Source organism: Lysinibacillus sp. BNK-21, from assembly GCF_048684915.1.
Taxonomy (GTDB): domain Bacteria; phylum Bacillota; class Bacilli; order Bacillales_A; family Planococcaceae; genus Lysinibacillus; species Lysinibacillus capsici.
Genome location: NZ_JBLQTS010000001.1, coordinates 2,988,922 through 3,104,264, shown reverse-complemented (window position 1 = coordinate 3,104,264; position 115,343 = coordinate 2,988,922). Strand labels below are relative to the sequence as shown.

The window sequence follows — 115,343 nt, the reverse complement described above, 5'->3', positions numbered from 1 at the left end:
ATTAAAGACTTAGGAGTCTTTACGTATCATCAATCATTATCTTGTATTTTTCCTGTTGTGATATTTGCTACACTTGCACTCTCTAAAGTCATTCAAATACCTGGGGTAGGAAGATATGACTTTATTCTGGCGATTTGTCTATTGACTCAGTACTTGATGTATAAATTTGGTTTAGAAACAAAGGATGAAATAAAAGTCATTTGCTTGTTTCACATTATTGGGCTCGTGCTCGAACTATATAAAGTGAATTTCAATTCATGGTCATATCCTGAAGAGGCGTGGACAAAAATAGGGGGTGTGCCTTTATATAGCGGATTTATGTATGCGAGTGTAGCAAGTTATATTTGCCAAGCTTGGCGTAGGTTTGATTTAAAAATTGTAAGCTGGCCAAAAAGTTATGTAGCTATTCCACTTGGAGCCATTATCTACTTGAATTTTTTCACACACCATTTTATTTATGATTTTAGATGGCTGTTAATGGCACTACTATTTATTGTGTTTTATCGTACTGTTGTAAAATTTACAGTACGGAACAAAGTCTTTAAAATGCCCATCGTTGTATCGTTCTTTTTGATTGGCTTTTTCATTTGGATTGCTGAAAATATTGCAACGTTCTTTGGAGCATGGTCCTATCCGAATCAAGAGGTGTCTTGGTCGATTGTTCATTTTGGTAAAATCAGTTCATGGTTTTTACTTGTAGTCATTAGCATTATGATTGTTGCGCAACTTAAACTATTCTATCGTAATGTAGGTGAAAATTTGGAGAAGAAATCATTCAATATATGACATTCATTTGTAGAACTAGAGAACTTCTAAGAAAATAGTATGGGCTTTTGATAAACTAGTATTTTTACCTTGTACCCATGCCCTTTCATCAAACTGTCCCTTTTTTAACGTGCAATACTGCTGTAGACTCCTTTTTAGAAGAGGATAGGGGGAATGATAATGGTAACAGATATTCGGATGATAAATAGAGCTTGTACAGATGAAAAACAAATTAAACAATTATTAGAAGGCGCACAAACTGCATTTCTTGGTTTGGTAGATCAACATATGCCATATGTTATTCCGCTAAATTATGTTTACAAAGACGGAAGTTTTTATTTTCATGGTGCCAACGAAGGAAGAAAAATAGATATTCTAACAAATAATCGGAATGCATGTATCACAATAAGTGAAAATTATGGAACAATGGTAGACCCTATTCCTGCTAAGACTGATACGGCTTATATAAGTGTAGTAGCAAATGGTTTGGTGGAATTTGTTACTGATTTAAATGAAGCTACTGCTGCTATGCAGGCAATGCTTGATAAATATGTACCAGATTATTACCAAGCACCTTTATCAAAAAAGCATATCGAAAAATATCAGTCATCTTTAGGGAGCAAAACGCTTGTTCTCAAAGTGAAACCGACCAGTATAACTGTAAAAGAGAATAAATTAAATAAACAAATGCTATATTACGCAGGTAGAGTGGTAACACAGGATATGAGTCGAAAATCTACTACTACAGCAATCAATCCAACAAATTAATTACCAGAAAATGCGAGGCTTGGGATATAACCTAAGCTTATTTTTGATGTAGTAATAGTTCATTATGAAGCTATCTATGATTTTGTTAATATAAACTTATTAAAAGTAGAGCTGGAAAGATGTTTTCATCTAACTACCCTAATAATAGATATAGTCATGCGTAAGTGCTATAATGCCTGTGAAAAATCATTGGAAAACAAGTGGGGAGAAGGAGAGGGCAATACAGTTGAATATATTAGTTGTTGACGATGAAAAGGAAATTGCAGATTTAATAGAACTTTACTTAAAAAATGAAAACTATCATGTATTTAAGTTTTATACGGCTCAAGAGGCTTTGGCATGTATTGAGCATGAGAAAGTAGATTTAGCTGTTCTGGATATTATGATGCCTGATATAGATGGGTTTACTATTTTACGAAAAATCCGAGAAACACTAAATTTTCCAGTGATAATGCTTACGGCAAAGGAAGAAGAAATCGATAAAATAAATGGATTTTCTCTGGGAGCAGATGATTATATAACAAAGCCATTTCGTCCATTAGAGTTGGTTGCTCGTGTAAAGGCACAAATACGAAGGTTTACTTTCTACAACCAAGGTTCGAAGCAACAGGAAGATATCATTGATTTTGCTGGCTTGGTGATTAATAAAAACACACGACAAGTCTTTTTAAATGAAAGGTACATATCCCTTACACCTACGGAGTTCGCTATTCTTTGGTATTTATGTGCAAATCGAGGGACAGTTATTAGCTCAGAGCAATTATTCCAAGAAATTTGGGGGGAAAAGTACTTTAGCAGCAATAACACGGTAATGGTTCACATTCGACATTTACGGGAAAAAATGAAGGATGCTGCGGAGAACCCAAAGTATATTAAAACGGTTTGGGGAGTGGGGTATACCATTGAAAAATGAGTTTGGCAAACTGAAAAGGAAAATGGTTCTACAAATTATTTCGATACTTGTCATCGCTAGCATCATAGGCTTTTTTATTAATTTTGCATTTATTGATGGGGTCTTACAAGCTCCCTTTGCAGATGCTTTTATTGCTTTTTGTGAAAATGTCTTGCAACTTGATTATTATGCTGCAAGCAATGCCTATCATGTGTTATTTCGACAAAATAAATCGCTTTGGCTTGCGATAGGATTTATTTTATTATTATTGATTATTTTCTATATCGCCTTGTCTCGATTTACCCGATATTTTCATCAAATTAGTTCAAGTATTACCATGCTTGCTGATGAGTCAGGGAAGGAAATTGAGCTCCCAGCTGAACTCGATTTTTTGGAAAAAAAATTAAATAACGTGAAATATAAATTAGAAAAGCGTGCAAGGGATGCACAAGAAGCTGAGCAACGAAAGAATGATTTAGTTGTCTATTTAGCGCATGATATTAAAACACCTTTAACATCCATTATTGGCTACTTAAGTCTTTTAGATGAAGCGAGGGATATGCCGGTAGAGCAGAAAGAAAAATATGTGACGATTACATTAGATAAATCTTATAGACTGGAACAACTAATCAATGAATTTTTTGAAATAACCAGGTTTAATTTACAATCCATCATTTTAGAGAAAGATTCTATTCCTTTACAACATATGTTAATGCAAGTGGCCGACGAGTTTTATCCATTGCTGGCACCAAAGGGTCAAAAAGCCATCGTCAAATTAGATGAAGATATTACTATCTATGCAGACGGTAATAAGATAGCAAGGGTATTTAATAATATTTTAAAAAATGCAATTGCCTACAGTGATCCAAATAGTACAATTGAAATTAGTGCGCAAAGCGAAAATAATCAGACATTTATTTCGTTTACGAATACAGGGAAGACGATCCCTCCTGAAAAATTAAAAATGATATTTGAAAAGTTTTACCGCTTAGATAGTGCAAGGTCTACCCAAACAGGAGGTGCTGGGCTTGGTTTAGCCATTTCTAATGAAATTGTACAGGCCCATGGCGGAACCATTACCGCAACTTCTAGTAATGATACAACCGTATTCACCGTGATGATTCCAACCAATTCTTAAGAAACCTTAAGAATTCACTAATAGTAAATTAAAAATAAGCTCCTTTTTTTATGGTTGAATAAAAGCATAAAGAGAAGGAGTTGTTTTTATGTTCAAGAGAAAAGGTATATTGAGTTTATTGTTCTTATCCATACTGATTTTCGTTTATTTACTATTGAAAGAATCGCCAATGACTTTACGTCAGGAAATAGATCATGCACCAAAAGTAGTACAAACAGCCAGTCAGCATATGCTCGATCTTGATATGTACAGTTCGAATGCAATTTTAGTGAATTTGGATGAAAATCAAATTGTTTTAGATAAAAAAAGTGAGGAAAAGATTTATCCTGCTTCTTTGACAAAAATGATGACGGTTCTAGTCGCGATAGAGCAGATCTCCAATTTACAAGAAGAAATCATTTTACCTAAACATATCTTTCGGGATTTATTAGAGGAAAATGCGTCAGTGGCGGGCTTTCTCCCAAATGAAAAGCTGACAGTAGAAGATTTGTTGTATGGCTCTATGTTGCCATCAGGTGCAGAGGCATCACTAGGTTTAGCTGAATATGTTGCGGGGTCAGAACGTGGATTTGTGAAACTGATGAACGAAAAGGCGCAGCAGCTAGGCATGAAAAATACGCACTTTGTGAATACAACTGGACTCCACCATTCAGATCATTATACAACTGTAAAGGATATGTCTTTACTTTTACAATACGCCTTAACAAACGATGATTTTCGAAATGTTTATACAGCAGAAAGATATTCTATAAAATCAACAAACCTTCATCCGGAAGGCATTACTTTTACCAGTCGCATGTTTCAGCATATGACGTCAAGTGCATTGCCAGGAGGGGAAATTTTAGGTGGAAAAACTGGCTATACAGAAGATGCAGGCTTATGTTTAGCAAGCTTAGCCCTTATAAATGGACAAGAATATGTGCTAGTGACAGTAGGAGCGGACGGCAGCCCTAGAACGGAGCAATATAATATTACCGATGCCATTTCGGTATATAGTCAATTATAACTAGCCCTAATAGTGTGTGATTAGAGAATAATTCATTTTCTAGTCACACTTTTTTGTAGTTGTAAAAATAATAGAATTGAATAATAGATGGGAGATTCCATATAAGTCTCTATAAACCAACGTGTTGTTGGTATGGCAGAAATAATTTATTAATTTTAATCTTCAGAAAAATGATATATAGTAAATATGATCAAATACATTCATCTTTAAGGAGGATACTATGGGGAGATTAGTTCATTTTGAAATTCATGTAAGTGATATGGATCGGGCTAAGGATTTTTATGGGGAAGTTTTTGGATGGTCATTTCAGGACTGGAGTGAATATGCAGGCATGCCTTACTTCGGTGCCGTGACAGGTGAAGATGGTGAACTTGGCATTAACGGTGCTTTAATGCAACGCCAAGGGCCTCCACCAGAAACAAACCAAGCGTTGAATGGCTTTGCTTGTACAATGGGTGTTGAAAGTTATGATGTAACGGAAGCAAAAATTCTTGAAAACGGGGGCAAAGTAGCCATGCCAAAGTACGCATTACCAGGAATGGCATGGCAAGGCTATTATATTGATACGGAAGGCAATGTATTTGGTATTCACCAGCCCGATAAAAATGCCAAATAGTATTGAGGATAAATCGCTCTAAGAAGGAGGGAACCCGCTCCTAAAGAAGCGAAAACCCGCTCTTAAAAGTGTGAGAGCCACTCCAATGTAGTGAAAAACCCACTCATTAGCAGTTGAAAGCAGTAAGACCTATGTTCGAGAAAACGAGCATAGGTCTTTTTTGATCATATGATAGGTAAATGGGGAGATTTGTAAATTTGTAATGTTTTATTTTGGTAAATTTGGTATCGTTGAATGAGATAATTTATCAAATGATACATAGTATGCAAGGAGAAATAGCAATGAAAAAAAGAAGCTTTATGTTATTTTTATTCGCACCAATATTGATTTTAGCATCTTGTAGTAGTGAGGACGAAAGTGTTACTGCTAATGAGAAAAAATATATTTCATCGATACAGAAAAAGGAGGTCTATGAGATTCAACAGCCTGCAAAAGTCAATATTGCTAGAGGTTCAATCATCAATAATATGAATAATGCTTTAAATATTAATGAAATTGAAAGAGGACTCATGAATTTATCGGTGAATCATTTCTCAACTGACAAGTTTTATATGCAGGAAGGTCAATATCTGGAAGAGAAAATGATCAGCCAATGGTTAAGTAGAAAAACAGATGAAGGTATTGGGTTAAATCCAGCCATTGAAACTAGAAGTGACAATGTGCTAGAGGATGAAAAAAAGTATCCTTTGATTCTCTCACATGTGTTAGAACAAAATTTTATTAATAAAGAAAATAACAAAGTAGAGGGACTATCGATCGCGATCTCGTTAAATGAATTTTATGATATACGAGTTTCCGATGCCAATGGTTTAATTTACACAGGCCAAGTGAAAGTAGACCAAAATGATGATGATATCAACGATGTTAAAAATTATGGTAAGGAAGTAGCTAAAAGGATTCTTGAGGATATTAGAAAAAATGAAAAATATCCGAGAGTCCCTATTTATTTAACTTTATATCAAGAATCTAATATAAACGATATTATTCCAGGCATATTTTTAGCTGAAACCTTTATTCCTAAAGATGCAGATACCATAACAAAATGGTTTGATATAGATAAAAAGCATTATATATTCCCATCAGATGCTTTATATAGTTTGGACCAAAATATGTATAATAAATTATTAATTTATAAAGAGGATATTCAAGGTGGATTTAAACATTTAAATCCTAAAATCATGGGAAAACTTCGTTATGAAGATGGCAAATTAACAGATATTAATCTAGAAATACACGTACCACTGGTTAATGATATTGAATTAATTGGCTTGTTACAGCTCACTAGTACAAAAATAAATACAATTTTATTTGACTATATCCCCATCACCATTCGGGTAATCGATCAGAAGCAGGATGTTGGAATTGTTCTCTGGGACCCAACGGAAAAACAAATTTTTGCATCACCTATTTGAATAGAAAAAAGCTAAAGGGTGAAGCTCCATATTAAATTTCGTAACTTGTATTTATATCTACTGTAATTGAAGAACCATCATTATTATCAAATTTCATGAACCATTGACCAGCTTGGCTTGCATCCAACTCGTAAGTTGAAGTAAATGATTGTCCAGATTTAATGATCTCTCCGTCTATCCAAACCGTTCCATTAGGTGCAGTTAATATAAACCTAATAGATTGTGAGCTGTTATTTTTCACATAAATTTGAATTGTATCAGTGCCATTACTAGGTGCTTTAAAATTAAAGCTCATCGAACCCTGACCAGTTGGAAAGGTAGAAGACGTTGTAAGAAGAGAATCATCACTTTTTTCAGCTGTGGGGGTAGAATAAGATTCCTCAGCAGAAGCACCAAGGTTCGGCGGAATAGATGGTTGGAGTATAGGATCTTCTATAAAAGATGCTTCACCAATTGGAAATATACAAAGAGTAACTATAAATAAAGAGGTAAATTTTCCCATGATTCCTCCGCTTAAATATTTTTGAATTATCTCAATAATACCTTTATTTAACTTTATAGTAAATATTAGTTTGGTTGCTTATTTTTCATTTGTAGAGGACCTTCAAAAACTTAATAGTCATTCATTGCAATCTCTGCCATGAATGATTATTATGAAAATGATAATCGTTATCAATTAAAAAGAAGGAGAGTAGCAATGAAAAGACAACTTATTATTGGAATGCATTTAGCTGTTTACGGTAATCATGGCAAACAGGGTGCCTTGATAGAAGAACATATTGCATTTGCGCAGCGTGCTGAAGCAGCGAAATTAGATTTTGTATTTAAGGCGGATTATTTAACAGCTCATCCAGAATTAATGGCTAAAATGAAAGGAACAGTTGGCTTAGATCCTAATTTTTTAATGGCGATGGTGGCAAGAGAAACGAAACAGATTGGCTTAGTAACAACGATTTCCACATCCTTTACGCCACCTTATCTGATTGCGCGTCAATTGCAGTCCTTAAATTGGATTAGCGAAGGACGAGTTGGATGGAATATCGTAACCTCTATAGATGGCGCCCATAATTTCAGCAATGAGCCCATGACTTCTTCCGAGGAGCGTTATGCTAAAGCTGCAGAATGTACAGCGGTGGTCAAGCAGCTATGGCATAGTTATCCCTATGAAACATTAGAAATGGATGGGAATTTAGAGAAAATAAAAGAGCTTGTTAAGCCAATTGAGCATGAAGGCGAATTTTTCCATATAAAAGGTCCCTTAAATCTCCCAATGCATCCAGCAGGAGAGATTCCACTCTTCCAAGCAGGAGCGTCGGATGTTGGGCGGCAATTTGCGGCTACTGTTTCCAATGCGATTTTTGCGGCTACACCAGCCATGGAGGTGGGTATTGAGATGCGTAATGATTTGCGTCAGCAGGCTATAGAAGTAGGTCGTTCAGCCGACGATATTCGCTTATTACCCGGACTCTATTTCTTTATAGGGGATACATATGAAGAAGCACTCGAAATGCACCGACAAGCACATGCACATTTAACACTTGAGCGGCGCTACAGTGCTTTAGAATCTGTGATTGGCATGGATGTTCGTCATTTGGCACTTGAAGATCAGGTAACGGTTGATATGCTGCCATCAAAAGATCAACAAGTACGTAGTAAAACACATGCAGATTTGGTACGTCGTTATATTGTAAACAATGAACCAACTGTCGCAGTATTGTTAGCACGCCCAGAGGTAATTGGCTCAGCCCACCTTGTAGCAATCGGTACACCACAGGATATTGTCGATCAAATCGTTACTTTTTATGAAGAGGGTGCATTGGATGGCTTTATTGCCATACCAGGCGGACCTGCGAAATCTTTGGATTTGTTCTTTAGCGACGTTATTCCCATGTTAGTAGAGCGGGGGTTATTCAGAGCTGAATATGAAGGTAGCACATTACGCTCCCATTTAGGCTTAGATGTGCAATCCCCTATTAATAGCTGAAAAAGGGCAAGCCATAAGCTTTGCCCTTTTATTGCTAGAAACTCATTCGAATATTAATAGGATAAAGATAAGGTGATTCAGGTTGTTCGATTGTTACCCAATCATCAATATGGATAACAGGTAAGCTTGCACCTTCATATGTTGTTTGACTAATTGTACCGACCACTTCAATCCATGTATCTTCTGTGAGTGTAGGAGCGTCCGAAAACTCTGTCAGAAAGCCGACGATACTGGCATCGGCGACGCAATGCGTAATAAGAAATCTTGAAATCACTAGTTGCTTTTCTGTAAAATTTTCTTCTTTTAAAACAAAGCCCTTCAACTGTATTTTCTTCCCCAAATAGTTAGCCAAATTTTGATTAATTTCTTCATAATAAATCGTGTAGTCCTCATCGGTCATTTTTAGCATGGATTGTTGGGATAGCTGTTGCTTTAATTGCTCATATTGTTTTTTTGTCATTTCCTGTTTTTCCTCCGTCAGTCGGGGATCAGCTTCATGTTCATCATAGATGTTTTCATCAATCGTTTCATTTGAAGTGAGGTAATCCTCTATTTTAGATGATTGATTTTGCTGGGTGAGAATAAATGCACCACCTTTTTTATCAGCGATGGATGCATCTAAAATTTTTGCTGGCACGAAGAAGCCTGTCATTATTGGTGTCATGATAATGAGGTAGGCTATCATTTTTTTTCGGGTAAAGGCTGTGTGACCATGGTCGTGATGGGAGCAGCATGCTTGTCCCGTTTGATCACATGAATGGGGAACCTTTGAAAAAGATATAATTCTTGTCACTTGAACAAGAAATAGTATAAAAAATAAAATGGCGGCTGTTTTACTCAGCCCTTCATATTTAGGGTTGATAAATTTTGTTAGTTCTCCGGTCCAATGTAGGTTGGCAATCATAGCCGAAAAGGCGAGTAACATGAAGGCTCTGAGCGCTTGTTGAACGTGAAATTTCATGGTTTTCCCCCTTAGAGATACGCTGAAAGAATCCATATACTAATGTAGACAACTGTAGCCACTAAGACGATTAACCAAAAAACAAATTTTAAACGAAATACGCTCATCAACATAATGGTATTTTTCAAATCGATCATAGGGCCAAAAATAAGAAAGGCAAGAATGGATGGAGTGGAGAAAATAGCACTAAAGGATGCGCCAATAAAGGCATCTGCCTCAGAGCAAAGTGACAGAATGAAGGCTAAGCCCATCATAACTAGAATGGAGGAGGGTCCACCTTCTCCAATGGCTACGAGTGTTTTGGTAGATATATAGGTTTGTACAAAGGCAGCTAAAAATGCCCCGATAATTAAGTATTTACCCATATCAAAAAATTCATCGATGGCATGTTTGACCATATTTAATAATTTGGTGAAGAAGGATGTTTGTTGACTAGGGAATGTTAATGAGTAGGGCTGTAAAGAGCTCTTAAATTGGGAGCCTTTAAAAAATAAGCTGATAAGTAATGCTACTACAATAGCGATGACAAAGCCAACAAGCATTCGAAGGCTCGCTATTCTTAAATCATTTCCAAATGCCATATAAGTAGAAAGAATACCAACGGGATTAATAAGTGGACCAGTTAACATAAAGCCTATAGCTGCATGTATAGGTACGCCTTTGACAATCAATCTTCTAACAATCGGAACAATCCCACATTCACAGGCTGGAAATAATGCACCTACAAGACAACTCATGATAACTGCCATCACAGGGTTTCGAGGAATCCACCTTTGGATATGTTCCTCTGTTATAAAAATCTGAATAAAGCCAGCAATCAGTATTCCAATTAAGACAAATGGTAATGCTTCAATTAAAATACTTAAAAATATCGTATTTAAATTGAGTAGAGAGGAACTAAGGTCGTTTAAAGCTGAGACGTTGTATAACAGTAGTGGTAGCATGCCTAGGAATAAAATGAAGAGCAGCCAAAAATTCAATACATATTTAGAAAAATGGAGACGTTCCACATAGACCTCCTTAAAGTGTAATGGTTACGTTTTAATTCAAGATATGACATAGATGATATTGTTAGTACTTCAAAAAAGGAAAGAGAAAGTAAAAATTGATTTCTACCATCTTTTTACTTTCCCTCTATATCGAATTATTTATGAGAATACTTAGTTCTATATTGTTTAGGGGTAATTCCCGTAAATTTTTTGAAAACTTTAATGAAATAGCTTTGATCTGTGAAATTAAGTAATGAACCGATGTCTAGGATTGGATAGTTGGTAAATGTTAAGAGTTTTTTCGCCTCATCAATCCTTTGCTGCTGAATATATTCACTAAAGGAAGTACCTACTTCCTTTTTAAATAAGGAGGAAAGATAATTGGGGCTTAGGTGGCAAGTTGCTGAAAGCTGGTCGAGTGTTAGATCTCCATATAATTCATTTTCAATAAAATGGATACAGGTAGTAATGGGTCCAGAATACTTCCTTGTATTTGCCTGTGATACACGGCTTGTATAGTCGTAAATAGCTTCCTCCATTAACGAAAGAATTTCGATTAAACTGTTTTGATCCTCTAGCTTTTGAATGTAAAAATCATTTAATGTAAAGGCTGTTTCTTCATTTAAACCACCCTCAATTGCTGCACGGCAAATAAGTGCAATTCCTGTAATCATCAAATATTGAACACTTCTTAAATTATTGCGTTTTGATAGTATTCCAAGTTCTGCTTGCTCAACAATGGAATAATTCAAAACTTCATTTAGTTTCTCTATACGCCCATTTTTCACATTGTCTAACAATATTTTTTCATAGTAAAGATTTGTATGAACAATATCATTTCTTCTTGCATAAGAGAGCTCAAGCGTAGTATTTTCCTCATGACGAATGAGAGGTCTTAATGCTTGGTTGTGATAAATGACAGCAGATTTATTTAATTTCTTTTGATAGATGGCGTAATACACAAATAAACTAATGGCTAAACTTTGTTGATAATGAAGAATAGGAATCAGCTCTTGATTAACACTTGTCTTTATGTCTTCCACTTCTGGCGAAAGGGAAGGGCCAACTACAATTACACCTAAATATTGATCCTCTTGCTGCACATTAATATAGAAAAAATTAAACTCAGCATAAGAGAAAAAAATTGGATAGGCATTAGAATCTTTATGGTAAGGATATGTTTTCAACTGTTCCTTTAAAGAAATGTAAGAAGGATTATTTGTTGATGAATAGTCAAAGATTATTTTTCCTAATGAATTAATATAAGTGACTGGAAGATGATGTGTTTCATAGATTAATTGGCTGATGTATTGAAGATCAATAGTGTTAATTTTCATGTTCCTACACTCCAGTTCGTAATAATTCTATTAAAATGAAAGCATTTACATTTTTATTGGATAGACATTGAGAAAGTACTATTTTGTGTAGAATAATACAATAAATAAAGGAGAAGTAGCAATAAAATAGACAGTGACTTTAAAATGTTAGGGAGGAATAGAAGATGGATCTTTTGAATAAAATTGCAGTTGTAACAGGCGCAGGAAGCGGAATTGGAAGAGCTAGCAGCTTGAAACTTGCTAGCAATGGTGCAAAAGTGGTGGTAGTGGATTTCAACAAAGAAACAGGGGAAGAAACAGTAAGCTTGATTAGAGAACAAGGCGGGGAAGGTATTTTCGTTCAGGCAGACGTTTCAAAAAGTGAAGACGTTCAGAAATATGTCAATACTGCTGTTGATACGTACGGACGTATTGATGTATTTTTCAATAATGCTGGGGTTATTCAGAAAATTTCTCCACTAACAGAGATTGAAGATGCAGAATATGACCGTATTATGTCAATTAATGTGAAGGGTGTATTCCTTGGCTTAAAATATGTTTTAAAAGTAATGGAGGGACAAGGAAGCGGTTCAATTATAAATACAGCTTCTACAGCAGGAGTTCGCAGTGAGCACAGTATGGCTGTCTATTCTGCAAGTAAGCATGCAGTAGTGGGTTTAACAAAATCAGCTTCTTTGGAGTATGTAAAAAAAGGTATTCGGATCAATGGTATCTGTCCAGGGGGAGTAGAAACGGCATTAACAAACAGTGTAACTGCGATGTTTGAAACAGGTGGCTATGTGCCAGAGGAGATTCCAAATATGAGAATGGGACGCTATGCAAAACCAGAGGAATTAGCAGAAATGGTAGTATTCCTAGCATCGGACAAAGCAAGCTATATGACAGGCTCTATTGTGTTAGTAGATGGTGGTTTAACTTTATAATGAAAGAAGAAATCCAGTGAATCATTTCACTGGATTTTTTGCGGTAATGAATCGAATCACTATAGGGTGAATTTTTTGAGCTCATTCATCAACGTATTAATCATAGCTTCAAGATCGTCTATCTTAGCACTAATTTTTTGGAAGGAAAGCAGCTGTTCTTGCGTTGATGCCGATATTTCTTCTGTGCCAGCAGCCGTTTCTTCTGTAATAGCAGAAATATTTTCAATGGTACTATTTACTTGCTGGCTCATTTCATTCGTTTGTGCCATTTCTCTTGTGAGGTTTTGTAAATCGCGATGGATATTTGTTATGTGCATGGTAATAACAGAGAATGATTGTTCTGTCTCTACCATGGATTGAGATTGCTCATTTGACAGCAGATAACCTCGTTCAGCCGTAGTAAGGATGTGCGTAATGCCATCTTGAATATGCGAGACCATTGAAGTGATTAAATTCGTAGCATTCTCCGTTTCAGAAGAGAGCTTTTTAACCTCCTCGGCAACAATGGCAAACCCTTTGCCTGCTTCTCCAGCTCTTGCAGCCTCGATGGCAGCATTTAGTGCTAATAAATTTGTTTGGCTAGCAATCGTATGGACAGCATTGGCTGCGCCTTCAATTTCCGAAGTGAATTGAGAAAATTGAGTTACAGCTTCCTTAATATCAAGTGATGTGGTTGATATATCCTTTGCAATGGAAGATTGTTTTTCTAATGAATATTGACCATTTTGAACAGCCTCCAGAGCTTGTTTACCAGTGTCAGCCGATTGCTCACTCGTACGCATAACATCCCTAAATTGATCTGCCATATTATTCATTTGGAGTGCCACTGATTGAATGTCTTCGGACATCGTATAGCTGCCTTTTGCTAATTCGTCGGTTGAGGTAGCGACTTGATTACTACTTTCATGAATATTGTTCATATGGCTCGTCACTTCTTGTGTAAACAAATTAACATCCTTTCCAATATTATCAATGGATTGTACAGTACTTTTTAAATTATTCATCATGTCTGCAAAGCTTTTTGTTAATTGATCAATCTCATATCGACTGTTTGCTTGATAGGAAAGGGTAGAAGTATCCATTGTTAAGTTTCCTGTTGCTGCAGCCTGTGCGAAATCTACAATCTGATTAATGGGTTTGGTAATTCTTTTCGCAGCTACATAGGAATAAAGTATCGTAGCAATAATTAATAGTACACTACCTATGATGGTAGAGGTTGTAATGAAACCTATTTTTTGCTTCGTTACTTGGATCATTTCTTGATACCATTCGTTCGTTTCTTTTTTGAGCAAATACATATCGTTTAAAATTCCTTTAATTCTGATGGACTGCTTTTTAATTTCAGAGCGATTGTTTTCTTGAAACCCGCTTTCAGTCGCTTTTTCTAGATTTTCAAATTTACTAGCTATTTTTTCGACGATTGTCTGATGTTCAGGTATTCTCGTTAGAGAGGCTAATGCCTCTAAATTACTTTTTGTTTCTTGTAAAATAGCGAGCGCTTCGTTTTTATTGGCTTCACTATCCAGGTAGGTAAAATTATTTAAAGATTGGCTGGCAACAACTAAACTTTGCTCTAGTTCTTTCACTGTAAGTAAAAGTTTCGTATCATCCTGTGCTGTTGTTTGGATCGTGAATGTTTGTAGGATAATAAAGCCAATCATAGCCATAGCCAATACGATTGGAATCAATGTGTTCATAAATAATTTCTTACGTAGTGTCACTGGTCATTCCTCTTTTCCGCAGTAACTTTTATCGTACCTGAAATAATGGCTTCTTTGGCTTTTTCGATAGCAGTCTGTTGCTCAGCTGTCAGTTGAATTACACGAATATCTGCTAGTCCCACACCCTGATCCGCTAAACCTAATGCAAAGGATTTTTCTGTAATTTTACCATCTTCTACTAATGTCTTAGCGAGTTGATAGACGGCTAGATCAACATTTTTAAGCATGGATGTGACAACTGTTTTTTCGGCAACAAAAAACTGATCGATATCAACACCTGCTGCATAGATCCCCATTTCCTCTGCCTTTTTTATCGCCCCAAAGCCAGTAAAGCCTGCTGCATGGTAAATAAAATCAACGTTATTTTTGATATACCTTTCTGCTATTGCTGCACCAGCCTGGGTATCGTCAAAGGTACCAGCATAGTCACTCATAATTTCAATCGATGGCTGTACATAACGTGCTCCTTCGATAAAACCATTTTCAAAGTGATGGATAACAGGAGCATCTGCTCCACCAATAAAGCCAACTTTTCCTGTTTTACTTGTCATAGCGGCAATCATGCCAACTAAAAAGCTACCTTCTTGTTCTTTAAAGGTAATCGAAATGATGTTGTTAATATCAGATTGCCCGTCAATCAGTATAAATTGCTGAGAGGGATTTTGTTTTGCAGTCTTTTCTAGTGCTTCTTGTACAGAGAACCCGAGACCAATGATGATATCATATTTTTCTGCTACAAGTTCATTCAGCTTTTCCTCGTATTTACCATCAGGAGCCTCTTTGTAATCAAACAAAATGCCTAGCTCGTCGCGCGCTTTTTCTAAGCCTTTAAAAGCGGAATCATTAAATGATTCATCGCCTAGTCCTGCATCTGATAGTAAAATTCCTATCTTATATCCTTCAGTTGATGTTTCTGTCGGTGCTGAGGAACAGCCTGCTATCAACAGAGTGATCAAAAGAAAACTAGTGAATAATTTCTTCAAATTTTGTGTACCTCCTGTTGTGTATAAAATATATATCGGCAAAAACTTAATATTTTTAGTCTGATGTCAGACATCCGTGCAAAAAATTTTTAGGATGTCTAAGAATAATGAATCATTTCTATATACATAATAAGTTAATAATATAAAGCTAGATTACTAATAAAGTAATTGATTTATAAAGGTTTTCGTAGCACTTCTTGTATGTACAGCACTATAAAAGCCTAACGCAAATAGCGTCAGGCTTTATATGTTCTAAACAGCGCCGAATAATTTTAATAAATTAATAATAATAATGCCGATTACCCCAAAGTCTGAATCACCGAAGGTTGTGCCCTCATAGCCAATGTCTCCCATAAAGATAAGGAGTATGGCTGGAATAAAGCTAATTAATAAACCATTGGCAAAGGCTCCGGACATCGCACCAATTCTACCGCCAGTAGCATTTCCAAAGACACCCGCCGCCGCACCTGTGAAGAAATGTGGAACAAGACCTGGTACGATGACTTTTAGTCCGATGAAGGGGAGTATAAACATGGAAACCAGCCCTGCTATAAAACTAAAAATGAAACCAATAATAACGGCATTTGGTGCAAAAGGAAAGATGGTTGGACAATCAAGTGCTGGTTTTGTGTTTGGTACAAGTTTATCTGCAATGCCTTTGAAGGCTGGAATAATTTCAGCAATTAACATCCGTACACCTGCTAAAATAATATAAACACCCGCTGCAAATGTAATCGCTTGCATAATAGCGAAAATAATAAAATTTGAGCCAGCTGATAATTGTGACTCAATATAGGAAGGGCCAGCAAAAAGGGCAACAATTACAAAGAACACACTCATTGTTAAAGAAATAGCAACTGAGGTATCTCGTAAAAAGCCTAATGCTTTCGGAACCTGTATATCTTCTGTGGATTTCATTTTATTACCAAAGAGCTTACCAATCTTTGCAGAAACATAATAGCCAACACTGCCAAAGTGACCAACAGCAAAGTCATTACTCCCTGTTATTTGTCGAACTGTCGGCTGTAAAATGGCAGGGAACACGACCATACAAAGTCCAAGAATGATAGACCCAACAAGAATAAGAGGTGTACCACTCATCCCTCCAACTGATAATGAAGCGGCGATTAAACAAGCCATAAATAATGTATGATGTCCAGTTAAAAAGATATATTTTAATGGCGTAAATCGCGCAAATAGTAGATTCATAATCATACCAAATACCATGATTAGTGCAGTAGCTGTACCAAAATTAGTCTGAGCAGCTGCCACGATGGCCTCATTGTTGGGAATGACTCCCTGTACTTGAAAGGCATGATCGAACATTTTACTAAAATGATCTAAAGAGCCAATTAAGACAGTGGCACCAGCTCCGAGGATGACAAAGCCCATTATCGTTTTTAATGTACCTGACAGAACAGTGGAATTTGATTTTTTTTGAATAAGTAAACCAATAAAAGCGAATAGGCCGACTAATATAGCTGGTGTTCCTAAAATGTCATGCATGATAACATCTAACATACCAACACCTCATCCTATCCAAATTTTTAATGCTTAAAGCAACGGTTCAAGCTTTTCTTTTATTTCTGAAATACTCATCATATTTACGATGCTCACAATGATTCCTTTGTCTTTCGCTAATTCATTCACGATATCTGCTGCCCCTAAATAAATATCTGCTTTCTCCGCCTTGGCAGACGCTAAATCTGTATGCGTTACCTCTGCATCTTTCCCCAATACTTCTAATGCTTTTTTAACATTCAATTCTAAAATAAAGCTACTTCCTAAACCGCTCCCACACACGACTAAAATTTTCATTCTGTTGACTCCTTTGTCGTATATTGTTTGATTTTCTCCCATATCATGTCCGCATGTTGACAGGCGATTAGGTCATCAATCTGATCGGGTTCTTGTAAGACTAATGCCAAATCAGCCAACACCTGTAGATGTGAAGCATTGTCAATGGCAGCTAGCACAATTAGTAGGTAGACAGGCTGATTAGGGCTAAAAAAAACAGGCTTTTGTAATCGTAGCAAGCTTATGGCTAGTTCAAGAACCCCATCAGATGGCCGTGCATGAGGAATGGCTACTTTGGGTGTGATGACAACGTAAGGACCATAGTGTTCAATAGATCGAATCATGGCTTCGACATAGCGCTGTTCAATTTTGTGTTGTTGTACTAATGGGCTAGCCGCTAAATGAATTGCTTCTTGCCATGATCGGACAAAGTTTGCAAGCTGTATACAATCTTTTGTCAACAGCTTGGTTAGCAAGGACAACCCTCCTTTCATAAAAATATCTTCCCATTCCATGTTATTACGACTGTATGTGGAATTATGTCATCGTAGAAGACATTTTTAATTGCTTTGCTATTTCATAAACCGACGTTTTGACAAATTCATCCATTTTATGATCTAAGCGCGTTTTCGGATAAATCAATTGAATTTTTCTATTTAGTGTTACATCATGTAGATCTTTCTTCAGCAGTACACCTGATTTTAATTCTTCTTCTATTAAGGAAACAGATAGAAACGCCAAGTTTTTGCCAAAGGTCAGCATCTTTTTAATCGTGCTCACAGAATCCAACTCAATTGTGTAAATAGAAGGCTGAAATGGGTCCATCCACTTTTCAATGAAGTGATTCGTGGAGCTAGATGATGTATGCAACAATAGCTTGTATTTAAGAATATCTTCTTTGGTGATGTCTTTTTGTGCTGCTAGCTCGTGAGATGGGCTGAATGCCAATACAAGTGCATCTTCACCGATTGTTTCGTAATGAAGTAAAGGATTTTCCTGCTTAGTCTCCATGATGAGCCCGAAATCTAATTCTTGTAGTGCTACCTTTTTTTCAATTTCAGGTGCTGTTTTTACTTCTAATGAAATGCGAATCTCAGGACAGGTCGTTGAAACTTGATGAATTAAATCTGGCATAAAAATATGGGCAGGTAAGCCACTCGCCCCAAGTCGTAATGAACCGATATGGCCTGCTAAAAGATTTTCAATAAAACGATCCATATCCTTTTGAAGTTGAACCATTTGACGAGCGAAATGATACACACCTTCGCCCGCTTCTGTTAAACGGTATCCTCCAGCATTTGTTCGAAATAAATGAATACCATATTCCTCCTCTATAGAGCGAATATGAAATGATACGGTGGGGGCTGTAATGCCAAGTGCTTTGGCGACAGGTGCTAATTTTTTTAATTCTACAAGTAAGCAAAATGCCTGTAATTTACTATTGTTCATTTTATCCTCCTAAAGGAAATTAGAAAAAATCTTGTATTTGCTTTAGTTTATTAGATTTTTTTTAACGTGTTATTAATAGTAGATTAATATTTTCTAAATATCTGGAATTTATAGTTGTAAGTAACGAGGAGGATACTTATGAAAATCTCATTAAAAAATATCGAGAAAAAATATGGGCAGTCTCAAGCATTGTGGCCGATTGATGTGGAGTTAGATCAGCAATTTATTACGATTCTCGGACAATCAGGCTGTGGCAAAACAACCTTATTAAAGTTGATAGCTGGCCTTGAACAGCCATCAAAAGGAGAAATACGATTTGATGACACCGTCATTTATTCTTCGGCGTCTCGTAAAAATGTCAAACCAAATAAGCGTAATATTGCTATGGTTTTTCAAGATTTTGCTCTATGGCCACATATGACCATCTTCCAAAATATTGCCTTTGGCTTAAAGGGCATTATTCCTAAATCAGCTATTCCTGAACGAGTCGAGCATGTGATGCGATTGGTAAAAATGCAAGGCTATGAGAAACGAAAGCCAGGTGAATTATCGGGTGGACAACAGCAGCGAGTGGCATTAGCTAGAGCTTTAGCGACCAAACCGCAATTAATTTTATTTGATGAACCTTTATCCGCTCTCGATGCTGTTTTAAGAGAGCAAATGCAAGATGAAATCATGCACCTCATTCATGAGCTTAATTGCCAAGCCATTTTCGTAACACATGATCAAACAGAGGCCATGACAATGTCTGATCAAATTATCGTTATGGAGGCAGGGAGGATTGCTCAAATTGGCTCGCCTGAGGAAATTTATCGTGCACCAGCAACGCCCTATGTGGCAGATTTTATTGGCAAAGTGAATTGGCTTCACAATCGACAATCAATTGTGCGACCTGAGGGTGTTTCTAGAGTATCGCGTCCTGGTACGATTGCCAAACAAGCGCAGATTGTGAAAAGTACATTTGTTGGCGATCGTTATCTAGTACAAGCACAGGTAGAAGGACAGTATTGGAGCTTTTATGAGAAGCAGCCATTAGAGCATGGAAAAAGATTGCAAGTTTTTATTGACGAAAAACAAATCTATCAATTGGAGGGTTTACATTGAAGAAACGACATTTTAAATTATGGGCAACTGCTGGCATTTTATTGGTCTTAGCATTAGCTGGCTGTGGTAATAAAGAGGCAAAAGAGACGAATGAAGCAAGTGCAAAGACACAGGAGGAGAAAGTTCTGACAGTGTATTCTGCTGGGCCAGATGGTTTAGCTGCAAATATTCAGCAAGCATTTGAAGAAAAAACAGGGATTAAAGTGGAAATGTTTCAAGGAACTACGGGTAAAATTCTCTCTCGTTTAGAAGCGGAAAAAAATAATCCTGTAGCTGACATTGTTGTACTTGCCTCTGTTGCCTCAATGGATGGGTTAAAAGCAACAGATCAATTGCAAAGCTACGAAGCGGCTAAAAACAAGGACAAAATTAACAGTGATTGGTCGGATCAAGATGGATATTTTTATGGCTACAGTGCCTCTGCTTTAGGTATTGCCTATAATACGAAAAATACGACACAGGCGCCTACGGATTGGTCTGATTTAGGAAAAGCTGATTGGCAAAATAAAATGAATATACCAGATCCAAGTCTGTCAGGCTCTGCTGTTGATTTCTTATTTGGCTACACAGCAGCAGAAAAAACAGCTTGGAGTACGATTGATAGTTGGAAGAAAAATGGCTTACAAGTCAATGGTGCGAATAAAGAAGCCTTGGATGCGGTTATTACAGGCGAGAAAAATGCCACGATTGCAGGTGTAGATTATATGGCTTATAAAGCAAAAGCAGACGGTGAGCCAGTGGAAATTATCTATCCGACGAGTGGGACAGTAGTTAGTCCAAGAGCAGTAGGTATTTTAAAGGATGCACAACATGTAGAATCTGCACAAGCCTATGTTGATTTTTTATTGTCAGATGAAGGGCAAAAGCTAGTAGCAGATGCTTACTTATTACCAGGGAATAAAGATATTGCTGTGAAAAATCGTGCAGCATTAGATGAAATTCCACAGTTAACAGTTGATTGGATGGGTGCGGAAGCGAAACAGCTGCAAGTACTAACAAAGTTTACGGATTTAATTCGCTAAATAAAGGGAGGTTGATATACCTCCTTCTAGTTTTCATAGAGAAGGGTTGACATCGTCATGATAATGGAAGGAAGACGAGCTTTTGGATTTTTACTGACAATTGTCATCATATTTGCTATCGCACCGTTGATGGCCATTTTATTTTATACCTTTATAAAAGAGGGACATGTTGATATATCACAGTTTAGTCGAATGTTTACACACGATAGAATATGGAAAACGCTTGGAAATTCGATGGTTTTAGGGATTTTCGTGATTATTGGGACAACAATTATCGCATTACCTATGGCTTTCATTCGTACGAAAACAAGTTTATATCAATATGAATGGCTCGATATAGTGTTAACGATTCCATTTATGACACCTCCCTATATTGGTTCGATGGGCTGGATTTTGTTTATGCAGCACAATGGTTTTTTACAACAGCTTATTCCAAGTGCTGCTTGGATGACAGATTCCTTCTTTTCCTTATTTGGCATGGTAGTGATCATGTGCCTACACCTGTTTCCGTTTTTGTATTTAATGCTGAAAAATACATTGCTTCGCATAAATGGCTCATTTTTAGATGCAGCGCTGATTTTTGGGCGAAGTTCTTTGCAAAATTGGCTAAAAGTTGTGTTACCTCTTTTACTTTCGAGCTATGTTTTGGGAAGTCTCCTTATTTTTATTAAGACGCTTGCTGAATTTGGAACGCCAGCTACATTCGGCAGTCGGATTGGGTTTCAAGTGTTTACAACCGAAATTCATTCCTATTTATCAAGATGGCCAGTTGATATTCGCATGGCAACCTCGCTATCCTTATTCTTATTGTCAGTTTGCTTAGTCATTTGGTATTTCCAAAATCTCATTGGACGCAAATATACATATGGTGTGCTATCAGGAAAAACACCTGCTAGACGTGAGATCAAGGACAAGTGGTATATAAAAACAGCTTCTTGGACTTTTGTAGGGCTTATTTTATTGCTATCTATCGGCATTCCTTATTTCTCTATTATCGTGACCTCTTTGCAAAAGGTACGGGGAGATGGTTTACAGGCAGGGAATTTCAGTTTGGCTTCTTATCAAGAGGTCTTCACTAGTGGAAGTGCAGGATTGACAGCATTTTTAAATAGCATTGTTTTTTCTATCATGACGGCCTTGATAACCGCCATAATAGGTTTATTCATCGCTCTTTATATTAAAAAAGGAGAAACCAGAAAGCAGCAAATATTAGACTTCTTTAGTTTAATGCCTAATATTATTCCGGGGATTGTCTTTGTTGTAGGTTTAATTATGTTTTGGAATGCTCCTTGGCTTCCCGCAACAATTTATAACACAAAGGCAATGGTAATAGTCACATACTGTGTACTGTTTTTACCTTATTCGGTGCAGTATATAAAGTCTACTTTTTCACAATTGGATGCCTCTATTTTTCAATCAGCTGCTATTTTTGGACGTAGTAACATTGCGGTTTATCGTCGCATCATCCTACCACTTTTGATGCAGGGTATTTTAACAGGAATGATGATGACTTTTATTATTTCAATGCGAGAGCTTGTAGCTGGCCTTTTAATTTTGCCACCATCCGTAGAGACAGGGGCAACCTTTATCTATAGCCAATTTGAGCAAGGTAATGTAGGGGTTGGAATGGCAGTAGCTGTTATAACCGTCCTTATGACTGTTATTTTTATGTTCCTATTGGGTTGGCTGCAAAAACGAGGAGGGCAGGCCAATGCTTAGTGTTGAAATTTTAGGTGGTGTAGGCGAATATGGGCGCAATTGTTTTTATATAGAAAATCAGAGGCAGGCCATTTTATTGGATTGTGGCATTATGAAAAATACACAAAAAACGCCACCAAATATTACATTTAATCATATTGAAAAGCTAGTTGCTGTCTTTATTTCTCATTCGCATATTGATCATGTAGGGGCATTGCCAATACTACAGAACATGGGCTATACGGGACCGATACTAATGAGTCATACAACTGCTCAGCAGCTTCCACTGCTTATCCCACAAGTCAGAACTTTCTATCCAGATACGATTGGAAAATGGATAGAGGTCAATGAATATCTTGCCTTTCAATGGGGATATAGTGGGCATTTAATTGGAAGCGTGTGGTATAAAATTCGTTTTTTTGATGAAATGATTTTTTTCTCTGGTGATTATGTAGTCGATTCGTATTTATTAAAGGCGACCTTGCCAGAGGAGGATGGAACGGTTTATGATGTAGCGTTTATTGATAGTGGACATGCGGAAAAATGCATTCGAAATCTTGAGGTGTTACAGCAAATGGCTATGTATGTAAAGGCTCATCCCAATCATTCATTTATATTCCCCTCCTCTTTTTCGGGCAAAACAGTCGATATTATGACGTATCTTTCCGAACATACAACTCGAGCGATTAGGGTAGATGCCAAGCTACAACCTTTATTGGGGCATTATGATGAAGAACATGAAAATATTTGGCCGAATAAAGTGATGCTTTTAGAACGACTCAAGCAAAAACTGGACAGTGACCATGTACTGTATTTTGTCTCAGAGCAGGATGTGGCTCAAGTGGAGGAGCTTGCAAAGGATTATCCGACGGCAATTTTTGTTCATACAGGCTATTCTCGTCATGCTTACAATCCAGCTAGCTTAAAGCATATCTCTGAGGAGTTCTTCTATAAAACACATCCAGACTATTGGGATTTAGTGGCACTGTCACAGAGACTTCGTGCACGACAAACGATCTATTTTCACAGTACACATACAAATTTAACAACAACATTTCCGAAGGAGGAATTAAAGCGTGACTAAACTAAAAAAATGGGCATTTTATCTGTGTGTCTTCGGCTTGATAGTGATTAGTATGATGGGTGTGAATACAACACAAGCGAAAGCAGCCATTGAGCCAGGCCATGAAATTAAATTCAATATTAACCCTGAGATTTTTAATGAATCAACTATTGTCCAGGCTTTTCAAGCAACTAAAAAGGATGACGTAAAAGTTTATTTTTATGATACGCTTGACCAATTGTTTCTACGTCATGACTATATACACCGCTTACGTGTATATAAGGGTAGTAATAAAATGGATATAACCTACAAAAAGCGTTTTTTAAACACACCTTTAAGTGAAGCAATGGCAGAAACAATGAATCATGGTTTTACTGGTTCTGAGTCAAATTATAAGTTTGAGCTAGATATTAAGGGAGATCATCGTACATTTACGATAAGCCGAAAGGAATCTTTGAAGACTTCTGCAGAGGTCTCTTATGATTCAGTTGCTACAAATGTTGCGAAAAAATTCATTCTTGAAAATGCGCCAAAGAAAATTGTAAATTGGAACTCCGAAGCATGGTATAAAAATACGTTGTCTCAAGTTGTCGTATATGGGCCTGCTAATGCTACGACCTATAAAGGAAGCTTTTTAGGACATGAAGCGGATATAGAGGTATGGCAGTACAAAGGCGATATTATGGTTGAACTTTCTACGAAGGTAGATGATGCGGCTCAAGCAGCTACTATAGAAAAGCAATGGTATGAGCAACTATTATCCACTGGCTATCTAAGCGGGGATCAACGTGGTAAAACGGCATTTGTTATGGATAAATGAATAGGACGATAATGATTTCGCCTCATATAGAAATGAGGCGAAATTTTTCTTTGGCAACAGAGAGATTAAAAAAGTAGGTCCATGTTTGTTCTAACTTTGATAATTTCGCTTACACTTACTATAGGACGAACTTTGGGTGATATGAGGGGGAAATAACATAGCGAAAAAAATGGGCATTGTTACACTACTACTTTTCGGTGTTTACGTGCTTTGTATGTACTGGTATATTTTCCACAGCGGTGGTGGTAAAATACCAAGTGCCTTACAAGGAACGGCGGCAGATCCAGTGATGTTTATGTCTGGCAAGGAGCTTTTTTTAAGTGGTGAATATTCAAAAATACGGAACTTTGTATTCTTTGTAGCCACACCTTTAGAATGGCTTATTTACTTCTTGATTTTACTATTGGGTGTATCTCGTTATTTCGAAAAAGTGACGACCTCCCAAACGAAGTGGAAGCTATTGCAAAATGCGGGTTACTTATTCCTATTATCTTTATTGCTCTATATTGTGCTATTCCCGCTTGATTATTATCGCTATCATCTAAGCAAAAGCTATGGCATCAGTACACAAGCATTTGCATCTTGGATGAAGGATGGTGTCATTGATTTTTGGGTGAATTTTGGTACTAGCTTGATTATTGTTACGGTGATTTATTGGCTCATTAAAAAGAGCGAAAAAAGATGGTGGCTCTATGCTTGGCTTTTAACTATCCCCTTTACAATCTTTGTGATGTTCATTCAGCCAGTTGTCATTGATCCTTTGTACAATGATTTTTATCCACTAAAAAATAAAGAACTGGAAACAAAGATACTTTCACTTGCTACACAGGCCAATATTCCAGCAGAGCATGTTTATGAGGTCAACATGGCAGAAAAGACAAATGCTTTAAATGCTTATGTGACAGGAATTGGGAGCAATTCGAGAATTGTGCTATGGGATACTACATTAAATAGACTAACGGACAATGAAATTTTATTTATCATGGCACATGAAATGGGACATTATGTTGAAAAGCATATTTATTTTGGCATTGCAGGCTATTTATTCTTAATGTTAATAGGGCTATGGCTAACAGCGAAAATTATGCGTCGCTTGATTTCACGATATGGACAGGTTTTAAAAATTAATAAAATCAGTAGCATTCGTTCCTATCCATTATTTTTACTCATTACTTCTATTTTACTATTTGCTTCCAATCCAGTATCCAATTTTATATCGAGATATCAAGAAACGAGAGCCGATCAATATGCTATTAACCTTATGAATGATCGAGAAGCGGCTGTAACAGCATTTCAAAAGCTAACGATTTCAGGCTTAAGTGAAGTGAACCCGCCACTCTTAGTGAAGTGGTTCCGTTATACACATCCACCGATGCTTGAGCGAATCTATAAAGTTGCGGATACAGGGGAACATAAACAAAATATGCCTTTAAAGGAAGAACAGAAGAAAAAGTAAGAGGATAGGTTTTTCAGGAGAGTAAATTGGGTAGTCTATGACAAAGATGTATCAAAAATTGGTCGTTGATTGATAGGGGATAGCATTATGCGAAATGTGATTATAATTACACTTTCTTCCATTTTAGTGGCCTTTGCCTATAATTATTTATTGATTCCCCATGAAATCTTGAGTGGTGGGTTGAGTGGTATTGCCATCATGCTTGGGATTATTACCCCTTTAAATACAGGCGTGTTAAATTTACTGCTTAACCTACCTTTACTGATTTTAGGTGTGATGAAGCTCGGCAAGCGATTTATTAGCTACACCATTCTTTCGGTGGCTGTGTTGTCAGTGAGTTTATATATTATTCCAATACACAAAGCGACACAAGAGCCAATCCTCGCGTCCTTATTTGGTGGTGTTATTGTAGGGTTTGCAATGGGCATGATTTTCCGAGCAGCTGGCTCCTCAGGGGGCTTTGATATAATTGCTATGCTACTTAGCCGGAAACGTGATTTTCCGCTCGGTACGTTAATTGCCGCTATGAATGGAATCGTAGTGGCTGCTTCTGGCTTTGTCTTTAGCTGGGATGCGGCGTTGTTAACCCTTGTGTCCATTTATGCAACTGGAAAAGTAGTGGATACAATTCATACGAGCCATATTAAATTAACGCTGATGATTATTACGAGTAAAGGGGACGAGGTCAAACAGCAACTATTAGAAAAGCTACATCGTGGAGTAACGATTATCAATGCAAAGGGAGCGTATTCAGGCGAGGGTCGGAAAGTATTAATTACTGTTATTACGCGTTACCAACTAGCTGATGTGAAAAGCACGATTAAGGAGACTGATCCAAAGTCGTTTGTGAATATTTTACAGACGACGGAAGTAATCGGAATGTTTGATCGTGGTACAACTAAATAATGCTATTCTCTACACACGTTTTAGGTTATACTTACCATAATCGAACGTGTGTTTTTATTTGAGGGGACGGGGATTGTAAAGATGGAAAAAGAAATAATTCATGCTTACTGTATACAGCTTCATGGAACAACGTATGACTATCAAGAGGAGTGGCAAGCAGATCGCTATCATATCGGTGGAAAAATGTATGCCATGCTTGGAGGAAATAGAACAGGTAAGCCTGTTCTTACATTGAAATGTGAGCCTTCTCGAGCGGAGGAATTACGAGAAGCCTATGCAAGCATTATACCTGGTTACTATATGAATAAAACCCATTGGAATTCCATTTATATGGATGCTGAGGATGTCCCGATGGATTTGGTAGAGCATCTTATCCAACATTCCTATGAGCTTGTTTTCAATAAACTAACGAAGAAAGCACAGCACGAAATTCAATTGATTGGCAACCCTTCAAACAAGTAATGAATAGCGCATTTACCTTTTTGGCAAATGCGCTAATGACTAATTATAACCATGCTCACCATAAGGCTTTAGTGTCTCAAGCCATTTTTGCTCCAGCTTTTCGAGCTCTTTTTTTTCATCGAAATAGCCTTCTTCTTTTTTCTTTAAATACTCAACGATTTCCACCTCAAAAGCTTCTTGACCATATAAATTGTAATCTGCCTGAAGCACCTTGTTCGTATGTGTATTGGTTTTGAGCATAAACTGAAAACCATTTAAACGCTTCAAATTATTAAAGCTACCGACAAATACTTTATTTGTTTGTGTATTCGTCATTGTAAAAACGCCCGCTTCAATTTTCATGTCCTTATACATTTCTTTTAACTCTTTTTTATGATCCATTTTTATTAACCTACTTTCTTATTTTTTTACCCAATAGGCACTGCCATCTGCTTTCCGGTCAAGAAAACCGTATTCAATTAAGTAACGACGTATGTGAACATAGTCTTCATACATCGGTTTAATCACTTCATTTAATTCTTTTTCAGTATAATGCTTTTCTTGGTCAAAAAGATTTGCAATTGCACGTAGCACTACAATTTTCTGTTTTTCGCGCTTTGGAAAGCGAACCAGTTCCTTGCCAACACCGTTTGGAAATAGCTTCTCTAATAATTGCTGTTCTTCCGTGAGGGTAACGTTATAGCGATCGTCGACCATAGTAGCTGTTTTATGAATAGGCACAAATGGTTCCTCCTTCTGATCTTGTTCTTTTAGTAACTCCATCATCACCATCAATGTTTTGGCTTGGCGTTCCTTTTCTTTTAAAGCAAAACGGTGATGGCGAATCGTGGTGGCACTGCCAATCTCTAATTCTTCTTTTATCTCCTGATCTGATTTTCCCTCATAAAATAAGCGTAAAATATGACTTTGATGTTCTGTTAAGCCTGTCATTTTTTTATTGAGACCGTTTAAATAATGAAAAACAGAATGGTGAGCCAATGTAATATGGTGTCGCATCATTTTCTCTGCTTCATATAATAAGCCCTCTTGAGGATAAATAATGCCTTTTTCTACTTTTTCACCGCATAGTAGGCACGTGAAGTGTGTCGCTTGATCGATATATCCCTTTTTTAGATCATCGATAGGAGCTTGCCAAAATAATTCATTTACATCCATTGCAATCCCTCCTTGATAAAACAAACGAATTCTAAATTTGTTTGTTATTTAATATTTAAAATAACAAAATGTTTGTATTAAAGCAATAAAAAACACATCGTATTCTAAACGATGTGTAAAATGGTTGGCTCATATTTAGTTATACTTTCTCTTAAATAAGATCATAGATGCTAGAGAAAGAACTACAATTGTACAGACAATCACAATTAGACTTGTTGTGGAGCTAAGTATATGTCCATTTAGTTCATAAACAATGCCATAATTCATTTTATAATCTTCCACATAAGAAACGGGCACACCATCAAAGACATTTGCAATAGAGCTCTCCATAAATGCATTGCGTAATAATAGTGTTGTATGGCTAATTGGAAAGTACATGATTATATGTTGTGCAAAGCTTGGTAGAGCTCCAAGAGGTACATAAACACCACATAAAAATCCAAGTAATGTACCAACAATTGTGCCGAGTGTTGAGAAAGCATTTTGGGTCGACACAAATAACGAAAGAAATAAATTAAAAACACTCGCAAGCAAGACAGATAAAAACAGTATGCTCAATACCTGAATAAAATCCCCAAAACTTAGAATCTTACCTCCCGTTGTGACAATAAAGATTTCACAGCCAAGGAGCGCAATAAAGGAAAAAATACAGCCGATAATAAATGCATTGAGCACATAGCTCAACTGAATAGTTGCACGAGAAAGGGGAGCTGTTAAAAAGTCGGCTTGTACTTTGGATTCTTGGTCTTTAACAGCGATACCATAGGCACCAAGTGTAGTCGAAACAGCAATCATGGATAGTAAACCTGCTACTAGCCACTCATTGACCATGGTGATCAATTCAGGTGTAGCTTCTGTTAGTTGTTCAATGGCATCTACCTGCATTTTTTGGAGAAAGACAGCGTACAACACAATGACAATAATGACTGACAGTAGGGAGAAGAACACCTGTGTTTTATCCCGTCTAAATATTTTGTTATTACGCAGAACTAGACTAATTAATGCTTCCACTACGCAACCTCCTCCTCTGCCATAATATGAAGAAAGACATCATCCATTGATCCTTTAATGACTTCGAAGGAGGCGATAAGTGGCTCAGCTTTTTTTAAAAGGGGAAGTGCTTGTAAGGTAGACGTTAAACGGATGGTGTATATCCCTTGATTCTCTGTGTAGGAGATCGCATTTTCCTCAAGAAGCTTCACACCCTCCTGTGCATTTTGAAAAACGAGAGCCATTGAATCATAGGCATATTTTGTTTTTAGTGCATCGGGCGTTCCCTGTGCGACAATTTTACCTTGCTTTAAGACAGTGACTTGGTGAGCGACTGCCGCTTCCTCCATATAATGGGTCGTTAAAAAAACAGTCATATTGGTTTCCCGTTGTAGCTGCTTAATCGCCTGCCAAACAAATTGACGTGTTTGTGGATCTAAACCCGTTGTAGGTTCATCCAGAAATAAAATACTTGGACGATGAATCAGTGCACGAGCAATATCTGCTCGCCTTTTTTGTCCCCCTGATAATGTTCCATATTTTTTCTCTTCAATATCCTCTAAATGCAAATAGGTGGAAACAAATTGATAGTTATCGGTAAGCTGTGCTTTCGATAAACCATATGTTTTACCTCGATGGAGGATATTTTCACGTACAGTTAATCGCTCATCTAATAGACTTTGCTGGAAAACGACACCAATAGATTTACGGATATCCGCATTACCATTGCTTGCGTCGAGTGTGAAACCATTAATAGTTACTTGACCACTCGATTTTTTTAGTAAAGTACAAAGTATTTCAATCGTTGTAGATTTACCTGCACCGTTTTCACCTAAAAAAGCGAATAGGGTGCCTTGTTCGACTGTAAAAGAAATACCTTTGACAGCTTGCTGTTCTCCATACTGTTTACATAAATTTTCAACTTTTATCGCAAACGTCATAAGTGGTTAATCCCTTCTCTTTTGAATTTCTTTATTGATTTTTTCAATATCATTTAATTGAAGAACATATAGAATACACCAAACAATCAAGTAAATAATGGCTTCAGCAATAAGTACATACCATACACCTGAATCAAACCAACTACCAAAATAGCCTGCGGTTAGTACACATGCTGTCACCGCTACTAAATGGAGAAGAAGCTGAACTGTAAAAGGCAATTGCTCCATATCAAAAATGACGGATAGCAAACCAATGGCAATGCCAAGGATGGCCGCGATAACAATTTGCTCCAATAATTCTGTTCCTGAGGCCACCGCATTATTTGATAGGACGCTAAGTGTCACTAAGACATAAGAGGAGCTAAGGGAAATGAGTAGACCGATAATCATCATGCGTAAATACTTCATGCTATGAATCCCTCCCAATACCTAAGTGTCTCTTTAATTCTTTTAAATATTTTCGGCTGACATGAATGGTTACTTCATTTTCAAGTAATAGTTGTGTAGTGCCAATTTTGCCCATTTGAATAGAGGATATTTTATGGATATTGACGAGTGTAGACTTACTTACGCGTACAAAATCTTTGGCTAGCTGAGCCTCAAGCTCATATAATTTTCGCTTGGACTCAAACTCTTGCTCATCTGTCTGTAAAAATACTTTGGCATCCTCTGCGTAAATGGAATAAATATCGGAAATTTTTAAGAGATGAATTTCTTGTTGGTCATACCCATCTAGCATAGTAGTTTGGGATGCTTGAAGCTGTCTCATCAATCTTTCAATTTGCTCATTATATTCCTTGGCATGAATATGAACCTCAGTTTCCTCGAGCTCATGATTGATGGTTAAATGAATTTTCATAGGAGGCCTCCTTTAAAAACGCAGAATCAGGTATTACTAATGTAGCATAGAAAATTTTAGCAAGGATAAATTGTTCGATAAGAGGTTTTATTTGTTGGATAACAGGTTCTTTTTCAACGATAGCAAACAGCTCAAAAGTCGGTCCAGTAGAAAAAGCGGTTTATAAAGGTCATAATAGGCTTATCGAGTTGAAGGGGTTGCTACCATGTTTATTTTTGATAAGCATATGTTCATCACATTATGCATTGGTTTAATAGGTGCTGTAGTTTTTCAATTTTTCCATATACCGATGCCTTGGCTGTTAGGAGCGATTACAGCGGTGCTCATCGTGCAGCTATCCACCAACGTCCAATTAAAATGGCATCATTCTTTCCGCAATTTTGGTTTAGTCGTAGCAGGTTATTCTATCGGCTATGCCTTTACACCAGAAGCTGTACAGGACATCAAGCTTTTTTTAGGAAGCATGGTCGTGTTAAATATCATATTTATTTTGTTGTTTTTTGCGGTAAGTTTCCTTGTTGCCAAGCGGACAGATTTAGATTTTGCGACTGCCTTAACGTGTTGTGTTCCTGGGGGCATGTCGCAGGTTGTGGCATTTGCGGAAGAGCAACAAGAGATGGATATGGTGGTCATCACATTCTTTCAAATCCTTCGCGTTCTTTTAATCGTTGGCTTTGTTCCTTTAATGGTGGCAGGGGCAGGTGGCAATAGTTCTATGATTGATGGAACATACACATGGAACCTTGTTGGCATACTTGTGGTATGTGGTGGCGCAGGGTGGCTAGCACAAAAGCTAAAAATTCCAACAGGTTATATGCTAGGCCCAGTGTTTTTACTAATGGGCGTTAATATGGCAGGGATAGAAGTGCCAAAATTACCATTATCGCTTCTGCATATTGCCCAACTCATGCTAGGAATTTATATTGGATTATTATTAAAAAAAGAGGATTTACATTTATCGAAGAAGCATATCTTTTATGCGTTTGTTTCAGCGGGCATTTTTATTGGGGCAGCCTATGGTTTAACATTTGTGATGGCAGCGTTGTACAGCCTTGATTTTAGAACAAGCTTTTTAAGTATTGTTCCTGGTGGTCTTGATCAAATGGGGATTATTGCCGCTTCGGTCCATGCAAATGTCACGATTGTCACGGCCTTTCAGCTTTTTCGTGTACTAGTTGTCTCGATTTTTCTGGTGCCTGTGGTAAAAGTATTTGTAAAAAAAGTGAAAACATGAGGGGGCTATGAATCAACCACTCATGTTTTTCTTTGTGCGAATTTCGATCAAATAGAACTTTTGAATGATGATAAATGAACGTTAAATTTTCCCTTTCCAAATAATCCGAATAATGTTATGATAGCCATAACTACTATGAACGGAGGTGAGAAGGAATGAATAAAAACGCTACGAAAACATGTGTAAAAGTGGATACGGCTATGTATTTTGCACGTGTGATTACTTTCGATTTTGCGAACAACGGGATAGGTCTGTCCATTTTTAAGCAAAATCAAATAACAAACGTAGCGAATTAACCATTCTTTTTCACACATTTAATTGAGAAGAGGACTGCTTGTTAATGAGCAGTCTTTTTTGTGTTCTAAAGATGTTTTCGCACGTTTCATTGGAGGAAAAAACGATGCAAATGAAAGCTGAACAAATTCAAAAAATTATGGGTGGCAATATATTATTCGAGAACTTACAGCTAGAGGTAAATAGTGGTGAACATGTGGCGATTGTTGGTGTAAATGGCAGTGGAAAAACGACTTTATTACAACTGCTTGCAGGGGTAGAGATACCTGACAAGGGACGAATAATTAAAAGTAAAGAAGCGACGATTGGCTATTTACATCAGATTCCACATTATCCACTCCATGCTGTGAAAGAAGTGCTGGAGGAAGCATTTGCGGATATTTATGCAATAAAGGCAAAAATGACAGCACTTGAGCAAGAGATGCAGTCGACGGTCACGGATAAAATATTACTACAATATGGCCAATTGCAGGAGCAATTTATGCTATTAGGGGGCTATGAAGTAGATGCACAGCTAGCAATGATTGCAAATGGACTAGGTATTTCAGATATGCTAGAGCAGCCATTTAGTAGTTTAAGTGGTGGGGAAAAAACAAAGGTTATGCTTGGACAAATTTTATTGAAAAAGCCCTCTATTTTGTTATTGGATGAACCAACGAACCATCTGGATATGCAAGCTATTGAGTGGCTTTAACATTATGTGCGAAACTTTGAGGGGATTGTCATTGTCGTATCCCATGATCGTCAATTCATGAATCAAGTAGCCCAGAAGATTATTGAAATTGAGGATGGGGAGGCTTTTACGTATAACGGCCATTATGATGCTTTTATAGCACAAAAAGAAGCAAAAATTGAGCAACAGTTTGCAAATTATGAAGAGCAACAAAAGAAAATTAAAAAGATGCAAGAAACAATTAAACGATTAAAGCAGTGGGCAAATGAGGCGAATCCACCAAACGCATCCATGCATCGACGTGCTAAGAGTATGGAAAAAGCGTTAGCACGTATCGAGCGAGTAAAGAAGCCCCTCACTAAAAAGAAAATGAATTTAGCTTTAACGATGGCTGAACGCAGTGGTAAAGAGGTCGTGCTTTTGCAAGCCATTGATCATGGCTTTGATAAGCCTTTATTGAAGGAAAGCAATCTAGCTATTTATTTTGGCGAAAGATTAGCGATTGTTGGGAGCAATGGTAGTGGAAAATCAACATTATTAAAAATGATGTTAGGGGAAATCATTCCTAATCAGGGAGTGTGTCAGATTGGAAGTAATGTTAAATTTGGATACCTTTCCCAGCAATTTGAACATCCAAATCCTGCTATACGATTAATTGATGCCTTTCGTGAAAGTGTCGCCGTGTCAGAGGCGGAAGCTCGCCATATACTCGCACGATTTTTGTTCTATGGCTATGATGTCTTTAAAAAAGTGAAGGACTTAAGTGGTGGAGAAAAAATGCGTCTTCGTTTAGCACAATTAATGCATGAGGATATCAATGTCTTAATCTTAGATGAGCCAACGAATCATTTAGATATTGAAGCAAGAGAAGTATTGGAAGAGACACTGGAATCCTTTGAAGGCACGATTATTGGGGTGTCACATGACCGCTATTTCTTACAGAAAATTTTTACGAAAACGGCGTGGATTGAAAACCAGACTATTCAAGTTTTTGAGGGAGATTATGAGTGGGCTAGAGAAAAACGACAGGAACTTGCAATGAAAATGGTTGAAAAACAACCAGTAAATAAAACGCAGCCACCTAAAAAAGAATTACCGATTGAACAGCAAATTGAAAAATTAGAGACAAAACTACAACAACCATCGCTTGCTAAAGAACAACAGCAGAAGCTTGAACTTCAATTAGAAAATTTGTATGAAAGATGGTTAGAAGGGGGCACAGAGCATGTTTAATTTAGAACGCATTATGCAGCTTGATTTAGAGTATGTGAAGAGCTTCAGTGAAGTGGAGGTTTGTAAGGAGGGGGTCTTATTTTACAATCAGGCTATCCCGACCTATTACGATGCAAATCATGCACAGATTTGGAGAAAGATTGAACAACCTGACTTATTTTTACAAGACATCAAAGATTTCTACCAATCAAAATCTCTGATCCCGCGGATTTATTTATATAATCTAGAACAAAATCAGCTATGTATAGAGGCATTAGAGACGCATGGCTTTCAATATGAACATTTTGTTAATGAAGTTCAGTACTGGGACGGTGAATATGCGATACTTCCACCTAATCCTGCCATTCAAATTGAGCGTGTAACGGATGCAAATATGGAGGAAGCATTAGCAGTAGAAATGAGCATTTCTGCATTTGGGGAGCCTTCATTAATAAAAAAGGCATTTGAGCAAACCTATCATTCGTCACATTTTACGTATTATCTACTAAGACTAGATGGGGTGGCGTGCTGCTCAGCAAATATTTTTGTGTCAGAAAATCAAGGTAGGATTGAAAGTGTTGCAACAACTGAAAGCTATCGTGGTCGAGGTTTAATCGGCTATATGCTGCAGCATATCCAACAGCAATCAGTCAAGCTGGGATTGGACGATCTTTGGATATTACCAATTAGTGAACAGGTTGCCAAAGTCTATGAGAAGGCAAATTTTAAATCGGTGGGCTCCATTGCATCGATTCATGCGTTTACTGAAGGGAAGAGCATTCAAGATATCCGCCAACAGGCTTAAATAGCTACACATAAAGATCGCCAAATTCCTGTAGTGCTTACAAGGAACTTGGCGATTTTTTAGAACTGTACTTGTCAATTTTGATTACAGGTTGTTTTAATGAAGGGATGCTTTAAAATATAATCAGCAAAAATCATTTCCTGCTCCTGTAGAACGATTGCTGCTCATTACGACATCAAATTCCTAGAATGAAAACTAGTAAAATCCTGAATAGTATCGACTATTCGGGATTTTTGTTTTATTGTTAAAAAGAAGGATTTTCAATTATTAAAAGTTTTTTACTTGAAAAAATGTCGTATTCGATTTATTGTCTTTAGAGATACTTGTTTAATGGACTTGGAGGATATGAAATGCACGGAATTTATATACGCTATAATGTCTCAGATGAAACCCAAGCAGCACAATGGCCCAAAAAAATGGATGCATTTGCGTATGTTCAACGAGAAAAACCACAACAAGACAATGATAACTTGCTGTCAAAAGAAGAGCTAAAAAACCATGCCATTCGCTATATTAAAAGCTTGAAAGACAATGCAAGTGTCCATTTAGTAGAGCAGCGCAACGGTGAAATTGAACATTTTGATCGACGCTACATGGAGTCATTAAAGTTAAAGGAAAGCATCGATTCCCAACTTATTAATCTAGAAGAAATACGCTTATTATTGCAATTAATGAATGTCTTGAATTTATCCCATGCTTTTGGAGAAAATGCTGGCAAGCTACTTCGTCAAATAACGCCATATGCCAAAGAGGTAGAACATCCAACATTCCAAACAACACGCGTTGAGCGCCATTTTTATTCGGAGCTAATTGAACAAATTGAAATGGTTTACGCACGAATTATGCGTCAGCACAACCCATCGACAACGGAAATGCAACAATCAGAAAAGCTCTGGACAACTGTCTGTGAGCAAGCAATAGAAAAAGTAGAAGCACGAATCGAACGTTTATCATCTATTAAGTTAAAGCATGAGAAAAATTTGCTAGAGTTTAGTCACTTAAAACAGCAAAATATCGAAGCGAAGGAACGCTTAGATCTAGCTGTCCATGAACTGGATGCCATTTTAAATGTATTAGAATCATAAGAAAAGCATGTCTCTGTCAAAATCAGAGACATGCTTTTTATGTTGTCGTCGGATAGAGGGACAAAAGTGACGGTAAGCAGTGCGAAAGTGGTGGATAGCTTCGTAAGATTGACGGATAGCTGTGCTTTACTTCGCTTTCTCCTCTGTTTGATCCCGCTTAGTTTGGCGTGAAAGGCGGATTAAATCCAATCCAAGAAGCACAACAATGATATAGAATAGAGGACTTGTGAACGATAGGCCAATTTGTGATTGACCGCCAAGTAATGTTAAAACAATCCATAATCCAACTGTATACAATGTTAATCCGATATAAGCCTTTTTTGATAATCTTTTATATCTACCCTTGTCAAAGGCTAGCTGAATGATGACAAGCCCAACTAATATAAGCAATATTATTTTTTTAGTCAGCATCGCAGCAATAGCTGTATCAGGGAAGAAATCATTAACGAATAATAACGTGAAAAATACTAGAATTATAAAATTTAAGATTGTCGAAAGCTTCATGCCATTTCTCCTTAGTTGTCAGAATACTTTTCTATTGTAACATGGTTCTAATGAAAGCAAAAAATAATACTTTAAAGAAGAGTTTGAAAAATTTTGAAACTTTTCCTGAGGTACATCCGTATAGTAGGTAATATGATGAAAAGGGGTGAGCAACTTGACGCTATTTGGCTATTCACTCGAGCAGATCTTTTTGGTGGTTTTGATTTTCGCTGGCCTTGCCACAGTATTGGTTATGTTTTTTGGTGATGCAGTCGAAGGTATTGGGGAAGGACTACCCATTTTTAATCCGAGTGTCATTCTATCTTTCATTACGTTGATGTCAGCAGCAGGTTTTATTTTAGAAAAACTAGCCTGGTTCTCTAGCGTTTGGAACATCATTGCTGCATGTATCATCGGTGCTATTTTAAGTTCCATCTTTTATTTATTTGTTCTCGTTCCGCTACGTTCCGCTGATGTTTCTTTAGCTTATACAGAGGAATCGCTAGGCGGGCAATTAGGAAGAGTTATTGTGCCAATTCCAGTAGATGGTTTTGGCGAGGTTGTTATCGAAACGACAAGTGGCATGATTTCAAAACGGGCAACGGGCTATGATAATGAAGCCATTGACTATGATGAAACCGTACTTGTTGTGGATGTGAAGGACGGAACACTTTTTGTTAGAACGTACGAGAAAAAATTTGTTTAAAGGAGAGATATGTCTATGTCAACCGATATCTTAATTGTTTTAGGAATTGTAGCATTTGTATTAATTGCCCTAGTCGGCTTATATGTGACAAAGTATCGTACGGCGGGTCCTGATGAAGCACTGATTGTGACAGGTAGCTATCTCGGCTCTAAAAATGTACATAAGGATGAGTCGGGGAATCGCATTAAAATCATTCGTGGGGGCGGTACATTTGTATTCCCTATTTTCCAACAAGCACAGCCGTTAAGCTTACTTTCTAGTAAACTAGAAGTGACAACGCCTGAGGTGTATACAGAGCAAGGTGTTCCTGTTATGGCAGATGGTACAGCCATTATTAAAATTGGCGGTTCCATTTCAGAAATTGCGACAGCAGCAGAGCAGTTTTTAGGCAAGCAAAAAGCAGAGCGCGAAGGGGAAGCACGTGAAGTATTAGAAGGTCATTTACGTTCCATTTTAGGATCTATGACGGTTGAAGAAATCTACAAAAACCGCGATAAATTCTCACAGGAAGTTCAACGTGTTGCTTCACAAGATTTAGCAAAGATGGGTCTTGTCATTGTATCCTTCACGATCAAGGATGTACGAGATAAAAATGGCTATTTAGACTCACTAGGGAAACCGAGAATCGCACAGGTAAAGCGAGATGCTGATATTGCGACAGCAGATGCAGAAAAAGAAACACGTATTAAACGTGCAGAAGCGTCTAAGGAAGCACAAAAGGCAGAACTAGAGCGTGCGACGGAAATTGCAGAAGCAGAAAAAGAAAATCAATTAAAAGTAGCTGAGTTCCGACGTGAGCAGGATATTGCCAAAGCGCGTGCTGACCAAGCGTATGAGCTTGAAACTGCTCGTGCTAAGCAGGAAGTAACGGAGCAAGAAATGCAAATTCGCATTATCGAGCGTCAAAAGCAAATTGAATTAGAAGAAAAAGAGATTTTACGTAGAGAAAAGCAATATGACTCTGAGGTTAAAAAGAAAGCAGATGCAGATCGCTATGCAGTGGAGCAAAATGCTGCAGCTGAAAAAATGCGTGAGCTTGCACAGGCTGATGCGGAAAAATATCGTATTGAATCATTAGCAAAAGCAGAGGCAGAGAAAATTCGTTTGGATGGTCTTGCCAAAGCTGATGCAGAGCGAGCACAAGGGGAGACGGAGGCTGATATCATTCGTCTACGTGGTCTGGCTGAAGCTGAAGCTAAACGTAAGATTGCCGAAGCCTTTGAATACTATGGTCAAGCAGCTGTACTGGATATGGTTGTACGCATGATGCCAGAGTATGCAAAAGAGCTTGCAAGTCCACTTGGCAATATCGATAAGATTACAGTGGTCGATACTGGTGGTGGAGAGGGAAGTGGTGCGAATAAGGTTACATCTTACGCAACCAATTTAATGTCTACACTTCAAGAAACATTAAAAGAAACTTCTGGTCTCGATGTAAAAGAGCTGATCGAGAGCTATGCTGGGAAGCACACATTGCGTCCAGAATTAGAGCAGATTGCTTTAGGACTTGAAAAAAAGCAAGCACCTGAAGAAACGAAAGAAGCGGTAGAACAATCCTAACAAAAAACGACCTGATGATCTCATCAGGTCGTTTTTTTATAGTTGTTGCTGCCATTCACTTACAAGCATGCCATAAATAACGTGATTTACATAATGATCGTAGAGCCATTCTGCAGCTCGAATGGTTCCTTCTTGCATGAATCCAAGACGTTCTGGGATTGCGCGACTTTTGTGATTGGCTTCAGCAACACGAATTTCAACTTTATGAAGCTTCAATGTTTCAAAGGCATATTGCAATAAAGCTTTTACCGTTTTCGTCATGATGCCATGTCCTTGTGCTCCTTCGCTCAACCAATAGCCAATAGTGCCGATTTTATTGCTCGGGTTAATCGCGTTAAAGCCTGCAATGCCAACAATTTCATTTTTAAAGAGAATGACTAGGAAGAGGCTACTGTTCGCTTCATGGCCCTTAATACAGCCCTCAATATAGGCTTTTGTATCCGCCAGTTCTTTTGTGAAATCTAGCCATGGTAGCCATTCTTTCAGATATTCCCTCGAGGCATCCGTTAATGCAAAAACCTTCTCTGCATCTTCAGGTGCGATCATCCGTAAAGCTAAATCTTGGTTTATGGTAATTTGCATTATTGTTCACCTCATTATTATTTTAACGCATTGTGCATAAAGCCTTTCATTTCTCGGCTAAGTAAAGTTAATTCTTCTATAATTTCGCTGAAATCCTGTACGAGCTGTGCTTGCTCATTTGTTGCATCATTGATTTGTCCCATATTTTGCTTTAGATTATCTAGATTTCTATTGATATTCCGTAATGATGATTCTATATTTTCGGTAGCACTAGACGTCTCAAAGGACAGTTTTCGAACTTCCTGTGCCACAATATTAAAGCCAGCGCCGTGCTGTCCAGCACGTGCAGCCTCGATGGATGCGTTTAAACCTAGTAAATTAGTTTGGCGAGATATACTTTTAATTAAATCTGTCACGGCATTTGTTTTTTCAGAGTCCTCTAGGGCATGCTGTGCCTGCTTATTAATTTCCTCACTAGTGGCTGCTAATTCCTCAGAATGGGAAGCGATTGTATGTACTTTATCCTGTAGACTGTTGACGATCTTATCCATCGTAGCCATATAATCTTCAAGTTTGAGCTCATTATCTATTGGTAAGCCAAAAGCTAATGCACCTACTACTTGACCATTTTCACGAATGGGGAATGAAAAAGCATTGATTGCTACACCGTAAACATCCTCTGGTATCACCACATCTGCATTTTGTCCATTAAAGGCGATGAAAACATTTTGGTCATTGGCGTTAACTTTTTGTCCATCATGGTAGCCGGAATCCACACGTTTACCTGCTAAGTATTTAACGACTGTTTCATTTTCCTTTTCAACAACAGCCACAATGGCTTCTTGTTTTAATGCTAGATGAATATAAGGTGTTGCGAGGGCTAAAGCTTCAATAATTTTCATAAAAATTCCTCCAAGTCTCGTCAATGAAAATGGTTGTGTCATCTGTCTTCATTGTGACAATGGTTCTAGATGATTACTTTTACTGTAGCACAATATTTGCCAAGTCAAAATAGCTATTTATTTTTTATTAAAAGAAGAACATACAAATCTGAAGTGCTTTTATTTGTCAATTATTATTTTTTTGCAGCGGTGAAAATGAAGGTCTTTTTTGTCTAAAATTTGACAAGGAGACGTGTGTTTTGCGAAATATTGTATTAGAATAATAGTAGCATGTGGAAGAAGTTAAGGAGAGAGTTTCATGGACTATATACAAAAGGGTACGAGGGCGTTTCATAAAGCGAATTGGGCCTTATTTTTAGCAGGCTTTATTACGTTTGCTAACCTATATGTAACGCAGCCATTACTACCAACATTTTCAGAAGCATTTCACGTCTCACCAGCTGTAGCAAGTTTATCTCTTTCAGTAACTACCTTTGCATTAGCGGTGAGTTTAATAATTGTCAGTTCGTTATCAGAAGCATGGGGAAGAAAATCATTGATGACGATTTCTATTTTTGCAGCTTCTGTCCTGACACTAGCTCTTGCATTTTCACCTAACTTTGAAACAATTTTAGTTTTACGTGTTGTACAAGGCATCGTTTTTGCAGGTTTACCAGCAATCGCTATGGCTTATTTGGGAGAAGAGATGGAACCAGGAAGCTTAGGGGTTGCCATGGGCTTATATATTAGCGGTAATTCAGTAGGGGGACTTAGTGGACGAGTTATTATTGGTACCTTAACGGACCATTATAACTGGCATACAGGCATGATGGTACTAGGAGGAATCAGCCTGCTAGTTAGTTTATTGTTTGTCTGGATGTTACCAAGCTCCAAACATTTCAGCGCGCGACCTTTACAATTAAAAGCATTGACCAAAACCCTACTGCAACATTTAAGAGATCCTTCTATGCTGTGTCTTTATGGGATGGGGTTTCTTTTAATGGGAAGCTTTGTCACACTTTATAATTATATTGGCTTTAAACTAATGGCACCTCCCTATAATTTAAGTGCCACAATTGTAGGTTGGATATTTGTCATTTATTTAGTTGGGACATTTAGCTCGGCATGGTTTGGCAGTTTAGCCGATCGTTATGGTCGCCAACGAATGCTCTTACTGGCCATTGCCATTATGTTAGCTGGAGCTATAGTAACGCTCAATGGGCTACTTACTTTAAAGATTATAGGGATAACCGTTTTTACCTTTGGCTTTTTTGCAGCTCATTCAATCGCAAGTGGCTGGGTGAGCAAACGAGCATCCCACGATAAAGCACAAGCATCTTCTCTCTATTTATTTTTCTATTATTTTGGTTCAAGTGTTGGAGGAACAGTAGGAGGCGTTTTTTGGATGAAATATGGGTGGATGGGTGTTATAGTGATGATTGCTCTGTTTTTATTCATTGCTTGTGTCCTATCATTTTTATTAAAAAGATTCATTGTTAGACAACGTATCACAACATGATGTGAGGTGTCATTTTGCAGGAATTACTTTTCTATTTTTTCATTATCCTAGCAGCTTCTATTTTACAAACCAGTACAGGTTTTGGTTTTTCCGTTATGGCTACGCCTTTTTTACTGTTGCTTTTTACACCACAAGAGGCGATGCAAATAAATATAATACTGTCCCTTGTTATTTCGTTTTCTCTCATATGGAAGGTGAGACATGATATTGATGTAGCGTTGCTTAAAAAGGTGATGATCGGTAGTGTTGCAGGTGCTCCTTTTGGTAGTATACTATTTGCCTTAGTCGATGTGACGACATTTAAGCTGCTCATCGCTATCCTTCTTATAGGGCTTACGATTCTATTGATTAAAAATCTCTCTATTCAACAAACAAGGAGTAGAGATTATGGCGTTGGTTTTATATCAGGTATGTTCACAACAAGTATTGGGATGGCTGGACCACCACTGTTGCTCTATTTTGCGAGCACACATAGAAATAAAGAAACCATTAGAGCTGTTTCACTAGCCTACTATATATTTATCTATCTAATTAGCTTACTTTCTCAAGTCATTTTTGAGGGTACAAGTAAAATGGTTTGGATATATAGTATGTATGCTTTGCCAATTGTTTTCTTAGGACTTATTTTTGGACAAATGCTATTTACTCGATTAAATCAAAAATTGTTTAAAATCTTAATTTATTTTCTATTAGTAGCAGCAGGCTTAATTTTGTTGATCCAAAGTTTATGGACAATGCTATAAACAACAAAAAGAAGTATGGAAGGATAATACATCCTCCCATACTTCTTTATTGTTAACCCATAATATTGTAGCCAGCGTCGATGTAGATCGTCTCACCAGTCACACCACGTGATAGGTGAGATAGCATAACAATCGTCATATCTGCTACTTCGTCTTGTTGAACATTACGTTTTAAAGGAGCTGTTTCTTCAATTTTGTGTAAGATTGTGTTAAAAGAAGGAACACCTTTTGCAGCGAGTGTACGAATAGCACCAGCTGAGATAGCATTGACGCGAATATTATCTTGGCCAATATCAGCAGCAAGATAGCGCATAGAAGCCTCTAATGCAGCTTTTGCAACGCCCATCACATTGTAGCCATCAAGTACTCGTTCTGCACCTAAGTAACTCATTGTAACGATAGAGCCACCCTCTGTCATGTATGGATGAGCTGCTTTTGCAGTGGAAATAAGTGAATAGGCACTTGTATCTTGTGCGAATGCATAGCCTTCTCGAGTTGTTTCAAGGAAGCGGTTGTGTAAATCTTCTGCATGCGCAAAAGCCACTGAATGTACAATCCCATGAATAACACCAACCTTTGAGCCGATTTCTTCAAAAGCTGCTTTTGTGCTGTCGTCACTATTCACATCACATTGAACAACAAGAGAATCGGATTGTCCGATATTTTCTAATTGTTTTTGTAATTTTTTTAATGAACGTTCTTGACGATACGTGAAGATGACATTTGCACCAACGTCAAATAAACGTTTAGCAATGCCCCAAGCAATACTGCGATCATTTGCTACGCCCATGACAACAATGTTCTTATCTTTTAATTGTAATAAATTATCCATCATTATGAAGAACTCCTTTGTGAGATAATATCTGTTATTAGTACCAACTACTAAAATATTATCATACATAAAATAACGTTGCAATAACAAGATGAAAAGAGAAGTAGTTTAGAGAGCAAAAAAAATTCATCTCTTTACAGTAGAGACGAATTAAAAAGTGTGCTATTTTATTTTGTTACATAATGATCATACATATCTACTGCTCGATTAACAGCACTACTGACAGTGATTCTAAAGCAATTTTGTGACCGAATGACCTGTGCCAATATTTTGATTGCTCTTGTTTGATTTTTATGGAATAAAGCATTGTCTGTTTGAAAATCATCGTCTAAAAAGGCAAGATAATAAGGTATTCGATTTTGTGGTTTTAACAAATCAGATTCTGCACTTTTTTCAAGTGTATCGTACACCCATAAATCGATGGCATTTCCTAAGTGGAAGGCCGCAAAATACTGAAAATCATCATTCTCACATTCTTTTACTTTTTGAATTATTTGAATTTTTTGGAGCTCATCTAATAAGAATGTATTGATAGAATAATAGATGGCTTTAGAAGGATTTAGAATGAGCTCATCGGTCTGCTGCGATTTTAAGAAAACCCAGTTATTTAACACGTTTGCCCATGCGTCCACAGTATTCAAACATTTCGCACAAACATCTGGAAATATTGATTGCCACTTTGCAGCAAGATTTTTAAATCTATTCATATGGTCTTGATCAATATAAAATAAACTATGCTCAACTTGTAACTGCTCAAACATTCACATTCCTCCAATAGATTGGTATGTATAGCAATGGACCATATGCCTATTATCTTGATGCAAAAGATAGCCAATATTTTAATCAATAAGAAGGCATCCCCTGAAGGATGCCTTTTAAGATATACATCAACGGAAGACTATTCAAATTTTAATGAGTCACCATCGAATGTTTCATCTGCTACTTTGATAGAGTCTGTTGGACAACCTTCAAAAGCGTCTTGCATATCTTCCAATAGATCCTCTGGAACTTCAGCAGTTCCCATGTTATCATCTAAAATAACGAAGGCAATGCCTTCATCATCATAATCATAAATGTCTGGCGCTGCGGCTCCACATGCGCCACAAGCGATGCATGTATCTTTATCAACTATTGTGTATTTAGCCATTTTATTCTCTCCTTTAACGATGTTCCTACAAAGCTTCATACTCATTTTAAAGATGTTTATCTTACATTTCAACTTAAATACTATTAAATTGGAGGAATTTGCGTCAATGTTTCATCAAATTTTATTGCAAATCTTTCAAAAACTCAATAAAGAGCGGACGATTTCGGCTGCCTATCATGTCCTAAGAGGGAAGCGTTCAGGCCAGACGATTCAAGATATTGGTCTTTTTCAACTGCATCAATATTTTGGCCTCTTGCCAAAACTATCTCGTACTACATTTGATGAGGCTGTAAACTTATTTATGCAGAATAGTTGGTTAAATGTGCAGGAATCTGGTCATTTTTACATGGAAACGCTAGGATTACAACGTGCACAACAAACGCCAACCTTTTTCTTTGATGGTTGGCACTATCGGGGAAATGAGCATGTGTTTTTTGCGAGGCTCTCTCTCATTGTACAAAGTTTGTCACATCAAGCCGCAGCCGTTCGTACCTTTTCACCGATTAGTAGAGATACAATGATTCAAGCGTGGGTGCGAACTTTTTTACAGGCACATCATTATAAGGAAGGTCATTTACAACAGCAATTATTGACAGAATGTAATCATGTGCTAACTATTCTCCCTGTGTCAGATGCAAGCAAACAGCTTGTTCTGTATCGTTTAAGTGGTTATCAATTACCAGGATGGACGTGGCAACAACTTGCAGATGAACGGAAGGAAACTGTACTGGATAGTCAATTAGCTTTTATTGAAACCCTACATATATTATTAAATGAAGTGCATCAAAAAATAGATGATTACCCATTACTAGGGCATGTGGCAGAAGGATTAAAAGTTAAAATATTGCTAACAGATTCTGCACAACAAACCGCACAATTATATGAACAAGGTTATTCGATGGAGCAAATTGTTCAAATGAGAAAACTAAAACAAAGTACAATTGAGGATCATTTTGTGGAATTAGCTATGTATGAACCGAACTTTTCTATTGGCCCATTCGTCTCCTATGATGAAGCTCAAAAAGTGTGGCAGGCATCGAAGCAGTATCAAACAAAAAAATTGAAAATATTACATGAAGCTTTAAACGATATGAGTTATTTTCAATTAAGGCTTGTCCTTGCGAAAGGAGAAGTATAAATGGAACTTGAACAATTATTGCATAAGCATTTTGGTTATTCATCATTTCGGCCAGGACAGAAAGAAGTTATTGAGGCATTACTACAAGAACAAGATGTTATTGCCTTATTGCCAACAGGAATGGGAAAATCACTCTGCTACCAGCTACCAGCCTATACATTAGAGAAACCTGTACTAATTGTTTCACCATTACTGTCATTAATGCAGGATCAAGTAGAAGAGCTGAAGCGTTTTGGGGAAAAGAGGGTGGTAGCTTTAAATTCCTTTTTATCACTAACAGAGAAACGTTATGTATTACATTATTTAGAGCAATATCGTTTTATTTTTACTTCCCCAGAGATGCTGCTCCAGCAACAGGTACAAGAGAAACTGGCGCAGATGAAGCTAGGTTTAATCGTAGTAGATGAGGCACATTGTATCTCACAATGGGGCTTTGATTTTCGACCAGATTATTTACGAATAGGTGACTGGCTAACGAGAGGAAATCGTCCGCCGATTTTGGCATTATCTGCTACGGCAACAAAGAAGGTTGTTCGAGATATACGGGAAACTTTATCTCTCAAAGCTCCATTCGAGTTTATGTATAATGTTGACCGCCCGAATATTCATTTAGGCCGTGTAGTAGTGGAGGATAAGGCTGATAAAGCTAGATGGCTCATGCACCATATTACGGAAACAGCAGGACCTGGTATTTTATATGTTTCCTCACGTAAACGTGCGCAACAATATAGCGAAGCCTTATTACAAGAGGGCGTTCGTGTTGCTGCATATCATGCGGGCTATGGGGTGGAGGACCGTCAATTTATTCAACAGCAATTTATAGCTGGTGAACTTGATTGGATTGTTGCAACAAACGCTTTTGGTATGGGCATTAATAAGCTTGATATACGGCAGGTCATTCATGAATCAATGCCTGCCAATATAGCGAATTATATGCAGGAGATCGGACGTGCAGGGCGGGATGGTCACTCTGCACTTGCTATATTACTATATGCTGAAGGTGATGAGGAGCTGGCTAAATTTGTTGTGACAGGCGATTTACCAACTTTACATCATGTTGACCGCTATCAGGAGCTGCTATCTCAGCAAATACAGCCCATCCAAATGCTGAAAAATGGGGAGTTAAGTGAGACAGCCTTCCGTGTGTTAGACTATTGGCTGCAACGAGAGTCTTCGGAACAAGTGAAGGTCCGATTAAATCATTTAGCACTAGAGAAATACAATGCAGTGAATGAAATGCTTCAAATCATACAGACAAAAGACTGTATTCGTGAACATTTAGTCGGGTATTTTGGGCAAAAATTGCAGAAAAAGCCGGAAAACTGTTGTGAAAATTGTGGAATCCATTATGATGTAATCAAGAAAGTACGCTTAAAAGAGAAAAAGAAAGTAGAAATGGCAACGTGGAAAAGTCGATTGCAACAACTATTAATGGGTAATTAGACTAAAACTGACGGTCATTTACTTTTTTCGTAAAATTCGTCATAATAGAGATGATAGAAAGCGTAGTAAGGTTGGGGGAAAGGCGAATGAATAAAGAAGATTATCGCGATAAAATAGAAGAGCATCGTCAATCGTTTGAAGATGAGCAAAAAGAACAGCAATCCTTATCAAGAGTTTCCAGAATGAATAAAAACGGTAATAAAAACAAAAAGCCAAAAAATTCGAAACGTAAGACACCGTTAATGACGATTCTGTTTGTTATTTTTATCTTGATACCATTAACAATTCTTATTTATTTTTGGAAATTTTATGAACCAGGAAAAACGATTGAACAAGCCGAAAAGGATACAGCTGAACAGGTTGTCGAATTAGATCCTTCAGAAGCATCTGCGTCAGATAAAGATAAGGAAAAAGATGATAAGGGTCAAGACGCTCAGGGAGATAAGAAGGCTCAAGAGCAATCTCAAAAAGATGCTGATAAGTTAGCAGCGGAGCAAAAAGCTGCTGAAGAAGCGAAAAAGGCTCAAGAAGCGAAAAAGGCAGAGGAAGCAAAAAAAGCCGAAGAAGCTCGAAAAGCTGAAGAAGCAAGAATAGCTCAACAACAAGCAGAGGCAGCAAGAAAAGCAGAAGAGGCTAGAAAAGCGGAAGAAGCAAAACAAAATGCTAAAGCAACGACACATACTGTAAAAGCAAATGAGAACTTATACCGAATTGCATTAAATCACTATGGCGATGGCAGTGAAGCGACTTTAGCTAAAATTCGTGCTGCTAATGGGATGTCCTCTAATACTGTAATGGTTGGGCAAGTCATTAAGTTACCTTAATAGAATTTTTTTATCGTTATATAGGTTTTCTAGTATAAAATTACAGACAAACGTTCACACCAAAACGTACGTCTGATTTAGCAAAAAGGCGATTCGTTTTTTAAGAAGAATCGCCTTTTTGCTGTCGTAAGGAGAAGTGAGAAAATGCTATATTTAGGGCTATTTCTTTTGGTAGTCATCGCCCCTCCACTTTATATGTGGAAGGTGGCACATGAAAATAATGTATTGTCTCACCAGCTTTCATTACAGGGTGAACAGGAGAAGGTACGATTATTTTTTATTTCAGATGTTCATTTACGTAAAATAAGTAAGAAAATGATTGCACAGTTACAGGGACATCATTTTGATGCAGTAATTATTGGCGGTGATTTTGCGGATAGCCGTACACCGATTGATCGTATTCATGAAAATTTATCATTATTAACGTCCCTTGGACCAACCTATTTTATTTGGGGCAATAATGACAGAGAAATTGGGGAAGAAAGACTGAAGGACATTTTACAGGCATACCATGTTCAAATTATTGTCAATGATGCCGTACAGCTTCCGCTTAAAAATAGCTTTTGGTTAAGTGCTATTGAGGATACAACCGTTAAAGAATATAGTTTTGAAAAAGCTTTTGCAAAGATAGGAGAGCAGGATTTAGTTGTTTTTATCGCCCATAATCCAGAGGTTTTTGCGAAAGTTCGGGCTAAGTTCCGTGCGGATTTAATGATGGGGGGACATTTACATGGAGGGCAAATTCGATTCGGCCCATATGGTGTCCATCCAAATGGTTCCTATCGTCAGCGTGATGGTGTCATGACTTTAGTAAGCAATGGCTATGGGACAACATTAGTACCTTTTCGATTTGGTGCAAAGCCCCAATGTCATATAATTGACATTGATATTTCGAGTAAATAAACAACCAAAACGTGTGAGAAGGCGTATAATAAAAAAGTATCGTCTATTCTATGATAATGTGAAAGCATGGAGCAGCAATTTTTGCTGTTCAAATTCGATTGGAGTGTCAAGAAATGCAGCAAGCAGATGCAATTATTGTTGGAGGAGGCCCATGCGGCTTAGCAGCAGCAATAGCTTTGCAAAATATTGGTTTACAACCTATTGTGATTGAAAAAGGAAATATCGTCAATTCCATCTATCATTACCCTACACATCAAACATTTTTTAGTACGAGTGAACGGTTAGCCATTGGTGATGTACCATTTATTATTGAAGGACGTAAGCCGAAACGCAATCAAGCCCTTGTCTACTATCGAGAGGTCGTCCGTTTAAAAAATATACAAGTTAATCGCTTCGAAAAAGTACAAAGTGTTGTAAAAAATAATGATTTGTTCACGGTTACCTCCGATAAGGAAATATATGAAACGCCCTATGTTGTCATTGCAACAGGTTATTATGATCATCCGAATTATTTAAATATCCATGGTGAGGAGTTACCTAAAGTTTTCCATTACTTTAAAGAGGGCCATGAATTTTTTGATACGGATGTTCTAGTTATAGGCGGCAAAAATTCAGCGATAGATGCCGCGTTAGAATTAAATAAAGCCGGGGCTCGTGTAACCGTAGCCTATCGTGGCAGCGAATACTCTCCAAGCATCAAGCCATGGGTATTACCCGAATTTGAAGGGGTAGTCAAAACTGGAGAAGTTGACATGCTTTTTAATACAAATGTATTGGAAATACGTGAGCACGAAGTTGTTTTAGAAGTAGAGGGCCAAGAGAAAATAGTAAAAAATGATTTCGTTTTTGCTATGACTGGCTATCATCCTGATCACTCCTTTATTAAAGCGATGGGAGTGGACATAGAGGAAGAAACGGGTCGTCCTTATGTTACGCCTGAAACGATGGAAACCAATGTTGAAGGACTATTCATTGCAGGTGTTATTGCAGCAGGAAATAATGCCAATGAAATTTTTATTGAAAATGGTCGTTTCCATGGCGAATGTATCGCTCGAACTATTGAGCAGAGAAAAAAATAACGATCGAGGCTGTATAGGCATGTAGCTTATACAGCCTTTTTAGCAAGGAGGCAACTCAATGATTGGCTTGTATTGGCTCTTGAGTTATTTAATAGGAAACATCTTGACGGCTTATTTCGTTGGTAAGATATACGGTGTCAATTTGCAGGAAGAGCGTAGTAAAAATTTAGGCGCGCGTAATGCGGGAAGTGTGATTGGGAAAACAGCGTTTATTTTGACTCTTCTTGGCGATTCATTAAAAGGTGTACTTGTTGTCGGATTAGGACGCATGTGGCAATTGGATGAATGGGTCCTTATTGGCGGAGCTGCATGGGTGATAATAGGGCATCTATTTCCGATTTGGCTGAAATGGAATGGAGGGAAAGGTGTAGCTACTTTTATTGGTGTGGGTCTCGCCTTATCGCCAAGTCTTTTTTTATGGATGATTATTGGTACAGCACTTATATCGGCCTTTACTAGAAGTCTGACACTTGGCATGGTTGGGGGCTTTGTTTTTTATATAGCCGCAATTATTCAAGCAGGGAAATTAGAGCCATATGGACTTTTAATCATGGCAATCGTGTGTATGCTTATTAAGCATATGTCTAATATTCAGGAATCATTGAAAAGAGGGAAGTGAAGGAAATGTATTGGTGTAAAATTGCCAAAACAAATGAAGAATTTGAGGCGATTGCTCGATTGAATTATGAAACATTTGTAGAAGAAATTCCTCAGCATGAGGTAAATGCATCGCGAAAAAAAGTAGACCGATTTCATCAGGAGAATACCTATGTCGTTGTTTATAAGCAAACAGAATTAATTGGCATGTTGGCGTTCAGAGATCAACGACCATTTTCTATTGATGAAAAGATTGGTAAGGTCGAGCAGTATTTATCGAAGGAAAATTGTGAGAAGCTTTGTGAAATTCGTTTGCTTTCCGTGAAGAAAGGTTATCGAACGGGTCGAGTTCTATTGAAGCTTACTCAGGCCTTAACTACATTTGCCTACGAAAAAGGCTATTCTGCTGCAGTGATTTCAGGTACAACGAGAGAGGAAAAACTATATAAGCAGATGGGTTTTAAGCAGTTTGCACCAGCTGTCGGGGAAGAGGGTGCGATGTTTTTACCGATGATGCTCACTAGACATGAATTTGAACAATCATTACAACATAGACTAACGACGGAACCCTCTACATTTTATCCTGGGCCGGTGAGGCAATTAGAGACAATTGCTCATTCAGATTTATCACATCGTTCATTACCTTTTTATGCGCTTTATGAACGAGTGCAGAAGAGGTTACTGCATTTATCGAAGTCCAATCATGTTGGTGTAATCGTAGGAACGGGAACGCTAGCAAATGAAGTAATGCTTGCACAACTAAAGGCACAGCAATTAGGAAAAGGGCTTATTCTCACAAATGGAGAATTCGGTGAACGTTTACAGAAGCAAGCCGCTCGTTGGTCATTACATTATGATGTGGTAGAAAAAGAATGGGGAACAGTATTTGATGACAAAGAACTGGCTTCACAGCTTGAGACGGGGTCTTATCAGTGGATGTTGGCAGTACATGGTGAGACTTCCACGGGAACTTGTAATAACTTAGATATTCTTAAAAAGCTTGCTAAACAATACAATGTAAAGTTATGTATAGATTGTATTAGTTCGTTCGGTGCCATGCCGTTCTCTTTACAGGACTGCTATTTAGCTACGGCTGTGAGTGGTAAGGCCATTGGTGCGTTAAGTGGGCTAGCATTTGTATTTTCGCAATCACTTGCACCCCCATCTGCCGATCTACCCGCTTATCTTGATTTAGCAAATTATCAGCAAGGTGCCATACCATTTACATTACCTGCTGTATTACTGAGCAATGTGGAGACTGCATTGAAAGCCTATCCAGCACGTTATGAGCAGCTACAGCAACGCTTTCAATCACTGCTGCAGCTACCAATCATGCAATTTCAATATCCAACTACTCAATATCCGATGCTGATAACGGTTCAATTGCCTAATAATTATGCCAACCTACTTATTGATTTAGCATTAAACGGGCTATTCGTTCATGGTGAAAGCCAGTATTTACGCCAAAAGAATTTCATTCAATTTTCTGTGATACAACCAGATTTTGATGAAGCTTTGGCTCGACTTAGCGAGATACTGGGCTATTATGAACAGGTGATCGAGACTTTAACGTTACAAGAAAAAGTCCTTTAAATTTAAAGGCGAGCCAGTTGTGTTAAGGCCTATTAATAATTTTAAGCGTGCCTTTTGACCATTAATACCTGTGGCGAATATGGCGCCTAAGTCTTCTAGCATTTTACCGCCACCCATATAGCCATAAACACCTTCTGCGATTCCATTAAAGCAGCGGGAAACAAGTACAACTGGGATGTCTCGCTGTATAAGGCTTTCAATTCCCTTTACAACAGATGGCGGGACATTCCCTTGACCTAGTCCTTCTAGCACAACACCATCATATTTACATGCAAGCACGACATCCAATAAATCTTCTTCCATTCCAGCATACACTTTTAGCATGGCGACACGCTTAGATAAATTGTTAACATCTACATATTGTCGACGAATTGGTGCGTGATGGAATAAGATTCGGGATTTTGTAATAAGCCCAATCGGTCCATATTGCGGAGATTGGAAAGTATTTACAGAACTTGTGCTTGTTTTTGTTGTATTTACAGCAAGATGAACCTCATCATTCATCACAACAAGCACACCTTTATCACGTGCTTCTTCATCAACAGCTACTCGGACTGCCTCTACTAAATTATAAATCCCATCTGCTCCAAGTTCGTTAGATGAACGCATTGCTCCTGTTAGCACAATCGGAATGGCTAAGTTCGTAGTTAGCTCTAAGAAATAGGCGGTTTCTTCCAATGTATCCGTACCGTGTGTGATGACCACACCGTCAATTGGCTGTGCGTCAATTTGTTCCAAAATCAAGTTACGCAATAAAAGCATCTCTTTCGGTGTAATATGTGGAGAAGGAAGGTTAAAAGCTTCTATTTCGATAATGCTTGCTAGTGAAGCCAGTTTATTACTTTCCTTCATTAGAGGATTTTCCTTATTAGGCATGACCGCTCCTTCAGCACTCATCGCCATGGAGATTGTGCCGCCAGTATGAATTAATAAAATTGTTTTTTTCATAAAAAAATAAATCTCCTTTTAAAAAGTTTTTTTGTCATTACATGGTATAATAATAGCAGTCTATTGTTGAAAGGAGCCGGCATCATGATCATTTTATTATCTGCTGCCATTGCTCCCGGTCTAGCGCTTTTTAGTTATTTCTATTTGCGCAATCAGATGGCTACGGAGCCAAGAAGAACTTTACTACAAACGTTTTTATACGGCGCATTTTTAACGTTCCCAATCATGTTTTTACAGTATGTATTAACAGAGGAAGGGGTTTTTCGATATCTTTATCTTCAAGACGTACTATTTTCAAGTGTCATTGAAGAATTTTTTAAATGGTTTGTGCTATTAATTGCCATCTATAATCATATAGAATTTGATGACCCTTACGATGGTATATTGTACGGGGCAAGCATTTCACTTGGCTTTGCTACGATTGAAAATGTTCTTTATTTACTTTCATTTGGCTTAGACACGGCATTTATGCGAGCCTTATTACCAGTATCGAGTCATGCTTTGTTCGGTGTCGTAATGGGCTATTATTATGGACGGGCTAAGTTTTCGAAACTTGTTAAGACAAAAGAGATGATTGCTATGGCGCTTTGTGCACCAGTCGTACTTCACATTCTATACAATACAATATTATCATTCAAAGGTCACTGGGTTTATTTAATGATTCCTTTTATGTTGTTTTTATGGTGGTTTGGCTTGCGTAAAGTGAAGCTTGCACATTATCATCTGGTGCAGCATCTTCATATGCAAAAGAAAATATAAAGCGTAGAAATCGTCAAAGATTTCTACGCTTTATTTCATTTTTATCATGTATAAATTACTCCTTTTGTTTCAAGCTATAAAAAAAGGAGTGATAAAAGTGCGTTTAGTAAGCATACTTTTTGCTTTAATATTAGGAATTAGTATAATTGCGATTCCTCAAAATGATGCGAATGCATTTAGCGATCAGCAAATTACTCGGGGTGCCTATGGAGATGATGTCGTTGAATTGCAAGCGAGGCTACAATACTTAGGTTTTTATAAGAGTAAAATTGATGGCAAATTTGGCTACAACACATACTGGGCTTTACGTAATTTCCAAGAAAATTATGGGTTACCAGTAGACGGAATTGCAGGCGCTAAGACAAAGAAAGCGTTAACGGGCAATTCAGATTATGACGAAAAATGGGTGAAAGCTCAATTAAATGCAGGAAATCAATTTACTTATTATGGTGGGCAGCCACTTGATCAGCAAGTGAAAAAGAATACTAGTGGTGGCAGTAGCAATAGTAGTGGAAGTAGTAATAATAATGGAACACAGACACAAGTTCCTCCCAAATATACAGAGCGTGATTTACAGCTAATGGCGAATGCGGTATATGGAGAGGCAAGGGGAGAACCATATGAAGGACAAGTAGCGGTTGCCGCAGTTATTTTAAATCGTTTGGAAAGCCCAGATTTCCCGAATACTATTTCAGGTATCATTTTCCAACCGTTAGCATTTACGGCCGTTGCAGATGGGCAAATTTGGCTTGAGCCAAATGAGCGAGCAAAAGAGGCAGTTATTGATGCAATGAACGGCTGGGACCCTTCTGAAAATGCATTGTATTATTTCAATCCAAAAACTGCAACGAGCAAATGGATTTGGTCACGTCCACAAATTAAACAAATTGGAGAGCATATTTTCTGTTCATAGAAAGGAGGAACCTAGATGAAAACTTGGCTCGTGGTCTTAACGATTGCCGTTATTGGGTTAGGGGCATACAGTATTGATTTACATGGAGATAAAGAAGATTTACAACGTACCGTACTAGCACAATATACAGATAAGTTAACGGATGCATCTGAAAAACTTTCCCATCTTCAACGCTCAGTATCACAATCCCTGTTGTTTCAAGATGAGCAGGCGATTCACAATGAACTAGATTCGGTTTGGCGTTTAAGCTCAGAAGTTCGTTCTTCAATTGCGAATATTCCAATAGGACAAGAACTATCAAGTGAATGGATGAACTATCTAGGTCGACTTGGCGATGAAGCAAAAAGGACAGCGAAAACAGGGGATTATGAAGCTTGGCGTGAAAAAATGCCCCAGGTTTCAACGAATTTACAATCTCTTTCCGATGAATGGACAGCTGCAACCGTGGATTTCTATAAGCATGATGGGAAAATGGATGTTTGGCTACAACAAGTAGATAATAAAAATCCAAATAGCCAATTTGATACTGTAAAGGATACATTAAAGGGCTACGGCGAAAAGGATTTCCCGTTAACTTTATCTGAATCTGATTGGCAGAAAAAAATTGAGTTAAAGGCATTACAGGATGCAGTTATTACCGAAAAAGAAGCACTAGAGAAAGTGAAATACTTATTCCCAGTCATTAAAGATGCTACATTTACAGTTACAAAAAGTAGTGATACAGCACCATATCCTTTTTATCATATCCAATTCCACCAAGGGATTCGATTAGGCTATGTTGATTTAACAGAAAAGGGTGGACATTTATTATCCTATTTAGTAGAACGTCCTGTGGATGAAGCCAAGTTATCACAAGAGGAAATCATGAAAAAAGCGCAGGAATATGTGAAGAAATTAGGCATGAAAGATGTAGCCTATGTGGAATCACGAGAAAATCATCAAGCTTGGCATGTGACATTTGCTCGTGTCCATCCTGGAGATAATGCGTTAATCTACGCTGATGGTGTTCAATTGAAAGTGGCGAAAGATACAGGTGAGCTGTTAGGTGCAAATGCAATGGAATATATTCAAGAAGAAAATATTAAAAAGCAAACAGCTAAGCCGATTGATTGGAAAACGTTCTTCCAAGACGATATCCAAGTACAAGAGGTAAAAAATATCTACACAGATAATGGACAATTTGAGCAACGTCTTTGCTATGAGGTCATTGCATTGCGTGATGGTAATACGCAGGAAACATTTAGAATTGTTATTGATGCGGAAAACCATAATGTATTAAAAGTGGAATATCTAACTTAATCAATGATGCTTCCGCTCTGTATCAACTTGACATGAAAATACTACCAATTTTTATAGCCAAAATAAGCTTCTCATGAGATAATTAAACTATATTTTTCGCACGGGGAGATGCTCATGGAAATAAAAATTGGTACACAATTACAACTTGAACCAACTTATACAGAGCGTTTGGAGAAATTCCGCTGTAAAGTTGTAGAGCAAAAAGATAATATTCTATATATTGATTATCCGGTTAATATGGCAACAAAGAAAACGGCATTTTTAATAGATGGCTCAGAATTTAGAGCAACTTTTCGTACCGAGGATAAACAATCCTTTGCCTTTAATACAGAGGTAGTTGGCCGTAAAGCAGGTAATATCCCAATGATTATGTTGCATTGTCCAACACCAGAGGAGTTTATAAAAATTCAGCGACGAGAATACGTTCGTGTGGAGACACAAGTAGACGTTGCTATTCAGTTGAAAGATTATAAATATCAGCTTGTGACTGTGGATATTAGTGCAGGAGGCCTAGCAGTCATGTTGAAAGGTCAAGTAGCTTTCACTGAGGGTGATGAAGTAAAACTAACCATTGTATTGCCATTTGCTAATGGAGATGTCAAGTATGTCATTACGGAAGCGCTGATCGTACGTATTTTTGAAAAAGAGGATAAACGCATTGCAACAATCCAACTAACAGATACAGATGATGTCGATCAACAGCATATTGTCCGTTTTTGCTTTGAACGTCAATTAGTCAATCGTCGTAAAGAAATGAACCCTTTTAATGTTTAATATCCTTTATGAATATTTTGATGAAGCCCTCTCCTAGTAGAGGGCTTTTTTGAGGTTATATGATACAATAAGAGGTGCAGAAAGTAGGGAAGAATATGAAGAAAAACATTCAAATTGCGATAGACGGGCCTGCTGGTGCTGGCAAAAGTACAATCGCGAAAATTGTTGCTGAAGCACTTGGCTTTACTTACATTGACACAGGGGCAATGTATCGAGCAGTTACGTATAAAGCGATGCAACAAAACATACATTTAGATGATGAAGCAAAATTAGCAGAGATGCTTGAAGTAAGCACAATTGAATTAAAACCATCACCTCAGGGACAGCTTGTTTTTTTAGATGGTCACAATGTGTCAGCGGAAATACGCTCTAATGAGGTCACTTCATCAGTCTCACAAGTAGCTGCCCATGCGAAGGTTCGTGAGCTATTAGTTGCTCAACAGCAAAAACTTGCAGCTAATGGCGGTGTTGTCATGGATGGCCGCGATATTGCTACACATGTCTTAAAGGATGCAGAACTAAAGGTTTTCATGTCTGCAACAGTAGAGGAGCGTGCTAGACGACGCTTGATTGATAATCAAAAAAGAGGAATTGAGTCCTCTCTTGAAAAACTTCAGGAAGAAATAGCGCTACGTGATAAAAAGGATAGTGAGCGTGAAGCATCGCCACTGATTCAAGCTGAAGATGCGATTTTTTTAGATACAACAGCATTGTCCATTGATGATGCAGCACAAGCTATTTTAAAATTAGCAGAAGAAAAAATGCTATAAATCCTAAAATTTCAGACATTTTTTGAATTTAAAGGATTTATTTTTGTCTTTGTCTTCAATATCGAATAAAATAGTAAGGGAAGATGCGAAGGAGGGTTACATATGTCTGAAGAAATGAACTATGCAGAACAAACGTTTAACGAGGGTGATATCGTCAAAGGCATTGCCGCGCAAGTTGATGAAAAGGCAGTATCTGTATCAATTCCAGGTGCTCCGTTTGATGGTATTGTACCGATTAGTGAATTATCAAGCTTACACATTGAGAAAGCGTCTGATGTCATCTCAGTTGGAGATGAATTAGAATTGATGATTACAAAGGTTGAAGAAGAAAACTTTGTCCTATCAAAACGTAAAGTGGATGCTCTAAAAGCATGGGATACACTAGAGCAGCAATTTGCCGCTGAGGAAATCTTTGAAGCGGAAGTAAAGGATATTGTTAAAGGTGGTCTTGTCGTAGATTTAGGTGTACGTGGCTTTGTACCAGCATCGCTTGTAGAGGACTATTTTGTTGATGATTTTGAAGGCTATAAAGGGCAAACATTAAGCTTTAAAATTGTTGAGCTTGATAAGGATAAGAATCGCCTTATTTTATCTCACCGAGCAGTGGTTGAAGCAGAGAAAGCTTCACAAAAGAAAAATGTGATTAATCAAATAAAAGCTGGCGATGTATTGGATGGTAAAGTACAGCGTCTCGCGTCATTTGGTGCATTTATCGACCTAGGTGGTATTGATGGTCTTGTACACATCTCGCAAGTATCACATGAGCATGTGAGTGATGTGAGTGAGGTTTTAGCTGAAGGACAAGATGTAAAAGTAAAAGTTCTATCAGTGGACCCAGAAAATGAACGTATTTCTTTATCTATTAAGGAAACAATTCCTGGACCATGGTCTAATATTGAAGAACGTGCCGCTAAAGGCACTATTTTAGACGGTAGAGTGAAGCGACTTACTTCATTTGGCGCATTTGTGGAAGTATTCCCAGGCGTTGAAGGTTTAGTGCATATATCGCAAATTGCGCATAAGCACATTAACACGCCTCATGAAGCACTAAAAGAGGGACAAGAAGTACAGGTAAAGGTTCTTGATGTCAACGCTGACGAAGGCCGTCTAGCCCTTAGCATTAAAGAATTATTAGAAAATCCTGAAGCAGAAGAAGTAATCGACTATGAATTACCTGAAGAGAATACAGGCTTCTCATTCGGTGATGTGATTGGCGATAAACTAAAAAACTTTAAATAATGTATAAAGCGAGGATGCTTAAATGTATCCTCGCTATTTTTATGGTTGATAGGATTTTGAAAGTGAAGGATAGCGATTGAGGAGTGGATAAAATCTTTGAATTGAAGGATACAACTTTAAAAGTAGCGGATAAGATTTCAGAAGTGAAGGATAGTAATTAAAAAAAGGATAAAATCTTTGAATTGAAGGATAAAACTCTAAAAGTAGCGGATAAGATTCTCAAAATAAAGGATAGCAATTAAAAAGGCGATAGAACCTTTATAACATCTGATAGAGCGCTTAAAAAAATGAGGTAACACCTTTTATCACCATACATAGCGTTCTACATTATGGATATGATATGATATAATGGCATTTTTCGTGTATAATAGCGAAAGACAAGAAGTTGGAAGGATGAAGTACAGATGACGAAACCAGTAGTAGCCATCGTAGGTCGTCCGAACGTAGGTAAGTCGACGATTTTTAATCGTATCGTTGGAGAACGTGTTTCGATTGTGGAGGATATCCCAGGCGTAACACGTGACCGTATTTATAGTTCGGCAGAGTGGTTAACACACGATTTTAATATTATTGATACAGGTGGCATTGAAATTGGAGACGAGCCGTTTTTAGAACAAATTCGTCAACAAGCTGAAATCGCTATTGATGAAGCAGACGTTATTATTTTCATGACAAATGGTCGTGAAGGGGTAACGGCAGCAGATGAGCAAGTTGCTAAAATTCTATACAAAACAAAAAAACCAGTCGTATTAGCGGTCAATAAAATTGATAATCCTGATATGCGTGAAATGATTTATGATTTTTATGCACTTGGCTTCGGTGAACCTTGGCCTATTTCAGGTTCCCATGGTTTAGGTTTAGGGGATTTATTGGACGAATGTGCGAAACATTTCCCGAAAGAAGATGAAGAACAATACGGTGATGATGTCATTAAATTCTCTTTAATTGGTCGCCCGAATGTTGGGAAATCCTCTTTAGTGAATGCTTTCCTAGGGCAGGAACGTGTTATTGTTAGTAATATTGCAGGGACAACACGTGATGCGATTGATACACCTTATGCATATGATGGACAGGAATATGTCATTATTGATACGGCGGGTATGCGTAAAAAAGGAAAGATCTATGAAACAACCGAGAAATATTCTGTGTTACGTGCGCTACGTGCTATTGAACGCTCAGACGTTGTTTTAGTAGTGCTGAATGCAGAAGAAGGTATTCAGGAGCAAGATAAAAAAATCGCTGGCTATGCACATGAGGCTGGAAAAGCTGTGATCATTGTTGTGAATAAATGGGATGCCATTGAAAAAGATGAAAAAACAATGAATGTCTTTACACAGCAAATTCGTGAGCATTTCCTATTTTTAGATTATGCCCCAATTATTTTTGTATCGGCGAATACAAAACAGCGTGTGCATCAAATTTTACCGATTATCCAACGTGTCAGCGAGAATCATGCGATGCGTATTCAGTCCTCTATTTTAAATGAAGTGATTGAGGACTCAGTGGCTCGTAATCCAGCACCGACAGATAAAGGTCGTCGTTTACGTATTTACTATGCTACTCAGGTAGCGATTAAGCCACCAACATTCGTTATTTTTGTGAATGAACCTGAGCTTATGCATTTCTCATACGAACGCTTCTTAGAAAATCGCATCCGCGAAACATTTGACTTTGAAGGGACGCCAATTCGTTTAATTACACGTGCGCGTGCTTAAGGCAATAGCTATAGACATACAATACGCCAACCCGACATTATTGTTGGGTGGCGTCTTTTTACAAGAAAGAACTTACTTAATAGACAACCCAACAAAGGGAGGATTTTGTTATGGAAAAAGTTTGTGTGTTAGGGGCAGGCTCATGGGGTACTGCACTGGCAATGGTACTAGCGGAAAATGGACATGATACGCTTGTATGGACACATAGAGCTGAGCAGGCAGAAGAAATCAATCAACTGCATACGAATAAAAAATATTTACCAGAAACCATTCTACCTGTAAATTTACATGCGACGAGTGATATGGCACAGGTAGCTACTCATGCAGAAACCATTGTTGTGGCTGTTCCAACAAAAGCGATACGTGAAGTATGCGAGAAACTAACGGCTGAATTAACAAAAAAAGTGTTGTTTGTCCATGTTTCGAAAGGAATTGAGCCTGACTCATTAAAACGAATATCTGAGATTTTAGCAGAAAGCTTACCAGCAATGTATGTGGAAGAAATTGTTGTTCTTTCTGGGCCAAGTCATGCAGAAGAAGTGGTACTGCATCATCCTACAACGGTTACTGCAGCTTGTGCTAATATTGATGCTGCTGAAAAGGTACAGGATTTATTTATGAATCAGTTCTTCCGCGTCTATACAAATGAGGATATCATTGGTGTAGAAATAGGAGGAGCGTTGAAAAACGTTATCGCTTTAGCGGCAGGTATTACTGATGGCTTAAATTATGGAGACAATGCAAAAGCGGCACTTATTACGCGAGGTCTTGCAGAAATTTCACGGTTAGGTGTAAAAATGGGTGGTAATCCATTTACGTTCTCAGGACTTACAGGTATGGGGGACTTAATTGTAACCTGTACAAGTGTCCACTCGCGAAACTGGCGTGCAGGTAATATGTTAGGGCAAGGTATGAAGCTACAAGAAGTGCTGGATCAAATGGGCATGGTCGTAGAAGGTGTCCGTACCACGAAGGCAGCCTATCAATTAGCAGAGAAATATGATGTCGCCATGCCGATTTCCACAGAGCTCTATAGTGTGCTATTTAATGATGTTGAACCGAAAGTGGCAGTAGATGCCTTAATGATGCGTATGAAAAAACGAGAAATAGACGATATGAAGCATTAATATTAATTTTTTGATTAGACTTGTCATTAAATGGACATAAATAAGGTGTCTCAACGAATCTGTTGAGACGCCTTATTGTGTGCCACTAGTTGAATAGAAATACAAGCTAAAAGAGTTGTCCATTTCTTGATAGTTATGGGACAACTATTTCTTTTTAGCAAAAGCACATAGTATAATATACTTTGATTGTGTCTTGACATTCAAAGAAAGGTGGTTTTTTGAAATGGGCCCGTTAGCTCATATGCCTGCGCTTGATGTAATGTGGGTGTCGTTTTATTGCATCGCATTTATGATTATATCAGTCGGCTTAATTTATTTAGCGCGAAATAAGATTTCAAATGTATTTTTACGAACAGTCGTAAATTTATGTGCATACATACTGTTTGGACTTGGCACATTTTTAATGGTACTTGTAGTTGCCACTTGGCCAGCATAAATAATAATGAGGTGTCAGTAACATGAAAAAACTAAGTGTTTTGCTGTTGGTATTTGCAACCGCCATACTGTTAGTAGGATGTGCGTACCCAGAAGAAGAAAAAAGGGCTAAGGTCACGCCTGATGTCGATCAACTAGCGGCAGTTCAACGTGCTGTGGATGAATACCGTGAAGCAACAGGTGGACTAGTACCAATTAAAAATAGCGAGCTAGATACGGATATCTATATCAAATATTTAATCGATTTTGAAAAACTTATGCCGAAGTATTTGACGACAATTCCTGGAAATGCCTATGAAAAAGGTGGTATATATCAATATATCATTTGGGACCCTGAAAATGAGGCATCGGTCAAATTAGTAGATTTAAACGCGGCAGAGCGTATACGTGAAATAGGTATTCGTAAACTATCTACACAGTATTTACCAATAAAAGGGTCAATTTCAGATAATGTTTATCAGATCAACTATAAAGATTTGGGTTATAAAACAGAGGTAACTGTAAAAAGTCCCTATTCTGGCGTCGAGTTACCGCTTTTCATGACTGGTGATGGTGAATTACATGTAGACTATGCTGTGGATTTAGGCCAGCTTTTAAAAGAGGATAAGCCGAATGTAAAGCCAGGTGATGATATTCGCCAACTGCTTGTCGACAAATTTCCAGTGGTGCCTGCCTATTCTATTCCATATACAGTGGACGAGAATGGAGAGCCTATCTATGATATGAAAACGTATAATGCGGATGTCAAAAAAGCGAAAGAATTACAAAAACAAGAGGCAGAAGCCGCCGAGAAAAAAGAGAAATAGCAAACAAGCTCCTTACATTTGTGAGGGGCTTTTTCATATTTGTCTACAGGCTCGCATATAGTGAAAAAGCGTAGATAAAGGAGGCAGAAACCTTGAGTGAAGCAGTATTTAGAGAAATTGCAGAGCGCACAAATGGCGATGTTTATATTGGTGTTGTCGGTCCAGTACGTGTAGGTAAATCAACATTTGTAAAAAAGGTAATGGAATCAGTCGTGTTACCAAACATTGTGGATGAAACGGAAAGAATGCGAGCACAAGATGAGTTGCCACAAAGTTCTCCGGGGCCAGTCATTATGACTGCTGAGCCGAAGTTTGTGCCTGCCCAAGCAACCCGTATTGTGGTCGGTGAAGATGAAATGCCATTCCAAATTCGATTAGCAGATTGTGTTGGTTATATTATCGATGGGACAAAAGGCTATGAGGATGAAAATGGACCAAAATTTGTTCATACGCCTTGGCATACGGAGCCAATTCCATTTCAGGAAGCCGCTAAAATTGGCACAGATAAGGTGATTCGCGATCATGCGAATATTGGTATTGTCGTAACGACTGATGGTACAGTGAACGGAATCAGTCGACGAGCAGCAGAGAAGGCAGAAGAGGAAATTGTAGAGCAATTAAAAGATATCGGCAAACCATTTGTCATCTTACTCAATTGCCAAATGCCTGCGAGAGAAGAAACGGTTCAGCTTCGCAATGAATTGTTTGAACGTTACAATGTCCCTGTTATTGCGATGTCCATTGATCAAATGAGAGAAACGGATATTCAATATATTTTACAAGAGGCGTTATTTGAATTCCCAATTCGTACCATTGAGGTGGAAAAACCAGACTGGCTGGATGTATTAGATGCTACACATCCATTAAATGTTGCATTGATTGATTCGATGGAGGAAGTCCTTTCTTCTGTTATGAAAATTCGAGATGTGCAACAGGCGTCAGATGCCTTTAAAGCCATTGACTTTATTGACCAAAGTGAAGTTGTTCATGTAGATGCAGGTGTAGGAACAGCTGTAATTCGGGTATCCCTACAGGGTGAATTGTATAAATCAGTTTGTAATGAATGGCTAGAAGAACCAATTGAAACGAAAAAAGATTGGTTACTCTTTATCAAAGAGGCGGCAGAGGCAAAAGAGGCCCAAAAACGATTTAAAAGTGCTATTCACGATGCTGATACGACAGGCTATGGCGTGACATTGCCAATGATGCAGGAATTTGAGCCAACAGCCCCAGAGCTCATTAAACAGAATAATTTCTTCGGCGTACGAATGAAGGCAAAAGCACCATCCTATCATATTATCCGAGTTGATATGGAGTCAGAATTTGCACCGTTAATTGGCTCAGAGTTCCATAGTCAGCAACTTCTAAAAGATTTAAATCATGCTTATTTACATGATCGTGATGCCTTATGGAATACACAATTATTTGGCACACCATTGCATGAAGTATTAAAAGAGGGGATTCGCTATAAAATGGATGCAGTTCCACCTACTGCCAAAAAACGTATGCGTCAGACGATTGAACGTATGGTTAACGAAGGAGATCGTGGTTTAGTAACATTTATTTTATAGTGATAAAATTCAGAAAAAATGCAAAAAATATACGCAGGGCTTTTCGTTTTTATGCGAAAAGTCCTTTTATTTTTGTTTTTTGGGTGAAAAACTGATTTTTTGGTTATAATCATGTATGAATACAGTTGCGTAGCGGTTTTCTATGTGTTACTCTTTTTACAGAATTGGTTCATGACCCTTTGAGAGGAGGTGAATGGTGTGAATAAAACAGAATTAGTAAACTCTGTTGCTGAAGCTGCAGGTCTTTCTAAAAAAGACGCTTCTAAAGCAGTTGAAGCTGTATTTGATACAATTCAAGATGCTCTTGCAAAGGGTGACAAAGTACAATTAATTGGTTTTGGTAACTTTGAAGTACGTGAACGTGCGGCTCGTAAAGGTCGTAACCCACAAACTGGTAAAGAAATCGAAATCGCTGCTAGCAAGGTGCCTGCTTTCAAACCAGGTAAAGCGCTTAAAGACGCGGTAAAATAATACACGTCTAGTAGTTACATAGAGCAGTCTTCATGTTAACGAACATGAAGGCTGCTCTTTTTAACTTCAAATTTGAATATTACATAATAATATACAGTGATTTTCTTATCTAGAAGCGAATTTCTGATGAATCAGGTAAGTCATTTTGCGCTTACCTTTTGGATGTGCTACGATGCATAGGGAAATGTGTAATGTTTTGATATGCAGGAGGGTTTTTTGATGTCGAATATTGATTTATTAAAAATAGAAAAAGCGGTAAAAATGATTTTAGAAGCGGTAGGTGAAGATGTAAATCGTGAAGGTTTATTGGATACGCCGAAGCGTGTAGCAAAAATGTATGCCGAAATGTTCAGCGGCTTGCATGAGGATGCTAAAGATTATTTTAAAACGGTATTTCATGAGGATCATGAAGAACTAGTGCTTGTCAAAGATATACCTTTTTATTCGATGTGTGAGCATCATCTAGTACCATTCTATGGCAAAGCACATGTTGCATACATACCAAATGACGGCGTTGTTGCTGGACTGAGTAAGTTAGGACGTGCAGTGGAGACGATTGCCCGCAGACCACAACTACAAGAGCGTATTACCTCTTCAGTAGCAGACACAATAATGGAGATGCTTTCGCCAAAAGGTGTCTATGTTGTGATCGAGGCTGAGCATATGTGTATGACAATGCGTGGATTAAAAAAACCTGGTTCTAAAACGGTGACATCTGTTGCACGCGGTATTTATGAGGAAGATGAAGTGAAACGTAGAGAAGTACTATCATTTATTCAAATGTCTTAAATTGCGTGTCTAATTATGTTATGATGAACTAAGAATTTGTCGGATTTAAGGAGTGTACAAAGATGTCACAAGATTATATTGTTATTCAAGCAGAAGAAGATGGTGTACATGTCATTGGATTAACACGTGGAACTGATACGAAATTCCATCATTCAGAGAAATTAGATGCCGGCGAAGTAATGATTGCTCAATTTACAGAACACACGTCTGCCATGAAAATACGCGGTAAAGCGCAAATTCATACAGCACATGGCGTGATCAATAGCGAAGCGAAAAAATAAGAAATTTTGTTTCTGACGATAGGTTTTAATGCTGTTCAACGTTCTACAACACATATAAAAACACTAGATGTGAAAAACTTAGTATAAGGTCTATGGGCAGTTAGCATTCCAACATTCAATTATGGGAGAGCTTTACTGCCTGTGCTATGAAGAAAGCAAATTTTTTTTATTCCGCATCGTTGCGTATGCTATAATGACTCAGTAAGCAAGCGTTTGGCCTTGTATAGGGCTAACGTATCTGAAAGTGAAATGGAGTAAGGTCTATGAATGCAACATACATTCAAAATTCAATTGCACAGTTAAAAACAGAGATTTTCATGGATGTTCGTCATAGAACTTTGCAAAAATACACAGGTGTACCTGTGCTAGATGAAAATCAACTGTTTTATTTGTTAATCCCGTTTTTGAATGGTGAAGAGTGGCAACAAGAGCAACAAGAGGCTGCAATTACTGTTGGCATAGTGTACGCAGCATTAGCGGCTCACGATCATATAAAAGAATTAGACGCAACATCAAAAGAACAGCAGCTTACCGTATTAGCTGGGGATTTTTATAGTGGTCGTTATTATGAAATATTAGCAATGTCAGGGAATGTTGCATTAATTCGAAACTTGTCACAAGGTATTGTGGCACGATGTGAAAACCAAATTAAGGTTTATGAAAATAAACAACGAACAATGGAACAGTGGTATACATCGATGAGTACGATAGAATCTGGGTTAATTGCTCAATTTTTTGATCTTTATTCTTTCAGTGAATATATACCACTTATAGAAAAAAGCTTATTAATCTTGCGTTTAGAAAAAGAATGGACAGCTTATCAACGTGGGCAAATGTCTTTAATGGGTAAGGCACTAGAAGAAAGTGTCAGACGTAATGGCGCAAGCTTTAATAGCGTCATCCAAGGGAAAATTGTGCATTTAAAAACAGAGCTATCACAGATCATTAATCAGGCATCCTTTTTACAAAGTGATATCAAACAAGCTTTACATGCACATGTAGAGGCATCCATTGCTTCTACTAACGGATAAGAGAGGTTTTTCAAAATGGCTAAAACGAAAGAAGAACACGTTCACGAAGTATTTGAAAGTATTTCGGAAAACTACGATAAAATGAATGGTGTAATTAGTTTCCAGATGCATGTTGGCTGGCGTAACGATACGATGAAGCACATGGCTGTAAAACCTGGATCAAAAGCACTTGATGTATGCTGTGGCACCGCAGACTGGACAATCGCATTGGCAGAGGCTGTTGGTGAAAGTGGAGAAGTAAAAGGGCTTGACTTTAGTCAAAACATGCTGAAAGTTGGCGAAAAAAAGGTAGAGCCATACCCACAAATTGAACTCATTCATGGAAATGCGATGGAGTTGCCTTTTCCTGATGATACGTTTGATTATGTGACAATCGGCTTTGGTCTTCGCAATGTACCTGATTATTTACAAGTTTTGAAGGAAATGCATCGTGTTGTTAAACCAGGTGGAATGGTGGTTTGTTTAGAAACATCTCAATCTGAAATCCCTGGTTATCGTCAGCTGTTCCGTTTTTATTTTAAATTTATAATGCCGATATTTGGTAAAATATTTGCGAAAAGCTATAAGGAGTATTCTTGGCTTCAGGAATCTGCGAATGATTTCCCAGGTATGAAAAGGTTAGCGGCATTGTTTGAGCAGGCAGGATTAGAAAAAGTAACGTACAAAGCATACAGTGGCGGGGCTGCGGCAATGCATATGGGCTTTAAAAAGATACGTTAATGGGGGAAGGTTTTCACACGTGGAAAAGATGAAGTTAAAACTACTCTATTCCGATTTGAAATCAGATATCGAAATCATTGAACAAGAGTTAGAAAAAGCGGTGGACTCATCTTCATATTTGATCAACGATGCTTCTCTCCATTTATTACAAGCTGGTGGCAAACGGATAAGACCAATTTTTGTGTTACTAGGCGCAAAATTTGGTGATTATGACATTGAGAAGATGAAGGATGTAGCAGTGCCTTTAGAACTCATTCATATGGCATCGCTTGTACATGATGATGTCATTGACGACTCCAATATGCGAAGAGGACGCCCAACTGTCAAATCACAGTGGAATAACAGGGTAGCAATGTACACAGGCGATTTTATTTTCGCACGTGCGCTGGAATATATAACAAAGTTAGAAGACCCACTTGTTCATCAAATTTTAGCCCGTACGATGGTGGAGATTTGTAACGGTGAAGTCATTCAAATTGAAGATAAATTTAGATTAGATCAAGGTTTAAAAGATTATTTTAGAAGAATCAAACGTAAAACAGCATTACTTATTTCTTCAAGCTGTGAGCTAGGAGCTGTGGCAGCGGGGGTTGATGCTAAAACAGTTCGGCATTTAAAGCGCTTCGGCTACTTTGTAGGCATGAGCTTCCAAATTATCGATGATGTTTTAGATATTATGGCAACCGATAAAGAACTAGGGAAGCCAGCAGGTAGTGACTTACTACAGGGCAATATTACTTTACCGATTTTATTGTTGAAAGATGATCCGGAGATGCAACCATACTTAGTTAAAGTGTTTGCAGGCACGTTAACAGAATCGGAACGTCAAAATATGTTGCAATATGTGCGTAAATCTCATGCGATTGAGCAAGCTAATCGTATGAGTGATAAATATTTGAAAAAAGCCTTACAAGAAATTGATGCTTTACCAAAACATCCCGTTAAGAAAAAATTACGTGATGTAGCATTGTTCATGGGTAAGCGCAAATTCTAGCTTTTTGTTGTACAAAAGCTCATTTTTTGTTAATATTTATCGGTAGGTGTAAAACCTGTTAGACGAATTTAAGGAGTGTTTTAAACATGGCAATTGAACAAACTTTTTTAATGGTTAAGCCTGACGGCGTTGAACGTCAAGTAATTGGAGACATCGTTGATCGTTTCGAACGTCGCGGTTTTGTAATGAAAGGTGCTAAATTAATGGTAATTCCTAAAGAATTAGCAGAAAAGCACTATGCTGAGCATGCTGAGCGTCCATTCTTTGGTGAATTAGTTGATTTCATCACTTCTGGTCCTGTATTCGCTATGGTATGGGAAGGCGAGAACGTAATCAAGCTTGCACGTACAATGATGGGTGCAACGAAACCTGAAGAATCTAACCCAGGAACAATCCGTGGAGACTACGCAACAACTGTTTCTCACAACATCATCCACGGTTCTGACTCTCTTGCTTCTGCAGAGCGCGAAATCGGCTTATTCTTCGGTGAAGATTTAGTTTAATTTGTGAATCTAAGAAGCGTAGCGAAAATAACTACGAATAGAACTCAATAAAAAAATCATCTATTTTTCCGATGTAACTTTTACCTTCTAACAAAAAATGTTAGGGGGTTTTTTATTTGTCAAAATCATTCAATAAAGTTAACACAAACATTGATTTAAGCTTATTGACTATCAAAACTGAAAAAGAACCAAAGAAAGAAATGGTGACAAAAATCAATAACTCAATAGTTAAAATGGATACGTTTGATGAATTGGACAACAGAAATATAACCATTAAACACGCCATACAAATTTTAAATCAACAATGGCGACTAAACGGATTAAGACCAAGGACAATTGATAGTTACAACTATAATTTTAAGCGATTTGTTGAAGTTACTAAAGTTGAATATCTCCATGAAATAAACAATGAAAAAATTTATCAATATTTATCAAGTTTCAAAAATGCAAAGGACACATCTCTACATGGTCGTTTAAAGCAAATTAAAGCCGTTTTAAGCAAGTGTCACGATAATGGTTGGTATAACTCAAAGTTTTGGACAAACATCAAAATAAAAGTAAATACAAGCGTTAAGGAAGCTACTACGGAAAGTGAACTGGCACTCTTGTTATCACTTTTGGATAAATCAACGTATTCGGGATTACGTGATAGTATAGCGATTTTACTTTTATACAAAACAGGTATTCGAATTAAAACATTGGGAGCTTTAAGAGAACAGAATATTGATTTTGAAAATATGCTTTTGAAGTTACAGGGAGAGATAATGAAATCGCATAGACCATTGATTCTCCCTTTAGATGATGAAATGTGTACTTTATTAAGAGAGCTAATTTCAATAAATGATGATGTTAGGAAAGAACATAGAGAAAAGAATGATTATATCTTTCTTTCAAACATAGGCGTACCAATCTCAAATACAGTTTCACCGTCCAATTTAATTGCAAAAAATTTATGGGTATACAGTAACAAGTGGAATTTAAAGAACATTAATCCTCATTCTATTAGAAGGTTGTATGCTCATAATTTGGTGAAACGTGGGGCGGATATAAACTTAGTATCTCATGCTTTAGCGCATTCTGACTTATCGACAACTACGAGATATTTGGGGTTAGATGTTGATACAGTAGCAAAGAATTTACGTGATTTTTTATAACATATACTTCTTCTCAGAGTTAGTTTAAAGCGATAGCGAAAAGCTTATATTTGCCCCGCTTCCAGAACTACTTGTATATGTGTCTAAACGAGATGAAAAATAGGGCTACTATTGATAGCCCTATTCCTTAGTTTGTTTATTTTTCCAATTATTTTGGATTTGCAATAGCTCGTTAATTTGTTTTAACACAAACTCTTGATAATCAGGATTTAACTCTTTGAAAATTGTCATAGCCATTTCAAATTTAGTATCAGCAGGGCTTTTAAACATCTCACCTTCACCAGTATTTAGCCAATTTTCATTCACATTGAAAGTGATACAAATCAATCTGATGATGCGGTCATTTACCTTTCGATGCTCTAATTCAATGCCTGCTATATGACTATTGGATATTGAAATAGCTTTAGCAAATTTGGCTTGCGATAAATTCAGTTCAGTTCGTACTTGTTTAACACGTTGATTGATAGTAGTAGACAATAGATATCACCTCGTTAGTATTCAAAATATCATATATCCACTCACATTGAAAGTAAATATAAATAAAATGCAGTTGAATTACTCTCTATGTAATTATATAATACTCTCATAAGGTGTGAATAAGGAGGGGTTTCATGGAAAACGAAGACCAATACAAGCAACTAGAGTCCAGCTTTAAAAGGTTAGATGAAGAAGGAAAGCGTTATATACTTGGTATTTTACATGCACTAGAGTTTGCCCAATCGAATCAAGTTGTGGGTGTAACCAAGCCTAAGAAAAAAGATGGCGAGAAAGAAGATTGATGGTACATATACAGCTATATGAGTGTTTATCTTAATTGAAGCGGGTCATAGGGTTTTCAATAATGTAAATTATAGGAGGGGAATAATGTTAAAAAAAGTAGGAGTTCTATTATTACTAGGTGCGACATTAACAGGGTGTTCTGATAAATTGGATGAAACCACAGAAGAAGTAAATAAAAAAGATGAAGTTGCGTTATCTACAACCAAGATGATTGCGGAAAGCGATAGTACAGCTAATATTGAGGAATATCTCAGCGATATGCAAAGATTTAAAGAAAACATATATATAGAATTAAAAGCTATGGAAGCATTGAGTCAGAAAATGGCTGATAATCCTCTAATAATAGAAGATAAAGAATTTGTATCGAGGATAACTGGTGTAGCTAAAGAAGTTAGAGATAATTACAAATTTATTAAAGAGATGGGTGTACCCGATGAATTATTAAACTATCATTCACGAATGATAGAGGTATTTAAGGAGTTAGAATTAGGTGCAAATTTATATGAAAAAGGTTCATTAGAAAAAAATGTTGAAACGGTACTTGAATCATCAAGGCATTTTGTAGTGGCTGTGAATTTACTTGATTCAGCTACAACAGAATTGAACACAATTTATAAAGCTAGTGATGATGAGATTTATGAATTTATGGTGCAGTCATACAGTGCATTAACTAATAATGGGGAAAATTATAATCCTGAAATACATGATGCACAGGTATCTAAATTAGCAAGTGAGAAATATGGAATAAGTGAAGAAGAGGCAGACAGAATATATATTCAGAAAGAAATGTCACGTTAAAATATTTGTCAAAGGATGAAGTAGAGTGAACAAATTAATCTTAGTAATAATGTCGCTGATTTTTATTCTTAGTGCTTGTAGTGGTAGAGATTTATCCAATGTAAAAACATCTCTTTATGGTCATTGGATAGATGAAGAATCTGCAACACAGTACTATATTAGTGAAGACAGCATTATACAAGTTAATGAAGAGGGTCAAAAAGATAAAACCTATAAAGTATTAGATTATGATGAAGTAATGAACATGATAAAAATACGAGAAAAAGACGAAGAAGGTAATAGCTTTGTTACGGAAATTGTATTCGATGATGATAAAAGAGAATCAGCACAGATATTACTAGATTTGTCTACACTAGAATTTGCTAACGAGGATATTGACTCCGACATGTTGGACACAGTTGAGATGTTGCAACAAAAAATCATTCAAGCTAATGCAAAGTCATTTGAATATCAGTGGGAGTATGTTGATGATAAACAAGAACCATAAAGATGAAGAGAGCAGGGAGAGAAATCCCTGTTTTTTATTTGTTTTATTATCATGAACAGTGAAAAAGAGTCTATCAGCCACGCAAATGTATGGAAAATACGTCACGTGCAATTTGGAATAAAATAATGATAATAGAGATGATTTCTACGTGTGAGTAGTACGGGGGTATTAAAGACCAAATAGGTTGATGTTTATAGTCATAGACATGGTAGCACATCCGCTCCTACACGTAGTTAGCAATTTAAAAGCGTCAAAATACAATTTCGTGTATTTGACGCTTCTTTTAGTTTATAAGCTGTGTGCTAGCTGTCTATCTAATGGATAAAATTGAGTTTTTATCATAAAATATATTTTTGCATTTCTATAGTATCGAAATATGTATTATTTCCATACATAAATTAAGGACATTTTACCTAAAAGATGTACATGAAACATACAAAAAAACAAATAAAAGTTTTGATTTTGGTATGAAATGTATACTGTAAACGGGCAGTATAGACATAATAGAAATAAATATAATAAATAGATAAAGAGAATATTGGTCGCTTCGCTCTATACTATCTAATTGCTTACGCAATCTATTTCGTTGCTTCGCAACGTAGGGCTTCGCACTATTACACCAGAATTAAATGATAATTATCATTACTACATTTTTTTGCAAAAATCAATAAGATAGTAGCATGGAATTTGAAAAAACTTGACTTTTATGATATAATATGATATATGAATTGGTTTGTTGATTGTGTTGACAGCCATTCTATAGTTAAAAACGGTAATAATTTTCCTATCAAAAGTCAGAAGAAGGGAGGTTGAACAATTGACTGTGAAAGATTTTTTCTTTTGTTATAACAGAACGGTTATGATGTATTTGAAAAGAAAAGGATTTAAATTTTTATTATGTGCGTATCATGAAACATCGTTACAAAAATATTGGATGTTTTTGAGGACACCAGAATTAAGTAAAGCTTTAGATAGCTATAAACAAATTAATTATGAAATGGGTTAAGCAAAAGAAAGGAAATAGGCAAGATGAAAATGAATGAACAATCTAATATCGTACTACCAAATGTAGCATTTGCTTGGGGGACAAAGTATCATTTGACTACGGATGAATTTTTACTTTATGTCCATCTACAATTTATGAAACAGATAGGGCAATGGAATCAAACAATAACTTCTATTGATATGTTAATCCAAAACTTGGGATTACAGACCAAGAATAAACAACGTGATAAAGCAGAAGTTATTACAAACCTTAGAAGTTTAGAAAAAAAGGAGTATATAAAAATAGACTGTGATGGGGATATTAAAAAAGCCTTTTTCACAGTAATGCAAGTACAGGAGTTATTGTCTCCTGAATTTATTGTTGAAATATATGAGGAAGGAAAAAAACGTATATTTAAAGGATTTACAAAATTATCTGGTAAACTTTATAATCTTGCAAACAATGATGGTAGAGCTTTAATGGTAATAGCTTTTATAGAGTGGAGGAAGAGAATCAAATACGATGTACCTAAATCCGAATGGGTTAAAGTATTAGGTATTGCTAAATCAACTTTAGAAACCGCATTTAAAGACTATGAAAAAAGATTTTTACGTATTGTAAAAGGTGAGTATTACCAAAATGAGCAAGGTGAAATCAGACAAGAAACAAATTCTTATGCAGTGATGGATAAAGACAAATCTTCTACTAAACTTGAAGAAACAGTCGAAAAATATAAAGTTGAAAATTACCTTGATAAGATGCGAGAAACAGTCACAGACAATGATATAAGGAATGATAAAAAAATTTTTATGCAAATTTTTGATAGGAAAACATATATAGAATTTGAAGGTTATAGAGCATGGAAAGAAACGAATTGCGAATATGTTAAAAGAGAAGGTCAAAAGAAAATTGACAAAATGTTAGCAAGCAAAGTTAAAGATGGTTATGCGGGCAAAGTAGTAGTGCGATTAGAAAGTGAATATCAAGAGTATATTGAACTTCGAAAGAGACAACATGATACGGTAGAACTCATGTCTCAAAAACATTTGGAAGAATTGGAATCAATGGATGGGGATACAAATGTTACGGATAAAACATTAGAGATTGTAACTTCATATATAAAAAAAGATAAGAGTGATGTAGATTTAACAGCCTTCTTAGATGATTATTGAAAACATGGATTAGGTAAGTTATCAAAATCTAAATATAAGGGTTTTGGAATTTTTGATTAGCCTTATATAAAACACAAGAACATATATAATGCGAATCAAGCATTTCAAACATGAAATTTATTCAGCCCTTACATTGAAGTAAGGGGTTTTTTTTGATAAAACATACTATCAAGCTACAAAGGATGTAGCAACATTAATGGAAATCTATAATCACTCATCACAAAAGACAACATTGCGCTATATTGGGATAACAGAGGAATCAATTGAAAATAGCATTAAAGGTGTATCTTTCTTCTGATTTATAGGGTGAATCTTATCAGATGCAAAAGTGTTACCTTCGGTATTTATCCTTTGATTCATAAAAATGAAATCAGAAGAACTTTATCAAAAGGTGAAATATAATATTGAATTTCAAGAAGTGGAAGAAGATAATGGTATTGAGGTAACAGATGTAATTCGTGGATTAAATTACTATAATTGTGTTTTTATTTTAAATAGTTGTATGTAATAGGGAATAGATTGTTAGCCAGTTGAACTAAATAAATGTTAAGGAGGAATGGATGAAATGGTATTAAAAAAATTGACCTTAGAAGATTGGAAGCAATTTGATAAAATTCAGTTTGATTTTCACCCACGAGTTACAATTATTACAGGAGCAAATGGTGCGGGCAAGAGTTCTGTTTTAAGATTAATTGCACGGCAACTAGGTTGGGGTTATGAGGAAGTTGCAAGTGTATTTCTTAAAAAGAATAAAAGTATATTCTTAGCTGGTATAAACTTTGATAAAATAACAGAATTTACACGAGAAAATAAAGAATTAAAGAAAGTTTTGTATGATATGCAATCAAATTCTGAAAAATGGATTGATACAATTAAAGCTAATAATATAGTTATGGGCGAATTGGAAGTCGAAAAAGGCATTTTTAAATTTTATGTACCAGAAGAAGTACATTCAGCTTCGTATAATATAGAAGCACGATTTCAATATTTTAATGAAGAAAAAGAATTTAAGCCTTATGATGTAGATGGCATAATAAAAGGTGTGAACATTTCATCTCATCGTCAACCATATTCGTATGTAAGAGTAGATGAAATTCCTTTACATGTTGATGATACAAATAGTTTATATCGTCAATATTTAAGCTCGATTCAAAATAGAACCTTGAATAATAGATATAATAGTAATGATGAATCGCCTGTACAATATATGAAAAAATCGCTAATTTCATTAGCAATATTTGGTGAAGGAAATGCTTTAGTTGAACCTAATGAAGAATTAAAAGAAAAATTTTATGGGTTTACAAATATATTAAAATCAATTTTACCAAAACATATAGGTCTAAATAAAATAACTATTGAAGCAGGTGAAGTTGTTTTAAAAACGGATAGTGGTGATTTCCTAATTGATGCAGTTTCGGGTGGTTTAGGAGCACTGATAGATTTAGCTTGGCAAGTATTTATGTATGATAATGCTGATGAAGAATACACAATTATTATAGATGAAATCGAAAATCATTTACATCCCTCTATGCAAAGGGAAATATTACCTAATCTTTTAAATGCATTTCCGAAAGCTCAATTTATAATTAGTACACACAGTCCGTTTGTTGTCAACTCTATTAAGGAATCGTATGTGTATGCGTTGAAATATAATGATAAAAATAGAGTGGAATCGTTAAAGTTGGATTTTTTCAATAAAAACAATGATGCTTTTGATGTACTAAAAAATGTTTTGGGAGTTCCTGTTACTATGCCTCTTTGGTTGGAAAATGAGTTGGATAGTATTTTAAGTAATTTTAGTACAAAAAAACTAGATTTAGATTCATATAATCAATTAAAGCTGTATTTAAGCAATAAGGGTTTAGAGGAATACTTGCCTGAAATGCTTAAAAAATTTGAGGTGTAGAATTAATGATTGGTTTAAAAAAACTAAATAAGCCAGCTATTTTAATTCAAAATGCTAATGAATGGACAGAATTATATTTAGCATATAAGGAAGGAGATGAAAATGTATCTAAAAGGGTTGGGAGTAAGTATTCCCATAAGGAAGTTAAAAAAACTCTAATTGAGGAAACGCATGGTAAGTGTGCATATTGTGAATCAAAAATATTACATATCTCGTTTGGTGATATTGAACATATAGTTCCTAAAAGTGAAGTTCCTGAAAAGTGTTTTCAATGGGATAATTTAACCTTAGCATGTACAGTTTGTAATAATAACAAGAGAGATTTTTATGATGTTGACAATTTACTAATAGACCCTTATATTGATGACCCAAATGAACACTTTTATTTTGCAGGTCCAATGCTCATTGAAAAAACAGAGAAGGCTATTCTAACCCGTTCAAAATTAGATTTGAATAGGGCAGAATTGTTTGAAGATAGAACTCGATATTTAGAAAATTTAAGTGGATTTACTATGCAGATTCAAAGTGCTACAAATCCAGTTTTAAGAGAAGCTCTATTTGATGACTTTAGAAAAAAAGCAAAAATTGAACAAGAGTATTGTAAGATGGTTTCTGATTTTCTGGAGTTATTTGAATCAAAGTACAATTTATGTGAAACCTCATATACATTACAAAAATAAAAATGTTTGTAATTCACATAAAAATGCAGAAGGATAACAGAATGGTTTGTGAGAGTCATATGAAGCCAACTAAACAATTTAGTCAGTACCTATGAGTGTATATAAGAGTAAGCTCAAGCCTTGAGGAAGTAATAGAATAAGAGTGGGGATAAACTAAGTGTTTATCTCATTTTTTAATTTGATATTAGTTTTGGAATAAGATTAAATAAAGGTCTTAAGTTGTGGGTCATGTAAGTCGCATAAGTTCCCGTGGGGCTGAACGCCTATAAGAGGGAAGCTGATTCGTTCACTGAGAAAGGGTCATATTTCGTACATGCTCTTTTGTATGTTGATAGAGTTGCCAACTATTATTTAAGTTAGGGATTTCAACAGGATTACGTTGTGGTGATTGCTTTAGAAGTTGAGCAAGTGAAAGGCAAATCTAGTTTTAAAATTCGTAAAGGCAAGACAAAGAAGGAAAGAAAGGTTTATTTATATAGCTTAATGGCTGATATTGTTGATTACATAGAAACATTACCTAAAGAAGCGGTATACCTATTTGCTAGTCGTAAGGGTAGTGGTCATATTACAACAACACAAGCTTATCGTATTATTTCTAAAGCTGGTGATATGATAGGAAGCAATTCAATAGGTAAACATACAACAAGGAAGACAAAAAGAAATTTTATACTAATATATAAATATTTATTTATCATTTTAAAGAGGAGGTGTTTGTAATGTTAGAATTTGGTGCATTTTTGATACTAATAATTTTATTTGGGATTTTTTTTAATACAGTTATCATTGTGTGTAAAAGAATAAAAGTAAAAATAAATAGATATAGTGTTGATGAGAAAGATATATTTTCTTATCATTTGATTGATAATTGGGAGTTGGAATTAGAAAAAACTTTATATTTAAATACTATTGGTAAATGGTATATATGGTTGTTTACATTAGCTATGTGTTTAGTGACGATATATGATAGCCCATCAAAAATAAATAGTGAAAGTAAACTTTTTCTCTTAACAATGGGGATAGCTGTTATCGTTATATTATCTGGGATAATGTGGTTTTTACATAATTCAAGCTTTAGTGGGTTTGAAAAAATAGGTATGTATTTTATTAAAATAGGTATCTTATTTTCATTTACGATTGCAATTTTGGATTCCGATATTAAGACAGTTACATCTGTCGAAAGTTTATTTATAGGTATAGCAATTCCAGTTTTATTTTCATTTTTGATAATGAAAAGTGTAGTTGATTCTTTTAAAAATAATTATATTTTTCAAGTATTTAATTTCATTATATTAATACTATTATTAAATTTCTTCTATATAGGATTTAGGTTTGGTCTTTTTTATGGAGTTAACAATGATCAGTACCTAAATGCTAATGGAGAATTTATTTTTTTTCAAAAAGAAGATATTTACCAGTTAAATAGTAGTTCAAACTGGGGCTTAGAAGAAATTTTATTAGTTACATATAAAGGTATCAAACCTTTTTTTTCCTTTACTGAATTTAAAACTGGGAAAGATGTGATAGATTTTATACCTTTTTTTGAGTTTATTTTGGGTCACATATATAACTTGACTGTGATTGCCTTTTTTGTATCATATTCTGTTAGTAAGCTAATAAATAATCAAGAATTGAATAATTCATCGAAAAAAGTTATTGAATCTAAAAAGAAAGAAAAAGATAAGCAATAAAATTATATAAGAAGACTTATGCTTTTGGAAAAGAGCTATAAATTAGTTTATGATTTAGTACAATTAAAGTGAATAAATACCACGATAAAGGAGAATGACGATGCCTGTATATAATAAATTAGTACGAGATAAGATTTTAGAGATTATTGAAGCGGATGGATTAAAATATAATGCAAGAATTTTAGAACCACAGGAGCTTCTAGTAGAAGTAAAAGTAAAAATGATCGAAGAAGCTAAAGAGTTTCATGGAACAGATAATGTACAAGAAAGTATTGAAGAATTAGCAGATATTTTAGAATTAGTACATACAGCTATTAATGCATTAGGTGTAAGTTATGATGAACTGGAAGCGGTTAGAGGACAGAAGAAGGCTAAACGTGGAGGATTTGAAAAGGCGATTTATTTAATTGATGTAGAGGATAAGTAACCTATTTTCAATGGAGTGTTTAGATGAATAATTACTTAGACAATGATAATACTTTGGAATCGAATTTTCGCTCGATATACTTATTTGGTAGAAATGTTGCAACTTATAAATTTGCGTTTGCTAAAACATTACTTGAATTAGGTGAGAGTAATAAAAGTTTTGTGAGCTTAGAAGAAATATCCCCTATATTTGCAAAGTACATGTTAGAGCATATTAGGAACGGGAAACGACAAATAACAAGTCAGTCATCTAAGTTTATTAGTGCCTTGAATTTGTTTCATCAAAACCAAATTACGTGGGAACAGTTACTTGAAGTTACCGAAAAAGTAGGGTTTAACAATGTGATAGATGCCTTTCATAACATTCCTAATGGTGAGCTTGATAAAAAATTTTATGAGAAGTCCATACAAGGAAAGTCGTTAGGGATTACGTTGACTGATAGTATATTTATGTTGAATGGAAGCTCCCAAAAAGAAAATATATTAAGTGAAATTGAAGGTAGATGGAACTTAGTTGAAAACGCATGGACTGAACGAAATCCAAAACTAGAAGTTCAGTTTGATACAGACCTTGAGCAGTTTTTCTTTATAAAGCCTATGACACCACAGCAGTTCATGTTGTCTCATGAAAGAATAAATCTAACTTCTGCTAGAAAGCCATTAAACGGATATCAAAAGGGAAAATGCTTCTATTGCTATAAACCGATTTCAATTGAAAGTAACCAATTGAATACTTGTGACATAGACCATTTCGTACCGCTATCAACACAGTTCAACAGTACACATGATTTAGACTTAAATTGTGTTTGGAATCTAGTTCTAAGCTGTCAGGATTGTAATAGAGGTGAAGCTAATGGGAAGTTTGCTAGACTACCTGAAGACCCTCTTTTACAACGATTGTATAAGCGTAATGAGTTTCTAATTGAAAGCAATCATCCACTAAAAGAAACGATTATTATGCGAACAGGGAAAAATCCACAGCAAAGAGCAGATTTTTTAAAACTAATGTATAGACTTGCGGAGACCCTAAGTAGAGCAAAGTGGAAGCCTAAATTTGAGTATGACATTGGATTTTAAAATAGAGCAATGAAAAATATACAGGATGGTACTGTCTTTATAAAAATGTAAAGAGTCTAAAAGTTTACTTGCAAATAGATGACTTTATTATAGTGGGGATTTTTCCACTTCTACTTGCTAACATGGCAAAAAGTAATGTATAGTTACTAATTAATAGAAGGTAAAAGCTCGGTTCTAATTTAGTTTTTTTCGTTTATTTCAGAGAACCCATGATATTGGTGATTTCAGAGGCGATAGTTATCGTCAATTTTCTTGGTAGTAACCCAGGTACAATCCGTGGAGACTACGCAACAACTGTTTCTCACAACATCATCCACGGTTCTGACTCTCTTGCTTCTGCAGAGCGCGAAATCGGCTTATTCTTCGGTGAAGATTTAGTTTAATTTCGAATAGATCAAGCAATCTCAATTTTTTGAGATTGCTTTTTTATTGCGCAAAAAAGGGGAGGGATCATTCCGACGAATAATCTCTTACTAGAAACATATAGAATTGTTAAAAACTTCTTAGTCATGTACAATAAATAATGTAATATTCTGATAATTAAGTGAGGAATAGTTGAGTAGACTCGTCAATAAACTAAGAGGATGACGAGGAAAAGGGGTTATGGACATGAGAGAAGTGGTGATTGTAGCAGCTGTGAGAACTGCTATAGGAAGAAGTAAGGGCGCATTAAGTCAAGTTCGAGCAGATGATTTAGCAGCTGATGTATTACAGGAGGTTGTAAAGCGTGCAGGCATTGGTAAGGAACAAGTAGACGATGTCATTTTGGGGTGTGTGACGCAAACAGCTGAACAAGGGGCAAATATTGCGAGGACCTCTTTATTAATGGCTGGATTCCCCGATAGTGTGCCAGGTGTAACCATTGATCGTCAGTGTGGTTCAAGCCAACAAGCCGTGCACTTCGCAGCACAGGCAATTTTAGCAGGGGATATGGACATTGTCATTGCTGGGGGGGTAGAAAGTATGTCAAGAGTACCAATGGGCTCAAACATGCAACATGCCCATGCTAGTAACCGCTTACAGGAAAATTATGATATTATCCATCAAGGATTATCAGCAGAGAAAATTGCTTCCCAATGGTCTTTATCGAAAGAACAGCTAAATAGCTATGCTTATCAAAGCCATCAACGGGCGATTTCCGCCATTAGAGCGGGTCATTTCCAAGCTGAAATACTACCCATTCAAGTTCCACAAGAGGATGGCTCAGTGACAACATTTGCGGTAGATGAGGGTCCTCGTGCAGAAACTACCGTTGACATTTTAAATGGATTAAAAACCGTCTTTCAAGAGAATGGCGCGATTACTGCGGGCAATGCGAGCCAAATGAGTGATGGGGCCTCAGCTGTAGTCGTAATGGCATTGGATAAAGCGAGAGAACTAGGCATTCAACCACTCGCTAAAATTGTGACAAGAGTGGTCGTGGGCTCTGATCCGACATTAATGCTGACAGGGCCAATCGAAGCTACTAGAAAAGCATTAGAACGGTCAGGGCTCAACATTGAGGATATCGACACCTATGAGGTAAATGAAGCCTTTGCACCTGTGCCGCTCGTATGGCTGCATGAAATAGGAGGAGACCCACAGAAGCTCAATCCTGATGGTGGAGCCATTGCACTGGGACATCCATTAGGGGCAACAGGTACGAAATTGTTAACGACCATGCTCTATCGAATGGAGCGAGAGAATTATCGTTACGGCTTGTTGGCGATTTGTGAGGGAATGGGAATGGCCAATGCCACGATCATTGAAAAAATGTAAAAGGGGATATGTCTGATGAAGGAACATGAAGTGGTGGCAGTCGTAACAGGGGGTGCCTCTGGTTTAGGAGAGGCAACCGTTCGGAAATTAATAGGACAGGGTGGCAAAGCAATTATTTTTGATGTCAATGATGAGCGTGGACAAGCTCTAGTGGAAGAATTAGGTCAAAATGTCCTTTATGCACGAGTAGACGTCACAAAGGAAGAGGAGGTGGCGACTGGCCTTGAGCAGGCTATTGCAGCTTTTGGCAAGATCAATGTTGCAGTGAACTGTGCTGGCATTGCAGATGCGAGTAAAGTTATTTCGAAGCGTGGTATACACGCCCTTGCGTTATTTGAAAAAGTGATTGCTGTTAATTTAGTTGGCACGTTTAATGTCATCCGTCTAGTGGCAGAAAAAATGCAACATAATGAGCCAAATGAGGATGGACAGCGTGGCGTCATTATTAATACCGCGTCTGTGGCTGCATTTGATGGGCAAATCGGACAAGCTGCTTATAGCGCGTCAAAAGGTGGCGTAGCAGCCATGACGTTGCCAATTGCAAGAGAGCTTGCGGAAATCGGTGTCCGAGTGATGACCATAGCGCCAGGATTAATTGAAACACCAATGTTTGCTTCGTTACCTGAGCCTGCACGAACAGCTCTTGCTCAAATGACACCATTCCCTAAACGACTTGGAAAACCTTCGGAATATGCTCTTTTGGTTGAAAGTATTATCCACAATGGATTGTTAAATGGAGAGGTCATTCGACTAGATGGTGCCATTCGCATGCAACCGAGGTAACGGCAAAATCTAGTTCAAATAGTTTTTGTTTTGATTGTTTCTAAAATCGTAGATGAAGGGAAGCGGTATCATGCATATGATGGATACACCTTTATTATTAACAAGTTTTTTGAATCGTGCAGAACGATTTTTTCACTCAAAGAAAATCTATTCTCGAACAAGTGCCACTACTATTCACGAATTTACGTATAAAGAATATGTCAAACGGACTCGCCGATTAGCCGATGCTTTGACGAAACTAGGGATGGATCGAGGAATGAAGGTGGGCACATTTGCTTGGAATCACCATCGCCATTTGGAAGCCTATTTTGCTGTACCATGTGCAGGAGCAGTATTGCATATGATTAATATTCGATTATCCCCTGAGCATATTGCCTATGTCATCAATCATGCCGAGGATGAAATATTATTAATAGATGATAATCTGGTGCCACTAATTGCACCTATCGTCTCTCAGCTGAAAACGGTAAAGCATTATATCATTATGGGTGATGCTGTTGCAGTAGAAACTTTACCGATTCCAAATGCTCTTTCCTATGAATCGCTACTTGCGGAGGCAGATGAACATTTCACATTCCCAGAAGATTTAGATGAAAATACACCTGCAGGCATGTGCTATACCAGTGCAACGACGGGCATGCCAAAGGGAGTAGTCTATACACATCGCAGTATTGTACTTCATAGTTTAACAGCTGGTCTCGCTGACAGTATTGCAATTTGTGAGTCGGATGTGGTGTTACCTGTTGTGCCAATGTTCCATGCGAATGCATGGGGATTACCATTTGCCAGTGTCGCATTTGGTTCTACACAGGTCTTACCGGGACCTATGTTTACACCACAGCTATTGCTAGAATTATTTGATGTATATAAAGTTACATTGACAGCAGGTGTACCGACCATATGGCTGGGCGTTCTACAGGAGCAGCGTCAAAACCCTCGTGACCTATCGTCTATGCGATTAATTGTTTGTGGAGGTTCTGCTTCACCAATTGGTCTTGTCCGAGGCTTTGAGCAAGAACTTAATATCCCTTACATGACAGGTTACGGTATGACGGAAACCTCACCTCTTGTAAGCCTATCCACGTATTTAACACATATGCAGGACTATACGGCTGATGAAAAAATGAATGTTCGGATTACACAAGGTATGACGATGCCACTTATTGATACAAGGATTGTCAATGAAAATGGTGAAGTGCCTTGGGATGGCAAAACGATGGGAGAGCTTACGATTAGAGGACCATGGATTGCTAATGAGTATTATCAGGATGAACGAACGGAAGAGGCCTTTAAAGACGGCTGGCTCTATACAGGCGATATTGCTGTGATGACAACAGATGGCTATATAAAAATTACCGACCGTACAAAGGATTTAATTAAGAGTGGTGGCGAATGGATTTCTTCAGTAGAGCTTGAAAATGCATTAATGTCCCATCCAAAGGTCTTTGAGGCGGCTGTTATTGCCATTCCACATGAAAAGTGGTTGGAGCGACCATTAGCTTGTGTCGTAGCAAAGCCAGAGTTTAAGGGTTCGATTACAAAAGAAGAGTTACTAGAGAGTCTACAGCACCAATTCCATAAATCATGGGTTCCTGATGATATTGTCTTCATTGACGAGGTACCAAAAACGTCTGTAGGTAAATTCTTGAAGGCTAAATTACGAGAAGATTTAAAAGAGTATCGCATACAAGTCTAACGATAATGGATAGAATGAGGGTGGTGAAAAACTACCTTCATTTTTTATTGGAATAAATTCCTGAAAAATGAAACTATTTTTTCCATTTTGCCGTATAATCAAAATAACGAAAGGAAGTGAACGGATTGTCAATTGCCATTGTAGCGATAATTGGGGGCGTCATTATTTCTCTAGCTGGAATTTTTACAGACGCTCGTACTAGACAACAAAAAATAAAACTGAAGGCTGTTGAAAAAGAAGTAGAATTAGAAAAGCTTAGGTTAGAAACTTATACGATTGAAACAGAAAAAATGAGACTTGAATTAGAACAGTCGAAAGTATTACTTTTAGAGGAAAAACAAAACGTAAGAAAGTAGATTTGCATACATGAGAAAGACTATTTCAGGATTGGGACTTTTCCGCTATAATGGTAATACGACGCTAGAGGGGAAGATGACCATATGTCTGATTATGAACAGTTTATAGAAGGTATTAAGCGCAAAACAGGAATAGATTTAGCGTTATATAAAGAAGCGCAAATGAAAAGACGATTAACCTCTCTTTATGAGAAAAAGGGCTATCGTAATTTTGTAGACTTTCTAAAGGCACTCGAACAAGATCGTGATTTAATGAATGAATTCTTAGATCGTATGACGATCAATGTTTCTGAATTTTATCGCAATGGAAAGCGCTGGGAAGTATTACAAAAGAAAATATTTCCGAAACTTTTACAAACTAATAAGCGTTTAAAAATTTGGAGTGCGGCTTGTTCGACAGGAGAAGAACCATATTCTTTAGTAATGGTATTATCTCAATTGGTGCCTTTATCTCAAATTCAAATTATTGCCACTGATTTAGATGAGAATGTGATACAAAAGGCGAAGTTAGGTGTCTACCCTGAACGCTCTTTAGCCGAGGTCCCAAGTGATATTAAAGCAAAGTATTTTGAACAAGAAGGCTCCTTCTATCGCGTGAAGGATGAGATTAAGCGTTGTGTAACCTTTAAGAAACATAATTTATTGAATGACTCTTATGACGGCAATTATGATTTAATTGTTTGTCGCAATGTCATGATTTATTTTACAGAAGAAGCGAAAGATCAAATTTATAATAATTTTAGTAAAGCACTGCGCAAGGATGGCGTTTTATTTGTTGGATCGACAGAGCAAATTTTTAATCCAGCACGTTATGAATTTGATGTAGAAGACACGTTCTTCTATCGTAAAAATAATTAATAATATGGATGAAAAGCTTTGTACAAATGACACAATTGTACATAAAGTTGACCAAGCATTAAACATAGATAATTCATACGCTTTTCGCTTATCATAAGCAAAGGCGTATTTTTTATAAAATTTAGCTAGGTGTTTTTTATAACTTTCATTCAGAATATTCACATTTAGATCTATGAAAATGGTAACTACTTAAAAGACATTCGTAAAAGGACTGTTTTTTTAAAGAATATATGTTATAGTGAAAAATACATACTTTAGCGAGTTGAAGGGAGAAAGTGTTTATGCGCTACTTAACAGCAGGTGAGTCTCATGGACCCCAATTAACGACAATTATTGAGGGTTTACCGTCACTCTTACCCATTACAGCAGAAAAAATTAATCATGATTTAAAACGTCGCCAAGGAGGTCATGGACGTGGGCGCCGCATGCAAATCGAAACAGATACAGTGGAGATTGTAGCTGGTGTTCGTCATGGTCAGACACTTGGATCTCCTGTTGCACTCGTTGTCACAAATGATGACTGGAAGCACTGGACTAAAATTATGGGTGCAGAGCCATTAGCTGATGATATCAATCCTGAAGATATCAAGCGTCAAATCTCACGTCCTCGTCCAGGTCATGCAGATTTAGTTGGAGGCATGAAATATGGTCACCGTGATTTAAGGAATGTATTAGAGCGCTCCTCTGCGCGTGAAACAACTGTACGAGTAGCAGTTGGGTCTGTGGCAAAGGCGTTACTTAATGAACTAGGCATTTCCATTGTTGCACATGTTACAGAGATAGTGGGAATTAAAGCCGATACTTCTTTAATAGAAGGAAAAACAACAAAAGAAATTCGTGCAATTGTCGAAGCGGATCCTTGCTACTGTGTAGATCCAATCGCCTCTGCGAAAATGGTTGAGGCAATTGATGAAGCGAAAAAGGCCGGCGATTCGATCGGTGGTGTTGTAGAAGTCATTGTAGAAGGCATGCCAGCAGGTGTAGGTTCTTATGTACATTATGATCGTAAGCTGGATGCAAAGCTTGCTGCTGCTATGCTATCTATTAATGCATTTAAAGGAGTAGAGTTTGGACTTGGCTTTGAAATGGCACGTCGAAAAGGTTCTGAAGTACACGATGAAATCATCTGGTCTGAAGAAGAAGGTTATACTCGTGCAACCAATCGACTTGGTGGCTTAGAAGGCGGTATGTCAACAGGTATGCCAATTGTTGTACGTGGTGTGATGAAGCCAATTCCTACTTTATATAAACCATTACAAAGTGTAGATATTGAAACAAAAGAGCCGTTTAAAGCGAGTGTTGAGCGCTCTGATAGCTGTGCAGTACCAGCAGCGTCTGTAGTTGCAGAACATGTTATTGCCTGGGAAATAGCGAATGCAATTTTAGAGCAATTCCATAGTGATCAACTACCACAATTACAAGCTCAAATTGACGAGCATCGTCAATATACAAAGGGGTTCTAAGTTATGCGTGTACCAGTAGCAACAAAATCGCATCAATATGAAGTTGTTCTTGGGCATCAATTTCTAACTGAAGCTGTGGAGGCATTTGCTGATAAACTTCAAAAAGCGGATAAGCTCTTTGTGTTTACTGATGTCAATGTTTGGGCAGCACAGGGAGAGTACTTCAAAGCAAATTTCCCGTACCACTTTGAGGTCTTTATTTTGCCAGGTGGAGAAGCGTGCAAAACCTTTGATCAATACAATGCTGCTCAAACATTTTTATTAGAGCAAAAATGCTCCAGAAAATCCTTCATTTTTGCTTTTGGAGGAGGAGCAGTTGGCGATTTAACAGGTTTTGTTGCGGCAACTTATATGCGTGGGATTCCGTTTATTCAAATTCCAACGACTATTCTAGCGCATGATTCCGCAGTTGGTGGAAAAACTGCCATTAATCATCCACTAGGAAAAAATATGATTGGCGCATTTTATCAGCCAGAAGGCGTGATATATGATACAGCTCTTTTAGAAAGTTTATCAGAGCGTGAGGTACGTTCGGGAACAGCAGAGTTAATTAAGCATGCCATGATTTCTGACCCGAACTGGCTGGAGGAATTAATGACAGGAGATTCGGTGATCCATTTTAATCAAAATGAACTAGCAAAGCAACTAAAAAAAGGAATTGAAGTGAAAGCACAAATTGTTGCTGAGGACGAAACAGAGCAATCCGTTCGAAAGTTTTTAAACCTAGGCCATACATATGGACATGCCATTGAGGCAGCTGCGGGTTATGGCAAAGTGGCTCATGGTGAGGCGGTTATGATTGGACTCGTCTATTGTCTTCTATTGAGTGAACGATATGGAGAACTTGATCGAACGTTCACCCAATCCTTTTTACAGTTTGCGATAAAAAACGGCTATCCTTTTAAGGCTGTGAGTGATTATTCATTTGAACAATTATCTAGCTACCTAATGAAAGATAAAAAAGCGGAATATGGCATTTTACAATTTGTTCTTTTGGAGAAAATTGGAAAGCCTTTTGTCAAAGCTATTGATTTAGAAGAATGCCAAGAAATAGATGCTGAATATAGACAGTTATTAGCGGAGGTGCTTGTATGATTCGTGGACTTAGAGGAGCAATAACAATTGAATCTGACAAGCCAGAGCTTGTATGGGATGAGACAGCAAGATTAGTGCGTGAGGTTGTGGCAGCAAATAATGTGGACATTGATGATATCGCATCGATCCTCATTTCAACAACGCCAGATATTACCTCAGCATTTCCTGCTCGTGCAGTACGCTTGATGGATGGCTGGCAATATGTCCCTGTTATGTGTACACATGAAATGGATGTGCCAGAAGCATTACCATTATGTATTCGTGTATTAATACATGCAAACGTAGAGGTTGCCCAAAAAGATGTAAAGCACTTGTATCTCAATGATGCAGTGAAATTAAGACCAGATTTGGCTCAGTCTAAATAAGTAGAGGAGATGTTTTAGATGAAGTGGAAACAACAATTGGACGGTATGCAAGCATATAAGCCAGGTAAACCAATTGAAGAAGTACAACGTGAATATGGCTTAAAGGAAGTTATTAAATTGGCATCGAATGAAAATCCATTCGGGTGCTCACCTAAGGTAACAGCTTATTTACAAAATAATGCAGTGAATCATGCACTTTATCCAGATGGCTATGCCCAAAACCTACGTACTGCTGTGGCAAATCATCTAGGTGTGAAAGAGACACAGCTTCTTTTTGGTAACGGCTCTGATGACATCATTGCTATTATTACTCGTGCTCTGTTGTATCCAGGGGTAAACACGGTTATGGCCGACCCTTCCTTCTCTCAATACTGGCACAATGCAGAAATTGAAGGTGCTGAAGTACGTAAAGTGCCTTGTCAAGATGGAGCACATAATCTAGAGGCAATGTTGGCTGCAATTGATGACCAAACTTCTATTGTTTGGGTATGTAGTCCAAATAATCCTACAGGAGTTGTCATTCCTGATGCTGCATTGCGTGCCTTTCTTGCAAAGGTTCCAAGCGATGTCCTTGTCGTGCTTGATGAGGCATACATTGAATATGTTACACATCCAGACCACAAGGATACGTTACCAATCATTAATGAGTATCCGAATGTGCTTTTACTGCGTACATTCTCTAAAGCATATGGCTTAGCTTCGTTCCGCGTAGGCTATGCTATTGGCCAACCTGATGTTATTGCTAAGCTTGATCCTGTGCGTGCACCTTTCAATAATACAATCTTAAGTCAAGCTGTTGCTGCCATTGCCCTCAGTGACCAAGATTATATTGAAGCCTGCCGTGAGGCCAATGAAAAAGGCAAAAAACAATATGTAGAATTTTGTGAAAAGCATAATTTAAAATACTTCCCATCTGATACAAACTTTATTTTCTTTGATACCCATGCTGATAGTGATGTTGTTTTCCAAGAGCTGATGAAAAGAGGCTTTATCGTGCGCAGTGGTAATGCATTAGGCTTACCAGGATTTATCCGTGTGACAATTGGAACAGAGGCTCAAAATGCAGCATTGCTTAGCCAACTTGATGAAGTGTTAAAACAACAAGGGGTATTTGCATGACACGCAAAGTACTCGTTATAGGGCTAGGATTGATCGGAGGTTCTATTGCCCTTGCTTTGCAAAAAGCACCGGAAACAAAAATTATTGGCTACGACATGGACGCACAAACACGCGAGCATGCGAAAACATTAAATATTGTGCATGAGATTGTCGCAGATCCACTGGCTGTTGCGGCTGAGGTTGATGTTATTATCTTCGGTACGCCCGTTAATGCAACACTGGATTGGATGGAGCAATTAAAATCATGGCCCTTGAAAAATAAAGTCATCGTAACAGATACAGGAAGTACAAAAAAATTAATTATGCAAAAAGCCAGCGAATTACGAGAACTTGGCATAACGTTTATTGGTGGACATCCAATGGCGGGGTCTCATAAAAGTGGTGTGCTGGCTGCTAAGGCGCATCTTTTTGAAAACGCATATTACATGCTTACACCACTTGCTGGGGAAGAAATTGTTCATATGGCACAGCTTGAAAGTTTGCTGAAATTTACCCATGCAAAAGTAGTCAGTGTATCTGCCAGTGAGCATGATCACATGACAGCGGTGGTGAGTCATTTTCCGCATGTTATTGCGGCCTCACTTGTTCATCAATTAGGCGGCGAAAATGGGGAGTACCCAATGACACGTTCTCTTGCAGCAGGAGGGTTTCGTGATGTGACACGAATCGCCTCTTCCAATCCCATATTATGGCGAGATATTACGCTGCAAAATCGCGAGGAACTCCTCACGCAATTAGATGGCTGGGAAAAAGAAATGACACGCATTAAGGAACTGCTGATGGAGGGTTCTTCACAGGCTATTGAAAACTATTTTGCAGTTGCCAAAGAACTGAGAGATGAATTACCGATTAGTGCAGGGGCTATGTATACACCATTCGATCTATATGTTGATGTTCCTGACTATCCAGGTGTTATTTCTGAAGTGACGGGCTTTTTAGCAGATGAAGCAATTAGTATTACGAATCTTCGCATCGTTGAATCACGAGAAGATGTTTTCGGTATTCTAGTCATTAGCTTCCAAAGTGAAAATGATCGCGAACGTGCTGCAGCCTGTATTCAAAAACGAGCAAATTTCGAAACGTATATTTCTTAGCATAAGAAAGCGTCGGCATTTCGGCGCTTTCTATCTTCATATTGGAGGGAAAAAAGTTCATGAGTGAAAAAGTATTGCAATACAACAAGCCTTCTTTACAGGGCTCTTTAACTGTTCCAGGCGATAAGTCTGTATCTCATCGCTCTGTGATGTTTGGCGCCATTGCTAGTGGAACAACGACAGTAGAGGGCTTTTTACTAGGTGAAGATTGTTTAAGTACAATTGATTGCTTCCAGAAACTTGGCGTTCAGATTGAGGTGGAAGGGACAAATGTAACCATTCATAGTCCAGGGATGGATGGCTGGCAGGAGCCGACAGAAGTGTTATATACGGGTAACTCTGGTACAACAACACGCTTAATGCTAGGCATTTTAGCTGGTTCTACTGTTCACTCTGTCATGACAGGAGATGCATCCATTGGAAAACGACCAATGCGCCGTGTTATAGATCCACTGCGTCAGATGGGTGCACAAATTACAGGGCGTGCAGACGGGCAATATACACCACTAGCCATTCAAGGTACAAAATTACAAGCCATTGATTACAAGATGCCTGTAGCAAGTGCACAGGTGAAATCTGCTATTTTACTAGCGGGCTTGCGTGCTGAAGGAACAACTATTGTTAGAGAAATGGATGTTTCGAGAGATCATACAGAGCGAATGCTGCGTCAATTTGGTGCACATGTAGAAGTAGATAATGGCGTAGTATCGATTGAAGGAGGACAAGCTCTCAATGGTACGCATGTTTCTGTGCCAGGAGATATATCATCGGCTGCCTTTTTCTTAGTGGCAGGAGCCATTTGCAAAAATAGTCAGCTAACACTAAATAATGTGGGCATTAATCCAACACGTGATGGCATTATAGAGGTGCTGCAAAAAATGGGCGCCACGATGACGGTAACGCCGAATGATGATAATCAAGCTGAACCGACAGCAACAATCCAAATCGCGACATCTTCTTTAACTGGTACAATTATTGAGGGAGACATTATTCCTCGTTTAATTGACGAAATTCCAATTCTTGCATTACTCGCTACGCAAGCACATGGTCAAACGATCATTAAAGATGCCGAGGAGCTAAAGGTGAAGGAGACTGACCGTATCACGGCTGTTGTGACTGAATTGAAGAAACTTGGTGCCCAAATCGAAGCAACAGAAGATGGGATGATTATTGAGGGACCAACGTCTTTAAAAGGAGCAAACCTTCAAACATATGGTGATCATCGAATCGGCATGATGGGTGCAGTTGCAGCTTTAATAACAGACGGAGCTGTTGCACTAGATGATGCACAATGTATTGCTGTATCCTACCCATCGTTCTTTGAGCATATTGAGGCAGTGAGGTAACAATTAAAGAGAGGCTCTCCAAGCTTTTGGGGAGTTTTTTCTTGTTTCAGAGGTAAATGTTTTGTAGCATAAAGGTATCAACGAAAGAATAGGTGAATGACTGTGAACAATGCGATGACTGAAATGATGCAAGCACTTGAACAAGGGGATTTAGCATTAATAGATCAGCTACTAGAATCATTTTTAATGAAGGAGCTACCCGAGGAGATCTATGCACTTGCTGAGATTTTTATGCAGTATGGGTACATGAAGGAAGCTGACCGTGTGCTGGAGCATTTACAATTTTTATTCCCAGAAGAAGCACAGTTAAAAATAGATCGTGCCAATGTCCTAATGGAGCTTGGTAATGAAGATGAAGCATTAGATTTATTATTAGAAATTGAAGAAACCTCCCCAGAATATCCACAAGCGTTATTGGTTTTAGCTGATTATTATCAAATGCAAGGGTTATTTGAGGTTGCAGAAAAGCGTATAAATGAAGCATTAGCGATTTTACCAGACGAGCCATTATTACATTTTGCGAAAGCAGAACTTTTATTTGAAACAGGTCGTTTTTTAGAGGCAGCAAGACTGTATGAGGACTTATATGAGCAGCAAAATGAATTTGCTGGTATTCAACTTGTCGAACGACTAGCGGAGGTTTATCGTGCAGGTGCAGCCTATGAGACAGCATTTGATTATTATGTCAAAGCCCTTGAAGATGAAGTAAAGCCCGATATTTTATTTGGAGCTGCTTATTCAGCCTTCCAGTCACAAAAATACGAGATGGCTATTAAACAACTAGAGGAATTGAAAGAATTAGATCCTGATTACTTCTCAGCCTATTTATTGCTTGCGGAAAGCTTTGCAATGACAGAGGATAATCAAAAAGCTTATGCTGCCATTCAAGAGGGGTTAAAGCGTGATGAATATGATAAATCGCTTTATTTATTCGCTGGTAAAATGGCATTGAAAAATGGTTTGCCAGAAGAAGCTGAGCAACATCTGAGAGAAGCTATAGCGCTCGATCCTGAATATATGGAAGCGGTACTGGCACTTATTTCAGTGTTTGGACAACAGGAGCGCCATGAGGATGTAATCGAGTTATTTGAGACATTACAGCAAAATGATTTTGAATGGAGCACTTTATATCCTTTTGCGGCAGAGGCATATGAAAATTTAGAATTGTACGACCGTGCATACGAATTTTACCGTTTGGCATATAATGATTTTAAGGAAGACGCAACATTTTTAGAAAAATATGTTTACTTCTTATTAGAAGAAGGAAAGCGTTCAGAGGCAAAAGAGGTTCTTGGACAATTAATCAACATTCAACCGGGTGAACCAGAGTGGCAGGAGAAGTTAGAAACCTTAGAATTTGAGTAAAGGAGGGAGTGGGTATGACTGCTTCTGTATCAGTTGTTGATAAAAAAGCATTTGTTCGATGGTTTTTAAAAAATTATCAATTGAAACGTCGTGAGTGTGTATGGATTTTAAATTACCTATTAAGTAATGATGACTTGTTAAAAAGAATCCGTTTTGTGGAAGAAGCTCACTATTGTCCTAGGGCAATGGTGATGTCAACAGTAGACTCAACAGGTGTGCCTTTTCGTTTCTATAAAGGCAATGTGATGACGGCAGATGCTGAGAAGTCTTTCCATGATTTACGCTTACATGAACAAGAAGATATGTATATACAATTGAATTTTCCTAATATACCACCAAGTGCACAATACTTAGCAGTTCTTGAAGAAAACCCTTATATGCCAGAAACACTGCTCGTCAGTGAAAAAGATCGTGTACTGGCAGAAGAGCTGCTTTCCAATAGCTTACTCGTATTCCAAGAAGAGAAATTACTTGCACAAATTGATGAAGCCCTCGACCAGGGAGATGAAGTGCGATTTTATGAATTGTCTAATTTGTTACAAGCATTGAAGGAAACGGCTAATTTACGTTAATTATAGGTAAAAATTGAATGTCCTTTATCCATTTCAATATGGTAACATTACTAGTGAATGATTGTTTTCACTTTTAATTGGGTATCCTATTGAAGAGTGGAAAAGGACATTTTTATTTTGCGATAAAAGGAGGTTTGTTGAATGTATTTTAATGCAAACGATGTAACATCGTTTATGGCACAAAAAGATTTTATTGATACCGCGGTTGTTCCACTTGTATCCATTGATCTCTCTTCTGAAAAAATGAAACAAAGTGGTGCCGAGGTAGATTTTGTCATGTCTTTAACTTCTTTTATAGAGCAGCAGTTTAAAGGTCGACTACTAGTCATGCCACCATTTTCTTATATGACAACTTTAAAAAACGACGATTTACCACAGCAATTAGAAGCACAATTACATAATGCTGGATTTAAGCATGTGTTCTTCATTACTTGTGACCATTATTGGACAAAGAGTGGAGAGATAGTCAATATGATTTGGTTACCAGCGATTCCTTTAGAAAGTATGGATGCCAGTGTGAAAAAATCCATTCTAGAAGATCAATTGCGACAAGTGATTCCAATGCTTTCGACTAAATGGGCACAGATTTAACAATTAGTTTCAATAAATGTTCACATTCTCCAGCTTTCCACAGAATGCTATATTGACCAAGCTATGGACTTGATATATCATATATATGTCCTAGTATTACTATTTGTAAAAGTATGTCCGTTGGACTGACCTTTAAGTTAGAGGGGGGAAAATAATGAGTAATAATCGAGTTTCACGTCGTCAATTTCTAAGTTATACTCTTACTGGTGTAGGTGGATTTATGGCGGCAGGTATGCTAATGCCAATGCTTCGCTTTGCAATTGATCCTGTGCTACAAAAGCATGAGGGTGGGGATTTTGTAAAAACAGAGCATAAAATCGCTGACTTGACTGAAGAGCCTGTAAAAGTGGACTTTTCATATGAACAAGTGGATGCATGGTATAAATCACAGGTTACAGATGTAGCTTGGGTTTATAAAAGTGGCGATCAAATCATTGCCCTTTCACCTGTTTGTAAGCATTTAGGATGTATGGTTGACTGGAATGGAGATTCTGCACACCCAGGTCAATTCTTCTGTCCATGCCACGCAGGACGTTATGAGAAAAACGGGAAAAACATTGCAGGTACACCGCCTCTAGGTCCGTTGGATGAATTTGAAGTACAAGAACAAGATGGCTATTTAATGATTGGTCCAGCTAAAGCAAATTCTCTAGTTAAATAAGTAAGGGGGTACGACAACAGTGCTAAATAAAATTTATGATTGGGTCGATGAACGCCTAGATATTACACCGATTTGGCGTGATATTGCCGACCACGAAGTGCCAGAGCACGTTAACCCTGCACATCATTTTTCAGCATTCGTTTACTGCTTTGGTGGATTAACATTCTTCATCACAGTAATTCAAATTCTATCTGGTATGTTCCTAACAATGTACTATGTACCAGACGTTGTGAATGCCTGGAAATCAGTTTATTATTTACAAAACGAAGTAGCATTTGGTGAAATCGTACGCGGTATGCACCACTGGGGAGCTTCATTAGTTATCGTAATGATGTTCTTACATACACTTCGTGTATTCTTCACAGGTTCTTATAAAAAACCTCGTGAGTTAAACTGGATGGTTGGTGTAGGTATTTTTGGTGTAATGATGGGTCTTGGATTTACAGGATACTTATTACCATGGGATATGAAAGCATTATTCGCTACTAAAGTAGGTATCGAAATTGCAGCATCAGTACCGTTTATCGGTGGGATGATTAAAGTATTATTAGCGGGTGACACAACGATTCTTGGTGCTCAAACGTTAACTCGATTCTTTGCGATTCATGTATTCTTCTTACCTGCAGTATTGTTTGGGTTACTTGCAGCGCACTTTATCATGATTCGTCGTCAAGGAATTTCAGGACCGTTGTAATTGTCTTGACGGTTCGATGATCTTTAAAAGGAGGGGACACTATGCATCGCGGAAAAGGAATGAAATTTGTCGGCGATTCTCGTATTAAAGCGAATCACAGAATGCCGAACGTTCCAAAGGATTATTCCGAATATCCAGGTAAGACGGAAGCTTTCTGGCCGAACTTCTTACTGAAGGAATGGATGGTAGGTGCTGTATTTTTAATTGGATACTTATTATTAACTGTCGCTCACCCGTCACCACTTGAAGGGCCGGCAGATCCAACTAGAGCATATACACCACTACCGGACTGGTACTTCTTATTTATGTATCAACTTTTAAAATACTCATTTGCTTCTGGTCCATACAATGTAATCGGAGCTATTGTAATTCCAGGTCTTGCATTTGGAGCGCTATTATTAATGCCATTTTTAGACAAGGGTCCAGAACGTCGTCCATCTAAACGTCCATTGCCAACAGCGTTTATGTTATTAACTTTAGCTGCTATGTTCTACCTAACTTGGGAGTCAGTTGTTAACCACGACTGGGAAGCTCAAAAAGCTATGGGTGCAATCGTAGAAACAGTTGAATTCGATAAAGAATCAGAAGGTTACAAAATCTATGCTGGTTCAGCATGTATTACATGTCACGGTGAAGGCTTAGAAGGTGGAGCAGGTGCGCCGTCTCTAATGAACACAGGTTTAACAGCTGATGAGATTAAGGACATTGCTCATAATGGTTCTGAGAGTGGTAAAATGCCAGCAGGATTATGGACAGGTTCAGATGAAGATCTTCAAAAACTTGCTGAATTCATCGAAAGCTTAAAAGCAGAGTAATAGTAAAAGAGTCAGGAAACTGGCTCTTTTTTTTCTACCTTGTTATACTATTGGGACTGGAAGCCATACAAAAAGGTTCCCTTGTATAAAGGATTTTAGCGAAAGATGTCGAAAAAACATTTATTCTTGAAACAAGTAAGTGAATTAAAACAATAAAATAACACATATTGATGGTGAGATACAATTGAAAGGTAGAGTAAAGCTCTAGAATTTCATAACTATACATAAATAATGGATTGTTTTTATCGGAAGGAGTTAACATCGTGCAACTAACAAGAGCAAATATTTGGTACCTTCTGACCCATAAATCATTCTTGATAGTGCTGCTAATTATTAATCTACTAGGTACAATTTATGGCTATTATTGGTATGGGTGGCAGCTTGCCATCACAGAGCCTATTTTTTATATTTTTGTTCCAGATAGTCCGACAGCCAGTTTATTCTTTTGTTTTGTGTTAATTGCTTGGATTATGGGGAAAAGCTGGCCACTGATGGAAGTACTTGCCCTTGTTACGTTGGTGAAATATGGCTTATGGGCAGATGTGATGAATATTTGGACATTAATTGAAACAGGTTCTATTGGCTGGCAGGGATGGATGCTAGTTGGTTCACATTTTGCCATGGCTGTACAAGCAGTACTATATATGAAGAAATATGTCTTCACTTATTGGCATGTTGTGATAGCAGCTGTTTGGACACTGCATAATGATGTCATTGACTATGTATTTGGGCAAATGCCGATGTATCGTGATTTAGCCAATTACACAAGCTATATAGGTTACTTTACATTCTGGTTATCAATTGCATGTATTTTACTTGCCATTTTCTCAATTAGGTGGCGCAAATATTTGCCGAATTAGGGTATAAATTATAGAATTATAGTATCGAGGTAGAAAGGGGTTAGAAAATTGTCAACGAGCATGTATATTGTTTATTTTGTGATTATTATGCTGCTTCCACTTTATGCTCAAATGAAGGTAAAGGGTACGTATAATAAATTTGCAAAGCAACGTACAATGAAGGGGCAAACTGGTGCAGAGGTAGCGCGTGCGATTTTAGATGCAAACGGCTTATATGATGTACGAGTTGTTCCAACACAAGGTGTGTTGTCTGATCATTATAATCCAGCAACCAAAACAGTGGCTTTATCAGAAAGTAACTTTTATGAAGCAAGTGTTGCAGGGGCTGCGGTTGCTGCCCATGAGGTAGGCCACGCCATCCAACATAAAGAAGCATATTCCATGCTTACATTACGTAGTAAGCTAGTCCCGGTAGCAAATATTTCTTCTAATGCGTCTTGGATTTTCGTAATGATTGGTATTTTTGCAAGTAGTACGAATTTCTTGCTATTAGGTATCATATTATTAGCAGCAGGTGTTGTTTTCCAATTAGTGACACTTCCTGTGGAGTTTGATGCCTCGAAGCGAGCATTAGTTCATATGAATTCACTTGGCATTATTACAAATGAAGAAGAACGACCAGCACGAAAAGTATTAAGTGCTGCAGCATTAACATATGTAGCAGCGGCAGCGGTAGCTGTACTAGAGTTATTACGTTTAATTTTAATTTTTACCAATATGCGTAGCGACGACTAAGAAAAAACTTGTTATAGTGGTACACCACTATAACAAGTTTTTTATCTTCGTATGCTTAATGAAGGGGTTGCTTTTGATCGTCTAATGTGAAGCCTTCTCCTGCCACATCTCGTACTTCAATGATGGAAACAAATGCGTGCGGATCAACTTCATGCACAATAGATTTTAACCGTACAACTTCATTGCGACCAATTACACAATAAATAACCTCCTTAGGTTGTTTCGTAAAATGACCATGTCCTTCTAAAATGGTGATACCACGCTCCATTCGAAGAGCGATTGTTTCAGCAATGGCTCCAGACTTTTCTGATATGATAAGCGCACCACGAGCCGCATAAGCACCTTCTTGTACAAAGTCAATGACACGGGCTCCAACAAATACGGCTACTAATGTATACATCATGGAACGAGCATCCAAGAACGTCAGCCAAGAAAGAATGATGACGATGGCATCGAAGACAAACATGGTTTTCCCCATACTCCAGCCAAAATATTTATGTCCTAGTCGTGCCAAAATATCGACACCACCTGTTGTGCCACCGAAACGAAAGACAATCCCAAGTCCCAATCCAACAAAGACACCAGCAAAAAGTGCTACAAGCAACATGTCATCCTCTAAATGGATGGTAAATTGATATTTTTGGAAAATTTTTAGAAAAAGAGATACGGATAAAGTGCCGACAAGCGTATAGACAAATGATTTTTTTCCAAGTAATCGATAACCTATGATAAACATGGGAATATTTAATAACAGGTTCATTAAGGCAGGGTCCCATCCTAATGTAAAATATAGTATGAGAGTAATCCCACTTAGTCCACCTTCACCCAGTTGATTTTGGATGTTGAAGTGAACAAAGCCGAAGCTGAAAACTGCTGCTCCGAGCATAATCGCGATAATATTACGTATTTTAATCTGTTTTAGCATTTGACCTCCTGTAGTTCCAAACAAATGAAGTAGTGTTATCTATTATCTGACATTTTATTGGTTTTGACAACAATGGTGTAAATTTTATACGATGGTAAATAGGAGTGTGATTTTTATGGCAGATCAACTAACAATGCAAGCTTTACAACAGCGTGTCGATGACTATATAGGACAATTTAAAGAAGGCTATTTTCCACCATTTGAATTACTTGCACGTCTAACAGAAGAATTAGGCGAACTTTCACGCGAAGTTCAGGATGTCTATGGACAGAAAAAGAAAAAGAGTACAGAGGATATAAACAGTATTGAAGAGGAATTAGGAGACTTTTTCTTTGTACTAGTCTGTTTTGCAAATGCCCAAGGTATTAAACTAGATGAAGCACTTTTACGCGTCATACATAAATTTGAAACTAGAGATAAGGATCGTTGGACTAGAAAGGATGAAGAATGATGTCGATTCGTGTAGCAATTGCGGGAGCAAGAGGAAAAATGGGAGCTGAGGCTGTACATACGGTCATGAAACATGACAAAATGGAATTAGTAGCTGTACTAGATTATAAGGAAGTAGGAAAAACTTTAGCTGATTTAGATATGTTTCCAGCAAGCTATACAGTGCCTATATATACAGAAATGCATGATCTTGTAGAAGCAACTGCACCAGATGTATTAGTGGATTTAACTAATCCACATGCAGTCTACAAACATACAAAGGAAGCACTGAATTTAAATGTACGACCTGTAATTGGTACAACAGGATTTACAGATGCACAACTAGAGGAATTATCAGCCATTGCCAGAGAAAAAGAGTTAGGTTGCATTATTGCACCAAACTTTGCGATTGGTGCTATCCTAATGATGAAGTTTGCAAAAGAAGCAGCCAAATACTTACCAGATGTAGAGATTATAGAAATGCACCATGATCAGAAGCTTGATGCACCATCTGGGACAGCGGTGAAAACGGCACAGTTAATACAAGAGGTCCGTACGCCAAAGGCACAAGGACATCTAGAAGAGAAAGAAACCATTAAAGGTGCAAGAGGTGGAGATTTTGACGGTATGCGCATTCACTCCGTACGTTTACCTGGTTTAGTGGCACACCAGCAAGTATTATTTGGAGGGGATGGGCAGCTACTAACGATTCGCCATGATTCATTAAATCGTAATTCTTTTATGTCGGGTGTTGCATTTTGCATAGAAGAGGTTATGAAAATGGATCAGCTTGTTTATGGTTTAGAAAACATCATCTAAAGATTGGGATGGAAGCTATATGAAAATCGCATTGATTGCACATGATCGTAAAAAAGATAATTTAGTACAGTTTGCTATTGCTTACCAAAATATTTTACAAGAACACACACTATATGCTACCGGCACAACAGGACAACGTGTCATCGAAGCTACTGGTTTGGAAGTTACACGTTTTCGTTCAGGGCCACTTGGTGGCGACCAACAAATTGGCGCAATGATTGCCAATAATGATATGGACATGGTGATATTTTTCCGTGATCCTTTAACAGCACAACCACATGAGCCAGATGTTTCTGCACTAATCCGTCTTTGTGATGTTTACCAAGTGCCACTGGCAACAAATATGGGAACAGCAGAAATATTACTAAAAGGCCTACAGGAAGGCTTTGTGGATTGGAGACTGATACAAGAAAGACGCAATTAACAAAAGACGTGATTCAGAAAGGATGATCATCGAATGAAAAAGCTAAAAATAGGCATTACCTGTTATCCTACAGTTGGTGGCTCTGGTGTCATTGCAACAGAATTAGGCAAAATGCTTGCAGAAAGAGGACATGAAATTCATTTCATCACCTCAAGCGTACCATTTCGATTGAATAAAATTTATCCAACCGTCTTTTTCCATGAAGTCGAAGTTAATAATTATTCAGTATTTCAATATTCTCCATACGATATTGCATTAGCGAGTAAAATGGCAGACGTCATAAAGGATGAAGAGTTGGATGTGCTACATGTGCATTATGCCATCCCACATGCAGTATGTGCGGTGCTAGCACGTGAAATGAGCGGCCGAGACATTGGCATCGTTACAACCCTTCATGGCACAGATATATCGGTGCTTGGGCAAGATTCTACGCTCTCACAGGCCATAAAGTATGGGATTGATAAATCTGATATTGTGACTACCGTGTCACAGGCATTAAAAGAACAAACCTATGAACTGATTGATACAGTAAAACCAATTGAAACGATTTATAACTTTGTGGACGAACGCGAATACTTCCCACGAAATTCAGGAAACTTAAAAGAGCAATTTGGTATACAAGAAGATGAAAAAGTCCTCATTCATGTATCAAACTTCCGTAAAATAAAGAACCTTCCACACATTGTAGACGCCTTTATGAAAATCCGTGCCAACATGAAAGCAAAGCTCTTATTAGTAGGTGATGGCCCAGAAAAGCATCGTGTCATGGACCAAGTAAAAGGAAGTCCGTATATGAAGGATGTTTTATTTTTAGGGAAACAAGAAAACTTAGCTGAACTGTATGCGATTAGTGACCTTAAGCTATTATTATCACAGCAAGAATCGTTTGGACTGGTGTTATTAGAGGCAATGGCTTGTGGTGTACCTTGTATTGGAACAAATGTAGGTGGTATTCCAGAAGTCATTGAGCATGGTGTAGACGGCTATATCGTGGAATTAGGGGATACAGAGGCAGTTGCGGCGTATGCAACCCATTTATTGCAAGATGAGGAACAATTACTGCGCTTCCGAGAAGCGGCCATCCGTGCAGTAAGTGAAAAATTCCACTCATCCAAAATTGTGGAACAATATGAAAATCTGTACGAGAAGGTTGCGGAAAGAAATCATGCAAAACAATAAAGAATGGCAGGCAGCCTATTCAGTCATTGAACAATTAGATCAGGCGGGATTTGAAGCAGTTATTGTTGGTGGAGCTGTAAGAGATGCTTTACTCGATCGTCCTGCCCATGATGTAGATGTGGCTACTAATGCCTTGCCTGAAGAAGTAAAAACTGTGTTTCAAAAGACTGTAGATATTGGGATTCAGCATGGGACGGTACTTGTTATCGTACCCGCTGGACCTGTGGAAGTGACTACCTATCGGACAGATGGGGAATATACAGATCATCGAAGACCACAGAATGTCCATTTCGTTCGATCTCTAAAAGAGGATTTACAACGCCGAGATTTTACAATGAACGCCATTGCCATGCGGCGTGATGGCTCTTTTGTAGATTATTATGGTGGACAACAAGATATTGAAAAGCGCGTTATACGAGCGGTAGGAGAGGCAGAAAAACGGTTTGCAGAAGATGCTTTAAGGATGCTGCGAGCGATTCGCTTCTCTGCACAGCTTGATTTTACGATCGAGGCGAATACATTCGCAGCCATCCAGCAAAGGGCTGCTGATTTGGGCTTTATTGCAAAAGAACGCATTAAAGCAGAGCTTGATAAGCTTTGGGTAGGACAAACAGTTTTTGGGGGTATACAAAAACTAGAGGACAGTGGATTAACGGCCTATTTAACAGGTGATTTTCAAACTGCTCAATGGCATAATTTCCAAACAAAAGATGCCCTTCTTGGCTGGGCATACTTTGCCTTACTACAAGGAACAGCATGGCGTGAGGTAGTGCGCGATTATCGATTATCGAATAAGGAAATGGCGTTTATTAATTCCGTTTTAACCGCTTATGACGCTTTAAAAGATGGTTGGACAAATCGCCATTATTTTTGCTACACAGAGCAAGAACTAGAGGCTGCACAATATTTTGCCCAACTTCGCCAATTAGACGCTTCGATACCTCAACAATCTATCCGAGAATTACAGGCAAAGCTACCGATTCAACATAAGCAAGAATTAGCGGTGAATGGGGCTGATTTACTGAAATGGTCTGGCAAAAAGGGTGGGCCGTGGGTAAAAGCCGCATTGGAGGAGCTGCTGACAGCCATTCTTCATCATGAACTTCAAAATGATCGACAACAGATTAAAAGCTGGCTGGAGCAACAGGATCTTACTTAAAGCCGAATACATGATAGGTAAAAGCCGTCTCCTGAAATGGGAGACGGCTTCATTAAATTCCTATCGTTGGTGGTCATTTACGTTAATTTACAGTATGATTAAGACAAAATAAGTTACATAACAAGAGTACAGTTAACTAAAGGATTGATGTGAAGATGACAATTTCCATGAAGGACGAAATTTTAAAAAGAATATTGGCTGCTGATGGAGAAGCGGTTTCAGGTCAGGAATTAGCAGATTCTCTTGGTGTCTCAAGAACCGCTGTTTGGAAGCATATGCAAACATTACAAGAGGAAGGGTATACATTTGATACAATTAAGAAAAAGGGGTATGTATTGACAGGTGTACCAAATAGCTTGAGCCCCACACAGATTAAGCTTTTTTTAAAGACAGAGCATTTTGGACGTGAGATTCATTATTACGATGTAGTTGATTCAACACAAACAATTGCGCATAAGCTTGCACAGGAAGGAGCTCCACACGGTACAATTATTATTGGTGAGGAGCAAACAGCGGGGCGTGGTCGTATGGCTCGTCCTTGGGAGTCTGCACATGGGACAGGTATTTGGATGACCGTTATCGTTCGGCCAGATGTTACGCCCCAGCAGGCCTCATCCTATACACTTGTGGTGGCAGTAGCTGTCACAATGGCCATTAAAACCTTATATAAAGATGTAGAGCCAGCGATTAAATGGCCCAATGATTTATTGATTAATGGCAAAAAATGTACGGGGATTTTAACGGAAATGCAAGCAGAGGCGGATCTTGTGCAAGCTTTACTTGTTGGAATTGGCATAAATGCGAACCAAGCAGCAGCTGACTTTTCACCTGATATTGCGGATATTGCCACTTCATTACGATTAGAAGCTGGAGAAGAAATCAATCGTGCAGCACTTGTGGCCTCTATCTTACACTATTTAGAACAATTTACAGAACTATACGTTAAAGAAGGTTTTGCGAGTCTAAAGACACTATGGCAGCAAATGTCTTGTACAATTGGTCAACGTATAGAGGTAACGACGATACGCGAACGTTTTGAAGGGGTTGCCAGTGGCATTACAGACGATGGTGTTCTGCAATTGACACAGGACGATGGAACGGTTCGAACGATCTATGCAGGAGACATCAAAATATTATAAAAAAGAAGCTGCAAGTAATGTCCTATACTTGCGGCTTCTCATGTTGTTGCAAAAAGATGATGTCAACGGCAGAAAAAGCAACTTTGCAAGGTGAGGGGTTGATTTCCGCTCCGCCAACGTCCTTTCCAGGGGGCGTCCGATGAGCCGCTTCACTCACTTACGTTCGCTCCAGGGTCTCATCTGTGACGCTATGATCTGACCCCAAAAATATAAACTTTTTTACGAAGCTTTTCGATACTCAACGGGACTTTTTCCGTTGAGTTTTCTTTTAATCCGCTCATGATTGTAATAGTAAATATAATCTGCTAATGCTTTTGTAAATTCTACATAGTTTTTAAACGTAGTTGTGTACAGAAATTCTGATTTCAGAATACCAAAAAAGCTTTCTATTACGGCATTATCTAAACAATTTCCTTTCCGTGACATACTTTGCTTGATTTCATGCGTTGTCAATAACGCTTTAAAACGGGGTATTTGATATAACCATCCTTGATCAGAATGAATGATTAAGCCACTCTTTTTCGATAACTTTGTATACGTAAACGCCTTTTTAAAAGACTGTTGAACTAACTCAAAATTAGGTGATTTTGATACCTCATATCCAACGATTTCTCGATTGAATAAATCTAATACAGCCGATACATAGATTTTTTGACCGTTTATTTTAAACTCTGTGACATCGGTTACCCATTTCTGATTGGATGCAGTGGCTTCAAAATCACGTTGGATGACATTCTCTGCGACATAGCCGACTGTCCCTTTATACGAACGGTATTTTTTAGGGCGTACCGTCCCTTTTAAGCCCAATTCTTGCATCAATCGTTGTACCGTTTTATGGTTGATGAAAAAACCTTCATTTCGGAGGGCAAGACAAATACGACGATAGCCATAACGCCCCTTATGGTGATGAAAAAGTGTCTGGATTCGTTCTTTGATCGCCTGATATTTATCTGGTTTTACCCATTTTTGAAGATGATAATAATACGTACTTTTCTTGATTTTTGCCACTTTTAATAGAGCTTGAAGTGGAAATTCCAGCCTTAGCTCATACACAGCTCTCATTTTTTCTTCGGTTTGAATGCTTCCTTTTCTTGAACTAAGGCTTTCAACTTTTTTAAATAGGCATTTTCCATCCGTAAATACTCAATTTCCGCTTTTAACTCTTCCGTTGTTTTTTCATTTAAATCAGACGAAGGTGGTTGTTTTTTTGGCATTGATTGGTGCTCCTTTTCTATTTGATAGAGCACCTTTCCAGCCTTGGACATCCACTGTTTTTTCCATCTCCGAATGGTTTCACGAGAAGGAATATTAAACTTCGCAGCAGTCTGAAGGAGCGAATCGCCCGTCTCTATCAGGTGTTGAATTACTTTTATTTTAAAAGAATCTTCGTAATTCGTGAACCCTTGAGGACGAATAATTCCTTCAATGCCATGGTATCGATATAATTCAATCCATAATCGAACGTACTGTCGATCCCTCTGTAATCTATTGGCAATCTGATACGTACTTTCCTTTTCTTCAATGTAAGCTAGAACTGCGGCTAACTTTTGTTCATCAGAAATCACTAACTGCACCCCCTATATTAGATTTTTTAAGTCCAATATTTTGGGTGCAGTTCACTAAATCCCCTAGGAGTGACGCTGGCTCCACTCCAATCAACCATTCTGTAAAAGTGTCTTTGCTTTATCTTTCATACTGGCCGTAGCGAACAAAATAATCCATTATTTGTATTATTAGAGAATCGATAGACTTTTATTTTCAATGTGGGGAAGTCATGCGTAACAGCACCTCTTCATAAAGAGTCGTGAACACCTTCACTTTATTTGAAAACCTTTGCTAAAAGGTAACACTTTTGTAGGTTGAAGTGGAAGGTTACTTGACTCCCGTGGGATCGGCGCTCGCCCACAGGAAAGAAAGTAGTCTGCAACGGAAACCATTTTCACCTTTCACAAAAATTCTATTAATGGTTTTGTTTTTCAACAATATGAGAAGCTGCAAGTAACGTCCTGTACTTGCAGCTTCTTTTATTGACTATTCTTTATTTTAGTGACACATCTATATCACCATGTGATAAGGAAACATTCAGTTGGTGCTCACCCTTCGTTACCTGAGTCACGGTGCCATTTTGTTCTTCATCATTAATGGTCACATCACCGAAGTCTGTTTTGAGAGCGTAGCCTATATCACTTTGTTTGTTTTGTAAGTGAATCGTTGTATCGCCAAAACTAGAGGTAATGGTTGTTTGCCCATTTAATGTGCCATCTATATCGATATCTCCATGCTCGCTCTCAATAGTAAAGCCGTTACTAGTAAGTTGCTGAAGCGTCAAATCACCAAAGGACTGCCTAATCTCTGTTTTGTCACCCGTCGTGCTGTTGAAAGTAATATCTCCATAATCCTGGATGAGATTAAGCTGCTGATACTGGAGCCCATGAATGGCTGTATCGCCAAAATTACTGTCTATTACAATCGCCTCTATTTTTGTATCTTTTGGGACATAGAGTTTGATTGAAGGGGAAGAGAGGTTACCGAAGCCAAATTGAAAACCATCCTTTTTCTTTGCCATTGTTTCGATGGTTAAAGTTCCGTTATCAATATGATATGTTACATCTTCTTGCTCATGGACCTTTGTGTCTAATTTATAGTCACTATCACTTGCAACAATCTCCACATCTCCATAATCATTTACGATATTAATGCTTGTGAATGCATCTAAAGCATGAGACTGACTTATTAATTTAGTATTACTTGGGACATAAAGACCCTCTGAATCTTTAAGAATCAGCCAGCGACCCCCTGAAAAATAGCCAATCAATGCGAGTAGAATGCCTAATGCAATCATTGTCATGGCTATAAGGGTATTTTTTGACGTCATTTAGAAGTCCCCCTTTTTTTGCTTCTTTGTCATTTTATGGAACAGTCTGCCTAATGTTTCAACAGAGACAACAACGGTTTTCTTGATAACACGAGCAACAACTGGGAACAGTAGGACACCCAAGCCCGTTACGATTAACCCGACACCCATAAAGAGCAGTGCGGTCGGCCAATGCTCTGTTAAAATTAAGAAACCTGAAATGATCGCCACAACGCCACCAGCAAAAATACTAATAACAGTTGCGACAATAGCAAAGATTAAGCTGATAATGACTGCGCCAAATGAAAAAATGAGTGCAATGGCTGTTGCAAGTAATGGCAATGAAAGGGGCGCAGACAGTATAGCTAGAATAATGAGCCAAATGGCAGACATATTCTTTTTTGTTGATTTTGCCGAGGAGGTTTCTAAATCCTTTAATGCGAAATCAGCTAATATTTGTGAGGCAACGTGTGAAGGAGAGCCAAGTTGTGAAATGACCTGATGCTCATTTTCCTCTCCAGCTTCCTCAAAGTATTCTTCATAATAGGCAAGCGCAGCGTCTAACTCATGCGCAGGAAGCCGACGTAATTTTCCTCGTAGCTGTTTCAAATAGCTTGCTCTATCCATCTAAATTCCCTCCTAAAAGTACACAATCAACCTTTTCCTTATACATTTGCCATTCTTTTAATAGCTCTAATAATCGTATACGTCCTTGCTCCGTAATTTGATAATAGCGTCTATTTCTACCTTGATAAGGTTGATCGTACGTTGTTAAGTAATGCGCTTTTTGTAAGCGGCGTAATACAGGATACAGTGTAGACTCTGAAATCTCCATGACTGATTGTACCTGCTGTGTTAAAGAATAACCGTAGGCGTCCTCTTTCTCGACAATAGCCAGTACACAAGCATCAAGTAAAGCTGAACCAAGCTGAAATGTCATCTTTTCACCTCACATGTAATACCTATACTTCATTTTATATTATATGACATATAGTATGTGGATAGTATATGACGTATAACATTGATTGTCAATTCTAAAAGAAAATTTTTTCCAATGTTGTTAGACGAAGATATTGTAAGAAAATAATATTTGAAGATTAATAGGAAAATCTGTTATAGTATGTGCGAAGGGCAGTATCCATTGTGAACGGCACCTTCAAAAACGCAATAGACTATACTATCAAATATCTGCCTTGATCTTTTAGACAGGGACGGAAGAAAACGATACGTTCAAATATAGCTTTCATTTTGTAAGCTATTGCCTCTTTCAGGGGTCTTTTTATCATTGAACGACACACTACCCTTCTGTCTGTTTTCGGCCAGAAGGGTTTTTCTGTTTTCTTCCTTTAAAAAAGGAGGACTACAAAATGAAAACGACAACAGATTTTTTAAAGATGAAAGCGGCAGGCGAGAAAATCGTGATGGTGACGGCCTATGATTATCCAGCTGCTAAATTCGCGGAAGAAGCTGGCGTTGAGATGATACTAGTCGGGGATTCACTTGGAATGGTCGTGCTTGGCTATGATTCTACAATGCCTGTAACTGTAGCGGATATGGTCCATCATGCAAAAGCAGTAAGACGAGGGGCAAAGGATACGTTTATAGTCGTTGATATGCCCTTTGGTTCTTATCATGGCGATGTCAATGAGACACTCAAAACAGCCATTGCGATGATGCAACAAACAGGAGCAGATGCTTTAAAGGTTGAGGGGGCAGGTGAAGTTATACCTGTCATTCGTAAATTAACGTCAGCTGGTATTCCAGTAGTAGCTCACTTAGGCTTGTTGCCTCAATCAGCGGGAGTGCTTGGTGGTTATAAGGTACAAGGAAAAACAGCTGAACAGGCTGCTACACTGCTTGAAGAAGCAAAACAATGCGAAGCGGCTGGAGCATGTGCAGTCGTGTTGGAATGTATCCCTCATCAGCTGACAGAAATTGTTTCAGCTAGTCTTGTTATTCCAACCATTGGCATAGGCGCTGGTATTGAGGCTGATGGACAAGTGCTGGTGTATCATGACATGCTAAGCTACGGTTCACACCATGTACCGAAATTTGTTCAACAATTTGCTGATATGGGCAAAGAAGCAAGCGCGGGGATGATGGGTTACGTAGAAGCAGTGAAAGCGGGTACTTTCCCAGCTCCAAAGCATTTCTTCACAATGAAAGAGGAAGCATTAGATCAGCTATATGGAGGCGTTAAATGATGAAAGTCATCACGACCATACAGGCATTAGCCACAGAAATTCAAGCAGCTAAGCATGCTCAAAAAACGATTGGACTTGTTCCGACAATGGGCTATTTACATGAAGGTCATTTAACATTAGCACAAACAGCTCGTGTAGAAAATGATGTCGTTGTGATGAGTATATTTGTCAACCCAACACAATTTGGGCCAAATGAGGATTTTGAAAGTTATCCTCGTGATTTGCCAAGAGATACTGCATTAGCTGAATCTGTGGGCGTTGATATTGTGTTCGCACCAAGTGTGGAAGAAATGTATCCTCAAGATGGAGGGATTCGTCTACATGCAGGTGAGCAGGCTACCATTCTTTGTGGTGCAAGTCGTCCTGGTCATTTTGATGGCGTTTTACAGGTTGTCTCTAAATTATTTCATTTAACACTGCCAACAAGAGCTTATTTCGGTCAAAAAGATGCACAGCAGGTTGCGATTATTGCGACAATGGTACGTGATTTTAATTTCCCTTTAGAAATGCGTGTTGTCCCAATTGTACGCGAGGAGGACGGTTTAGCGAAATCTTCTCGTAATGTCTATTTAAGTGAGTCAGAGCGACAAGAGGCTCCAGCGATCAATGAGGCATTACAGTTGGCTCGCGATAGCTTTTTAGCGAATGGTGATGCTGATAAAGCACTTGCAAAAGCAAAAGCTCATATTCATGCAAGAACACATGGCCGCATTGATTATATAGAATTATTAACATATCCAGATTTAACACCAGTGACAACTGCAACTCAGCAAGTTCTGTTGGCAGCAGCTGTTTATATAGGTAAAACACGTTTAATCGATAATTGTATTTTTACTGTGAAAGAGGGACTATAGTATGTTACGTATGATGATGAATAGTAAAATCCACCGTGCAACAGTGACACAGGCAGATTTAAACTATGTAGGCTCCATAACAATAGATGAAGATATTTTAGATGCAGTAGGTATGCTGGCAAACGAAAAAGTACATGTTGTTAATAACAATAATGGCGCTCGTTTTGAAACATATATTATAGCTGGTGAACGAGGATCAGGTGTCATTTGTGTTAATGGCGCAGCAGCAAGACTTGTGCAGCGTGGTGATATTGTCATTATTATTTCCTATGTGTATGTGGATAATCATGAGGCAAAAGACCATCAACCAACTGTAGCCATCATGGGAGAGGGCAATACAATTAAGGAAATGATCGCACACGAGCCAGAAGCAACTGTGATGTGAATTCAGCCATAGAATAAATTAATACTAGAGAGGAGGATGGCAAAGCATAGCCAATCCTCCTTTTTTGCGATTACGTTTATACCAAAAGTTACTGGCAAAAATTTGCTTTTATTACTATTAAACTAGTTAACAAAATTATAATTTTACAAATGTTCTAGTATTTTGCGTCATATTTATGTAGAATTTAGTTGTTAGTACATCATTTTACTAGTGGAGGTATCATTTGTCATGGAAAATAAACGTAACAAATTTTTAACAGTAACTGCAGCAGCATTGGCTGTAACAGCGGTAGCGGTAGTACCAGCATCAGCAGCAAGTCCTTTTTCGGATGTAAAGGAAAGTCATGCAGATTTTGAAGGCATTTCTACACTTTATGCAGCAGGGATTATTAGTGGTTACCCAGATGGTACATTCAAACCAGATACAAATGTCACACGTGGACAAGCGGCAAAAATGATTGCAGGCGCATTAAAATTGGATACAAAAGAAGTAGAGGATCCAAAATTTACGGATATTAGTGCATCAAATCCTTATTATGGCTCAATTGCAGCCCTTGTAGGATTAAATGTCATTACAGGCTATGGAGATAATACTTTCCGTCCAAACCAAACAATTACACATGGTGATTTAGCAAAAATTTTAGCATCAATCCCAACATTACCAGAGCTAGAAAGTGCAAAAAATCATGAGGCTAGTGAAAAAGTTACACGTGGACAACTGGCAACATTCATTGCTGAGGCTCTAACAAAATCAAACCCAGAAACTCCAGAGACTCCAGAAACACCAGCAGATGCCTTCTCATTATCGATTTTACATGTGAATGATACACATGCTCATGCAAATGAATTACCTAAATTGGCGACAGCTGTAAAAGAACAAAGGGAAGCAAAGAAAAATGTTTTAACATTACATGCTGGCGATGCATTTAATGGTACATTATATTTCAATGAATTCCATGGACAAGCAGATCTAGCGCTATTAAATGAAATTGGCTTTGATGCAATGGTATTTGGTAACCATGAATTTGATTTAGGTGCCTCTCCTGAAGGTCATCAAGCATTAGCGGATTTTGTTAAAGGGGCTAAATTCCCATTTGTGGATGCCAATACAGATTTCTCAGCAGATGATAAATTCACTGGTTTATTTACAGACTTAATTTCAAGTGAACCTGAAAATGGTAAAATTTATTCTGGTATTGTAAAAGAAATTGATGGAGAAAAAGTTGGTATTTTTGGTTTAACAACAGAAGAAACAAAAGCTGTTGCATCTCCAGATAAAGTAACATTCTCAAATTACATTGAAGAGGCCAAAAAAGCAGTAGCGGCTTTTGAAGGTATGGGGGTTAACAAAATTATCGCCTTAACACATATTGGATTTGAAGATAATGCGAATATAGATAATGACCAACTATTAGCAAAAAATGTAGATGGTATTGACATTATTGTAGGTGCACATGATCATACAAAATTAGACAAACCATTTATCGTAGATACAAATACAGCTGGCGAAGCAAAAGAGGCTACATTAATTGTACAAGCTAATGAGTATGTAAAGTATTTAGGTACACTAGATGTAACATTTGATGGAAATGGTGTTGTGACTGAATATAATGGTGAATTAATCGACCTTGGTAAAGTAGCAGAGGATAAAGCGGCATTAGAAAAACTTGCACCGTTTAAAGAAAAAGTAGATGCAATCATGAAACAAGAGATTGGTGTAAAACTTAATGAAGCATTAGATGGATCACGTGAATTAGTACGTACACAAGAAGCGGCATTAGGTAATCTCATTACAGATGGCATGTTAGCAAAATCACAACAATACTCAGATAAAAAAGTTGTGATGGCATTTACAAATGGTGGTGGTATTCGCGAGACGATTCCAGCAGGTGAAATTACTGTAGGTCATGTTATGACAGTACTACCTTTTGGTAACACATTAGCACTTATGGATATAACAGGTGCTCAATTAAAAGAAGCATTTGAACTATCTGTAGGACAAGCACCAAATCAATTTGGAGGCTTCTTACAAATTGCAGGTGCAAAATTACAATATGATTCTTCAAAAGAAGCAGGCTCTCGAATAGTATCGTTTGAATACTTAGATCAAGCAACAGGTAAGTATGTAGCATTTGAAGATGATAAAACATATACAGTAGCAACAAACGCCTTTACTGCTAAGCAAGGTGGGGATGGCTATGAAGTATTTAGAAAAATTTACGAAGAAGGTCACGTAACAGATTTAGGTTTATCTGACTGGGAAAATTTCCAAGAACACTTATTATCATTAAAAGAAGTGAAAACAACAACTGAAGATCGTATTGTTGATGTAGCAAAAAAACAATAAGCGTAACGTTGTTTGAGTAAGCACTCCATAACGATTCCACAACGCAACCTTAGGGGATTGATTTCTCCAAGGTTGCGTTTTTTGTATGGATGCGGTGATTCAACAAAGAGGAGAAAGGATGCCGCAGAGCCAATAATATGATAAAATTCAACTTATCTAATGTGAACTGTGAGTTGAGATGTATGATGGAAAGTCAAAAATATGCAATTGTAGATTTGGAGACAACTGGTCATTCACCAGCCAATGGGGACCGGATGATTCAAATTGCCATTGTTATTATGAAGGATTGGGAAATTGAGCGTACCTATACGAAGTTCATAAATCCGGGGAAAGCTATTCCAACTTTCATTCAAGATTTAACGCATATAACGAATGAGGATGTAAAGGATGCCTTCCCATTTGAAGCGCATGCGGATTACATATATGAGCTACTTGCTGACTGTGTATTTGTTGCACATAATGCAGATTTTGACTTATCCTTTTTACAAGCAGAGTTTAAACGTGCTGGACTACCGAAATGGCAGGGTAAAAAAATGGATACGGTGGAACTAGCTAAAATTTTGTTCCCTATGTCCCTTGGTTTTAAGCTAGGGGATTTAGCGGCCGATTTAAATATTGAGTTAGCAAATGCACATCGAGCGGATGACGATGCTCGCGCGACAGCGGAGCTATTCAAGCATTGCTGGAAGGAGCTACTAAGTTTACCACAGCTTACACTTGAACAGATGCATAAGCGTTCCTTTCGCTTAAAATCAAATATTTCTCAGCTTTTTTTTGAGGCGTTGCAAATTAAGCGCCAGCATACGACGGGCCGCGAAAATGTACATTATTACCGTAATTTTGCGATTGGCAATGGCCGAAATAAGCATGAGCATGTGACAGAAACGATTGCCTACCCTCAATCAGTAGATGAGAAAATAACTTTAATGTCAAAGGCACTGCCAAATTTTGAGGAACGTCCTGCACAATTTGACATGATGGACACGATTTGGCGGGCATTACATGAACAACAGGAGTGCGTGATTGAAGCTTCTACAGGTATTGGTAAAACTGCTGGCTATTTACTTCCAGCCATCTTATTTGCCCGTGCTGTCAATAAAAAGATTGCCATCAGTACGTATACTTCCTATTTACAAGAACAGCTTGTAGAAGAAGAGCTACCAAAGATCGAAAAAATCCTTGGGACAAAGGTGAATTTGTGTGTGCTGAAGGGAATGCAGCATTATATTGATCTCGATCGCTTTGAGCAATGTATGGCATATGCTGATGAATCCTATGATGATACATTTACTATTTTACAAATACTTGTGTGGTTGACCAAAACAGAGACTGGTGTGTTGAGCGAGCTCAATGTTTCTGGGGGCGGACAACTGTTTTTAGAGAAAATCCGAAAAATACCGAATGACAAGCCTTCAAAGGGCTTTGATTTCTATGAGCAAGCTTTAAAGAACAGTGCAGTTGCTGACTGTATTGTAACGAATCACGCCATGGTTTTAAGTGATTTAGTGCGTCAAACACCACTTTTTACAGAAATAGATGGCTGGATTATTGACGAGGCGCATCAATTTATTCAGGCAGCTATGCAGCAGGATGAAGTAGTCTTCTCCTATAC

At 37.6% G+C, this 115,343-nt stretch carries 122 protein-coding genes and 2 pseudogenes (2 of these 124 only partly in view); 94 read left to right on the top strand and 30 right to left on the bottom strand.

What is annotated here, in order from left to right:
* The 7 genes from ACMGGO_RS15955 to ACMGGO_RS15925 form a co-directional block, all read left to right on the top strand.
* A protein-coding gene (locus ACMGGO_RS15955) for a DUF817 domain-containing protein (protein WP_066038245.1) crosses the window boundary here: on the top strand, positions 1-786 show its 3' portion. It extends 15 nt beyond the left edge of the window; only the last 786 of its 801 coding nucleotides appear in the window; the start codon falls outside the window, past its left edge; it ends in the stop codon at positions 784-786.
* A 159-nt stretch (positions 787-945) separates the two neighbouring features.
* Positions 946-1,533: a pyridoxamine 5'-phosphate oxidase family protein gene (locus ACMGGO_RS15950; RefSeq protein ID WP_066038246.1), complete on the top strand. Its 588-nt coding sequence runs from the start codon at positions 946-948 to the stop codon at positions 1,531-1,533.
* A gap of 220 nt (positions 1,534-1,753) precedes the next feature.
* Complete coding sequence (gene vanR, locus ACMGGO_RS15945; protein ID WP_420282329.1) at positions 1,754-2,446, top strand: VanR-ABDEGLN family response regulator transcription factor; 693 nt, start codon at positions 1,754-1,756, stop codon at positions 2,444-2,446.
* A 22-nt stretch (positions 2,447-2,468) separates the two neighbouring features.
* Positions 2,469-3,563 carry a sensor histidine kinase gene (locus tag ACMGGO_RS15940; RefSeq protein ID WP_244205601.1) on the top strand — a complete coding sequence of 365 codons (1,095 nt, stop codon included), beginning with the start codon at positions 2,469-2,471 and terminating at the stop codon, positions 3,561-3,563.
* Positions 3,564-3,651: 88 nt separating this feature from the next.
* Complete coding sequence (locus tag ACMGGO_RS15935; protein ID WP_131519623.1) at positions 3,652-4,569, top strand: D-alanyl-D-alanine carboxypeptidase family protein; 918 nt, start codon at positions 3,652-3,654, stop codon at positions 4,567-4,569.
* 220 nt (positions 4,570-4,789) lie between these two features.
* The gene (locus tag ACMGGO_RS15930) at positions 4,790-5,185 is read left to right on the top strand and encodes a VOC family protein (protein WP_048389675.1); all 396 of its coding nucleotides are present in this window, start codon (positions 4,790-4,792) and stop codon (positions 5,183-5,185) included.
* A gap of 281 nt (positions 5,186-5,466) precedes the next feature.
* Complete coding sequence (locus ACMGGO_RS15925; RefSeq protein ID WP_259949978.1) at positions 5,467-6,597, top strand: CamS family sex pheromone protein; 1,131 nt, start codon at positions 5,467-5,469, stop codon at positions 6,595-6,597.
* 31 nt (positions 6,598-6,628) lie between these two features.
* Here ACMGGO_RS15925 and ACMGGO_RS15920 read toward each other — a convergent pair whose 3' ends face one another.
* Entirely contained in the window at positions 6,629-7,099 is a 471-nt protein-coding gene (locus ACMGGO_RS15920; RefSeq protein WP_420282042.1) for a hypothetical protein, read from the bottom strand.
* A 195-nt stretch (positions 7,100-7,294) separates the two neighbouring features.
* On the opposite strand from ACMGGO_RS15920, the gene ACMGGO_RS15915 reads away from it, so the two are divergent.
* Entirely contained in the window at positions 7,295-8,581 is a 1,287-nt protein-coding gene (locus tag ACMGGO_RS15915; protein WP_420282041.1) for an NtaA/DmoA family FMN-dependent monooxygenase, read from the top strand.
* A 34-nt stretch (positions 8,582-8,615) separates the two neighbouring features.
* Here the strand turns inward: ACMGGO_RS15915 and ACMGGO_RS15910 are convergent, their stop codons facing one another.
* The 3 genes from ACMGGO_RS15910 to ACMGGO_RS15900 form a co-directional block, all read right to left on the bottom strand.
* Complete coding sequence (locus ACMGGO_RS15910; protein ID WP_054550675.1) at positions 8,616-9,542, bottom strand: TIGR03943 family putative permease subunit; 927 nt, start codon at positions 9,540-9,542, stop codon at positions 8,616-8,618.
* A gap of 11 nt (positions 9,543-9,553) precedes the next feature.
* Complete coding sequence (locus ACMGGO_RS15905; RefSeq protein ID WP_420282040.1) at positions 9,554-10,552, bottom strand: permease; 999 nt, start codon at positions 10,550-10,552, stop codon at positions 9,554-9,556.
* Between the two features lie 134 nt (positions 10,553-10,686).
* Entirely contained in the window at positions 10,687-11,868 is a 1,182-nt protein-coding gene (locus ACMGGO_RS15900) for an AraC family transcriptional regulator (RefSeq protein WP_420282039.1), read from the bottom strand.
* A gap of 164 nt (positions 11,869-12,032) precedes the next feature.
* Between ACMGGO_RS15900 and ACMGGO_RS15895 the strand changes: the two genes are divergently transcribed.
* Positions 12,033-12,791 (top strand): SDR family NAD(P)-dependent oxidoreductase, encoded by a 759-nt coding sequence (locus ACMGGO_RS15895; RefSeq protein ID WP_103117696.1) that lies wholly within the window; start codon positions 12,033-12,035, stop codon positions 12,789-12,791.
* A 59-nt stretch (positions 12,792-12,850) separates the two neighbouring features.
* Here ACMGGO_RS15895 and ACMGGO_RS15890 read toward each other — a convergent pair whose 3' ends face one another.
* The 6 genes from ACMGGO_RS15890 to ACMGGO_RS15865 all read right to left on the bottom strand — a co-directional run bounded on the left by ACMGGO_RS15890 (position 12,851) and on the right by ACMGGO_RS15865 (position 18,741).
* Positions 12,851-14,512, bottom strand: a complete 1,662-nt coding sequence (locus ACMGGO_RS15890; protein ID WP_420282038.1) for a methyl-accepting chemotaxis protein — start codon at positions 14,510-14,512, stop codon at positions 12,851-12,853.
* Positions 14,509-15,495 (bottom strand): BMP family lipoprotein, encoded by a 987-nt coding sequence (locus ACMGGO_RS15885; protein WP_420282037.1) that lies wholly within the window; start codon positions 15,493-15,495, stop codon positions 14,509-14,511. Before ACMGGO_RS15885 ends, ACMGGO_RS15890 begins: the two co-directional genes overlap by 4 nt.
* Before the next feature lie 252 nt (positions 15,496-15,747).
* On the bottom strand, positions 15,748-17,016 hold the full coding sequence (locus ACMGGO_RS15880; protein WP_054550681.1) for a PTS ascorbate transporter subunit IIC: 1,269 nt from the start codon (positions 17,014-17,016) through the stop codon (positions 15,748-15,750).
* A 33-nt stretch (positions 17,017-17,049) separates the two neighbouring features.
* Positions 17,050-17,313, bottom strand: coding sequence for a PTS sugar transporter subunit IIB (locus ACMGGO_RS15875; RefSeq protein ID WP_004232490.1), 264 nt, complete (start codon positions 17,311-17,313; stop codon positions 17,050-17,052).
* Entirely contained in the window at positions 17,310-17,768 is a 459-nt protein-coding gene (locus tag ACMGGO_RS15870; RefSeq protein WP_054550682.1) for a PTS sugar transporter subunit IIA, read from the bottom strand. The genes ACMGGO_RS15875 and ACMGGO_RS15870 overlap by 4 nt, the downstream gene beginning before the upstream one ends.
* Before the next feature lie 61 nt (positions 17,769-17,829).
* The gene (locus tag ACMGGO_RS15865) at positions 17,830-18,741 is read right to left on the bottom strand and encodes a LysR family transcriptional regulator (RefSeq protein WP_420282036.1); all 912 of its coding nucleotides are present in this window, start codon (positions 18,739-18,741) and stop codon (positions 17,830-17,832) included.
* Between the two features lie 138 nt (positions 18,742-18,879).
* Here ACMGGO_RS15865 and ACMGGO_RS15860 point away from each other — a divergent pair, with 138 nt between their 5' ends.
* The 8 genes from ACMGGO_RS15860 (at position 18,880) to ACMGGO_RS15825 (ending at position 27,272) form a co-directional block, all read left to right on the top strand.
* Entirely contained in the window at positions 18,880-19,845 is a 966-nt protein-coding gene (locus tag ACMGGO_RS15860) for an ABC transporter ATP-binding protein (RefSeq protein WP_112117643.1), read from the top strand.
* A complete protein-coding gene (locus ACMGGO_RS15855) occupies positions 19,842-20,867 on the top strand; it encodes an ABC transporter substrate-binding protein (RefSeq protein ID WP_333880093.1) in 1,026 nt (341 codons plus the stop codon). The genes ACMGGO_RS15860 and ACMGGO_RS15855 overlap by 4 nt, the downstream gene beginning before the upstream one ends.
* A 57-nt stretch (positions 20,868-20,924) precedes the next feature.
* Positions 20,925-22,586, top strand: a complete 1,662-nt coding sequence (locus ACMGGO_RS15850; RefSeq protein ID WP_374805621.1) for an ABC transporter permease — start codon at positions 20,925-20,927, stop codon at positions 22,584-22,586.
* A complete protein-coding gene (locus ACMGGO_RS15845; protein WP_259949988.1) occupies positions 22,579-23,649 on the top strand; it encodes an MBL fold metallo-hydrolase in 1,071 nt (356 codons plus the stop codon). The genes ACMGGO_RS15850 and ACMGGO_RS15845 overlap by 8 nt, the downstream gene beginning before the upstream one ends.
* Positions 23,642-24,448, top strand: coding sequence for a hypothetical protein (locus tag ACMGGO_RS15840; protein ID WP_374805622.1), 807 nt, complete (start codon positions 23,642-23,644; stop codon positions 24,446-24,448). The genes ACMGGO_RS15845 and ACMGGO_RS15840 overlap by 8 nt, the downstream gene beginning before the upstream one ends.
* Before the next feature lie 157 nt (positions 24,449-24,605).
* Positions 24,606-25,904, top strand: a complete 1,299-nt coding sequence (locus tag ACMGGO_RS15835) for a M48 family metallopeptidase (protein ID WP_279629542.1) — start codon at positions 24,606-24,608, stop codon at positions 25,902-25,904.
* A gap of 87 nt (positions 25,905-25,991) precedes the next feature.
* Positions 25,992-26,810, top strand: coding sequence for a YitT family protein (locus tag ACMGGO_RS15830; RefSeq protein WP_374805623.1), 819 nt, complete (start codon positions 25,992-25,994; stop codon positions 26,808-26,810).
* A gap of 81 nt (positions 26,811-26,891) precedes the next feature.
* Positions 26,892-27,272, top strand: coding sequence for an MmcQ/YjbR family DNA-binding protein (locus ACMGGO_RS15825; protein ID WP_374805624.1), 381 nt, complete (start codon positions 26,892-26,894; stop codon positions 27,270-27,272).
* A gap of 39 nt (positions 27,273-27,311) precedes the next feature.
* Here the strand turns inward: ACMGGO_RS15825 and ACMGGO_RS15820 are convergent, their stop codons facing one another.
* The 6 genes from ACMGGO_RS15820 to ACMGGO_RS15795 form a co-directional block, all read right to left on the bottom strand.
* Positions 27,312-27,653 (bottom strand): GIY-YIG nuclease family protein, encoded by a 342-nt coding sequence (locus tag ACMGGO_RS15820; RefSeq protein ID WP_066037594.1) that lies wholly within the window; start codon positions 27,651-27,653, stop codon positions 27,312-27,314.
* Between the two features lie 18 nt (positions 27,654-27,671).
* The gene (locus ACMGGO_RS15815) at positions 27,672-28,427 is read right to left on the bottom strand and encodes a DUF2087 domain-containing protein (RefSeq protein WP_066037595.1); all 756 of its coding nucleotides are present in this window, start codon (positions 28,425-28,427) and stop codon (positions 27,672-27,674) included.
* A 135-nt stretch (positions 28,428-28,562) separates the two neighbouring features.
* Positions 28,563-29,438 (bottom strand): ABC transporter permease, encoded by an 876-nt coding sequence (locus tag ACMGGO_RS15810; RefSeq protein WP_115673455.1) that lies wholly within the window; start codon positions 29,436-29,438, stop codon positions 28,563-28,565.
* The gene (locus ACMGGO_RS15805; protein WP_374805625.1) at positions 29,438-30,358 is read right to left on the bottom strand and encodes an ABC transporter ATP-binding protein; all 921 of its coding nucleotides are present in this window, start codon (positions 30,356-30,358) and stop codon (positions 29,438-29,440) included. The genes ACMGGO_RS15810 and ACMGGO_RS15805 overlap by 1 nt, the downstream gene beginning before the upstream one ends.
* A 6-nt stretch (positions 30,359-30,364) precedes the next feature.
* The gene (locus ACMGGO_RS15800) at positions 30,365-30,766 is read right to left on the bottom strand and encodes a DUF3021 domain-containing protein (protein ID WP_048389711.1); all 402 of its coding nucleotides are present in this window, start codon (positions 30,764-30,766) and stop codon (positions 30,365-30,367) included.
* A 1-nt stretch (position 30,767) separates the two neighbouring features.
* Positions 30,768-31,217, bottom strand: coding sequence for a LytTR family DNA-binding domain-containing protein (locus tag ACMGGO_RS15795; protein WP_374805626.1), 450 nt, complete (start codon positions 31,215-31,217; stop codon positions 30,768-30,770).
* Positions 31,218-31,422: 205 nt separating this feature from the next.
* Between ACMGGO_RS15795 and ACMGGO_RS15790 the strand changes: the two genes are divergently transcribed.
* The 5 genes and pseudogenes from ACMGGO_RS15790 to ACMGGO_RS15770 all read left to right on the top strand — a co-directional run bounded on the left by ACMGGO_RS15790 (position 31,423) and on the right by ACMGGO_RS15770 (position 36,520).
* Positions 31,423-32,451, top strand: a complete 1,029-nt coding sequence (locus ACMGGO_RS15790) for an AbrB family transcriptional regulator (protein ID WP_315054746.1) — start codon at positions 31,423-31,425, stop codon at positions 32,449-32,451.
* Between the two features lie 155 nt (positions 32,452-32,606).
* On the top strand, positions 32,607-32,747 hold the full coding sequence (locus ACMGGO_RS15785) for an RAxF-45 family protein (protein WP_004232534.1): 141 nt from the start codon (positions 32,607-32,609) through the stop codon (positions 32,745-32,747).
* 104 nt (positions 32,748-32,851) lie between these two features.
* Positions 32,852-34,651: pseudogene (abc-f, locus tag ACMGGO_RS15780) on the top strand (ribosomal protection-like ABC-F family protein).
* Complete coding sequence (locus ACMGGO_RS15775) at positions 34,644-35,435, top strand: GNAT family N-acetyltransferase (RefSeq protein ID WP_374805628.1); 792 nt, start codon at positions 34,644-34,646, stop codon at positions 35,433-35,435. The pseudogene abc-f and the gene ACMGGO_RS15775 overlap by 8 nt, the downstream one beginning before the upstream one ends.
* Before the next feature lie 350 nt (positions 35,436-35,785).
* The gene (locus ACMGGO_RS15770; RefSeq protein WP_048389726.1) at positions 35,786-36,520 is read left to right on the top strand and encodes a hypothetical protein; all 735 of its coding nucleotides are present in this window, start codon (positions 35,786-35,788) and stop codon (positions 36,518-36,520) included.
* 126 nt (positions 36,521-36,646) lie between these two features.
* Here the strand turns inward: ACMGGO_RS15770 and ACMGGO_RS15765 are convergent, their stop codons facing one another.
* A complete protein-coding gene (locus ACMGGO_RS15765; RefSeq protein ID WP_066037601.1) occupies positions 36,647-37,024 on the bottom strand; it encodes a hypothetical protein in 378 nt (125 codons plus the stop codon).
* A 154-nt stretch (positions 37,025-37,178) separates the two neighbouring features.
* Here ACMGGO_RS15765 and ACMGGO_RS15760 point away from each other — a divergent pair, with 154 nt between their 5' ends.
* Together ACMGGO_RS15760 and ACMGGO_RS15755 are read left to right on the top strand one after the other, a co-directional pair.
* On the top strand, positions 37,179-37,709 hold the full coding sequence (locus tag ACMGGO_RS15760; protein WP_004232545.1) for a hypothetical protein: 531 nt from the start codon (positions 37,179-37,181) through the stop codon (positions 37,707-37,709).
* Between the two features lie 15 nt (positions 37,710-37,724).
* A complete protein-coding gene (locus ACMGGO_RS15755; RefSeq protein WP_004232547.1) occupies positions 37,725-39,269 on the top strand; it encodes a flotillin family protein in 1,545 nt (514 codons plus the stop codon).
* Between the two features lie 36 nt (positions 39,270-39,305).
* On the opposite strand, the gene ACMGGO_RS15750 is transcribed toward ACMGGO_RS15755, so the two are convergent.
* Complete coding sequence (locus ACMGGO_RS15750) at positions 39,306-39,851, bottom strand: GNAT family N-acetyltransferase (RefSeq protein WP_066037602.1); 546 nt, start codon at positions 39,849-39,851, stop codon at positions 39,306-39,308.
* 17 nt (positions 39,852-39,868) lie between these two features.
* On the bottom strand, positions 39,869-40,693 hold the full coding sequence (locus tag ACMGGO_RS15745; protein WP_048389774.1) for a methyl-accepting chemotaxis protein: 825 nt from the start codon (positions 40,691-40,693) through the stop codon (positions 39,869-39,871).
* A 298-nt stretch (positions 40,694-40,991) separates the two neighbouring features.
* On the opposite strand from ACMGGO_RS15745, the gene ACMGGO_RS15740 reads away from it, so the two are divergent.
* A complete protein-coding gene (locus ACMGGO_RS15740; protein WP_066037603.1) occupies positions 40,992-42,191 on the top strand; it encodes an MFS transporter in 1,200 nt (399 codons plus the stop codon).
* Between the two features lie 14 nt (positions 42,192-42,205).
* Positions 42,206-42,934 carry a sulfite exporter TauE/SafE family protein gene (locus tag ACMGGO_RS15735; protein ID WP_066037604.1) on the top strand — a complete coding sequence of 243 codons (729 nt, stop codon included), beginning with the start codon at positions 42,206-42,208 and terminating at the stop codon, positions 42,932-42,934.
* A gap of 52 nt (positions 42,935-42,986) precedes the next feature.
* Here ACMGGO_RS15735 and ACMGGO_RS15730 read toward each other — a convergent pair whose 3' ends face one another.
* The 3 genes from ACMGGO_RS15730 to ACMGGO_RS15720 all read right to left on the bottom strand — a co-directional run bounded on the left by ACMGGO_RS15730 (position 42,987) and on the right by ACMGGO_RS15720 (position 44,913).
* Positions 42,987-43,769: an enoyl-ACP reductase FabI gene (locus tag ACMGGO_RS15730; protein WP_004232559.1), complete on the bottom strand. Its 783-nt coding sequence runs from the start codon at positions 43,767-43,769 to the stop codon at positions 42,987-42,989.
* A gap of 164 nt (positions 43,770-43,933) precedes the next feature.
* On the bottom strand, positions 43,934-44,527 hold the full coding sequence (locus ACMGGO_RS15725) for a hypothetical protein (protein ID WP_048389781.1): 594 nt from the start codon (positions 44,525-44,527) through the stop codon (positions 43,934-43,936).
* A 137-nt stretch (positions 44,528-44,664) separates the two neighbouring features.
* Positions 44,665-44,913 carry a ferredoxin gene (locus tag ACMGGO_RS15720; protein ID WP_004232564.1) on the bottom strand — a complete coding sequence of 83 codons (249 nt, stop codon included), beginning with the start codon at positions 44,911-44,913 and terminating at the stop codon, positions 44,665-44,667.
* A gap of 106 nt (positions 44,914-45,019) precedes the next feature.
* On the opposite strand from ACMGGO_RS15720, the gene ACMGGO_RS15715 reads away from it, so the two are divergent.
* The 7 genes from ACMGGO_RS15715 (at position 45,020) to ACMGGO_RS15685 (ending at position 52,490) form a co-directional block, all read left to right on the top strand.
* Positions 45,020-46,051 (top strand): helix-turn-helix domain-containing protein, encoded by a 1,032-nt coding sequence (locus ACMGGO_RS15715; protein ID WP_048389783.1) that lies wholly within the window; start codon positions 45,020-45,022, stop codon positions 46,049-46,051.
* Complete coding sequence (locus tag ACMGGO_RS15710; RefSeq protein WP_066037606.1) at positions 46,052-47,494, top strand: RecQ family ATP-dependent DNA helicase; 1,443 nt, start codon at positions 46,052-46,054, stop codon at positions 47,492-47,494.
* Between the two features lie 86 nt (positions 47,495-47,580).
* Positions 47,581-48,318, top strand: a complete 738-nt coding sequence (locus tag ACMGGO_RS15705; RefSeq protein ID WP_054550700.1) for a LysM peptidoglycan-binding domain-containing protein — start codon at positions 47,581-47,583, stop codon at positions 48,316-48,318.
* A gap of 144 nt (positions 48,319-48,462) precedes the next feature.
* On the top strand, positions 48,463-49,221 hold the full coding sequence (locus ACMGGO_RS15700) for a metallophosphoesterase (protein WP_054550701.1): 759 nt from the start codon (positions 48,463-48,465) through the stop codon (positions 49,219-49,221).
* 113 nt (positions 49,222-49,334) lie between these two features.
* Complete coding sequence (locus tag ACMGGO_RS15695) at positions 49,335-50,300, top strand: YpdA family putative bacillithiol disulfide reductase (protein WP_420282034.1); 966 nt, start codon at positions 49,335-49,337, stop codon at positions 50,298-50,300.
* A 58-nt stretch (positions 50,301-50,358) separates the two neighbouring features.
* Positions 50,359-50,919 carry a glycerol-3-phosphate acyltransferase gene (locus ACMGGO_RS15690; protein ID WP_112117657.1) on the top strand — a complete coding sequence of 187 codons (561 nt, stop codon included), beginning with the start codon at positions 50,359-50,361 and terminating at the stop codon, positions 50,917-50,919.
* A 5-nt stretch (positions 50,920-50,924) separates the two neighbouring features.
* Positions 50,925-52,490, top strand: a complete 1,566-nt coding sequence (locus ACMGGO_RS15685; RefSeq protein WP_420282033.1) for an aminotransferase class V-fold PLP-dependent enzyme — start codon at positions 50,925-50,927, stop codon at positions 52,488-52,490.
* Here ACMGGO_RS15685 and ACMGGO_RS15680 read toward each other — a convergent pair.
* Entirely contained in the window at positions 52,470-53,438 is a 969-nt protein-coding gene (locus ACMGGO_RS15680; RefSeq protein ID WP_258860450.1) for an asparaginase, read from the bottom strand. The genes ACMGGO_RS15685 and ACMGGO_RS15680 overlap by 21 nt on opposite strands.
* 84 nt (positions 53,439-53,522) lie before the next feature.
* Between ACMGGO_RS15680 and prsW the strand changes: the two genes are divergently transcribed.
* The 19 genes from prsW (at position 53,523) to ACMGGO_RS15585 (ending at position 70,789) form a co-directional block, all read left to right on the top strand.
* The gene (gene prsW / locus ACMGGO_RS15675; protein ID WP_004232588.1) at positions 53,523-54,197 is read left to right on the top strand and encodes a glutamic-type intramembrane protease PrsW; all 675 of its coding nucleotides are present in this window, start codon (positions 53,523-53,525) and stop codon (positions 54,195-54,197) included.
* A gap of 97 nt (positions 54,198-54,294) precedes the next feature.
* Positions 54,295-55,110, top strand: coding sequence for a spore cortex-lytic enzyme (sleB, locus tag ACMGGO_RS15670; RefSeq protein WP_048389795.1), 816 nt, complete (start codon positions 54,295-54,297; stop codon positions 55,108-55,110).
* A gap of 15 nt (positions 55,111-55,125) precedes the next feature.
* The gene (locus ACMGGO_RS15665; protein WP_048389800.1) at positions 55,126-56,409 is read left to right on the top strand and encodes a PepSY1/2 domain-containing protein; all 1,284 of its coding nucleotides are present in this window, start codon (positions 55,126-55,128) and stop codon (positions 56,407-56,409) included.
* Between the two features lie 114 nt (positions 56,410-56,523).
* Positions 56,524-57,183 carry a flagellar brake protein gene (locus ACMGGO_RS15660; protein WP_054550705.1) on the top strand — a complete coding sequence of 220 codons (660 nt, stop codon included), beginning with the start codon at positions 56,524-56,526 and terminating at the stop codon, positions 57,181-57,183.
* A gap of 95 nt (positions 57,184-57,278) precedes the next feature.
* Complete coding sequence (gene cmk, locus ACMGGO_RS15655; protein WP_048389802.1) at positions 57,279-57,953, top strand: (d)CMP kinase; 675 nt, start codon at positions 57,279-57,281, stop codon at positions 57,951-57,953.
* A 102-nt stretch (positions 57,954-58,055) separates the two neighbouring features.
* The gene (gene rpsA, locus ACMGGO_RS15650; RefSeq protein WP_048389803.1) at positions 58,056-59,192 is read left to right on the top strand and encodes a 30S ribosomal protein S1; all 1,137 of its coding nucleotides are present in this window, start codon (positions 58,056-58,058) and stop codon (positions 59,190-59,192) included.
* Positions 59,193-59,596: 404 nt separating this feature from the next.
* Positions 59,597-60,907, top strand: a complete 1,311-nt coding sequence (gene der / locus ACMGGO_RS15645; RefSeq protein ID WP_004232601.1) for a ribosome biogenesis GTPase Der — start codon at positions 59,597-59,599, stop codon at positions 60,905-60,907.
* A gap of 110 nt (positions 60,908-61,017) precedes the next feature.
* Positions 61,018-62,034, top strand: a complete 1,017-nt coding sequence (locus ACMGGO_RS15640) for an NAD(P)H-dependent glycerol-3-phosphate dehydrogenase (RefSeq protein WP_016993349.1) — start codon at positions 61,018-61,020, stop codon at positions 62,032-62,034.
* A gap of 223 nt (positions 62,035-62,257) precedes the next feature.
* Positions 62,258-62,470 (top strand): DUF2768 domain-containing protein, encoded by a 213-nt coding sequence (locus ACMGGO_RS15635; RefSeq protein WP_004232605.1) that lies wholly within the window; start codon positions 62,258-62,260, stop codon positions 62,468-62,470.
* A gap of 22 nt (positions 62,471-62,492) precedes the next feature.
* Positions 62,493-63,275: a hypothetical protein gene (locus ACMGGO_RS15630; protein WP_420282032.1), complete on the top strand. Its 783-nt coding sequence runs from the start codon at positions 62,493-62,495 to the stop codon at positions 63,273-63,275.
* Positions 63,276-63,367: 92 nt separating this feature from the next.
* Positions 63,368-64,846: a stage IV sporulation protein A gene (gene spoIVA, locus ACMGGO_RS15625; RefSeq protein ID WP_016993351.1), complete on the top strand. Its 1,479-nt coding sequence runs from the start codon at positions 63,368-63,370 to the stop codon at positions 64,844-64,846.
* 198 nt (positions 64,847-65,044) lie between these two features.
* Positions 65,045-65,317, top strand: a complete 273-nt coding sequence (locus ACMGGO_RS15620) for an HU family DNA-binding protein (protein WP_004232618.1) — start codon at positions 65,045-65,047, stop codon at positions 65,315-65,317.
* 219 nt (positions 65,318-65,536) lie between these two features.
* Positions 65,537-66,106, top strand: a complete 570-nt coding sequence (gene folE / locus ACMGGO_RS15615; RefSeq protein WP_066037616.1) for a GTP cyclohydrolase I FolE — start codon at positions 65,537-65,539, stop codon at positions 66,104-66,106.
* Positions 66,107-66,168: 62 nt separating this feature from the next.
* Positions 66,169-66,387: a trp RNA-binding attenuation protein MtrB gene (gene mtrB / locus ACMGGO_RS15610; RefSeq protein ID WP_004232621.1), complete on the top strand. Its 219-nt coding sequence runs from the start codon at positions 66,169-66,171 to the stop codon at positions 66,385-66,387.
* Positions 66,388-66,650: 263 nt separating this feature from the next.
* On the top strand, positions 66,651-67,418 hold the full coding sequence (locus ACMGGO_RS15605; protein WP_420282031.1) for a heptaprenyl diphosphate synthase component 1: 768 nt from the start codon (positions 66,651-66,653) through the stop codon (positions 67,416-67,418).
* A 15-nt stretch (positions 67,419-67,433) separates the two neighbouring features.
* The gene (locus ACMGGO_RS15600) at positions 67,434-68,138 is read left to right on the top strand and encodes a demethylmenaquinone methyltransferase (protein WP_048389815.1); all 705 of its coding nucleotides are present in this window, start codon (positions 67,434-67,436) and stop codon (positions 68,136-68,138) included.
* A gap of 19 nt (positions 68,139-68,157) precedes the next feature.
* Positions 68,158-69,132 (top strand): heptaprenyl diphosphate synthase component II, encoded by a 975-nt coding sequence (gene hepT / locus ACMGGO_RS15595; protein ID WP_054550708.1) that lies wholly within the window; start codon positions 68,158-68,160, stop codon positions 69,130-69,132.
* A gap of 86 nt (positions 69,133-69,218) precedes the next feature.
* Positions 69,219-69,635 (top strand): nucleoside-diphosphate kinase, encoded by a 417-nt coding sequence (ndk, locus tag ACMGGO_RS15590; protein WP_004232627.1) that lies wholly within the window; start codon positions 69,219-69,221, stop codon positions 69,633-69,635.
* 116 nt (positions 69,636-69,751) lie between these two features.
* A complete protein-coding gene (locus ACMGGO_RS15585) occupies positions 69,752-70,789 on the top strand; it encodes a tyrosine-type recombinase/integrase (protein ID WP_053994320.1) in 1,038 nt (345 codons plus the stop codon).
* 120 nt (positions 70,790-70,909) lie between these two features.
* Here ACMGGO_RS15585 and ACMGGO_RS15580 read toward each other — a convergent pair whose 3' ends face one another.
* Positions 70,910-71,266: a helix-turn-helix transcriptional regulator gene (locus ACMGGO_RS15580; RefSeq protein ID WP_221680602.1), complete on the bottom strand. Its 357-nt coding sequence runs from the start codon at positions 71,264-71,266 to the stop codon at positions 70,910-70,912.
* Between the two features lie 134 nt (positions 71,267-71,400).
* Here ACMGGO_RS15580 and ACMGGO_RS15575 point away from each other — a divergent pair, with 134 nt between their 5' ends.
* From ACMGGO_RS15575 to ACMGGO_RS15425, 31 genes and pseudogenes are all read left to right on the top strand, one after another.
* On the top strand, positions 71,401-71,568 hold the full coding sequence (locus tag ACMGGO_RS15575) for a hypothetical protein (protein ID WP_420282030.1): 168 nt from the start codon (positions 71,401-71,403) through the stop codon (positions 71,566-71,568).
* A gap of 85 nt (positions 71,569-71,653) precedes the next feature.
* Positions 71,654-72,367, top strand: a complete 714-nt coding sequence (locus ACMGGO_RS15570; protein WP_340810769.1) for a hypothetical protein — start codon at positions 71,654-71,656, stop codon at positions 72,365-72,367.
* 25 nt (positions 72,368-72,392) lie between these two features.
* Positions 72,393-72,854 carry a hypothetical protein gene (locus ACMGGO_RS15565; protein ID WP_340810770.1) on the top strand — a complete coding sequence of 154 codons (462 nt, stop codon included), beginning with the start codon at positions 72,393-72,395 and terminating at the stop codon, positions 72,852-72,854.
* Between the two features lie 823 nt (positions 72,855-73,677).
* A complete protein-coding gene (locus ACMGGO_RS15560; RefSeq protein ID WP_257961492.1) occupies positions 73,678-73,860 on the top strand; it encodes a DUF5659 domain-containing protein in 183 nt (60 codons plus the stop codon).
* Positions 73,861-73,883: 23 nt separating this feature from the next.
* Positions 73,884-75,011 (top strand): hypothetical protein, encoded by a 1,128-nt coding sequence (locus ACMGGO_RS15555; protein WP_420282029.1) that lies wholly within the window; start codon positions 73,884-73,886, stop codon positions 75,009-75,011.
* Positions 75,012-75,567: 556 nt separating this feature from the next.
* Positions 75,568-76,917: an AAA family ATPase gene (locus tag ACMGGO_RS15550; RefSeq protein WP_420282028.1), complete on the top strand. Its 1,350-nt coding sequence runs from the start codon at positions 75,568-75,570 to the stop codon at positions 76,915-76,917.
* 5 nt (positions 76,918-76,922) lie between these two features.
* The gene (locus ACMGGO_RS15545) at positions 76,923-77,597 is read left to right on the top strand and encodes an HNH endonuclease (protein ID WP_420282027.1); all 675 of its coding nucleotides are present in this window, start codon (positions 76,923-76,925) and stop codon (positions 77,595-77,597) included.
* A 384-nt stretch (positions 77,598-77,981) separates the two neighbouring features.
* Complete coding sequence (locus ACMGGO_RS15540) at positions 77,982-78,314, top strand: hypothetical protein (protein WP_420282026.1); 333 nt, start codon at positions 77,982-77,984, stop codon at positions 78,312-78,314.
* Positions 78,314-79,285 (top strand): hypothetical protein, encoded by a 972-nt coding sequence (locus tag ACMGGO_RS15535; protein ID WP_340810777.1) that lies wholly within the window; start codon positions 78,314-78,316, stop codon positions 79,283-79,285. Before ACMGGO_RS15540 ends, ACMGGO_RS15535 begins: the two co-directional genes overlap by 1 nt.
* 100 nt (positions 79,286-79,385) lie before the next feature.
* A complete protein-coding gene (locus ACMGGO_RS15530; RefSeq protein ID WP_312129793.1) occupies positions 79,386-79,712 on the top strand; it encodes a nucleoside triphosphate pyrophosphohydrolase in 327 nt (108 codons plus the stop codon).
* A 23-nt stretch (positions 79,713-79,735) separates the two neighbouring features.
* Complete coding sequence (locus ACMGGO_RS15525; RefSeq protein WP_259950023.1) at positions 79,736-80,788, top strand: HNH endonuclease domain-containing protein; 1,053 nt, start codon at positions 79,736-79,738, stop codon at positions 80,786-80,788.
* Between the two features lie 194 nt (positions 80,789-80,982).
* Positions 80,983-81,171 (top strand): annotated as a pseudogene (locus ACMGGO_RS15520) (nucleoside-diphosphate kinase); the annotation flags it as partial.
* 226 nt (positions 81,172-81,397) lie between these two features.
* Complete coding sequence (locus ACMGGO_RS15515; RefSeq protein ID WP_054550709.1) at positions 81,398-82,546, top strand: thiolase family protein; 1,149 nt, start codon at positions 81,398-81,400, stop codon at positions 82,544-82,546.
* Between the two features lie 15 nt (positions 82,547-82,561).
* The gene (locus ACMGGO_RS15510) at positions 82,562-83,329 is read left to right on the top strand and encodes a 3-hydroxyacyl-CoA dehydrogenase (RefSeq protein WP_048389823.1); all 768 of its coding nucleotides are present in this window, start codon (positions 82,562-82,564) and stop codon (positions 83,327-83,329) included.
* A gap of 70 nt (positions 83,330-83,399) precedes the next feature.
* The gene (locus ACMGGO_RS15505; protein WP_048389825.1) at positions 83,400-85,025 is read left to right on the top strand and encodes a long-chain fatty acid--CoA ligase; all 1,626 of its coding nucleotides are present in this window, start codon (positions 83,400-83,402) and stop codon (positions 85,023-85,025) included.
* Between the two features lie 125 nt (positions 85,026-85,150).
* Positions 85,151-85,381 carry a hypothetical protein gene (locus ACMGGO_RS15500; protein ID WP_048389827.1) on the top strand — a complete coding sequence of 77 codons (231 nt, stop codon included), beginning with the start codon at positions 85,151-85,153 and terminating at the stop codon, positions 85,379-85,381.
* 84 nt (positions 85,382-85,465) lie between these two features.
* Positions 85,466-86,239, top strand: coding sequence for a CheR family methyltransferase (locus ACMGGO_RS15495; protein WP_048389829.1), 774 nt, complete (start codon positions 85,466-85,468; stop codon positions 86,237-86,239).
* Positions 86,240-86,520: 281 nt separating this feature from the next.
* Complete coding sequence (gene aroC, locus ACMGGO_RS15490; protein ID WP_054550710.1) at positions 86,521-87,702, top strand: chorismate synthase; 1,182 nt, start codon at positions 86,521-86,523, stop codon at positions 87,700-87,702.
* 3 nt (positions 87,703-87,705) lie between these two features.
* Positions 87,706-88,797 carry a 3-dehydroquinate synthase gene (gene aroB, locus ACMGGO_RS15485; RefSeq protein WP_066037621.1) on the top strand — a complete coding sequence of 364 codons (1,092 nt, stop codon included), beginning with the start codon at positions 87,706-87,708 and terminating at the stop codon, positions 88,795-88,797.
* Positions 88,794-89,162, top strand: a complete 369-nt coding sequence (aroH, locus tag ACMGGO_RS15480; RefSeq protein WP_313871698.1) for a chorismate mutase — start codon at positions 88,794-88,796, stop codon at positions 89,160-89,162. The genes aroB and aroH overlap by 4 nt, the downstream gene beginning before the upstream one ends.
* An 18-nt stretch (positions 89,163-89,180) precedes the next feature.
* Positions 89,181-90,281 (top strand): histidinol-phosphate transaminase, encoded by a 1,101-nt coding sequence (hisC, locus tag ACMGGO_RS15475; RefSeq protein ID WP_313871699.1) that lies wholly within the window; start codon positions 89,181-89,183, stop codon positions 90,279-90,281.
* A complete protein-coding gene (locus ACMGGO_RS15470; protein WP_048389834.1) occupies positions 90,278-91,375 on the top strand; it encodes a prephenate dehydrogenase in 1,098 nt (365 codons plus the stop codon). The genes hisC and ACMGGO_RS15470 overlap by 4 nt, the downstream gene beginning before the upstream one ends.
* A 59-nt stretch (positions 91,376-91,434) precedes the next feature.
* Entirely contained in the window at positions 91,435-92,721 is a 1,287-nt protein-coding gene (aroA, locus tag ACMGGO_RS15465) for a 3-phosphoshikimate 1-carboxyvinyltransferase (RefSeq protein WP_288581141.1), read from the top strand.
* 96 nt (positions 92,722-92,817) lie between these two features.
* Complete coding sequence (locus ACMGGO_RS15460) at positions 92,818-94,086, top strand: tetratricopeptide repeat protein (RefSeq protein WP_420282025.1); 1,269 nt, start codon at positions 92,818-92,820, stop codon at positions 94,084-94,086.
* Between the two features lie 14 nt (positions 94,087-94,100).
* Positions 94,101-94,658, top strand: a complete 558-nt coding sequence (locus tag ACMGGO_RS15455) for a ReoY family proteolytic degradation factor (protein ID WP_048389838.1) — start codon at positions 94,101-94,103, stop codon at positions 94,656-94,658.
* 141 nt (positions 94,659-94,799) lie between these two features.
* A complete protein-coding gene (locus ACMGGO_RS15450) occupies positions 94,800-95,249 on the top strand; it encodes a DUF2487 family protein (protein WP_048389840.1) in 450 nt (149 codons plus the stop codon).
* Between the two features lie 154 nt (positions 95,250-95,403).
* Positions 95,404-95,910, top strand: coding sequence for a ubiquinol-cytochrome c reductase iron-sulfur subunit (locus tag ACMGGO_RS15445; protein ID WP_004232660.1), 507 nt, complete (start codon positions 95,404-95,406; stop codon positions 95,908-95,910).
* 19 nt (positions 95,911-95,929) lie between these two features.
* Positions 95,930-96,604, top strand: coding sequence for a menaquinol-cytochrome c reductase cytochrome b subunit (qcrB, locus tag ACMGGO_RS15440; protein ID WP_004232663.1), 675 nt, complete (start codon positions 95,930-95,932; stop codon positions 96,602-96,604).
* A gap of 41 nt (positions 96,605-96,645) precedes the next feature.
* On the top strand, positions 96,646-97,419 hold the full coding sequence (locus ACMGGO_RS15435; protein WP_374805641.1) for a menaquinol-cytochrome c reductase cytochrome b/c subunit: 774 nt from the start codon (positions 96,646-96,648) through the stop codon (positions 97,417-97,419).
* A 263-nt stretch (positions 97,420-97,682) separates the two neighbouring features.
* Positions 97,683-98,279 carry a DUF1405 domain-containing protein gene (locus tag ACMGGO_RS15430; protein WP_048389842.1) on the top strand — a complete coding sequence of 199 codons (597 nt, stop codon included), beginning with the start codon at positions 97,683-97,685 and terminating at the stop codon, positions 98,277-98,279.
* Positions 98,280-98,339: 60 nt separating this feature from the next.
* Complete coding sequence (locus tag ACMGGO_RS15425; protein WP_288581281.1) at positions 98,340-99,014, top strand: zinc metallopeptidase; 675 nt, start codon at positions 98,340-98,342, stop codon at positions 99,012-99,014.
* 55 nt (positions 99,015-99,069) lie between these two features.
* Here the strand turns inward: ACMGGO_RS15425 and ACMGGO_RS15420 are convergent, their stop codons facing one another.
* A complete protein-coding gene (locus tag ACMGGO_RS15420) occupies positions 99,070-99,939 on the bottom strand; it encodes a YitT family protein (protein WP_004232676.1) in 870 nt (289 codons plus the stop codon).
* A 115-nt stretch (positions 99,940-100,054) separates the two neighbouring features.
* On the opposite strand from ACMGGO_RS15420, the gene ACMGGO_RS15415 reads away from it, so the two are divergent.
* From ACMGGO_RS15415 to ACMGGO_RS15390, 6 genes are all read left to right on the top strand, one after another.
* The gene (locus ACMGGO_RS15415; protein WP_054550714.1) at positions 100,055-100,390 is read left to right on the top strand and encodes a nucleotide pyrophosphohydrolase; all 336 of its coding nucleotides are present in this window, start codon (positions 100,055-100,057) and stop codon (positions 100,388-100,390) included.
* Positions 100,390-101,187: a 4-hydroxy-tetrahydrodipicolinate reductase gene (gene dapB / locus ACMGGO_RS15410; protein ID WP_288581273.1), complete on the top strand. Its 798-nt coding sequence runs from the start codon at positions 100,390-100,392 to the stop codon at positions 101,185-101,187. The genes ACMGGO_RS15415 and dapB overlap by 1 nt, the downstream gene beginning before the upstream one ends.
* A 19-nt stretch (positions 101,188-101,206) precedes the next feature.
* Complete coding sequence (gene mgsA / locus ACMGGO_RS15405) at positions 101,207-101,611, top strand: methylglyoxal synthase (protein ID WP_004232690.1); 405 nt, start codon at positions 101,207-101,209, stop codon at positions 101,609-101,611.
* Positions 101,612-101,644: 33 nt separating this feature from the next.
* A complete protein-coding gene (gene bshA, locus ACMGGO_RS15400) occupies positions 101,645-102,790 on the top strand; it encodes an N-acetyl-alpha-D-glucosaminyl L-malate synthase BshA (protein ID WP_004232695.1) in 1,146 nt (381 codons plus the stop codon).
* Positions 102,777-103,949, top strand: coding sequence for a CCA tRNA nucleotidyltransferase (locus ACMGGO_RS15395; protein ID WP_420282024.1), 1,173 nt, complete (start codon positions 102,777-102,779; stop codon positions 103,947-103,949). The genes bshA and ACMGGO_RS15395 overlap by 14 nt, the downstream gene beginning before the upstream one ends.
* 155 nt (positions 103,950-104,104) lie before the next feature.
* On the top strand, positions 104,105-105,088 hold the full coding sequence (locus ACMGGO_RS15390; protein ID WP_131519677.1) for a biotin--[acetyl-CoA-carboxylase] ligase: 984 nt from the start codon (positions 104,105-104,107) through the stop codon (positions 105,086-105,088).
* A gap of 219 nt (positions 105,089-105,307) precedes the next feature.
* Here the strand turns inward: ACMGGO_RS15390 and ACMGGO_RS15385 are convergent, their stop codons facing one another.
* The 5 genes from ACMGGO_RS15385 to ACMGGO_RS15365 all read right to left on the bottom strand — a co-directional run bounded on the left by ACMGGO_RS15385 (position 105,308) and on the right by ACMGGO_RS15365 (position 108,882).
* Positions 105,308-106,150 (bottom strand): IS3 family transposase, encoded by an 843-nt coding sequence (locus ACMGGO_RS15385; protein WP_066038259.1) that lies wholly within the window; start codon positions 106,148-106,150, stop codon positions 105,308-105,310.
* Positions 106,147-106,653: a helix-turn-helix domain-containing protein gene (locus ACMGGO_RS15380; RefSeq protein WP_066038258.1), complete on the bottom strand. Its 507-nt coding sequence runs from the start codon at positions 106,651-106,653 to the stop codon at positions 106,147-106,149. The genes ACMGGO_RS15385 and ACMGGO_RS15380 overlap by 4 nt, the downstream gene beginning before the upstream one ends.
* Positions 106,654-107,126: 473 nt before the next feature.
* The gene (locus ACMGGO_RS15375; RefSeq protein WP_048389854.1) at positions 107,127-107,963 is read right to left on the bottom strand and encodes a DUF4097 family beta strand repeat-containing protein; all 837 of its coding nucleotides are present in this window, start codon (positions 107,961-107,963) and stop codon (positions 107,127-107,129) included.
* Positions 107,964-108,569: a DUF1700 domain-containing protein gene (locus ACMGGO_RS15370; protein WP_066037628.1), complete on the bottom strand. Its 606-nt coding sequence runs from the start codon at positions 108,567-108,569 to the stop codon at positions 107,964-107,966.
* On the bottom strand, positions 108,562-108,882 hold the full coding sequence (locus ACMGGO_RS15365; protein WP_004232706.1) for a PadR family transcriptional regulator: 321 nt from the start codon (positions 108,880-108,882) through the stop codon (positions 108,562-108,564). The genes ACMGGO_RS15370 and ACMGGO_RS15365 overlap by 8 nt, the downstream gene beginning before the upstream one ends.
* Before the next feature lie 427 nt (positions 108,883-109,309).
* On the opposite strand from ACMGGO_RS15365, the gene panB reads away from it, so the two are divergent.
* The 5 genes from panB to dinG form a co-directional block, all read left to right on the top strand.
* A complete protein-coding gene (gene panB, locus ACMGGO_RS15360) occupies positions 109,310-110,146 on the top strand; it encodes a 3-methyl-2-oxobutanoate hydroxymethyltransferase (RefSeq protein ID WP_066037629.1) in 837 nt (278 codons plus the stop codon).
* Positions 110,146-111,000, top strand: a complete 855-nt coding sequence (gene panC / locus ACMGGO_RS15355; RefSeq protein WP_054550960.1) for a pantoate--beta-alanine ligase — start codon at positions 110,146-110,148, stop codon at positions 110,998-111,000. Before panB ends, panC begins: the two co-directional genes overlap by 1 nt.
* A 1-nt stretch (position 111,001) precedes the next feature.
* Positions 111,002-111,385 carry an aspartate 1-decarboxylase gene (panD, locus tag ACMGGO_RS15350; protein ID WP_009370842.1) on the top strand — a complete coding sequence of 128 codons (384 nt, stop codon included), beginning with the start codon at positions 111,002-111,004 and terminating at the stop codon, positions 111,383-111,385.
* Positions 111,386-111,613: 228 nt separating this feature from the next.
* Positions 111,614-113,731, top strand: coding sequence for a 5'-nucleotidase C-terminal domain-containing protein (locus ACMGGO_RS15345; protein WP_420282023.1), 2,118 nt, complete (start codon positions 111,614-111,616; stop codon positions 113,729-113,731).
* Between the two features lie 182 nt (positions 113,732-113,913).
* Positions 113,914-115,343: the 5' portion of an ATP-dependent DNA helicase DinG gene (gene dinG / locus ACMGGO_RS15340; protein WP_259950041.1), read on the top strand. The gene runs 1,342 nt beyond the window's last position; 1,430 of the gene's 2,772 nt are visible here — the first part of the coding sequence; the start codon lies at positions 113,914-113,916; its stop codon lies beyond the right edge, outside the window.

Excerpts from the sequence above, each read along its gene's own strand:
- ACMGGO_RS15640 (WP_016993349.1), top strand. The coding sequence starts at position 61,018 with ATGGAAAAAGTTTGTGTGTTAGGGGCAGGCTCATGGGGTACTGCACTG.
- ACMGGO_RS15730 (WP_004232559.1), bottom strand. The coding sequence starts at position 43,769 with ATGATGGATAATTTATTACAATTAAAAGATAAGAACATTGTTGTCATG.
- ACMGGO_RS15435 (WP_374805641.1), top strand. The coding sequence starts at position 96,646 with ATGCATCGCGGAAAAGGAATGAAATTTGTCGGCGATTCTCGTATTAAA.
- ACMGGO_RS15790 (WP_315054746.1), top strand. The coding sequence starts at position 31,423 with ATGTTTATTTTTGATAAGCATATGTTCATCACATTATGCATTGGTTTA.
- ACMGGO_RS15860 (WP_112117643.1), top strand. The coding sequence starts at position 18,880 with ATGAAAATCTCATTAAAAAATATCGAGAAAAAATATGGGCAGTCTCAA.
- ACMGGO_RS15605 (WP_420282031.1), top strand. The coding sequence starts at position 66,651 with ATGAATGCAACATACATTCAAAATTCAATTGCACAGTTAAAAACAGAG.
- ACMGGO_RS15545 (WP_420282027.1), top strand. The coding sequence starts at position 76,923 with ATGATTGGTTTAAAAAAACTAAATAAGCCAGCTATTTTAATTCAAAAT.
- ACMGGO_RS15455 (WP_048389838.1), top strand. The coding sequence starts at position 94,101 with ATGACTGCTTCTGTATCAGTTGTTGATAAAAAAGCATTTGTTCGATGG.
- ACMGGO_RS15910 (WP_054550675.1), bottom strand. The coding sequence starts at position 9,542 with ATGAAATTTCACGTTCAACAAGCGCTCAGAGCCTTCATGTTACTCGCC.
- ACMGGO_RS15850 (WP_374805621.1), top strand. The coding sequence starts at position 20,925 with ATGATAATGGAAGGAAGACGAGCTTTTGGATTTTTACTGACAATTGTC.
- ACMGGO_RS15715 (WP_048389783.1), top strand. The coding sequence starts at position 45,020 with ATGTTTCATCAAATTTTATTGCAAATCTTTCAAAAACTCAATAAAGAG.
- ACMGGO_RS15395 (WP_420282024.1), top strand. The coding sequence starts at position 102,777 with ATGCAAAACAATAAAGAATGGCAGGCAGCCTATTCAGTCATTGAACAA.
- ACMGGO_RS15875 (WP_004232490.1), bottom strand. The coding sequence starts at position 17,313 with ATGAAAATTTTAGTCGTGTGTGGGAGCGGTTTAGGAAGTAGCTTTATT.
- ACMGGO_RS15900 (WP_420282039.1), bottom strand. The coding sequence starts at position 11,868 with ATGAAAATTAACACTATTGATCTTCAATACATCAGCCAATTAATCTAT.
- folE (WP_066037616.1), top strand. The coding sequence starts at position 65,537 with ATGTCGAATATTGATTTATTAAAAATAGAAAAAGCGGTAAAAATGATT.
- cmk (WP_048389802.1), top strand. The coding sequence starts at position 57,279 with ATGAAGAAAAACATTCAAATTGCGATAGACGGGCCTGCTGGTGCTGGC.
- aroA (WP_288581141.1), top strand. The coding sequence starts at position 91,435 with ATGAGTGAAAAAGTATTGCAATACAACAAGCCTTCTTTACAGGGCTCT.
- ACMGGO_RS15830 (WP_374805623.1), top strand. The coding sequence starts at position 25,992 with ATGCGAAATGTGATTATAATTACACTTTCTTCCATTTTAGTGGCCTTT.
- ACMGGO_RS15825 (WP_374805624.1), top strand. The coding sequence starts at position 26,892 with ATGGAAAAAGAAATAATTCATGCTTACTGTATACAGCTTCATGGAACA.
- ACMGGO_RS15635 (WP_004232605.1), top strand. The coding sequence starts at position 62,258 with ATGGGCCCGTTAGCTCATATGCCTGCGCTTGATGTAATGTGGGTGTCG.
- ACMGGO_RS15845 (WP_259949988.1), top strand. The coding sequence starts at position 22,579 with ATGCTTAGTGTTGAAATTTTAGGTGGTGTAGGCGAATATGGGCGCAAT.
- ACMGGO_RS15505 (WP_048389825.1), top strand. The coding sequence starts at position 83,400 with ATGCATATGATGGATACACCTTTATTATTAACAAGTTTTTTGAATCGT.
- ACMGGO_RS15375 (WP_048389854.1), bottom strand. The coding sequence starts at position 107,963 with ATGACGTCAAAAAATACCCTTATAGCCATGACAATGATTGCATTAGGC.
- ACMGGO_RS15695 (WP_420282034.1), top strand. The coding sequence starts at position 49,335 with ATGCAGCAAGCAGATGCAATTATTGTTGGAGGAGGCCCATGCGGCTTA.
- ACMGGO_RS15600 (WP_048389815.1), top strand. The coding sequence starts at position 67,434 with ATGGCTAAAACGAAAGAAGAACACGTTCACGAAGTATTTGAAAGTATT.
- ACMGGO_RS15755 (WP_004232547.1), top strand. The coding sequence starts at position 37,725 with ATGTCAACCGATATCTTAATTGTTTTAGGAATTGTAGCATTTGTATTA.
- ACMGGO_RS15345 (WP_420282023.1), top strand. The coding sequence starts at position 111,614 with ATGGAAAATAAACGTAACAAATTTTTAACAGTAACTGCAGCAGCATTG.
- dapB (WP_288581273.1), top strand. The coding sequence starts at position 100,390 with ATGTCGATTCGTGTAGCAATTGCGGGAGCAAGAGGAAAAATGGGAGCT.
- ACMGGO_RS15710 (WP_066037606.1), top strand. The coding sequence starts at position 46,052 with ATGGAACTTGAACAATTATTGCATAAGCATTTTGGTTATTCATCATTT.
- ACMGGO_RS15415 (WP_054550714.1), top strand. The coding sequence starts at position 100,055 with ATGGCAGATCAACTAACAATGCAAGCTTTACAACAGCGTGTCGATGAC.
- ACMGGO_RS15525 (WP_259950023.1), top strand. The coding sequence starts at position 79,736 with ATGAATAATTACTTAGACAATGATAATACTTTGGAATCGAATTTTCGC.
- ACMGGO_RS15450 (WP_048389840.1), top strand. The coding sequence starts at position 94,800 with ATGTATTTTAATGCAAACGATGTAACATCGTTTATGGCACAAAAAGAT.
- ACMGGO_RS15685 (WP_420282033.1), top strand. The coding sequence starts at position 50,925 with ATGTATTGGTGTAAAATTGCCAAAACAAATGAAGAATTTGAGGCGATT.
- ACMGGO_RS15385 (WP_066038259.1), bottom strand. The coding sequence starts at position 106,150 with ATGAGAGCTGTGTATGAGCTAAGGCTGGAATTTCCACTTCAAGCTCTA.
- ACMGGO_RS15460 (WP_420282025.1), top strand. The coding sequence starts at position 92,818 with ATGACTGTGAACAATGCGATGACTGAAATGATGCAAGCACTTGAACAA.
- mgsA (WP_004232690.1), top strand. The coding sequence starts at position 101,207 with ATGAAAATCGCATTGATTGCACATGATCGTAAAAAAGATAATTTAGTA.
- ACMGGO_RS15920 (WP_420282042.1), bottom strand. The coding sequence starts at position 7,099 with ATGGGAAAATTTACCTCTTTATTTATAGTTACTCTTTGTATATTTCCA.
- rpsA (WP_048389803.1), top strand. The coding sequence starts at position 58,056 with ATGTCTGAAGAAATGAACTATGCAGAACAAACGTTTAACGAGGGTGAT.
- ACMGGO_RS15390 (WP_131519677.1), top strand. The coding sequence starts at position 104,105 with ATGACAATTTCCATGAAGGACGAAATTTTAAAAAGAATATTGGCTGCT.
- ACMGGO_RS15805 (WP_374805625.1), bottom strand. The coding sequence starts at position 30,358 with ATGACGTTTGCGATAAAAGTTGAAAATTTATGTAAACAGTATGGAGAA.
- bshA (WP_004232695.1), top strand. The coding sequence starts at position 101,645 with ATGAAAAAGCTAAAAATAGGCATTACCTGTTATCCTACAGTTGGTGGC.
- ndk (WP_004232627.1), top strand. The coding sequence starts at position 69,219 with ATGGCAATTGAACAAACTTTTTTAATGGTTAAGCCTGACGGCGTTGAA.
- ACMGGO_RS15515 (WP_054550709.1), top strand. The coding sequence starts at position 81,398 with ATGAGAGAAGTGGTGATTGTAGCAGCTGTGAGAACTGCTATAGGAAGA.
- ACMGGO_RS15750 (WP_066037602.1), bottom strand. The coding sequence starts at position 39,851 with ATGCAAATTACCATAAACCAAGATTTAGCTTTACGGATGATCGCACCT.
- ACMGGO_RS15425 (WP_288581281.1), top strand. The coding sequence starts at position 98,340 with ATGTATATTGTTTATTTTGTGATTATTATGCTGCTTCCACTTTATGCT.
- ACMGGO_RS15530 (WP_312129793.1), top strand. The coding sequence starts at position 79,386 with ATGCCTGTATATAATAAATTAGTACGAGATAAGATTTTAGAGATTATT.
- ACMGGO_RS15940 (WP_244205601.1), top strand. The coding sequence starts at position 2,469 with ATGGTTCTACAAATTATTTCGATACTTGTCATCGCTAGCATCATAGGC.
- aroC (WP_054550710.1), top strand. The coding sequence starts at position 86,521 with ATGCGCTACTTAACAGCAGGTGAGTCTCATGGACCCCAATTAACGACA.
- ACMGGO_RS15705 (WP_054550700.1), top strand. The coding sequence starts at position 47,581 with ATGAATAAAGAAGATTATCGCGATAAAATAGAAGAGCATCGTCAATCG.
- ACMGGO_RS15495 (WP_048389829.1), top strand. The coding sequence starts at position 85,466 with ATGTCTGATTATGAACAGTTTATAGAAGGTATTAAGCGCAAAACAGGA.
- mtrB (WP_004232621.1), top strand. The coding sequence starts at position 66,169 with ATGTCACAAGATTATATTGTTATTCAAGCAGAAGAAGATGGTGTACAT.
- prsW (WP_004232588.1), top strand. The coding sequence starts at position 53,523 with ATGATCATTTTATTATCTGCTGCCATTGCTCCCGGTCTAGCGCTTTTT.
- ACMGGO_RS15745 (WP_048389774.1), bottom strand. The coding sequence starts at position 40,693 with ATGAAAATTATTGAAGCTTTAGCCCTCGCAACACCTTATATTCATCTA.
- ACMGGO_RS15935 (WP_131519623.1), top strand. The coding sequence starts at position 3,652 with ATGTTCAAGAGAAAAGGTATATTGAGTTTATTGTTCTTATCCATACTG.
- ACMGGO_RS15660 (WP_054550705.1), top strand. The coding sequence starts at position 56,524 with ATGGAAATAAAAATTGGTACACAATTACAACTTGAACCAACTTATACA.
- ACMGGO_RS15575 (WP_420282030.1), top strand. The coding sequence starts at position 71,401 with ATGGAAAACGAAGACCAATACAAGCAACTAGAGTCCAGCTTTAAAAGG.
- ACMGGO_RS15795 (WP_374805626.1), bottom strand. The coding sequence starts at position 31,217 with ATGAAAATTCATTTAACCATCAATCATGAGCTCGAGGAAACTGAGGTT.
- ACMGGO_RS15570 (WP_340810769.1), top strand. The coding sequence starts at position 71,654 with ATGTTAAAAAAAGTAGGAGTTCTATTATTACTAGGTGCGACATTAACA.
- ACMGGO_RS15895 (WP_103117696.1), top strand. The coding sequence starts at position 12,033 with ATGGATCTTTTGAATAAAATTGCAGTTGTAACAGGCGCAGGAAGCGGA.
- ACMGGO_RS15775 (WP_374805628.1), top strand. The coding sequence starts at position 34,644 with ATGTTTAATTTAGAACGCATTATGCAGCTTGATTTAGAGTATGTGAAG.
- ACMGGO_RS15700 (WP_054550701.1), top strand. The coding sequence starts at position 48,463 with ATGCTATATTTAGGGCTATTTCTTTTGGTAGTCATCGCCCCTCCACTT.
- aroB (WP_066037621.1), top strand. The coding sequence starts at position 87,706 with ATGCGTGTACCAGTAGCAACAAAATCGCATCAATATGAAGTTGTTCTT.
- ACMGGO_RS15765 (WP_066037601.1), bottom strand. The coding sequence starts at position 37,024 with ATGAAGCTTTCGACAATCTTAAATTTTATAATTCTAGTATTTTTCACG.
- ACMGGO_RS15510 (WP_048389823.1), top strand. The coding sequence starts at position 82,562 with ATGAAGGAACATGAAGTGGTGGCAGTCGTAACAGGGGGTGCCTCTGGT.
- ACMGGO_RS15720 (WP_004232564.1), bottom strand. The coding sequence starts at position 44,913 with ATGGCTAAATACACAATAGTTGATAAAGATACATGCATCGCTTGTGGC.
- ACMGGO_RS15820 (WP_066037594.1), bottom strand. The coding sequence starts at position 27,653 with ATGGATCATAAAAAAGAGTTAAAAGAAATGTATAAGGACATGAAAATT.
- ACMGGO_RS15630 (WP_420282032.1), top strand. The coding sequence starts at position 62,493 with ATGAAAAAACTAAGTGTTTTGCTGTTGGTATTTGCAACCGCCATACTG.
- ACMGGO_RS15925 (WP_259949978.1), top strand. The coding sequence starts at position 5,467 with ATGAAAAAAAGAAGCTTTATGTTATTTTTATTCGCACCAATATTGATT.
- aroH (WP_313871698.1), top strand. The coding sequence starts at position 88,794 with ATGATTCGTGGACTTAGAGGAGCAATAACAATTGAATCTGACAAGCCA.
- ACMGGO_RS15445 (WP_004232660.1), top strand. The coding sequence starts at position 95,404 with ATGAGTAATAATCGAGTTTCACGTCGTCAATTTCTAAGTTATACTCTT.
- ACMGGO_RS15815 (WP_066037595.1), bottom strand. The coding sequence starts at position 28,427 with ATGGATGTAAATGAATTATTTTGGCAAGCTCCTATCGATGATCTAAAA.
- ACMGGO_RS15930 (WP_048389675.1), top strand. The coding sequence starts at position 4,790 with ATGGGGAGATTAGTTCATTTTGAAATTCATGTAAGTGATATGGATCGG.
- ACMGGO_RS15800 (WP_048389711.1), bottom strand. The coding sequence starts at position 30,766 with ATGAAGTATTTACGCATGATGATTATCGGTCTACTCATTTCCCTTAGC.
- ACMGGO_RS15535 (WP_340810777.1), top strand. The coding sequence starts at position 78,314 with ATGTTAGAATTTGGTGCATTTTTGATACTAATAATTTTATTTGGGATT.
- ACMGGO_RS15785 (WP_004232534.1), top strand. The coding sequence starts at position 32,607 with ATGAATAAAAACGCTACGAAAACATGTGTAAAAGTGGATACGGCTATG.
- panD (WP_009370842.1), top strand. The coding sequence starts at position 111,002 with ATGTTACGTATGATGATGAATAGTAAAATCCACCGTGCAACAGTGACA.
- ACMGGO_RS15690 (WP_112117657.1), top strand. The coding sequence starts at position 50,359 with ATGATTGGCTTGTATTGGCTCTTGAGTTATTTAATAGGAAACATCTTG.
- ACMGGO_RS15915 (WP_420282041.1), top strand. The coding sequence starts at position 7,295 with ATGAAAAGACAACTTATTATTGGAATGCATTTAGCTGTTTACGGTAAT.
- ACMGGO_RS15725 (WP_048389781.1), bottom strand. The coding sequence starts at position 44,527 with ATGTTTGAGCAGTTACAAGTTGAGCATAGTTTATTTTATATTGATCAA.
- panC (WP_054550960.1), top strand. The coding sequence starts at position 110,146 with ATGAAAGTCATCACGACCATACAGGCATTAGCCACAGAAATTCAAGCA.
- ACMGGO_RS15555 (WP_420282029.1), top strand. The coding sequence starts at position 73,884 with ATGAAAATGAATGAACAATCTAATATCGTACTACCAAATGTAGCATTT.
- ACMGGO_RS15880 (WP_054550681.1), bottom strand. The coding sequence starts at position 17,016 with ATGTTAGATGTTATCATGCATGACATTTTAGGAACACCAGCTATATTA.
- ACMGGO_RS15740 (WP_066037603.1), top strand. The coding sequence starts at position 40,992 with ATGGACTATATACAAAAGGGTACGAGGGCGTTTCATAAAGCGAATTGG.
- ACMGGO_RS15770 (WP_048389726.1), top strand. The coding sequence starts at position 35,786 with ATGCACGGAATTTATATACGCTATAATGTCTCAGATGAAACCCAAGCA.
- hisC (WP_313871699.1), top strand. The coding sequence starts at position 89,181 with ATGAAGTGGAAACAACAATTGGACGGTATGCAAGCATATAAGCCAGGT.
- der (WP_004232601.1), top strand. The coding sequence starts at position 59,597 with ATGACGAAACCAGTAGTAGCCATCGTAGGTCGTCCGAACGTAGGTAAG.
- ACMGGO_RS15680 (WP_258860450.1), bottom strand. The coding sequence starts at position 53,438 with ATGAAAAAAACAATTTTATTAATTCATACTGGCGGCACAATCTCCATG.
- ACMGGO_RS15420 (WP_004232676.1), bottom strand. The coding sequence starts at position 99,939 with ATGCTAAAACAGATTAAAATACGTAATATTATCGCGATTATGCTCGGA.
- ACMGGO_RS15370 (WP_066037628.1), bottom strand. The coding sequence starts at position 108,569 with ATGGATAGAGCAAGCTATTTGAAACAGCTACGAGGAAAATTACGTCGG.
- ACMGGO_RS15865 (WP_420282036.1), bottom strand. The coding sequence starts at position 18,741 with ATGAACAATAGTAAATTACAGGCATTTTGCTTACTTGTAGAATTAAAA.
- ACMGGO_RS15665 (WP_048389800.1), top strand. The coding sequence starts at position 55,126 with ATGAAAACTTGGCTCGTGGTCTTAACGATTGCCGTTATTGGGTTAGGG.
- ACMGGO_RS15550 (WP_420282028.1), top strand. The coding sequence starts at position 75,568 with ATGGATGAAATGGTATTAAAAAAATTGACCTTAGAAGATTGGAAGCAA.
- ACMGGO_RS15470 (WP_048389834.1), top strand. The coding sequence starts at position 90,278 with ATGACACGCAAAGTACTCGTTATAGGGCTAGGATTGATCGGAGGTTCT.
- ACMGGO_RS15365 (WP_004232706.1), bottom strand. The coding sequence starts at position 108,882 with ATGACATTTCAGCTTGGTTCAGCTTTACTTGATGCTTGTGTACTGGCT.
- ACMGGO_RS15950 (WP_066038246.1), top strand. The coding sequence starts at position 946 with ATGGTAACAGATATTCGGATGATAAATAGAGCTTGTACAGATGAAAAA.
- panB (WP_066037629.1), top strand. The coding sequence starts at position 109,310 with ATGAAAACGACAACAGATTTTTTAAAGATGAAAGCGGCAGGCGAGAAA.